Annotated in this window: 116 protein-coding genes and 2 riboswitches (2 of these 118 running past the window's edge); of the genes, 59 read left to right on the top strand and 57 right to left on the bottom strand. The window is 71.1% G+C overall.

Features of this window, described 5'->3' with window-relative positions:
- The 5 genes from GH747_RS12810 to GH747_RS12790 form a co-directional block, all read left to right on the top strand.
- Positions 1–40, top strand: the final stretch of a protein-coding gene (locus tag GH747_RS12810; protein ID WP_149769952.1) for an acyl-CoA dehydrogenase family protein. 1,100 nt of this gene lie to the left of the window's left edge; 40 of the gene's 1,140 nt are visible here — the last part of the coding sequence; the start codon falls outside the window, past its left edge; the stop codon is at positions 38–40.
- 7 nt (positions 41–47) lie between these two features.
- Positions 48–806: an SDR family NAD(P)-dependent oxidoreductase gene (locus tag GH747_RS12805; protein ID WP_149769951.1), complete on the top strand. Its 759-nt coding sequence runs from the start codon at positions 48–50 to the stop codon at positions 804–806.
- A gap of 109 nt (positions 807–915) precedes the next feature.
- Positions 916–1,299 (top strand): ArsR/SmtB family transcription factor, encoded by a 384-nt coding sequence (locus GH747_RS12800; RefSeq protein ID WP_149769950.1) that lies wholly within the window; start codon positions 916–918, stop codon positions 1,297–1,299.
- Positions 1,296–1,802 (top strand): SRPBCC family protein, encoded by a 507-nt coding sequence (locus tag GH747_RS12795; RefSeq protein ID WP_149769949.1) that lies wholly within the window; start codon positions 1,296–1,298, stop codon positions 1,800–1,802. Before GH747_RS12800 ends, GH747_RS12795 begins: the two co-directional genes overlap by 4 nt.
- Entirely contained in the window at positions 1,790–2,353 is a 564-nt protein-coding gene (locus tag GH747_RS12790) for a dihydrofolate reductase family protein (protein ID WP_149769948.1), read from the top strand. Before GH747_RS12795 ends, GH747_RS12790 begins: the two co-directional genes overlap by 13 nt.
- A 31-nt stretch (positions 2,354–2,384) precedes the next feature.
- On the opposite strand, the gene GH747_RS12785 is transcribed toward GH747_RS12790, so the two are convergent.
- The gene (locus tag GH747_RS12785; RefSeq protein ID WP_163695568.1) at positions 2,385–3,275 is read right to left on the bottom strand and encodes a phosphotransferase family protein; all 891 of its coding nucleotides are present in this window, start codon (positions 3,273–3,275) and stop codon (positions 2,385–2,387) included.
- A gap of 151 nt (positions 3,276–3,426) precedes the next feature.
- Here GH747_RS12785 and GH747_RS12780 point away from each other — a divergent pair, with 151 nt between their 5' ends.
- Positions 3,427–4,131, top strand: coding sequence for an alpha/beta fold hydrolase (locus GH747_RS12780; RefSeq protein ID WP_149769946.1), 705 nt, complete (start codon positions 3,427–3,429; stop codon positions 4,129–4,131).
- Here the strand turns inward: GH747_RS12780 and GH747_RS12775 are convergent.
- Positions 4,106–6,232 carry an MMPL family transporter gene (locus GH747_RS12775; RefSeq protein ID WP_149769945.1) on the bottom strand — a complete coding sequence of 709 codons (2,127 nt, stop codon included), beginning with the start codon at positions 6,230–6,232 and terminating at the stop codon, positions 4,106–4,108. The genes GH747_RS12780 and GH747_RS12775 overlap by 26 nt on opposite strands.
- 76 nt (positions 6,233–6,308) lie before the next feature.
- On the opposite strand from GH747_RS12775, the gene GH747_RS12770 reads away from it, so the two are divergent.
- Positions 6,309–6,764, top strand: a complete 456-nt coding sequence (locus GH747_RS12770; protein ID WP_149769944.1) for a MarR family winged helix-turn-helix transcriptional regulator — start codon at positions 6,309–6,311, stop codon at positions 6,762–6,764.
- A gap of 23 nt (positions 6,765–6,787) precedes the next feature.
- Here GH747_RS12770 and GH747_RS12765 read toward each other — a convergent pair whose 3' ends face one another.
- Entirely contained in the window at positions 6,788–7,504 is a 717-nt protein-coding gene (locus GH747_RS12765; protein ID WP_149769943.1) for a GntR family transcriptional regulator, read from the bottom strand.
- 127 nt (positions 7,505–7,631) lie between these two features.
- On the opposite strand from GH747_RS12765, the gene GH747_RS12760 reads away from it, so the two are divergent.
- The 5 genes from GH747_RS12760 to GH747_RS12740 all read left to right on the top strand — a co-directional run bounded on the left by GH747_RS12760 (position 7,632) and on the right by GH747_RS12740 (position 12,745).
- Positions 7,632–8,918 (top strand): MFS transporter, encoded by a 1,287-nt coding sequence (locus GH747_RS12760; protein WP_149769942.1) that lies wholly within the window; start codon positions 7,632–7,634, stop codon positions 8,916–8,918.
- The gene (locus GH747_RS12755; protein ID WP_149769941.1) at positions 8,915–9,913 is read left to right on the top strand and encodes a phosphoglycerate dehydrogenase; all 999 of its coding nucleotides are present in this window, start codon (positions 8,915–8,917) and stop codon (positions 9,911–9,913) included. The genes GH747_RS12760 and GH747_RS12755 overlap by 4 nt, the downstream gene beginning before the upstream one ends.
- Positions 9,910–10,965, top strand: coding sequence for a tartrate dehydrogenase (locus GH747_RS12750; protein WP_149769940.1), 1,056 nt, complete (start codon positions 9,910–9,912; stop codon positions 10,963–10,965). Before GH747_RS12755 ends, GH747_RS12750 begins: the two co-directional genes overlap by 4 nt.
- A 62-nt stretch (positions 10,966–11,027) precedes the next feature.
- On the top strand, positions 11,028–12,416 hold the full coding sequence (locus GH747_RS12745; RefSeq protein ID WP_149769939.1) for an acyclic terpene utilization AtuA family protein: 1,389 nt from the start codon (positions 11,028–11,030) through the stop codon (positions 12,414–12,416).
- Positions 12,413–12,745 (top strand): DUF4387 domain-containing protein, encoded by a 333-nt coding sequence (locus GH747_RS12740; protein ID WP_149769938.1) that lies wholly within the window; start codon positions 12,413–12,415, stop codon positions 12,743–12,745. The genes GH747_RS12745 and GH747_RS12740 overlap by 4 nt, the downstream gene beginning before the upstream one ends.
- Positions 12,746–12,748: 3 nt before the next feature.
- Here GH747_RS12740 and GH747_RS12735 read toward each other — a convergent pair whose 3' ends face one another.
- Both GH747_RS12735 and GH747_RS12730 read right to left on the bottom strand, forming a co-directional pair.
- Complete coding sequence (locus tag GH747_RS12735; protein WP_149769937.1) at positions 12,749–13,378, bottom strand: CoA transferase subunit B; 630 nt, start codon at positions 13,376–13,378, stop codon at positions 12,749–12,751.
- Positions 13,379–13,380: 2 nt separating this feature from the next.
- Positions 13,381–14,100: a CoA transferase subunit A gene (locus GH747_RS12730; RefSeq protein ID WP_149769936.1), complete on the bottom strand. Its 720-nt coding sequence runs from the start codon at positions 14,098–14,100 to the stop codon at positions 13,381–13,383.
- Between the two features lie 153 nt (positions 14,101–14,253).
- Here GH747_RS12730 and GH747_RS12725 point away from each other — a divergent pair, with 153 nt between their 5' ends.
- Positions 14,254–15,009 (top strand): IclR family transcriptional regulator, encoded by a 756-nt coding sequence (locus GH747_RS12725; protein WP_149769935.1) that lies wholly within the window; start codon positions 14,254–14,256, stop codon positions 15,007–15,009.
- A gap of 7 nt (positions 15,010–15,016) precedes the next feature.
- Here GH747_RS12725 and GH747_RS12720 read toward each other — a convergent pair whose 3' ends face one another.
- Positions 15,017–15,427, bottom strand: a complete 411-nt coding sequence (locus GH747_RS12720) for a nuclear transport factor 2 family protein (protein ID WP_149769934.1) — start codon at positions 15,425–15,427, stop codon at positions 15,017–15,019.
- 79 nt (positions 15,428–15,506) lie between these two features.
- The gene (locus GH747_RS12715) at positions 15,507–16,163 is read right to left on the bottom strand and encodes an HD domain-containing protein (RefSeq protein ID WP_149769933.1); all 657 of its coding nucleotides are present in this window, start codon (positions 16,161–16,163) and stop codon (positions 15,507–15,509) included.
- Positions 16,164–16,246: 83 nt separating this feature from the next.
- On the opposite strand from GH747_RS12715, the gene GH747_RS12710 reads away from it, so the two are divergent.
- The 5 genes from GH747_RS12710 (at position 16,247) to GH747_RS12690 (ending at position 22,181) form a co-directional block, all read left to right on the top strand.
- Positions 16,247–17,578 (top strand): FAD-binding oxidoreductase, encoded by a 1,332-nt coding sequence (locus GH747_RS12710; RefSeq protein ID WP_149769932.1) that lies wholly within the window; start codon positions 16,247–16,249, stop codon positions 17,576–17,578.
- A 27-nt stretch (positions 17,579–17,605) separates the two neighbouring features.
- Positions 17,606–18,895: an alpha-hydroxy-acid oxidizing protein gene (locus GH747_RS12705; protein WP_149769931.1), complete on the top strand. Its 1,290-nt coding sequence runs from the start codon at positions 17,606–17,608 to the stop codon at positions 18,893–18,895.
- A gap of 30 nt (positions 18,896–18,925) precedes the next feature.
- Positions 18,926–19,372, top strand: coding sequence for a hypothetical protein (locus GH747_RS12700; protein ID WP_149769930.1), 447 nt, complete (start codon positions 18,926–18,928; stop codon positions 19,370–19,372).
- Positions 19,373–19,496: 124 nt separating this feature from the next.
- Positions 19,497–21,650 carry a hypothetical protein gene (locus GH747_RS12695; RefSeq protein WP_149769929.1) on the top strand — a complete coding sequence of 718 codons (2,154 nt, stop codon included), beginning with the start codon at positions 19,497–19,499 and terminating at the stop codon, positions 21,648–21,650.
- Between the two features lie 21 nt (positions 21,651–21,671).
- Positions 21,672–22,181 carry a hypothetical protein gene (locus tag GH747_RS12690; RefSeq protein WP_149769928.1) on the top strand — a complete coding sequence of 170 codons (510 nt, stop codon included), beginning with the start codon at positions 21,672–21,674 and terminating at the stop codon, positions 22,179–22,181.
- An 11-nt stretch (positions 22,182–22,192) separates the two neighbouring features.
- Here the strand turns inward: GH747_RS12690 and GH747_RS12685 are convergent, their stop codons facing one another.
- Positions 22,193–23,404, bottom strand: a complete 1,212-nt coding sequence (locus GH747_RS12685) for an MFS transporter (RefSeq protein WP_149769927.1) — start codon at positions 23,402–23,404, stop codon at positions 22,193–22,195.
- A gap of 196 nt (positions 23,405–23,600) precedes the next feature.
- Between GH747_RS12685 and GH747_RS12680 the strand changes: the two genes are divergently transcribed.
- A complete protein-coding gene (locus GH747_RS12680) occupies positions 23,601–24,038 on the top strand; it encodes a hypothetical protein (RefSeq protein ID WP_149769926.1) in 438 nt (145 codons plus the stop codon).
- A gap of 6 nt (positions 24,039–24,044) precedes the next feature.
- Here GH747_RS12680 and GH747_RS12675 read toward each other — a convergent pair whose 3' ends face one another.
- The 9 genes from GH747_RS12675 to GH747_RS12635 all read right to left on the bottom strand — a co-directional run bounded on the left by GH747_RS12675 (position 24,045) and on the right by GH747_RS12635 (position 35,283).
- Positions 24,045–24,818 (bottom strand): sortase domain-containing protein, encoded by a 774-nt coding sequence (locus GH747_RS12675; protein ID WP_149769925.1) that lies wholly within the window; start codon positions 24,816–24,818, stop codon positions 24,045–24,047.
- Between the two features lie 31 nt (positions 24,819–24,849).
- A complete protein-coding gene (locus tag GH747_RS12670; protein ID WP_149769924.1) occupies positions 24,850–25,890 on the bottom strand; it encodes an ornithine cyclodeaminase in 1,041 nt (346 codons plus the stop codon).
- 11 nt (positions 25,891–25,901) lie between these two features.
- A complete protein-coding gene (gene ddaH / locus GH747_RS12665) occupies positions 25,902–26,777 on the bottom strand; it encodes a dimethylargininase (protein ID WP_149769923.1) in 876 nt (291 codons plus the stop codon).
- Between the two features lie 122 nt (positions 26,778–26,899).
- Positions 26,900–27,646, bottom strand: a complete 747-nt coding sequence (locus GH747_RS12660) for an ABC transporter ATP-binding protein (RefSeq protein WP_149769922.1) — start codon at positions 27,644–27,646, stop codon at positions 26,900–26,902.
- Positions 27,647–27,674: 28 nt separating this feature from the next.
- Positions 27,675–28,445 carry an ABC transporter ATP-binding protein gene (locus GH747_RS12655; protein WP_205602936.1) on the bottom strand — a complete coding sequence of 257 codons (771 nt, stop codon included), beginning with the start codon at positions 28,443–28,445 and terminating at the stop codon, positions 27,675–27,677.
- A complete protein-coding gene (locus tag GH747_RS12650; RefSeq protein WP_149769921.1) occupies positions 28,432–30,381 on the bottom strand; it encodes an ABC transporter permease in 1,950 nt (649 codons plus the stop codon). The genes GH747_RS12655 and GH747_RS12650 overlap by 14 nt, the downstream gene beginning before the upstream one ends.
- A gap of 48 nt (positions 30,382–30,429) precedes the next feature.
- Positions 30,430–31,674: an ABC transporter substrate-binding protein gene (locus tag GH747_RS12645; RefSeq protein ID WP_149769920.1), complete on the bottom strand. Its 1,245-nt coding sequence runs from the start codon at positions 31,672–31,674 to the stop codon at positions 30,430–30,432.
- A gap of 109 nt (positions 31,675–31,783) precedes the next feature.
- A complete protein-coding gene (locus GH747_RS12640) occupies positions 31,784–33,730 on the bottom strand; it encodes a GMC family oxidoreductase N-terminal domain-containing protein (protein ID WP_149769919.1) in 1,947 nt (648 codons plus the stop codon).
- Positions 33,730–35,283 (bottom strand): long-chain-fatty-acid--CoA ligase, encoded by a 1,554-nt coding sequence (locus GH747_RS12635; protein ID WP_149769918.1) that lies wholly within the window; start codon positions 35,281–35,283, stop codon positions 33,730–33,732. Before GH747_RS12635 ends, GH747_RS12640 begins: the two co-directional genes overlap by 1 nt.
- Before the next feature lie 212 nt (positions 35,284–35,495).
- Here GH747_RS12635 and GH747_RS12630 point away from each other — a divergent pair, with 212 nt between their 5' ends.
- The gene (locus GH747_RS12630; protein WP_163695564.1) at positions 35,496–36,746 is read left to right on the top strand and encodes a TetR/AcrR family transcriptional regulator; all 1,251 of its coding nucleotides are present in this window, start codon (positions 35,496–35,498) and stop codon (positions 36,744–36,746) included.
- Positions 36,747–36,774: 28 nt separating this feature from the next.
- A complete protein-coding gene (locus GH747_RS12625; RefSeq protein ID WP_205602921.1) occupies positions 36,775–37,410 on the top strand; it encodes a TetR/AcrR family transcriptional regulator in 636 nt (211 codons plus the stop codon).
- Positions 37,411–37,482: 72 nt separating this feature from the next.
- On the opposite strand, the gene GH747_RS12620 is transcribed toward GH747_RS12625, so the two are convergent.
- The 5 genes from GH747_RS12620 to GH747_RS12600 form a co-directional block, all read right to left on the bottom strand.
- On the bottom strand, positions 37,483–38,457 hold the full coding sequence (locus GH747_RS12620; protein ID WP_194842910.1) for an NAD(P)H-dependent flavin oxidoreductase: 975 nt from the start codon (positions 38,455–38,457) through the stop codon (positions 37,483–37,485).
- Positions 38,458–38,488: 31 nt separating this feature from the next.
- Entirely contained in the window at positions 38,489–40,654 is a 2,166-nt protein-coding gene (locus GH747_RS12615; RefSeq protein ID WP_149769916.1) for a 3-hydroxyacyl-CoA dehydrogenase NAD-binding domain-containing protein, read from the bottom strand.
- A gap of 3 nt (positions 40,655–40,657) precedes the next feature.
- Positions 40,658–41,866 (bottom strand): acetyl-CoA C-acetyltransferase, encoded by a 1,209-nt coding sequence (locus tag GH747_RS12610; protein ID WP_149769915.1) that lies wholly within the window; start codon positions 41,864–41,866, stop codon positions 40,658–40,660.
- Positions 41,867–41,914: 48 nt separating this feature from the next.
- Entirely contained in the window at positions 41,915–43,063 is a 1,149-nt protein-coding gene (locus tag GH747_RS12605) for an acyl-CoA dehydrogenase family protein (RefSeq protein WP_149769914.1), read from the bottom strand.
- Between the two features lie 167 nt (positions 43,064–43,230).
- A complete protein-coding gene (locus GH747_RS12600) occupies positions 43,231–43,920 on the bottom strand; it encodes a GntR family transcriptional regulator (protein ID WP_163695561.1) in 690 nt (229 codons plus the stop codon).
- A 134-nt stretch (positions 43,921–44,054) separates the two neighbouring features.
- On the opposite strand from GH747_RS12600, the gene GH747_RS12595 reads away from it, so the two are divergent.
- From GH747_RS12595 to GH747_RS12575, 5 genes are read left to right on the top strand one after another with little or no spacing between them, the layout of a single operon-like run.
- Positions 44,055–45,257, top strand: a complete 1,203-nt coding sequence (locus tag GH747_RS12595; protein ID WP_205602920.1) for a CaiB/BaiF CoA transferase family protein — start codon at positions 44,055–44,057, stop codon at positions 45,255–45,257.
- Between the two features lie 25 nt (positions 45,258–45,282).
- A complete protein-coding gene (locus tag GH747_RS12590; protein WP_149769912.1) occupies positions 45,283–47,370 on the top strand; it encodes a hydantoinase/oxoprolinase family protein in 2,088 nt (695 codons plus the stop codon).
- Positions 47,371–47,373: 3 nt separating this feature from the next.
- Complete coding sequence (locus GH747_RS12585; RefSeq protein ID WP_149769911.1) at positions 47,374–49,245, top strand: hydantoinase B/oxoprolinase family protein; 1,872 nt, start codon at positions 47,374–47,376, stop codon at positions 49,243–49,245.
- Positions 49,242–49,865 carry an isochorismatase family protein gene (locus GH747_RS12580; RefSeq protein WP_205602919.1) on the top strand — a complete coding sequence of 208 codons (624 nt, stop codon included), beginning with the start codon at positions 49,242–49,244 and terminating at the stop codon, positions 49,863–49,865. Before GH747_RS12585 ends, GH747_RS12580 begins: the two co-directional genes overlap by 4 nt.
- On the top strand, positions 49,865–50,761 hold the full coding sequence (locus GH747_RS12575; RefSeq protein WP_149769910.1) for a hydroxymethylglutaryl-CoA lyase: 897 nt from the start codon (positions 49,865–49,867) through the stop codon (positions 50,759–50,761). The genes GH747_RS12580 and GH747_RS12575 overlap by 1 nt, the downstream gene beginning before the upstream one ends.
- An 8-nt stretch (positions 50,762–50,769) precedes the next feature.
- Here the strand turns inward: GH747_RS12575 and ppk2 are convergent, their stop codons facing one another.
- Together ppk2 and GH747_RS12565 are read right to left on the bottom strand one after the other, a co-directional pair.
- Positions 50,770–51,663, bottom strand: coding sequence for a polyphosphate kinase 2 (gene ppk2, locus GH747_RS12570; protein ID WP_149769909.1), 894 nt, complete (start codon positions 51,661–51,663; stop codon positions 50,770–50,772).
- Between the two features lie 27 nt (positions 51,664–51,690).
- Complete coding sequence (locus tag GH747_RS12565; RefSeq protein WP_149769908.1) at positions 51,691–52,368, bottom strand: GAF and ANTAR domain-containing protein; 678 nt, start codon at positions 52,366–52,368, stop codon at positions 51,691–51,693.
- 160 nt (positions 52,369–52,528) lie between these two features.
- Between GH747_RS12565 and GH747_RS12560 the strand changes: the two genes are divergently transcribed.
- Positions 52,529–53,497 carry a helix-turn-helix transcriptional regulator gene (locus GH747_RS12560; protein ID WP_149769907.1) on the top strand — a complete coding sequence of 323 codons (969 nt, stop codon included), beginning with the start codon at positions 52,529–52,531 and terminating at the stop codon, positions 53,495–53,497.
- A gap of 147 nt (positions 53,498–53,644) precedes the next feature.
- On the opposite strand, the gene GH747_RS12555 is transcribed toward GH747_RS12560, so the two are convergent.
- The gene (locus tag GH747_RS12555) at positions 53,645–54,895 is read right to left on the bottom strand and encodes an exonuclease domain-containing protein (protein ID WP_149769906.1); all 1,251 of its coding nucleotides are present in this window, start codon (positions 54,893–54,895) and stop codon (positions 53,645–53,647) included.
- 114 nt (positions 54,896–55,009) lie between these two features.
- On the opposite strand from GH747_RS12555, the gene GH747_RS12550 reads away from it, so the two are divergent.
- Together GH747_RS12550 and GH747_RS12545 are read left to right on the top strand one after the other, a co-directional pair.
- Entirely contained in the window at positions 55,010–56,812 is a 1,803-nt protein-coding gene (locus GH747_RS12550) for an acyl-CoA dehydrogenase (protein ID WP_149769905.1), read from the top strand.
- A gap of 17 nt (positions 56,813–56,829) precedes the next feature.
- Positions 56,830–57,849 carry a P1 family peptidase gene (locus tag GH747_RS12545; protein ID WP_149769904.1) on the top strand — a complete coding sequence of 340 codons (1,020 nt, stop codon included), beginning with the start codon at positions 56,830–56,832 and terminating at the stop codon, positions 57,847–57,849.
- 9 nt (positions 57,850–57,858) lie between these two features.
- Here GH747_RS12545 and GH747_RS12540 read toward each other — a convergent pair whose 3' ends face one another.
- From GH747_RS12540 to GH747_RS12525, 4 genes are all read right to left on the bottom strand, one after another.
- Positions 57,859–58,719, bottom strand: coding sequence for an SDR family oxidoreductase (locus GH747_RS12540; RefSeq protein WP_149769903.1), 861 nt, complete (start codon positions 58,717–58,719; stop codon positions 57,859–57,861).
- A gap of 53 nt (positions 58,720–58,772) precedes the next feature.
- Positions 58,773–59,573, bottom strand: coding sequence for a hypothetical protein (locus GH747_RS12535; protein ID WP_149769902.1), 801 nt, complete (start codon positions 59,571–59,573; stop codon positions 58,773–58,775).
- 66 nt (positions 59,574–59,639) lie between these two features.
- Positions 59,640–59,987 carry a hypothetical protein gene (locus GH747_RS12530; RefSeq protein ID WP_149769901.1) on the bottom strand — a complete coding sequence of 116 codons (348 nt, stop codon included), beginning with the start codon at positions 59,985–59,987 and terminating at the stop codon, positions 59,640–59,642.
- Positions 59,984–60,451, bottom strand: coding sequence for a MarR family winged helix-turn-helix transcriptional regulator (locus GH747_RS12525; protein WP_149769900.1), 468 nt, complete (start codon positions 60,449–60,451; stop codon positions 59,984–59,986). Before GH747_RS12525 ends, GH747_RS12530 begins: the two co-directional genes overlap by 4 nt.
- 124 nt (positions 60,452–60,575) lie before the next feature.
- Here GH747_RS12525 and GH747_RS12520 point away from each other — a divergent pair, with 124 nt between their 5' ends.
- The 3 genes from GH747_RS12520 to GH747_RS12510 all read left to right on the top strand — a co-directional run bounded on the left by GH747_RS12520 (position 60,576) and on the right by GH747_RS12510 (position 62,120).
- Complete coding sequence (locus GH747_RS12520; protein ID WP_149769899.1) at positions 60,576–61,508, top strand: coiled-coil domain-containing protein; 933 nt, start codon at positions 60,576–60,578, stop codon at positions 61,506–61,508.
- Positions 61,509–61,678: 170 nt separating this feature from the next.
- Positions 61,679–61,840, top strand: coding sequence for a hypothetical protein (locus GH747_RS22075; RefSeq protein WP_194842909.1), 162 nt, complete (start codon positions 61,679–61,681; stop codon positions 61,838–61,840).
- Positions 61,812–62,120 carry a hypothetical protein gene (locus tag GH747_RS12510; RefSeq protein ID WP_149769898.1) on the top strand — a complete coding sequence of 103 codons (309 nt, stop codon included), beginning with the start codon at positions 61,812–61,814 and terminating at the stop codon, positions 62,118–62,120. Before GH747_RS22075 ends, GH747_RS12510 begins: the two co-directional genes overlap by 29 nt.
- Before the next feature lie 4 nt (positions 62,121–62,124).
- Here GH747_RS12510 and GH747_RS12505 read toward each other — a convergent pair whose 3' ends face one another.
- The 5 genes from GH747_RS12505 to icmF form a co-directional block, all read right to left on the bottom strand.
- Positions 62,125–63,468: an anaerobic C4-dicarboxylate transporter family protein gene (locus tag GH747_RS12505; protein WP_205602918.1), complete on the bottom strand. Its 1,344-nt coding sequence runs from the start codon at positions 63,466–63,468 to the stop codon at positions 62,125–62,127.
- A 51-nt stretch (positions 63,469–63,519) separates the two neighbouring features.
- A complete protein-coding gene (locus GH747_RS12500; RefSeq protein WP_149769897.1) occupies positions 63,520–64,854 on the bottom strand; it encodes a M20/M25/M40 family metallo-hydrolase in 1,335 nt (444 codons plus the stop codon).
- A gap of 49 nt (positions 64,855–64,903) precedes the next feature.
- The gene (locus GH747_RS12495) at positions 64,904–65,668 is read right to left on the bottom strand and encodes a helical backbone metal receptor (RefSeq protein ID WP_149770073.1); all 765 of its coding nucleotides are present in this window, start codon (positions 65,666–65,668) and stop codon (positions 64,904–64,906) included.
- Positions 65,669–65,710: 42 nt separating this feature from the next.
- A complete protein-coding gene (locus GH747_RS12490; protein WP_149769896.1) occupies positions 65,711–66,235 on the bottom strand; it encodes a hypothetical protein in 525 nt (174 codons plus the stop codon).
- A 118-nt stretch (positions 66,236–66,353) separates the two neighbouring features.
- Positions 66,354–69,488, bottom strand: a complete 3,135-nt coding sequence (gene icmF, locus GH747_RS12485) for a fused isobutyryl-CoA mutase/GTPase IcmF (protein WP_149769895.1) — start codon at positions 69,486–69,488, stop codon at positions 66,354–66,356.
- Positions 69,489–69,544: 56 nt separating this feature from the next.
- On the opposite strand from icmF, the gene GH747_RS12480 reads away from it, so the two are divergent.
- From GH747_RS12480 to GH747_RS12440, 9 genes are all read left to right on the top strand, one after another.
- A complete protein-coding gene (locus tag GH747_RS12480) occupies positions 69,545–70,081 on the top strand; it encodes a MarR family winged helix-turn-helix transcriptional regulator (RefSeq protein WP_149769894.1) in 537 nt (178 codons plus the stop codon).
- 104 nt (positions 70,082–70,185) lie between these two features.
- A complete protein-coding gene (locus tag GH747_RS12475; protein WP_149769893.1) occupies positions 70,186–70,767 on the top strand; it encodes a hypothetical protein in 582 nt (193 codons plus the stop codon).
- Positions 70,764–71,522, top strand: a complete 759-nt coding sequence (locus GH747_RS12470; protein ID WP_149769892.1) for an MBL fold metallo-hydrolase — start codon at positions 70,764–70,766, stop codon at positions 71,520–71,522. The genes GH747_RS12475 and GH747_RS12470 overlap by 4 nt, the downstream gene beginning before the upstream one ends.
- A 99-nt stretch (positions 71,523–71,621) precedes the next feature.
- Positions 71,622–72,443 carry a sigma-70 family RNA polymerase sigma factor gene (locus GH747_RS12465; RefSeq protein WP_149769891.1) on the top strand — a complete coding sequence of 274 codons (822 nt, stop codon included), beginning with the start codon at positions 71,622–71,624 and terminating at the stop codon, positions 72,441–72,443.
- A 9-nt stretch (positions 72,444–72,452) separates the two neighbouring features.
- Positions 72,453–73,463 (top strand): DNA topoisomerase IB, encoded by a 1,011-nt coding sequence (locus tag GH747_RS12460; RefSeq protein WP_149769890.1) that lies wholly within the window; start codon positions 72,453–72,455, stop codon positions 73,461–73,463.
- 41 nt (positions 73,464–73,504) lie between these two features.
- A complete protein-coding gene (locus tag GH747_RS12455) occupies positions 73,505–73,741 on the top strand; it encodes a hypothetical protein (protein WP_149769889.1) in 237 nt (78 codons plus the stop codon).
- On the top strand, positions 73,741–74,013 hold the full coding sequence (locus GH747_RS12450; protein ID WP_149769888.1) for a DUF4235 domain-containing protein: 273 nt from the start codon (positions 73,741–73,743) through the stop codon (positions 74,011–74,013). The genes GH747_RS12455 and GH747_RS12450 overlap by 1 nt, the downstream gene beginning before the upstream one ends.
- A 102-nt stretch (positions 74,014–74,115) precedes the next feature.
- Positions 74,116–75,321, top strand: a complete 1,206-nt coding sequence (locus GH747_RS12445) for a glycosyltransferase family 2 protein (protein WP_149769887.1) — start codon at positions 74,116–74,118, stop codon at positions 75,319–75,321.
- A gap of 74 nt (positions 75,322–75,395) precedes the next feature.
- Complete coding sequence (locus tag GH747_RS12440; RefSeq protein ID WP_149769886.1) at positions 75,396–76,079, top strand: GAF and ANTAR domain-containing protein; 684 nt, start codon at positions 75,396–75,398, stop codon at positions 76,077–76,079.
- A gap of 13 nt (positions 76,080–76,092) precedes the next feature.
- On the opposite strand, the gene GH747_RS12435 is transcribed toward GH747_RS12440, so the two are convergent.
- The 8 genes from GH747_RS12435 to GH747_RS12400 form a co-directional block, all read right to left on the bottom strand.
- Positions 76,093–76,563 (bottom strand): DUF6328 family protein, encoded by a 471-nt coding sequence (locus GH747_RS12435; protein WP_149769885.1) that lies wholly within the window; start codon positions 76,561–76,563, stop codon positions 76,093–76,095.
- A gap of 193 nt (positions 76,564–76,756) precedes the next feature.
- Positions 76,757–77,935, bottom strand: coding sequence for an alcohol dehydrogenase catalytic domain-containing protein (locus GH747_RS12430; protein ID WP_149769884.1), 1,179 nt, complete (start codon positions 77,933–77,935; stop codon positions 76,757–76,759).
- Entirely contained in the window at positions 77,932–78,177 is a 246-nt protein-coding gene (locus tag GH747_RS12425) for a CDGSH iron-sulfur domain-containing protein (RefSeq protein WP_149769883.1), read from the bottom strand. The genes GH747_RS12430 and GH747_RS12425 overlap by 4 nt, the downstream gene beginning before the upstream one ends.
- Complete coding sequence (locus GH747_RS12420) at positions 78,174–79,202, bottom strand: iron-containing redox enzyme family protein (RefSeq protein WP_149769882.1); 1,029 nt, start codon at positions 79,200–79,202, stop codon at positions 78,174–78,176. Before GH747_RS12420 ends, GH747_RS12425 begins: the two co-directional genes overlap by 4 nt.
- Positions 79,202–79,729: a hypothetical protein gene (locus tag GH747_RS12415; RefSeq protein ID WP_149769881.1), complete on the bottom strand. Its 528-nt coding sequence runs from the start codon at positions 79,727–79,729 to the stop codon at positions 79,202–79,204. The genes GH747_RS12420 and GH747_RS12415 overlap by 1 nt, the downstream gene beginning before the upstream one ends.
- 69 nt (positions 79,730–79,798) lie before the next feature.
- Entirely contained in the window at positions 79,799–80,968 is a 1,170-nt protein-coding gene (locus GH747_RS12410) for an AI-2E family transporter (RefSeq protein WP_228552910.1), read from the bottom strand.
- A 31-nt stretch (positions 80,969–80,999) separates the two neighbouring features.
- Entirely contained in the window at positions 81,000–81,677 is a 678-nt protein-coding gene (locus tag GH747_RS12405) for a uracil-DNA glycosylase (protein WP_149769880.1), read from the bottom strand.
- Between the two features lie 19 nt (positions 81,678–81,696).
- Positions 81,697–82,020 carry a DUF202 domain-containing protein gene (locus GH747_RS12400; protein WP_163695558.1) on the bottom strand — a complete coding sequence of 108 codons (324 nt, stop codon included), beginning with the start codon at positions 82,018–82,020 and terminating at the stop codon, positions 81,697–81,699.
- 52 nt (positions 82,021–82,072) lie between these two features.
- Between GH747_RS12400 and GH747_RS12395 the strand changes: the two genes are divergently transcribed.
- On the top strand, positions 82,073–82,582 hold the full coding sequence (locus GH747_RS12395) for a sigma-70 family RNA polymerase sigma factor (RefSeq protein ID WP_149769878.1): 510 nt from the start codon (positions 82,073–82,075) through the stop codon (positions 82,580–82,582).
- A complete protein-coding gene (locus GH747_RS12390; RefSeq protein ID WP_149769877.1) occupies positions 82,579–83,505 on the top strand; it encodes a hypothetical protein in 927 nt (308 codons plus the stop codon). Before GH747_RS12395 ends, GH747_RS12390 begins: the two co-directional genes overlap by 4 nt.
- Here the strand turns inward: GH747_RS12390 and GH747_RS12385 are convergent.
- Positions 83,502–84,689 carry an MFS transporter gene (locus GH747_RS12385; protein ID WP_149769876.1) on the bottom strand — a complete coding sequence of 396 codons (1,188 nt, stop codon included), beginning with the start codon at positions 84,687–84,689 and terminating at the stop codon, positions 83,502–83,504. The two genes, GH747_RS12390 and GH747_RS12385, sit on opposite strands and share 4 nt — an antisense overlap.
- A 134-nt stretch (positions 84,690–84,823) precedes the next feature.
- Between GH747_RS12385 and GH747_RS12380 the strand changes: the two genes are divergently transcribed.
- Positions 84,824–86,032, top strand: a complete 1,209-nt coding sequence (locus GH747_RS12380) for an MFS transporter (RefSeq protein ID WP_149769875.1) — start codon at positions 84,824–84,826, stop codon at positions 86,030–86,032.
- A gap of 18 nt (positions 86,033–86,050) precedes the next feature.
- Here GH747_RS12380 and GH747_RS12375 read toward each other — a convergent pair whose 3' ends face one another.
- From GH747_RS12375 to GH747_RS12365, 3 genes are all read right to left on the bottom strand, one after another.
- On the bottom strand, positions 86,051–86,641 hold the full coding sequence (locus GH747_RS12375) for a GNAT family N-acetyltransferase (RefSeq protein WP_149769874.1): 591 nt from the start codon (positions 86,639–86,641) through the stop codon (positions 86,051–86,053).
- A 20-nt stretch (positions 86,642–86,661) separates the two neighbouring features.
- On the bottom strand, positions 86,662–88,122 hold the full coding sequence (locus GH747_RS12370) for an alpha,alpha-trehalose-phosphate synthase (UDP-forming) (RefSeq protein WP_377035978.1): 1,461 nt from the start codon (positions 88,120–88,122) through the stop codon (positions 86,662–86,664).
- 68 nt (positions 88,123–88,190) lie between these two features.
- A complete protein-coding gene (locus GH747_RS12365) occupies positions 88,191–89,177 on the bottom strand; it encodes a Gfo/Idh/MocA family protein (protein ID WP_149769872.1) in 987 nt (328 codons plus the stop codon).
- A gap of 86 nt (positions 89,178–89,263) precedes the next feature.
- Here GH747_RS12365 and GH747_RS12360 point away from each other — a divergent pair, with 86 nt between their 5' ends.
- From GH747_RS12360 to GH747_RS12325, 8 genes are all read left to right on the top strand, one after another.
- Positions 89,264–89,623, top strand: coding sequence for a DUF3263 domain-containing protein (locus tag GH747_RS12360; RefSeq protein ID WP_149769871.1), 360 nt, complete (start codon positions 89,264–89,266; stop codon positions 89,621–89,623).
- A gap of 8 nt (positions 89,624–89,631) precedes the next feature.
- Positions 89,632–90,168, top strand: a complete 537-nt coding sequence (locus GH747_RS12355; RefSeq protein ID WP_149769870.1) for a LytR C-terminal domain-containing protein — start codon at positions 89,632–89,634, stop codon at positions 90,166–90,168.
- A 9-nt stretch (positions 90,169–90,177) separates the two neighbouring features.
- Complete coding sequence (locus GH747_RS12350) at positions 90,178–91,848, top strand: alpha/beta hydrolase (RefSeq protein WP_149769869.1); 1,671 nt, start codon at positions 90,178–90,180, stop codon at positions 91,846–91,848.
- A gap of 39 nt (positions 91,849–91,887) precedes the next feature.
- Positions 91,888–92,736, top strand: a complete 849-nt coding sequence (gene otsB / locus GH747_RS12345; protein ID WP_205602917.1) for a trehalose-phosphatase — start codon at positions 91,888–91,890, stop codon at positions 92,734–92,736.
- A complete protein-coding gene (locus tag GH747_RS12340) occupies positions 92,720–94,381 on the top strand; it encodes an alpha/beta-hydrolase family protein (RefSeq protein ID WP_149769867.1) in 1,662 nt (553 codons plus the stop codon). Before otsB ends, GH747_RS12340 begins: the two co-directional genes overlap by 17 nt.
- Entirely contained in the window at positions 94,381–94,827 is a 447-nt protein-coding gene (locus tag GH747_RS12335) for a hypothetical protein (protein WP_149769866.1), read from the top strand. The genes GH747_RS12340 and GH747_RS12335 overlap by 1 nt, the downstream gene beginning before the upstream one ends.
- 160 nt (positions 94,828–94,987) lie before the next feature.
- Positions 94,988–95,129: riboswitch (SAM riboswitch) on the top strand.
- Positions 95,130–95,138: 9 nt separating this feature from the next.
- The gene (gene thrC, locus GH747_RS12330) at positions 95,139–96,413 is read left to right on the top strand and encodes a threonine synthase (RefSeq protein ID WP_149769865.1); all 1,275 of its coding nucleotides are present in this window, start codon (positions 95,139–95,141) and stop codon (positions 96,411–96,413) included.
- A 13-nt stretch (positions 96,414–96,426) separates the two neighbouring features.
- Positions 96,427–96,705, top strand: a complete 279-nt coding sequence (locus GH747_RS12325; protein WP_149769864.1) for a MoaD/ThiS family protein — start codon at positions 96,427–96,429, stop codon at positions 96,703–96,705.
- 3 nt (positions 96,706–96,708) lie between these two features.
- Here GH747_RS12325 and GH747_RS12320 read toward each other — a convergent pair whose 3' ends face one another.
- From GH747_RS12320 to GH747_RS12300, 5 genes are all read right to left on the bottom strand, one after another.
- Entirely contained in the window at positions 96,709–97,533 is an 825-nt protein-coding gene (locus GH747_RS12320; RefSeq protein WP_149769863.1) for a class I SAM-dependent methyltransferase, read from the bottom strand.
- A gap of 19 nt (positions 97,534–97,552) precedes the next feature.
- Positions 97,553–98,335: a thiazole synthase gene (locus GH747_RS12315; RefSeq protein WP_228552909.1), complete on the bottom strand. Its 783-nt coding sequence runs from the start codon at positions 98,333–98,335 to the stop codon at positions 97,553–97,555.
- Positions 98,336–98,339: 4 nt separating this feature from the next.
- On the bottom strand, positions 98,340–98,540 hold the full coding sequence (thiS, locus tag GH747_RS12310) for a sulfur carrier protein ThiS (RefSeq protein WP_149769862.1): 201 nt from the start codon (positions 98,538–98,540) through the stop codon (positions 98,340–98,342).
- Entirely contained in the window at positions 98,537–99,679 is a 1,143-nt protein-coding gene (thiO, locus tag GH747_RS12305) for a glycine oxidase ThiO (RefSeq protein ID WP_149769861.1), read from the bottom strand. Before thiO ends, thiS begins: the two co-directional genes overlap by 4 nt.
- Positions 99,673–99,781: riboswitch (TPP riboswitch) on the bottom strand. Its footprint overlaps the gene before it by 7 nt.
- A complete protein-coding gene (locus GH747_RS12300; protein ID WP_149769860.1) occupies positions 99,748–100,683 on the bottom strand; it encodes an EamA family transporter in 936 nt (311 codons plus the stop codon). (Overlaps the previous riboswitch by 34 nt.)
- A 72-nt stretch (positions 100,684–100,755) precedes the next feature.
- Between GH747_RS12300 and GH747_RS12295 the strand changes: the two genes are divergently transcribed.
- On the top strand, positions 100,756–101,688 hold the full coding sequence (locus GH747_RS12295) for a LysR family transcriptional regulator (RefSeq protein WP_205602916.1): 933 nt from the start codon (positions 100,756–100,758) through the stop codon (positions 101,686–101,688).
- Between the two features lie 4 nt (positions 101,689–101,692).
- On the opposite strand, the gene GH747_RS12290 is transcribed toward GH747_RS12295, so the two are convergent.
- Positions 101,693–102,256: a dihydrofolate reductase family protein gene (locus GH747_RS12290; protein ID WP_149769859.1), complete on the bottom strand. Its 564-nt coding sequence runs from the start codon at positions 102,254–102,256 to the stop codon at positions 101,693–101,695.
- Positions 102,257–102,514: 258 nt separating this feature from the next.
- Between GH747_RS12290 and groL the strand changes: the two genes are divergently transcribed.
- Positions 102,515–104,146, top strand: coding sequence for a chaperonin GroEL (gene groL, locus GH747_RS12285; protein WP_149769858.1), 1,632 nt, complete (start codon positions 102,515–102,517; stop codon positions 104,144–104,146).
- A gap of 104 nt (positions 104,147–104,250) precedes the next feature.
- Here groL and GH747_RS12280 read toward each other — a convergent pair whose 3' ends face one another.
- The gene (locus tag GH747_RS12280) at positions 104,251–105,471 is read right to left on the bottom strand and encodes a hypothetical protein (RefSeq protein ID WP_149769857.1); all 1,221 of its coding nucleotides are present in this window, start codon (positions 105,469–105,471) and stop codon (positions 104,251–104,253) included.
- Positions 105,468–106,037 carry a SigE family RNA polymerase sigma factor gene (locus tag GH747_RS12275; RefSeq protein WP_149769856.1) on the bottom strand — a complete coding sequence of 190 codons (570 nt, stop codon included), beginning with the start codon at positions 106,035–106,037 and terminating at the stop codon, positions 105,468–105,470. Before GH747_RS12275 ends, GH747_RS12280 begins: the two co-directional genes overlap by 4 nt.
- A 61-nt stretch (positions 106,038–106,098) precedes the next feature.
- On the opposite strand from GH747_RS12275, the gene GH747_RS12270 reads away from it, so the two are divergent.
- Complete coding sequence (locus tag GH747_RS12270; RefSeq protein ID WP_149769855.1) at positions 106,099–106,758, top strand: FMN-binding negative transcriptional regulator; 660 nt, start codon at positions 106,099–106,101, stop codon at positions 106,756–106,758.
- Here GH747_RS12270 and GH747_RS12265 read toward each other — a convergent pair.
- A complete protein-coding gene (locus GH747_RS12265; protein ID WP_149769854.1) occupies positions 106,716–107,591 on the bottom strand; it encodes a metallophosphoesterase in 876 nt (291 codons plus the stop codon). The two genes, GH747_RS12270 and GH747_RS12265, sit on opposite strands and share 43 nt — an antisense overlap.
- A gap of 21 nt (positions 107,592–107,612) precedes the next feature.
- The gene (locus GH747_RS12260) at positions 107,613–108,449 is read right to left on the bottom strand and encodes an N-acetylmuramoyl-L-alanine amidase family protein (protein WP_149769853.1); all 837 of its coding nucleotides are present in this window, start codon (positions 108,447–108,449) and stop codon (positions 107,613–107,615) included.
- Positions 108,450–108,484: 35 nt separating this feature from the next.
- Here GH747_RS12260 and GH747_RS12255 point away from each other — a divergent pair, with 35 nt between their 5' ends.
- Together GH747_RS12255 and GH747_RS12250 are read left to right on the top strand one after the other, a co-directional pair.
- Positions 108,485–108,622: a hypothetical protein gene (locus tag GH747_RS12255; protein ID WP_153816627.1), complete on the top strand. Its 138-nt coding sequence runs from the start codon at positions 108,485–108,487 to the stop codon at positions 108,620–108,622.
- Between the two features lie 3 nt (positions 108,623–108,625).
- Positions 108,626–109,258 carry a hypothetical protein gene (locus GH747_RS12250; RefSeq protein ID WP_149769852.1) on the top strand — a complete coding sequence of 211 codons (633 nt, stop codon included), beginning with the start codon at positions 108,626–108,628 and terminating at the stop codon, positions 109,256–109,258.
- 22 nt (positions 109,259–109,280) lie between these two features.
- On the opposite strand, the gene GH747_RS12245 is transcribed toward GH747_RS12250, so the two are convergent.
- A complete protein-coding gene (locus GH747_RS12245; protein WP_228552908.1) occupies positions 109,281–110,543 on the bottom strand; it encodes an ArgE/DapE family deacylase in 1,263 nt (420 codons plus the stop codon).
- Between the two features lie 55 nt (positions 110,544–110,598).
- On the opposite strand from GH747_RS12245, the gene GH747_RS12240 reads away from it, so the two are divergent.
- Both GH747_RS12240 and GH747_RS12235 read left to right on the top strand, forming a co-directional pair.
- A complete protein-coding gene (locus GH747_RS12240; protein ID WP_149769850.1) occupies positions 110,599–111,252 on the top strand; it encodes a nucleotidyltransferase family protein in 654 nt (217 codons plus the stop codon).
- Between the two features lie 9 nt (positions 111,253–111,261).
- Positions 111,262–111,748: the 5' portion of an AAA family ATPase gene (locus GH747_RS12235; RefSeq protein ID WP_228552907.1), read on the top strand. The gene runs 395 nt beyond the window's last position; 487 of the gene's 882 nt are visible here — the first part of the coding sequence; it begins with the start codon at positions 111,262–111,264; the stop codon falls past the right edge of the window.

Raw genomic sequence — 111,748 nt, 5'->3', positions numbered from 1 at the left:
GATCCAGCGGCTCGTCATCAGCCGCGGACTCGCCCGATAGGAGCACCATGGACCTCGCCAACACCGCCGCGATCGTCACCGGAGGCGCCTCCGGCCTCGGCGCCGCGACCGCCGCCGCGCTGGCCGCCCGCGGCGCGAGCGTGTACGCGCTCGACCTGGCCCCAGCCATCGACAAAGCCGCCGACGTCGCTGGCGTCACCTACATCGAGACCGACGTGACCGACGGCGACTCGGTCCGCAACGCGGTGACCGCGGCCGCCTCCGGCGGGGTGCCGCTGCGCACGGTCGTGTCCTGTGCGGGCATCGGCCCGTCGGCGCGCATCCTGTCCAAGCGCGGACCGCACGACCTCGACCTCTTCGCGAAGGTCGTCCAGGTCAACCTCGTGGGCTCGTTCAACGTGATGACCGTTGCCGCCGAGGCGATCGCTGCGACCGAGGCAGATGCCGACGGGCAGCGCGGCGTCATCGTCAACACCGCCTCGATCGCCGCTTACGACGGCCAGGTCGGCCAGGCCGCGTACGCCGCGTCGAAGGGCGGGATCGTCGGGCTCACCCTCCCCGCCGCGCGCGACCTCGCACAGTTCGGCATCCGCGTCTGCACCGTCGCCCCCGGCATCGTCGACACCCCGATGCTGGCGACCGTCTCCGACGAGTTCCGCGCCGGCCTCGCCGCCGGCGTCCCGTTCCCCCAGCGCCTCGCCCGGCCCTCGGAGTTCGCCGACCTCGTCACGATGATCGTGGACCACGACTACCTCAACGGCGAGGTCATCCGGATGGACGGCGCCCTCCGCATGGCACCGCGCTGACCCGCGCTCGGCACCCGGCGTGACGTGAAGCTCGGTGCCGATCGCCGGGTTGACCGCGCCTCAGCCCGCCATTACATTTAACGACATCGTTAAGTGAAGGGGGCGTCAGGTGGCAGACACCGACCAGCTCAGCGCCGTGTTCTCAGCGCTGGCAGATCCCACGCGACGGGCGATTCTGGCCGAGCTGACGGAGCGTGACGCCACGGTCTCCGAGCTCACCGCGCCGCTGCCCATCTCGATGCCCGCGGTCTCCAGGCACCTGAAGGTGCTCGAGCATGCGTCGCTGATCTCGCGCTCGCGGGCCGGCAAGTGGCGCGTGTGTCGGCTCGAGGCCGCCTCGATGCGCGACGCAGCCGACTGGATCGAGCGCTACCGGCGGTTCTGGGACGCGTCCCTGGACCGCCTCGACGCCCACCTCGCCGCAGTTCAGGCCGCCGACGACGCATCGCACCGGGCAGGCCCCGCCGGGCACCCCGACGAGGAGCAGCAGTGAGCACCGAGTCTTCGCAGATCTTCATCAGTCGCGTGTTCGAGGCGCCACGACAGCTTGTCTACCGGGCCTTCACCGACCCCGACCAGCTGGCCACGTGGTGGGGGCCGATCGGGAACTCGCTGCCGCGCGACGAGATCGACTTCGACGTGCGGCCCGGTGGCTTTCAACGGTGGACCGAGGTCGGGGCCGCCGGATCCGACGTCCGGTCGCACGTCCACATCGACCTGACCGACGTCACCATCGACGAGCTGCTCGAAGGCGTGATGCACGTGAGCGGGCAGCTCCAGGGCGGCTTCGAGCCGTTCGCGACGAGGTTCCGGATCGAGTTCCACGACGAGCCTGACGGGCGCACCCGCTTGGAGATCCACCAGTGGCTTCCCGATCACCTCACCGGCCCCAGCGAGCAGGGGTGGCACGAGGCGTTCACCAAGCTCGACGCCGCTCTGATCACCGCCCAGGCACACGCTGCCGATCGCCGAGGAGGCATCCCATGGCCACACTGATCTACGCGACGAACGTGAGCCTCGACGGCTACATCGAGGATGCGGACGGCGCGTTCGACTTCTTCCCCGTCGACGACGAGGTGTTCGCGGACCATACGGACCTTGTGCGGTCCGTCGGCACGCTCCTGTACGGGCGGCGTCTGTACGAGGCGATGGCCGTCTGGGAGACCAACACCGACCTCGCTGCACAATCCACTCCGTTCGCCGAATTCGCTGCGGCTTGGCAGGCGCCGAGCAAGGTCGTCTACTCCAGAAGCCTGGCCGCGGCGTCCACCGCCAACACCCGGATCGAACGCGACTTCGACCCCGCCGCGGTGCGGGAGCTCAAGGACGCCGACTCGCGCGACTTCCTGCTCGGGGGAGCGAATCTCGCCGATCAGGCGTTCAAGGCCGGGCTGGTCGACGTCGTCCAGATATACGTCTTGCCTGTCGTGGTCGGCGGCGGGAAGCCGGGGCTGCCGACAGGGATGCGCGCCGACCTCGAACTCATCGACGAGCGGCTGTTCGGTAACGGTGTCGTCCGGCTCCGCTACCGGACTGTGGGAGCCTGACCCGGCTGACGACGACGGGCGAGCCTCACCCCTAGGTGGCTCGCGCCGGGAGGACAGTGCTCCAGGAGGCCAGGCTCTTGTCGACGTACTCGGGTCGAGAGGTGGCCACTCCGAAGGCGAGATCCTCGAGCAGTCCGCAGACCGCGTAGAACCTCGCGCGCGGGCCTACCGAATCAGGCTCGCCACCGTGCTCGGCATACGTTCTCATCGCCCGCGCCAGGGTGGTCGGTCCGAGGTCGCGCAGCAGTCGCCCCACGTCAGCCGCCGGGTCCGTGATCGCCGCGTCCGACCAGTCGATGACCCCCGTGACGGTCGCCCGCACTGGATCGACGAGGACATGCTCGATGCCGAGATCGTTGTGCGTGAACCTGTGCTGGGTCGTCGGTGCGGGAGCTGGCCGAGCGAGGAACTCCGCGACGTCTGTGCGCTGGCCGGTGTCCAGCAGGTGCTTGACTGCGCTGAAGTTCTCTGCGGCCTCCTCCCTCCATGCCGAAGGTGGTGTCGCGTCCAGCGGCGCGACGTCCGCGAGCTGATCGAGTGGTGACTTGTGGAGCTCCGCGAGCGTACGCGCCATCACGTCGGCCGCCTCCGCCGTGATCGCGTCGCTCCGACGCGGGAGATCGATCAACCGTCGTCCCGGAAGCTCTCGCACGATCAGGACGCGAGCCCCGAGCGTCACCGTGACCACCTCGGGAACGGGGACCGTGACCCGCTCGGCCACGTGCCGCAGCAACGATGCCTCGTCCTCGAGGTCGGCTTCGCTGCGGACCCGGGCTGGCCAGTCGAGACCAACGGTGACGAGCTGATCGCTGGCCGCGAGCCGGAACGTGCGGGACTCGCCGCCGCGCCCGTGAAGACGTACGTCACCCACTCCGAGGGCGTCACGGAGCAGCGCTTCCTGGGCTTCGACCGAGACGGACACGCTTCCGACAGTAGATGCCGCGGCATCGGAGAGCTGTCGTCCCCAGGCGACACCTCGTACGCCGTCTGGCGACTCAGTTGCTCTCCGAGCAGATCGTCGTCGGCGCGGAGCCTTCCTGCACCCAGGCGACGGGCTTGGCATGATCGTGCGCATGGCCACTCAGATCGTTCTCGTCCCCGGATTCTGGCTCGGCGCTTGGGCCTGGGACGGTGTTGCTCCGCTGCTGGCCGATCGCGGGTACGCCGTCACGCCCGTGACCCTGCCGGGGCTCGAGCCGGACAACCCTGACCGCGGCGGAGTCACCCTGGACGACCAGGCGGGGAGCATCGCCGCCGCGCTCGACCACAGCGCTGAGCGGAGGGTGCTCGTCGTCCACAGCGGGGCGGCGCTTCCAGGCACGATGGTGCTCGACCGTCACCCCGATCTCATCGACCACGTCGTGTTCGTCGACACCGCACCGGTCCGCGACGGCTACGCCATGGACCCCGCGATGGAAGCCGCTGAGTTCCCGCTGTCCGAGGCGTGGGAGAGCGAGATGGCTGACGGGAGCATGCGCGACCTCAGCGAGGAGCAGCTGCAGACCTTCCGTAGCCGCGCCGTACCCCAGCCGGGGCGCACCGTCAGCGGCGCGGTGCACCTGTCCGACCCCGCCCGGCTCGCCGTACCCGGCACCGTGGTGTGCACCGCGTTCCCGTCGACGGACTACCGCTCCTACGCCGAGCAGGGCGCGGGCTTCCTGGCAGGACTGCTGGACCACACCGATCTGACCTACGTCGACCTGCCCACCGGGCACTGGCCGATGTGGTCCAAGCCGGCCGAGCTCGCCGACGTCATCGACCAGGCCGCGGGCCGGTAGGAGCGCTCACGGCGTACGACTCGCTGGGTGCGGCGGGCTGGTGCGGCTCGGGAATGCGTCGCGGCCACCAGAACCTGTCGCCCAGGATCTGAGCCATGGATGGCACGAGCAGGGTTCGTACGACGAAGGTGTCGAGCAGGACCCCGATGCAGATGACCGTCCCCAGCTGGGCGAGGACGACGAGCGGGAGCACGCCGAGTGCCGCGAAGACCGCTGCGAGCAGGATGCCCGCGCTGGTGATGACACCGCCGGTGGCGGCGAGCGCCCGGAGCATCCCCTGCCGGGACCCGACGCTGGTGGTCTCCTCCCACGCCCTGGTGACCAGGAAGATGCTGTAGTCCACGCCGAGGGCGACGAGGAACAGGAACGCGAAGAGGGCCACGGTGTTGTCGATGGCGGGGAAGTCGAAGACCGTGCTGAACACCAGCCACGAGGCGCCGAGGCTCGCGGCGTACGTCATCACCACGGCGAGCGCGAGGATCACGCTCGCGACCACCGACCGCAGCAGCACGATCAGCGCGATGCAGACCAGCCCGAGGATCAGCGGCATGATGAGCACCCGGTCGCGTTGAGCGCCGTCGGCCTGGTCGATCGCCTCGGCGGCATCGCCGACGACGTAGGTCGCGTCGTACTCGCAGAGCGCATCCCGCAGGGACCGTGTGGCGTCCTCGCTCTCCTCGCTGCCCGGCTCGGCGTCGAAGACGACATCGATCCGGCTGACCCCGCGTACGGCTTCGCTCGGGCGGGCCGAGACCACCGTGTCGACGTCCTCGGCAGCCTCCGTGACCTGCTGCGCGTCGGCCCGGGTCACGATCGTCGTCGGACTGGTGAGGCCGGCCGGGAAAGACTCGCTCAGCCGGTTCGCCGCGGAGATCGCCTCGGGTTCGTCGATGAAGAGCTCGGTCTTGTCCAGGCCGGTGCTCGCGCTGAGCGCACCGGTAGCGAGAACTCCCAGCCCGATGACCGTCGCGAGTGCGATCGCCGTCGGTCGCTTGCTCACGACCGTGCCGATGCGGCGCCAGACGGTCGGAGCGTCGACGAGCTGCGTCTCGCCCACCTTCGGTCGCTTCGGCCAGAAGATCCACCGGTCGAAGCTGACCAGGACCGCGGGGAGGACCACGAGAGCGAAGAACGCGGCGACGACGATGCCCGCTGCGCAGGACAGACCCAGTCCGCGGGTGGACGGTGTCACGGAGAGGAGCAGCGTCAGCAGGCCGACGACGACGGTGGTGGCGCTCGCGAGAACCGCCTCGGCGGTCCGCGGAAGGGCGCGGGCCATCGCGTCGCGGCGGTCGCGATGGATGCGGAGCTCGTCGCGGTAGCGCGAGATCAGCAGCAGGGCGTAGTTGGTCCCGGCGCCGAAGACGAGCACGGACAGGATGCCTTGTGTCGTGCCGTCCCAGGGCAGTCCGGCCCTGTCGAGGAGGTGGGTCGCGCCGACGGCAGCGATGCGGTCGGCGACTCCGACGACGAGCAGGGGGATGATCCACAGGATCGGGCTGCGGTAGGTGACGACCAGGAGGATCGCGACGACGGCCATGGTCACCAGGAGCAGGCGCATGTCTGCGCCCTCGAACACCTTGGAGATGTCGGCCTGGACCGCGGCGGGGCCTGTCACCTGGACGTCGATGCCCTCCGGAGCGACGTCGGCCAAGGACTCACGGAGATCGTCGACGACGACGTCGGGGTCCGTGACCGTCCGGTCCGGGATCGGCACGACGGCGATCGCCGCGGTGCCGTCCTCGCTGAGGGTCAGCGGTCCGGTCGCGCCCGCGGGTACGGCGCCGAGCTCCGCCAGCTGGGGAGCGAGATCGCCCAGAAACGCCTGGTCGAGCCGGTCGTCACTGGTGACGGCGACGATCGCGGAGCTTCCCTGCTTCTCCGGCAGGTCCTGGAGGAGCTGCGCCGCGCGCGCGCTCTGAGAGCCGTCCGGCAGGTTGTCCTGCGGCTGCGCCTGGCGCTCCACCTCCCCGACCACGCCGAGCAGGATGCCGCCGAGCAGCAGGGGAACGAGCGCGAAGATCCAAGCGGTCCGCTTCGAGATGATGAGGCGGACGAGAGCGTGGGCGTGTTGCAGGGGGTGCTGGTCAGCACCGGGCATGATCGCCTCCGTTGAGTTCGAGCGTCGGCAGCATCGATTAGTCTAAGCATCTTAGATGTTAAGGAAGTGAGACAAATTGGCAGCCCCGGAAGAGCACAAGAATCCGCAGCTGCTGAGCCTCGCGGTGGAGAAGGCCTGGCAGGTGCGGAGCCTGGTGGGCCAACAGGCTCGGTTGAGCCAGCTCGAGCTCAGTGCGCTGCAGTTCCTCGCTGATCGGGTGGCCGGTCCGGCCGAGCTCTCACGAGCCCTCGCGGTGAGCACCGCCGCCGTCACCGGTCTCGTCGACCGGCTGGTTGCGCGGGGATACATCGAACGCACGCCTGACCCGGAGGACCGGCGCCGTACCGCGATCCACCTCACCCGGTCGGGCCGTCGCTCGCTGGTCGAGCATCTTCAACCGATGTTGATCGCTCTGCGCGACCTCGACGCCGACTTCACGGCGGCGGAGTCTGCTGCCGTGGAGCGTTATCTCCTGAGAGCCATCGACGCCTTCGAGCAGGTGGTCGCCCCGGGCGGGGCATCGCCGAGCTGAGTCGGGGTTCGTCCAGCGACGGGTCAGCGGTGCTCGTCGGCCAGGAGATCGGCGAGGCCGCCGCGTGCGTCCTCGGTCATGAGCCGCTCGGCCTCGGCGCCGTCGCCGGCTCGCAGCGCGGTGACCAGCGCGCGGTGGCTGTCGTAGCGGTCGCGCCCGAACTCGGGGTCGTGGTCGATCGCCTCCACGATGCGGGCGCGGCGTTCGGGGCGGGAGAAGACGCGCGCCTGGTCGAGGAGCCGCACCAGCACGGGGTTGCCTGCGCAGGCGTCCAGGGCGTCGTTGAACCGTTGCATGGCATCCAGGAGCTGGTCGACGTAGCGCTCGAGCGGCTCGCCGTTGCTGTGCCGCTGCACGAGAAGGATCAGCAGGTCGTCCGCCTCGTCGAGGATGCTGTCGAGCGCGTCGAGATGGGCACGGGTCGCGTGTCGCGCGGCGAATCGCGCGACCATCCCCCGCAGCGCCACCTCGACCTCGGCGAGGTCTGAGATCGCACCGTCGCCGATCTGCGCGACCTCGACCGTCCGTGGGCCGGTCCGCTCGAGGAGCCCGTCCTGCTCGAGGCGGCGGATCGCCTCGCGGATCGGGGTCGGGCTCACGGACAGTCGTTCGGCGAGCCCGCGCTCGGTGACCTTCTGACCCGGTCGGAGCTCGCCCGTCGTCACCGCCGCCCGGATGGAGCGGTAGGCGCGGTCGGCCAGCGTTTCGGATGCCAGGTGGGTCGAGAGCTCGGAGGGCACGGGCCCAGCCTAGCGGCTACGCCATCGCATCACCGTTTGCCACTATTGACAGTCTTGCTATAGCAAAATAGTGTGACGCGAGCCACGTATGGGCCGTCCATCTACTGTTTCGGTGAGGAGCAACCGCATGTCGACAACGGCGTCACAGACACCCAGGTCCCAGCGTTCGACGGAACGACGCATCACCTTCTTCGTCGCGCTCGCGGTGTTCGCGCAAGAGTCGACGTGGAACTTCTACGACAGCCAGGTGCCGCCGCTGCTGCGCGAGCACATCGCGAGTGCCGCGATCGTCGGCCTGTGCATGGGCATGGACAACCTGTTCGGGATCTTCATCCAGCCCTGGATGGGCAACCGGTCGGACAACACCCGTACGACGTGGGGCAGGCGCATGCCGTACCTGGTCGTCGGCATGCCGCTCGCCGCGCTCCTCTTCGTGGTCATCCCGCACTCCGCCGCCTCGCTGCCGACCCTTCTCGCGGTGATCTTCGCCTACGCGCTGGTCGCCAACTCGTTCAAGCCGATCGCTGAGTCGCTCCTGCCGGACTTCATCGCCCCGGAGCGACGCAGCCGCGCCAACGCGGCGGTGAAGATCGCCTCCGCGCTGACCGTCATCGTGGCCGCACTCATCAGCATCTTCGTGGTCGACGAGCACCCGAAGGCGGCGTTCGCGATCCCTGCGGCGCTGATGCTGATCTCGATCGCGGTGCTCGCGTGGAGGGTTCGCGACAGCCGGTCCGCGGGATACCAGGCCGCTCTCCAGGAGGATGCGGCCGGCGAGGACGGGAAGGCCCCGCGGATCCGCGTCCGTGACGTGATCCTCGACATCGTCCGCGACGTCGACCGCAGCCGGCTGCTGCTCGTGGTCTCGATCTTCCTCTTCGGTGCCGCGTGGGCGGCGTCGCGCGCGCTCCTCACCCCGTACGGCCAGGAGGTGCTCGACCTGTCACGCGGCGACGCCGGCGGGCTCACCCTCCCCGCCGGCGTCGCGTACATCGTGGCGGCGTACCCGGCAGCGCTGCTCGCCGAGAAGGTCGGCCGGATCACCGTGATGATCGGCGGCATGTCGGTGTTCGCCGCGGCGATGGTGTTCGGCGGGCTCGTCCAGACGCCGACGGCGACGGTGGTCGCGTTCTGCATCGGTGCCGCAGGCGCGGCCGGCTTCATGATCAACGCCGTCGTCGTCCTGTGGAACCTCGCTCCGTCGGCGCGGGTCCTCGGGACGTACGCCGGTCTGTACACCGTGGGCTGGGCCAGCGGCGGCTTCATCGGCCCCGCGATCGTCGGTGGAGCGATCGACCTCTCCAGCTGGTCGTTCATGCTCTTCGACATCGCGATCCTCGCCGGTCTGGCGATCGTCGTGGTGAGCCGAGTCAGCACGCTCCAGGGCCGCCGTACCGACGGGGTGGCGTTGTGAGCCCCCGCGTCCTGATCACCACCGACTACCTCGAGCCGGACGACGTGGTGGACCGCTACCTGCGCGACGCGGGGTGCGAGACGGTGCACGCCCCGATGCGGGGACGGCGCGACCCGGCGGAGCTCGTGGCGCTGCTCGCCGACGTCGACGCCGCGCTCGTCGCGAACGAGCCCATGACGGCCGAGGTGCTGGCGTCTGCCCGCCGGCTGCGCGCGGTCGTCAGGACCGGGGTCGGATACGACTCCGTCGACGTCGTCGCCGCGGCCAGGCACGGGATCACCGTCAGCAACCTGCCAGGGATCAACGCCAACGCCGTCGCCGAGTTCACGCTGGGCCTGATCCTGTCGGCCGCGCGGCGGATCGTGCACCTCAGCGCGGGCGTCGCCGGAGGACGTTGGCCGCGAGGTGACGGTCACGAGATCCGTGGGGCGACGCTCGGGCTGGTCGGGCTCGGCGCATCGGCCCGCGCGGTCGTCCCGCTCGCCCGGGCGTTCGGGATGGAGGTGCTCTGTACGACTCGGGTGCCGGCCGACGATCGGGCGGACGTGGCGGCCACCGTCGTCCCCCTCGACGAGCTCCTCGCCCGCTCGGACTACGTCTCGCTCCACACCTCGCTCGACGACAGCACCCGCCACCTGATGGACGCGGCTGCGTTCGCGCGGATGAAGCCGACCGCGATCCTCGTCAACACCGCTCGCGGCGGGATCGTGGACGAGCACGCCCTCGCCGACGCCGTACGGGACGGGGTGATCGCCGGCGCCGCCCTCGACGTCGTCGCCGTCGAACCCCTGCCCACCGACAGCGTGCTGCGGGGGATCGACGGGATCGTCATCACGTCCCACATGGCTGGCCAGACGGCAGAGGCGCGTGCGGCCGCCGGTCTCCGTGGCGCGGAGGAGCTCGTGGCGGCGCTCGCCGGCGAAGCCCGGCACTGCGTCAACGCCCACCTGATCGACGCTCGCCCGATCACCGACGTCCGAGGAGTGTCCGCATGAGCCGCTACCGCATCGCCGTGATCCCCGGTGACGGCATCGGGGTGGAGGTGACGGCCCCGACCGTCGACCTGCTCGAGCACCTCGCCGACCGTGCCGGCTTCGAGATCGCGTTCGACCACTTCGACTGGTCGTGCGCGCGCTACCAGGAGACCGGCGCGATGATGCCGCCGGACGGACTCGACCAGATCCGCGACCACGACGCGATCCTGCTCGGCGCGGTCGGGTGGCCGGGCGTCCCCGACCACGTGTCGCTGTGGGGGCTGCTCATCCCGATCCGCCGCCGGTTCCAGCAGTACGTCAACCTCCGCCCGATCAGCGTGATGCCTGGCCTGCCGGGGCCGTTGCGCGATCCCGGAGAGGTGGATTTCGTGGTGGTCCGCGAGAACGTCGAAGGCGAGTACTCCGAGATCGGCGGCCGGTTCAGCACCGGCACCGCGCAGGAGATGGCGGTGCAGGAGGCGGTGTTCACGCGGGCCGGGGTCACGCGCATCGTGGACTACGCCTTCGACCTCGCCACGACCCGTCGCGGACATGTCACCTCGGCGACGAAGTCCAACGGCATCGTCCACACCATGCCGTTCTGGGACGAGATCGTCCGTGAGCGCGCCGAGCGCCAGCCATCGGTGTCGTGGCGGCAGGAGCACATCGACGCGCTCGCGGCCAAGCTCGTGCTGGACCCGTCGTCGTTCGACGTGATCGTCGGGTCCAACCTGTTCGGCGACATCCTGAGCGACCTCGCCGCAGCGGTCGCCGGGAGCATCGGCATCGCCCCGTCGGCCAACCTCGACCCCGAGCGAGACTTCCCGTCGATGTTCGAGCCGGTGCACGGTTCGGCACCGGACATCGCCGGCAAGGGCATCGCGAACCCGATCGGTGCACTGTGGTCGGCGTCGATGATGCTCGACCACCTCGGCGAGAAGCGCTCCGGCGACGCGCTCCTCGCCGCGATCCGGGCGACCCTCGCCGACGGCGACGTCCGTACGCCCGACCTCGGCGGGACCGCGACGACCCGCGAGCTCGCCGCCGCCGTGCAGGAGGCGATCTCGCTGTGACTCCCTCTCGCACACCACGACCAGCCACCCACCGACCAGCAGCAGCCGATCAGAGGACGAGCATGACCAGGACGACAGACCAGCAGACGGACTCGGTACGGATCCTCGTCCCGACCGGGATGCTCGGTGCGGGCTTCGCGGAGTCGACGGTGGAGCGCGGGATCGCGCTCGGCGCCGACGTCATCGCGATCGACGGAGGCTCGACCGACTCCGGACCTGCCTACCTGGGTGCGTCCAAGCCGAAGACGTCCGCACCGCAGGTCGCTCGTGACCTGCGCATCGTGCTCAAGGCGGCTGCCGGCGCGGGGATCCCGGTGATCGTCGGGTCGTGCGGCACCAGCGGCACCGACTCGGGTGTCGACTGGGTGGCCGGGCTCGCCGACCAGGTGATGGCCGAGGAGGGGCTCGATCTTCGCGTCGCACGGATCTACAGCGAGCAGTCGGCGGCCGATCTCAAAGAGCACCTCGACGCCGGACGTACGCACCCGCTCCCGCCGATGGGCGAGCTCAGCGTCGAGACCCTCGAGAGCTGCACCCACATCGTCGGCATGATGGGTCACGAGCCGATCGTGGAGGCGCTGCAGGGCGGGGCGCAGGTCGTCCTCGCCGGCCGCGCCACGGACACGGCGGTCGCGGCGGCGTACCCCCTCATGATGGGGATGCCGGCCGGACCCACGTGGCACGTCGCGAAGATCGTCGAGTGCGGCGGCCAGTGCACCACGAACCCGCGTGCCGGAGGCGTCATCGCCACGATCGACGCGGGCGGGTTCACGATCGAGCCCCTGGACCCTGAGGCCGCCTGCACGCCGAGCTCGGTCGCCGCCCACATGCTGTACGAGACGGTCAACCCCTTCTCGATGCGCGAGCCCGACGGCACGATCGACGTCCACGAGGCGACGTACACCGCGCTGGACGACCGGCGTGTCAGGGTCGAGGGCTCGCAGTTCCACGTCGCCGACCAGCACACGATCAAGCTCGAGGGCGCGCGCCTGACGGGCTACGAGACGATGTCGTTCGCCGCGATCCGCGACCCACGCGTGCTCGCCGACATCGACGGCTGGGCCGACCTGCTCCGTGTCGTCCTGTCGCAGCGGGTCGAGCAGACCCTGGGGCTCGGGCCGGACGACTACGCGTTCGACGTCCGTCTGTACGGGCACAACGCGGTCCTCGACACCCTCGAGCCCGAGGCCGGGCCACCGCGTGAGGTCGGCGTGATGCTCCTCGTCAGCGCTGCCGACCAGGCCACCGCGACCGCCGTGGCCAAGGTCGCGAACCCGCTGATGCTGCACCTGCCCACCGCGGACATGGACTACCTGCCGAGCTTCGCGTTCGCCACCTCGCCTGCCGAGATCGAACGCGGTGCCGCGTACGAGTTCGTGCTCAACCACGTCGTCGACGCAGCCACGCCGACGAGCATGTTCCGGATCGAGACGAAGGACGACCACGCATGACGAACGACACGATCGCTCTCGGCGACCTGGCCCAGGAGGTGCGTTCCAAGAACGCCGGACCGTTCTGGGTGACGATGGAGCTCTTCATGCGCGACGAGGCGTCGTACGCCCTCGCGGCCGACGCCGCGTACGTGAACGAGGACGTCGTCGCCGAGCTGTACGGCGTCGCGGCGGACCAGGTCCAGCTGTTCCGGATCCCGTCGCTCAACGTCGTGAAGATCTCGTACCCGCGGCCCATCAGCCAGGGATCGTTGCGTGACCGGGACATGCATGCCGGGCAGCATCACGTCCCGCTCGCGCTCGTGCGGGTGCCTGCTCCGGCGGCGTAGCCGTCAGCCGCGCACCGGCGCGTCGGTCTTCGCGCGGATGTCGTCGGCGGTCAGGCCGGGGCACACCTGGACGAGCTCCAGACCGTCGGGCGTGACGTCGAGGACCGCGAGGTCGGTGATGATCCGGTCGACGACGCCCGCGCCGGTCAGCGGCAGCGTGCACTCCTCGACGATCTTGGGAGTGCCGTCCTTGGCGACGTGGTCGGTGATGACGACGACGCGGCGCGTGCCGGCGACGAGGTCCATCGCGCCGCCCATGCCCTTGACGAGCTTGCCGGGGACGGTCCAGTTGGCGAGGTCGCCGTTGGCGCCGACCTGCAGCGCGCCGAGGATCGCGACGTCGACGTGGCCTCCCCGGATCATCGCGAACGACGTGGCCGAGTCGAAGATGCTCGCACCGGGCGCCGCGGTGACGGTCTGCTTGCCGGCGTTGATCAGGTCGGCGTCCTCCTCGCCCTCGTACGGGAAGGGGCCGATGCCGAGGAGGCCGTTCTCGCTCTGCAGCGACACCGACACGCCCTCGGGCAGGTGGTTGGCCACGAGTGTCGGGATGCCGATGCCGAGGTTGACGTAGTCGCCGTCGCTCAGCTCGAGAGCCGCGATCGCGGCCATCTCGTCACGGGTCCAAGCCATGGTCAGGCCTCCTCGGTCGTACGGTCGGGGCGGGGGCGCGTCGTACGCTGCTCGATCGGGTACTCGCGGTCGCTCGACGCGATCACGCGGTCCACGTAGATGCCGGGCGTGTGCACGTCGTCGGGGTCGAGGTAGGTGTCGAGCACCCGCTGGGCGTCGACGACCGTGGCGCGACCGCAGGTCGCGACGATCGGGTTGAAGTTGCGGGCCGTCAGCCGGTAGCGGAGGTTGCCCTCCGGGTCGACGGTGTGCGCGTGGACGAGGGCGAGATCGGCGATGATGCCGCGCTCGAGGACGTACGTCTCGCCGTCGAAGACCTCGGTCGGCTTGCCCTCGGCGACGGGCGTGCCGACGCCGGTGCGTGTGTAGAACGCGGCGATGCCCGCACCGCCCGCGCGCATCCGCTCCGCGAGCGTGCCCTGCGGGGTGAACTCGACCTCGAGCACGCCGTCGAGGAACTGACGCGCGAACAGCGCGTTCTCGCCGACGTAGGAGGCGATGACCTTGGTGACCTGGCTGCTCTCCAGCAGGATCCCGAGCCCCTTGCCGTCCACGCCCATGTTGTTGGAGACCACGGTGAGGTCCTGGACGCCGGAGTCGCGCACGGCTTCGATCAGGTCGAACGGGTTGCCCGACAGGCCGAACCCGCCGACGGCGATCGTCATGCCGTCGTGCAACAAGCCGTCGAGCGCCGCCTGAGCGTCGTCGCGGAGCTTCCTCATCGATGGGCCTCCGTCCATCCAGTGGTCGCGTCGAGTGAACGCGATACGGGTCACCTCGTCAATGATCGCAGGACTCTGCTCCCGAATCCTCTCGGTCGGCGGTCACCCCTTGCCCGATGCGTCCACTGAGCGGACACCTCGTACGATCGTGGCGTGGCGCAGTCCTCGCAGCTCGTCGGGAGGCTCAGCCGGCTCCTTCGCGCGGTCGCCGGCGGACCGAGCGACGGCGTCACGACCAGTGACGTCGCCCGCGAGACGGAGCTCCCGCGCGCGACGACCCACCGTCTCCTCGAGTCGCTCGCCGTCGAGGGTCTGCTCGACCGTGACGGCGCGACGGGACGGTGGTTCCTGGGGCCCGAGCTGTACGTGCTCGGCACACGCGCAGCGTCGCGGTTCGACGTGACGCGAGAGGCCCGGGGGAGCGTACGACGGCTGGCCGAGGCGACCGGCGAGAGTGCGTTCTTCTCCGTACGGCGCGGTGACGAGACCGTGGTCCTGCTCCGCGAGGACGGCGCGTTCCCGATCCGCTCATTCGTGCTGTACGAAGGGGCGCGGTTCCCGCTCGGCGTGGTCTCGGCGGGCCTCGTCGTCCTGGCGTACCTGGGTGACGACGAGATCGACGACTACCTGAGGCGCGCCGACCTCACTCCGCAGTGGAGCGCGACCCACGACGCCGCCGCGGTGCGGGAGCGGATCGCCCGGACGCGCGAGGCGGGCTGGTCGGTCAACCCCGGTCTCGTCGTGGAGGGCAGCTGGGGGATGGCGGCGGCGGTCTTCGACGCGGCGGGCGCACCGCGAGGGGCGCTGACCCTGACCGGGATCGAGTCGCGCTTCCGCCCCGAGCGCCAGGGCGAGCTGGGCCGGCTGCTGCTGGACGAGGCGCACCGGCTCTCGCGCGCCCTGGCATGAGCGCGTCTCAGGCGCTGCGCTGCGGCGCGGGACCGAAGCCAGCGGCCTCGGCGGAGTCGATGTACTCGTCGAGCCGGGTGATCCGGCCCTCGTCGTTCACGCGGACTACGACGCACGCATGGAGGGCGACCTTCTCGCCGCTCTCGCGGTTGACGCCTCGGAGCACGTGCTGCTGGACGACGCCGCCGTCGAAGACCTGGATCTGGCGATCGGTGTAGGTCCGGTCGGAGACGAACCGCGGCATGGCCTCGAGCACCTTTGCGTTCCGTTCGACGGTCTGCTCGCGGTTGTCGTGGTTGTGCCAGATGACCGCTCCGTCGGCGTACACGTCGTACAGATCCGTCGCGTCGCCGGCCTCGGCCGCAGCGATGATCCGGTCGAGAAGCACCACGTACGGGTGCCGGTCGGTGTCCGACATGCTCGTCTCCTTCGCTCGTGAGGGTCGTCGTCGGCCCTCGGCTGGCGTCACTCTAGCCGAGTCGGTCTGCTAACTGAAGTTAGGCTGGCTCGGTCCCAGGCTCCGGCCGGATCCAGCCGTTGCGGAGCCCGTGCGTGATGAAGGCGTCCGTGACCACCCCGAGGGTCGTCGCCGCCGCGACGACACCCGCCTCACGAGCCCGGACCCTCTCGACCGTCGCGCCCGGCATCCGCCAGGTCCCGCCCTCGTTGAGCCAGTTGAGCAGCATGGGCTCGAGACGGTCCATGGCCTTGCCGAAACGCGCCTCCGGGGTCGCGCCCGACTCGAACTCGTCCCACAGCTCCCGGATCTCACGGGCCTGGTCCGCCGGCAGCAGTGCGAACAGCCGCTCGGCCGCGCTCTCCTCCCGCTCCCGCTGGTCGAGGACGGCAGCCGCGTCGAACACCGGGCTGTCGCCGGCGTAGATCTCGACCAGGTCGTGGATGATCACGAGCCGCATCGCGTGACCGACGTCGATGGGCTCGTCGGCGTACTCGCTCAGCAGCAGGACCATCAGCGCGAGGTGCCAGGAGTGCTCCGCGTCGTTCTCCCGGCGATCCGCGGCAGCCAGCGGCGAGGCACGCAGCACCGTCTTGAGCCGGTCGGCCTCCGCGATGAAGGTCAGCTGGGCCGCGAGCCGCCCGTCGATGCCGGCCGGGAGCGGGTTGCGATCGATGATCCGCGCGTCGTCTTCCACGACTCCGACACTCTCACGCGATGAGTTCCGGGAGGCCCGCCGGTCAGACCTCGCAGATGCCGCAGCCGTGAAGGAGCGATGCGATGACAGGCACCGGACGACGCGCGACGACCGTCTCCGACAGCGCGATCCTGCGTCCAGGCGACGACCTGTACGACGAGGCGCGCCAGGTCTGGAACGCGATGGTCGACCACCGGCCCGCGCTGATCGTGAGCTGCCGTGACACCGACGAGGTGGCGGCCGCCGTCCTGCTCGCGCGCCGCGAGGGCCTCGAGATCGGCGTCCGTTGCGGTGGCCACAGCGTCGTGGGGCACGCGGTGCCGGACGGCGGGCTGATGATCGACCTTCGGCCGATGCGTGGCGTCCGCGTCGCTCCTCGGCGCCGACGGGCGTGGGTCGGAGGGGGCGCACCGCTCGCCGCGCTCGACGCGGCCACCCAGCCGTACGGGCTCGCGACCACCGCAGGCAACGTCTCCCACACGGGCGTCGGCGGCCTGACCCTCGGCGGCGGGATGGGATGGCTCGCTCGGCAGCACGGCCTGACGTGCGACAACGTCGTGTCCTTCGAGATGGTGACCGCGACGGGGGAGGTCGTCCGCGCGTCGGCAGACGAGAACCCCGACCTCTTCTGGGGGCTGCGAGGCGGTGGTGGCAACTTCGGCATCGTCACCGAGTTCGAGCTCCGCCTCCACGACACCGGCACACAGACGGTCGTCGCCGAGCTGGACTTCGCCGTCGCCGACGCGGGACCAGCCGTCGCTCGTTGGCGCGACCTCAGCGCCACCGCTCCCCGGCGCGCGACGTACGCCGCGACCGTGTACGGCGGCATCGTGACGCTCGGCTTCGTCTGGGTCGGCGACCCGGACGAGGGGCGCGAGCACGCGCGCCTGCTCGACGGGCTCGGGACTCCGCTCGCCAGGCGGGTCGACGAGATGTCGTACGTCGACCTCCAGCGGCGCGAGGACACCGTCGAGGGCCACGCGCTGCGGCGCTACTGGAAGGGCCACTACCTGCGTGACCTCCCGGACGCGGCGGTCGAGGCGCTGCTCTCGCACGATCCCGAGGTCGCGGCGAGCATCCAGGCCTACGGCGGTGCGATCGACGACGTCCCCGACGACGCCACCGCGTTCGCCCACCGTGGGACGGCGTTCGAGTACGTCGCCGCCGGACGCTGGACGGACCCGGACCAGGACGCCGAGCGCATGACGACAGCACGCGCGAGCGCCGCGCGCCTGGCGCCGTACGCGACCGGCGTCTACGTCAACGTGCTCGGCGACGAGGGCGCCGACGGCGTACGACGGGCGTACCCGCCCGCGACCCTCGCGCGGCTCACCGCGCTCAAGGACGCGTACGACCCGGAGAACGTCTTCCACCGCAACGCCAACGTCCCGCCGTCGGGAGCCGCGTCGGCATAGGGCGGGCCGTTGTCCTAGCGTGAACCCATGACCACGACCCCCGCTCGCGGAGCAGGCATCGACCGGCTCAACGCGATCTACCGCGCGGGAGTGCTCGGTCGTCGCCCCGCGGTCCCCACCGACTTCGGCGAGCTCGAGCGACGTGCCAAGAAGGTGAGCAGTGCGAAGGCGTGGGCGTACGTCGCCGGCGGCGCGGGCGAGGGGCGCACCATGCGGCGCAACCGCGAGGCGTTCGACCGGTGGGCGATCCTGCCTGCGATGGCCGCTGCGGCCGTCGAACGCGATCTGTCCGTCGATCTCCTCGGCTCCCGCCACACGACCCCGCTCCTGCTCGCGCCCGTCGGCGCCGGCGCGCTGATGGCCGAGGACAGCGATCTCTTGATCGCTCGTGCCGCCGCTGCGACCGACACGACCTACGTGTTCTCCAACCAGGGCTGCAGCCCGATGGAGGACTGCGCGGCGGAGATGGGTGACGCGTCGCGGTGGTTCCAGCTCTACTGGAGCAAGGACGAGGGCCTTGTCGACAGCCTGATCCGTCGCGCCGAGGCAATCGGGGCGGGCGCGCTCGTGGTCACGCTCGACACCACGATCCTCGGGTGGCGTCCGCAGGACCTCAACCTCGGTTCGCTCCCGTTCAGCCGCGGCATCGGCATCGCCCAGTACACCTCCGACCCACGGTTCCAGGAGATCGTCCGCGAGCGCCTCGCGGCGCCGTCCGAGAAGGCGGCCGTCGAGATCACACCGGGCGCCGTACGCACCCTGCTCGACATGTCCCGCAACCACCCTGGCGGCTTCTGGGACAACGTCCGGTCGCCGGAGCCGCGCGCCTCCGTCGAGACGTTCCTCGACATCTACTCCAACCCCGGCCTCAGCTGGGACCACCTCGCCACGCTGCGAGAACGGACGTCGCTGCCGATCGTGCTCAAGGGCATCCTCCGCCCGGACGACGCCCGACGAGCGTTCGCGCTCGGGGCCGACGCGATCGTCGTCTCGAACCACGGTGGCCGTCAGGTCGACTCCTCGATCGCGTCGCTGGACGCGCTCGTCGCCGTCCGTGAGGAGATCGGTCCCGAGCCGACGGTGCTCCTCGACAGCGGCATCCGCACCGGCGCCGACGTCTTCACCGCACTCGCGCTCGGCGCAGATGCCGTCCTGCTGGGACGGCCGTACATGTACGGACTCGCGCTCGACGGGCAGCGCGGCGTCGAGTCCGTCATCCGCAACGTCGTCGCCGAGCTGGACCTCACGATGGCGCTCAGCGGAACCAGCGACATCGCCTCCATCACGCGCGACCACCTCGCGGAGCAGCACGGCTGACCGACGTCGTCCTTGTCGTATCGTCCGAGCATGTCTGGCCTCACCACCTTCGGGATCGACCTGCGTACCGAGCGTGGTCGAAGAACGGTCGCAGTCCTCCTGGTCGACGGCGTACCGCTCGTGCGGATGCTCGACGGCTACGACCCGATGCCGGCGGAGGAGGTTCTCGGCACGGGAGCGCTCGTGCCGGTCGACCCACCGCAGCGCGTAGCGCTGTACGAGTGCGCCTGCGGAGGCGGCGTCGGGTGCGCGAACGTCTCGTGGGTGATCAGCGAACGCCGCGGCCGGGTCCGCTGGAAGGACGCGGCCTCGGTGTCGATGTACGGCGGCGCGCTCCCGCCAGAGGACGTCGAGGACTTCGACGAGCACGAGCGGCGGCCGCGACCTCTCGACATCCCGGACTTCACCTTCGAGGCCGGCCAGTACCGCGCGGCGATCTCCCGGGCCCGGGAGGTGTTCGCCGAGAGGCGCCCGTAGACCGCGTCGCACAGACTGGGCAGCATCCGTCGTGACTCCGCGCCGGCACTTTGACGCGCAAGCGTCGATGGAGCAGGTCCCCCCGCGACGTCGGTTGCGGCAACGCGTCGAGGGGATGATTGGGATGGCACGGACAGCAGCTCGCCTGCGCGCGGGGGTCTGGACCACCGCGGCAGTGCTCGTGCTCGGGGCCGGAGGAGTGGTCGCAGGCTCCGCCGACGAGGCAGCGACGTCGGCTCGTGACACCGCTGCGGCGGCCGCTCCGGCCGCGAAGGTCAGGGGCGTCGTACGGACCGAGGCGCAGCTGCGCGCGGCCTGGGCCGACCCGAGACGTCGTCGACTGGACCTGGGTCGCGACATCGTCCTGCGCAACTGCGACGTCGGAGACCCGATCCGCGAGTCGCCGTACCCGATGCTCGTCGACGGGCACGGCCACACCATCCGGCAGACGTGCTTCGAGAAGCGCGTGCTTCGTCAGGACGGCACCGGGTACCTCGACCTGCGCCGGATCACGCTGAAGCGGGGCGGGTCGGATGGGCCGGGTGCGGCGCTGACCTCGCGTGGCGAGATCAGTCTGTCCGACTGCATGATCCTGCAGAACCTCGCTGAGGAGCCGGGCGGCGGCGTCTACTCGATGCGTCGGGTCACCGCCCGGCGGTGCCACATCAACGGCAACCTCGCGAACGACGACGGGGGTGGGATCTACGCTCGTCGCGGGGGCGTCCAGGTCTACGACTCGGTCCTCAGCGCGAACCTCGTCGACGGCTCGGGAGGCGCGATCGGCTCCACCGGCGACATCCTCGTCGTGCGTTCCTGGATCGACGGCAACACCACCGACGGCGACGGCGGCGCCCTCTACGCCGACGAGGACGGTGACGTCACCGTGATCGACTCGCTGATCGACGGCAGCGATGCCGACGGGCCGGGCGGCGCGATCTTCACCCTGGACGGTGACGTCGCGGTGGTCGGCTCGACCCTGAACGGCAACCGTGCGGACGACCGCGGTGGCGCGATCTCGGGAGAGGCCGATGTGCTCGTCGTGAACTCGACCGTGGCGCGCAACCTCGCCGTCGCCCACGTCGGGGGCGGGATCTGGGCGAGGGGAGATCTGGTGCTCGTCAACTCGACCGTCACGAACAACTACGCCGAGGGGGCAGGCGGAGGAGTCCTCGCCGCGGGCCGTACGACCTTGGTCTCGTCGACGATCACCAAGAACATTGCGTCGGTTGCGGCCGATGTCGGGTCGGTCGGTCGTCTGACGAGCTTCTCGACCATCATCGGTCCGGCGGCGTGGGAGGGCGTCACGGGCGACACCATTCCGACGCGACGCAGCTGCCGCGTGTACGACCGGGTGTCGCAGGGCTACAACCTCGTCGCGGACCCCTCGTGCCCGCTCGACGCGAGGACCGACATGACGGCCGAGGACCCGCAGCTCGACCAGCTCGATGCGGACCCCCTCGGGTTCGTCCTCGCGCCGCGCGCAGCGAGCCCTGCCCGCGCGAGGGTTCCGGCGAGCGCATGCCGCGGCGTCCTGCCCCGACCTCTCCCGGCGGGCCAGCTGCTGGTCGGCTGGTTGAGCTGGTCGACGGTTCTCGAGCACGATGCGGTGGGTACGCCGAAGGGAGTCGCAGGCGCCGCGTGCGACGTCGGTGCGGTGCAGTCACGGCCAGGCCCCGGCCCGACGACGCCCACGCCCGGTGTGGCTTCTGCCTCCGTACCGTCCGGCGCGGGGCCCTCCGCGCCGGACTCCCCCTCGCCCGCCGCTTCGCCCGCCGCCGCGACACCCGACCCCACGACGAATGACGCCACCACGCATGACGCAGCGACTCGTGATGCCGCCGCGCGGCGCACGGTACGGCTCCTGGGAGGTCCGTCGGTTCGTACGGCGCTGGCTCGGCTGCGTTCCCGCCTGCGCACTCTCGACCGGGACTCACGCCGCTTCGACACGTTGCTGCGATGCACCAGGAAGATCGGCATCCGTCGCGCGGGTGGTGGTCGGGCGGGCTTCCTGTACGACGAGCGTGACGGCACCGGGGGCGACCTTCGGCGTGCCCTCGTGCGGACCCGGACGAAGCCGACCTGGCGGCTGCTGAATCTGCGCACGTCGCGCCGGTGCCTCGGCGCCGCTCCCAACCCGAACGGGTCCGGCGACGACGCCCGGGTCGTGCGTCGCGTGACCGGCCCGACGAGCGTGCGCGCGCTGCGTCGCCAGCTGCGCCGCATCGAACGGATCGAGGAGCGGGTCGAAGGCCGCACTGAGCGGTTCGACTCGTGGTAGTCGTGCCTGACGTGGCTACCGGTGACCGAGCAGGGCGACGGTGCACAGAATCTCGGCTACCGGCTCGACCCGCGCGTCGCCGCGGGACGACGGGCGTACGCGTCGGGCATCGACATCGACCGCAGCGAGTGGGACGACCCCGACTACCAGGTTCTCGCCTTCAGGCCGAAGCGCCGGGGATGCGGGCGGGGCCCGGGGGAGTCCGCCGACCGGCTTGCCCCCAGGACCGGGCGGGACTCGCTGCGCGACCTGCGGCAGGACATCCGATCGCTGCGCGAGGACGTCGAGGACCTGGAGGATCCGGTCGGAGAGATCGTGCGCTTCGACGAGTGCATGTTCACCGTCGGTGTCCGCCAGACCCGCGGCTATCTCTACCGCGGGCGAACGGGTCGCGTCTCGCGCCAGGCCGCTCTCTCCTTCGACATGCGCGGCGCACGGCTGCCGAGACTGAACGTGATGGCATTCCCCGGCGAGGAGCCGCCGCAGATCGAGTGCAACGAGGACGCGGGTGGTCAGGAGACGGATGAGTAGCCGATAAGCCGCTAGGCCCGCCGCCGCCCGTCGAGCACACCCGCGAGCGCGACGACGACGATGCCTGCCAGAGGCACGACGAGCAGGCCGACCCGCAGGCTCGAGGCGTCGGCGACGAGGCCGACGAGCGGAGGCGACGCGAGGAACCCGATCCGCATCAGCCACGTGAGCAGCGTCAGTCCGGTGCCGGGCTTGAACCCGGGCAGCTCGTCTGCGCCGTGCATCGCCGCGGGGATGAGTGTCGCCACGCCGAAGCCCGCCGCCGCGAACCCGGCGATCGTCCCCGGCACCGAGGGGAACGCGAGCGCCGTCCCCATGCCGACGGCGGTGATGAGGCCGCCGGCGCGCGCGATCGCACGCTGCCCGAACCGGTCCACGAGGCGGTCACCGATGATGCGTCCCACGAACTGCGCACCGACCAGGGCGACGTACCCGAACGCGGCGATCGACCCCGCGGCGCCGAGGGAATCGTTGAGGTACACCGCCGCCCAGGTGCTGCCCGCGTCCTCGACGAGCGCGCCGGCGATGCCGATGAGGACGAGCGCGACGAGAACCGCGACGGTGCGCGGAGTTGGCCCGCCGGACGAACGACGTCGGCTGCCTCGGGTCGCCTCGTCCCCTGCGTCCACCTCGACGTGCTCCACGGGATCGGCCTCGGGCCCCTTCAGGAGGAACGGGTACGCCGCGATCGCCACCGCGGCGAACAGCGCTGAGGACAGCCCAAGGTGGACCGCGGGTGAGAGGCCGAGGGCGACTGCGCCGGCGCCCATCAGGCCACCGAGGACCGCGCCCGCCGACCAGATCGCGTGGAAGGCGTTGAGGATCGACCGTCCGTAGCGGCGCTGGACCCGCAGGCCGTGCGCGTTCTGCGCGACGTCGGTGATCGCGTCCATCGCGCCGAGCAGGAACAGCGCTGCTGCGAACGCGCCGAGGCTCGGCGACAGGCCGACGGCGAAGGCCCCGAGACCGGTGAAGATCGTGCCGACGACGGCGACTCGTGACGAGCGGAACCGGCGGATCAGCACACCCGCCGTGAGCCCAGCCATCAGCGCACCGACGGGGAGCGCGGCGATCGCGAGGCCGTACGAGGCGTTCGAGAGGCCGAGCTCGGACTTGATGCCGGGGTAGCGCGGGAGCACGTTCGCGAAGATCGCGCCGTTGGTCAGGAACAGCACGGCCACGGCGACCCGTGCACGGCGGAGCGTCTGGTCGGGAGCGGTCACCGGACGACGGTAGTCGATGACCGCAGGTGCGCCGTCATCGGCGGCGGGGACTACGAGGCCGCGTGCGGCACTGGTACGCCCATGGTGTCGTGAGGTCCTGGGCCGGGGCCCCGTTCGTGGAGTGGTTCGGCAGCTCGAGCCGTGCACGGCTTCGCCGAGCGGTGCGGTGCTCGGGGGAACGAACTATATTCTCCACATGCGGAGGGTTCCGGAGGATGCGACGGACGAGGACCTCTATCAATGGTTCGTTGCGGCGCTGGCCAGCTTCGGTGGCGCCGAGGAGATCGAACCAGACGTCATCCGCGTCGCGTTCGAGGACGCGGCTCCGGACGGCACCCCTGAGGGCGAGCTCGACGAGCTGGAGGGGCCGACGTCCGTCCTCGTCCGCATCACCCGTTCCCAGCTCCGGTCGGTCTCCTACATCACCACGGATGTCTTCGACGACACCGATCCCGAGGTCATCCCCACGACGTCCACGCCGGTGTGGACGGGCCTCGACACCTTCACCTTCTTCGTCGACGAGAAGCTGGCGACGTTACGGCGAGACGAACGGTTCATGGTGTTCTCGGGCAACGACCTGCATCCGTCCATCCGACCGGAGCTTCCGCCGGTCCGGGGCCGCACGCGACGCTGACACCCGTCACACGCGGCGGGTGCGGACCAGGACGCCGATCTTGTCGATGCGGTGCTCAGGGTTGTCGAACTGGTCTGCCCAGTAGTTGCCCTGCGCGTGGTCCTCGGGCGTCGCGCACGTCGACAAGGTGATCCAGGCGCGGTCGGGCGTACGACCGGGCTGGCCCGGCACGGCAGCGCGCTGCTCGGCCAGCGAGCGGGCCGAGCGGAACGAGGTCGTACGCGTTCGCACGATCTCGTACGTCCAGCGCGTCCCGCCGGCGGTCACGTGCACGCGGTCACCGCGACGGAGGTCGGGCAGGTCAAGGAACGCACGCGTCGACGAGAGCCGGTGGGCGGTGACCTGGTAGTTGCCGAGCCCGCCGGGTCCGGCACCGCCGCGAGGTCCGTGCGGACTGGCGGCACGCCCGCGGTTCTGGATCCGGGTGCCGGCGGCGTCGTCCGTCCGGCCGCGGTACGCGACGACGCGCAGATCCTCGACGCCGATCGCGGGGATGGTGAGGAGGGCGTCGCGGGGAGGGGTGGTTTCGACTCGCTTCGCTCGCTCAACCGGCGGGGAGGGGGCTCGTTCGGGCGGCGGGGTGGGGGCTCGTTCGGGCGGCGGGGTGGGGGTGGTTTCGACTCGCTTCGCTCGCTCAACCAGCGGGGAGGGGGCTCGCTCAACCAGTTGGGAGGGGGCTCGCTCAACCGGCGGGGTGGGGGCTCGCTCGGGCGGCGGGGCGCCGCACCCTCCGAGGAGGAGAGCGACGCCCGCGCCACTGACGACCGCGCGGCGGAGCATCCTTCGACGGTACCCGCGTGGTGGCACGCGCTCAGCGAGCGACGAGCACCGGCGCCACCATCGCGAACAGGTCCTTCGGGTCCGCCGGCTCGGCGACGAGGTCGAGCTCGGCCTCGTACGAGGTGCCGCGGACCGCGTCGCGGACGAACCGCAGCGCCGTGAAGTCCTCGATCGCGAACCCGACCGAGTCGAAGACCGTGACCTGCTCGACGGCCGTACGACCGAGCGCCTCACCGGCGACGACCTGCCACAGCTCGGTCACGGGGAACTCCGGGCCGAACGCCTGGATCTCGCCCTCGACGCGGGTCTGCTCGGGGTACTCGACGAACACCGACGCCCGCTCCAGGATCGCCTGGTCGAGCTCGGTCTTGCCGGGGCAGTCGCCTCCGATCGCGTTGATGTGCACGCCCGGGGCGACGTCGGCGTCGCGCAGGACGGTGGCATTGGTCTTGTCCGCGGTGCACGTCGTGATGACGTCGGCTCCCAGGACCGCGTCAGCCGCGCTCGTGGCGACCGTGATGTCGAACCCGAGCGGCTCGAGGTTGCGGACCAGCTTGCGCATCGCCTCCGGGTCGGTGTCCCACACCCGCAGCCGGTCGATGCCGAGCACCGCGCGGAAGCCGAGCGCCTGGAACTCCGCCTGCGACCCGGTGCCGATCATCGCCATCGTGGACGAGTCGGCACGGGCGAGCCACTTCGCGGCCATCGCCGACGTCGCCGCCGTCCGTAGAGCGGTGAGGAGCGTCATCTCCGCCACGAACGTCGGGTAGCCGTTGTGCACCTGGGCGAGGACACCGAACGCGGTGACGGTCTGGAATCCGCGCAACGGGTTCTTCGGGTGACCGTTGACGTACTTGAAGCCGTACTCGTCGCCGTCGCTGGTCGGCATCAGCTCCATCACGCCCTCGCGCGTGTGCACGGCGTGGCGCGGCGACTTGTCGAACTGGGGCCACCGGCGGAAGTCGGCCTCGAGCGCCGTCACCATCTCGCCGATGATGCGCTCGGCTCCCTGCTCGGCGATCCACCGGCTCATGCTCGGCACGTCGACGAACGCCACGCCGTTGCCTGTCATGCCCTGACCCTTCATGACCTGACCTCCAGAGTGCAGCACTTCACGCTTCCGCCGCCCTTGAGCAGCTCGCTCAGGTCGACGCCGACCGGGTTGAAGCCGCGCTCGCGCAGCCGCTCGTGCAGGTGGACGGCCTTGTCGGTGAGGACGACGTTGTGGCCGTCGGAGACCGCGTTGAGGCCGAGGACCTCGGCGTCGGCGTCGGTCGCGATGATGGCGTCCGGGAACAGCTGGCGCAGGATCGCGTTGCTGGCCGGGCTGAACGCGGGCGGGTAGTACGCGATCGTGTGGTCGTCGAGCGCCGCCAGGGCGGTGTCGAGGTGGTAGTAGCGCGGGTCGACCAGCTCCAGCGAGATCACCGGAGCGCCGAAGAACTCGCGGACCTCGTGGTGCGCGTCGACCGACGTCCGGAACCCGGTGCCGGCAAGGATGATCCGGCCGACCACCAGGAAGTCGCCCTCACCCTCGTTCGTGGACGCGGCCTGGATCGTCGGCCGGAAGCCGGCCCGCTCGAACCATGCCTGGTACGCCGCGCCCTCGGGCTGACGCTCGGCGTACGTGAAACGCGCCGCCATCGCCTTGCCCGCGTAGACGACGCCGCCGTTCGCGGCGTACACCATGTCGGGAAGACCCTCGACCGGGTCGATGAGGTCGACCTGGTGGCCGAGAACCTCGTACGTCGAGCGCAGGAGCTCCCACTGCGCCACCGCGAGCGCGGTGTCGACGGGCTTGCTCGGATCCATCCACGGGTTGATCGCGTACGTCACCTCGAAGTGCTCAGGTCGGCACATCAGGAAGCGTCGAGGGGTGGCCCCGCGCTGGGTCGTCCGCGGTGCGGTGCTCTCGGCAGGCGCCGAGGTGGGCAGGGGAGCACCCGTGGTGATCGTCATCAACTACCTCCGTGTCATCGGTGACACGACGGTAGTTCGACAATCGTTCCGCGACCGAGGGCGAATCGTTGCGAAGATCTGGCACAGACCAGCGATGTGTTGTGGTTCAACCGCGCAATTCGTCAGGCGTGCAGCGGCGCGCCGTCCTCGGCCAGCACGAGCTCGTCCTCCTCGTGGTCACCGAAGTAGGCCTTGCGCACTGCCTCACGGTCGGCCCGCAGCTCGGCTGCGGTCCCCGACAGCGCCGTACGACCGTGGTGCAGGACCACGGCGCGGTCGGCCGTCGCGAGCGCGAGGTCCACATGCTGCTCCACCAGCAGGACGCCGGTCCACGCCTCGTCGGCGAGCGCCCGGACGATCGGGAGCAGCTCCTGCACCGCGAGCGGGGCGAGCCCCAGGCTCAGCTCGTCGACGAGCAGGACCCGTGGACGCGCGAGCAGCGCCTTGGCGAGGGCGAGCATCTGCTGCTCGCCACCCGAGAGCAGACCGACCCGCCGATTCACCAGCGGAGCCAGGCGCGGCAGCCGGTCCAGCACCGCATCGATGTCGAGATCGCCTCGGCGCCGAGCCAGCGACAGGTTCTCGCGCACCGTGAGCTGGTGGAAGATGGCGCGCGTGTCGGGGACGAGCACCACCCCCGCGCGGGCATTCTTCTCGACCCGCCGTCCCAGGCGCCGCCCGAACACACGCACCTCGCCGGAGGTCGGCTGCAGCAGACCCACCGCCGTACGCAGCACCGTCGTCTTGCCCGCGCCGTTGGGACCGAGCAGGGCCACCACCTCGCCAGCCTTGACCGAGAGATCGAGGTCGCGTACGGCGGCAGCGTGCCCGTAGCCCGCCGTGACCCCCTTCAGCTCGAGCACACTCACGACGTTCCCTCCTTGCTGGACCTCGCGCTCATGCCACTGGCTCCTCTCCCAGGTAGGCGGCGACGACCGCCGCGTCCGCGCGGATCTCCGTCGGCGTCCCGCACGCGATCACCCGACCGAAGTCGAGGACGTACACGCGGTCGCAGACGTTCAGCACGAGGTTCATGTCGTGGTCGATGAGGAGCACGCCGCGTCCGCTCGTCGCCATCGTGCGCACGACGTCACCGAACGCCTCGCTCTCGTCGGTGTCGAGGCCCGCGGCAGGCTCGTCGAGAAGGACGACGCTGCTCCCGCCGGCGAGCGCCCGTGCGACGCCGACGAGGCGCTGCCGACCGAGGCTCAGCTCGTCGGGACGACGGTCCGCGTCGTCGAGGAGCCCGAGCATCTCGAGCGACGGATCGGGCGCCGTCCGCGCCGATCGTCCGAGGACGTCGGCGACCAGGCCCGCCCATCCACGTCGCTGCACAGCCACCGCCACGTTGTCGGCGACCGTCAGGTCGGCGAACAGCTCGCCTGCCTGCCAGGTGCGTGCCAGCCCTGCGCGACGCCGGCGGTGCGGCGGCAGCCGGTCGAGGCGCCGGCCGTCGAGGACGACCTCGCCGTCGGCAGCGGTGAAGCCGGTGACCGCATCGACGAGCGAGGTCTTGCCGGCGCCGTTCGGGCCGATCAGCCCGACGACCTCGCCGCGGTCGATCGCGAGGTTGACGCCGTCGTTCGCGACGACCCCGCCGTAGCGAACCGTCAGGTCGCGGATCTCGAGCAGCGCGGCGCCGCCGCGATCGTGTTCAGAGCTGGGCACGGGTGGTCCTCCGGTGGATGAGGTGCTCGGACGCCTGGCGGACGCTCCCGGTGATGCCGACGGGGTTCAGCACCGCGGTGACGACGAGGGCGATCGCCGCGATCAGGCTGTAGAGGTGACCCACGCCGAGGGTGCCCTCCAGGAAGGTCGCGAGCACGCCGAGCGGGGCGAGGAGGCCGGCGACGACAGCGCCGGCGAGGCTGGTGATGCCGGCGACATAGACGGTGCACAGCAGAGTCAGACCGACGAAGACGGTGAAGGACTCGACCGACAGCTGTCCGCGGCTGTAGCCGATGAGGCAGCCGCCGATGCCCGCAAGGAACGCCGAGAACGCGAACCCGAGCAGCTTAGTGCCAGCGACGTCGATGCCGACGGATGCGGCCGCGCGCTCGTTGGAGCGGATCGCCAGGAACGACCTCCCCGTACGGCCGCGCATCAGGCGCGCCGTCGCCCAGGTGAGGGTGCCGACGACGACGAGGACCATGAGCGCGAAGGACGTCGTCGTCAGGACGGTGCCGCTCCGGACCCCGAGGTCGAGACCGAACAACGTCGGGTCCTCGATCAGGTTGCCCTCGTACGGCGTGAAGGCCGGGTTGCCGAACACGAAGGTCTGGATCGCCAGCGCCCCGGCGAGCGTGACCACGGCGAGGTGCGCGCCGCGGATGCGCAGCGCGGGGATGCCCACGATGACACCGAGGACCGTGGCCGCGAGCGCGGGGAGGACGAGCGACAGCGGGAACGGCACGCCGTACTCGGTGGTCACCCGCGAGAGGACGAAGCCGCCCGTCCCGGCGAACGCCATCGCTGCCAGCGAGATCTGGCCGAGGTAGCCGGTCAGCACGACCAGCGACAGCGCGATCAGCATCATGATGATCGACGTCACCACCCCGAACCGCCAGCTGCCCTCGGTCAGGAGGATGGCGGCGACCGTCGCGGCCACGACGACCAGGGCGTACACCGGCCTGGTCCTCGGCGGCCGGACGGGCGGCATCCGTAGCGTCTGGACACCGCCGCGCTCGGGGATGGACCGCCCGAAGACGAACAGCGCGACCATGACGATCAGGAACGGCACCGTCTCGCCGAACCCGGCCTGCGCCCAGACCGGCCAGAAGTCGTACGTGCTCATCATCATCAGCAGCGACTGGAAGACACCGATCGCCAGTCCGGCGGCGGCGGCGACGAGGACCGACCTCAGACGCGCGATGAGCGCCGCCGCGAGGCCGGGAAGGACGTAGAAGGTGTAGCTGATCGGGTCGAGGCCGATCGAGGGAGAGCCGACGACGGCGACCAGCCCGGTCGCCGCGCCGGTGGTGAACCACACGAGGGCGGCGAGCCGGTCGGGGGACCAGCCGGTGAGCCGCAGCGCGGTCTCGTCCTCGGCGCTGGCCCGCGTCGCGGTGCCCCAGCGGGTGAAGCGGAAGTACGCGGCGAGAAGGACCGCGACGGTCAGCGCGAGGCCGAGCACGATGAGGTCGGCGACGGCCACCTGGGCGCCCAGCACCTCGATGGTCCCGCTCGGCAGGATCGGCGCCGCGACGGCTCCGGTCGTGTCGAAGCGGAGTGGGACCAGGCTCACGATGAGGAGCATCACGCCGACCGACGCGACGACCTGGGAGAGGGCGGGCGCAGACCGCAGGGGCCGCATCACGAGCAGGTGGGTGAGGAGTGCGACCAGCGCCGACGACGCCACCCCGATCGCCACGGCGACGGTTGTCGGTGCTGGCCCGTCGGCGATCTGCACGGAGCCGATCGGCAGGATCAGTGTGCCGGTGGCTCCGAGCTCCGCCGCGACCCAGACGCCCCACAGTGCGATCGATCCCTGCGCGAAGTTCAGCACCCCGGTCGCGGCGTGCACGGCGACGAGCGACGACGCGATCACCGCGTACACCGCGCCGACGGCAAAGCCGAGCGTCACGAACAGGACGAGCTGGTCCACAGGTTTCTCCTCACACGGTCAGACGTCTGGGTCACGGCGGGCTGTCGATCAGGTCGCGCCGGGGATCTGCGACAGGATCGCGGGCACCGGCTGGCGGAAGTCGCCGCCGACCGGCTCGATGCTGCCGTCCTCGAGCACGTCGAACAGGAGCATCTCTGTCGTGCAGTTCGGGGACGTCGGGCTCCCGCACGAGATCTTCGGGCCGAGGAAGCTGGGGAAGTCCTTGAGACCCTTGAGCGTGCTCAGCACCGTCTCGCCGGTGAGCTCGCCCTCGACGCCGTCGAGCGCCTTGGCGAAGGTGACGAACTGCGCGAACTCGCCGTACGCGTAGTAGCCGCCGGTGCCGTCCTCGACGGCACCGATCGCCTTCTCCGCGGCCTCGAGGTCGGACTTCACCTCATCGGGCGCGTGCTCCAGCGCGGCGGGGAGCCACGTCGAGGAGTAGAGCGCGCCGCCGGCAGCCTCCGCCGGGGCCGCCTCGATGTAGTCGGTGCACGCCGCGGTGAAGATCGTGCCCTCGTACCTCTGCTGACGCAGCGCCTGGACGAGTGCGGTGCATGCGCCCTCGTTCGGCGACGCGACCAGCCCGCCGACATCGGGATCGCCCTTGGCGATGGTGGCCGCCAGCGCGGTGAAGTTGGGGTTGGTCGGCGAGAAGTACACACCCTTCGCGTCGATCTGCAGCGCCTGCGCGAGCACCGGCAGCAGGGTGTCGATGGTCTGGTGCGACGACGGCGTGTCGACGAGCGCCAGGGTCACAGAGTCCTTGCCCTGCTCCTTGAACGCCTCGAGGGCGCCGACCAGGTACGACGCCTGCGGGGCCGCGAAGAACACACGGCCTTCGGCCTTCGAGCCGGCCACCGAGTCGAACGGGATCATGCCCACGAGCGGGATCTTGGCCGCCGTCAGGGTCGGCAGCGTCGCGCTGGAGGAGAGGTTGTAGCCGTCCATCACCGCGACGACGCCTTCCTCGACGAACGAGTTGGCGCAGGCCTGGGCCTTCTCCGGCGTCGTGTCGGTGTCGCACGAGATCATCTCGAGCGGGCTGCCGTTGATGCCGCCCAGCTCTCCGTTGATGTAGTCGACGGCAGCTTCGGCGCCGGTGTCGGCACCGGGCTGCGGGACGGCGCCGCCGGACGGGTTCAGGAACCCGACCTTGATGGGCGGGCCGTCGAGGTCCGCCGCAGGATCGGCGTCGGCCTCGGAGCCGCCGTCGGAGCCGCAGCCGGCCAGGGCGAAGACGGCTGCTGACAGGACAGCCGTGATTCTCAGGGATGCCGCGGATTTCCGCATGGCGTCCTCCTTCTTAGGTGCGCGCGAGCGCGCGGTGACAGGACGGGAAGGTGGAGCCCTCCCGATCGGGGCCCCACAGGACGGATGGATCACCTCGCGGCGAGGCTGGTCAGAGCCGCGCCGCCAGTCGGGTGGCGTTCATGTGGGCGATGGCTTCGATCGAGATCATCGGATTGACCCCGGACGCGGTGGGGAAGCACGACGCGTCGGCCACGACGAGGTTGGGGATCTCCCAGCTCGCGCCGTCGGGGTCGACTGCACTCGTGTCGGCCGAGCCGCCCATGCGGACCGAGCCCATGAGGTGCAGGGCGGCCATCGCGCAGCGACCCGGGCCGTACCCGGAGGCGTCGCAGCGGGCGATGAAGTCGTCGACCGACTCGGTGCCGCGCTTCCAGGTGAACCCGGCCTGGTGGCCGGAGAACATGCTGAGCGCGCCCGCTGCCTCGACGATCCGAGCAGCGCCGGCGACACCCTGGCGCAGCCGGGCCTCGTCGCGGGCCGACAGCGCGTAGTGAACGGTGGGCTCGCCGTCCTTGCCGACCTTGACCTCGCCGGAATCCTGGTCGCGGGTGATCACGCCGACGCCCGACAGGTGCGCGAGATTCAGCATGCGCTCGCGGTGGGTGTCAGCGCCGCGCCAGGCCATGAAGGCGACGCCGAGCGCCGGGTTGGTGGCCGCGGTCTCGTAGATGACGCCATAGCCGGAGCCGTCGAGATCGGCGAGCTCGTTCGAGTACCGGGTCTGGATGCCGCCCTCCCACGGGCGGACCTCGTCCTCGAACTCGCCCCACACGGCGGTCGCCGGGTGCATCCGCAGGTGGCGACCGATGTTGGGGTTGGTCAGGCCGGACCTGCGCAGCAGAGCGGGCGTCTGGAGACTTCCCCCGGCAGCGACGACAGCACGGGCACGGACGACGACACGGTGGCCGTCGGCGGTGACGCCTTCGACACCGGTCGCGAGGTCGCCCGCACGAGTCACCGTGCGGACGTCGACACCGGTGATCAGACGCGCGCCCGCGCGCTCGGCGTCGACCAGCCAGGTCTTGGCCGTCGACTGCTTGGCGCCGATCCGGCAGCCCATGCCGCAGCGACCGCACTCGATCCCGTTGTCGCAGCCCTTGACGTTGCGGGGCATCTCGTCGACGTGCCACCCGAGCCGGGTCAGGCCGCGCTCGAGGATGACGTCGCGGGCGGAGATCGAGCCGTGGTTGCGGTTGACGCCGAGCCGGTCCCAGACCGCCTCGAGCGAGCGGTCGTACTCGTCGGTCGCGAACTGTGCGGCGCCGAGCGCTGCCCACTCCTCGCGTACGTGGTCGGGCGTCTTGAAGGAGGTCGTGTAGTTGACGACGGTGCCGCCGCCGAGACACTCCGCGGAGAGGATGCTCAGCTGCCCCTCGGCGGTGCCGACCGGACCCGACGCGTACAGGGAGGTGAGGCCCTTGAGCTCGCCGCCGTCGAAGTCGCCGTCGTCGTAGTACTGACCCTTCTCGACCACGATCACGTCGTGGCCCGCCGACGCGAGCACCGCCGCCGCCGTGCCACCGCCGGCACCGGAGCCGACGACGACCACGTCGCACGCGAGCTCCAGGTCCCGGCCGGGGGTGGTGGGGGAGAGCGGCGGCGGTGCTGCGTCCGTCCGGAGGCCGAGAGGACCGGGGTAGTCCATCGCCGACCAGAGCGGCGAGTGCCCGTCCGCACCGGGTGCGAGGTAGTAGGCGAGCGTCGCCGCACCCTTGAGCGCCTGGAAGAGCGCGCGCTTCTGCGGCATCCGCGAGTCACCCAGGGCGATCAGCGCCTTCTCGCGCTGCTCCTGGCTGGCGTGCGAGAAGCGCCGGGGCCCGAGGCCGAGCACGAGGCCCGTCACCGGCGAGTCCCAGAGCCCGAGCAGGGTGGCGAGCTGCTTCGACTCGGCCTGGCGCGGGTTGTGCATCGCCATCGCCTCGACGATCTCGACCGCGCCGAGCGCGCTCGCCGACGGGATCGCGGCGCCGTCGCCGGGGGCGAAGGTGTCGCAGATCGCCGTCAGCGCGGCACGCTGCTTGGCGTTGAGCTCCATCAGACGACCTCGTCCCGCAGGGCCATCTTGAGGACCTTGCCGCCGGCGTTGCGCGGCAGCTGGTCCACGATCACGAGCCGCTTCGGCAGCTTGAAGCGGGCGAGCCGACCGTCCAGGAAGCTGGTCAGTCCCGCAAGATCGAGGTCGGAGCCCTCGCGCTGCACGACGACCGCGACCGGGATCTCGCCCCACTGGTCGTCGGGGCGTCCGATGACCGCGGCCTCGACCACGTCAGGGTGCGCGTACAGGGCGTTCTCGACCTCGGCGCAGTACACGTTCTCGCCGCCGGTGATGATCATGTCCTTCAAGCGGTCGACCACCCAGACGAATCCCTCGTCGTCCTGGCGCACCAGGTCCCCGGAGTGGAACCAGCCCCCGTGGAACGCGGCCTCGGTCGCCTCCGGCTTGTTCCAGTAGCCGCGGGTCACGGTCGGCCCCCGGTAGACGATCTCGCCGACCTCGCCCTGCGCCACGTCGTTCATCTCGTGGTCGACGACGCGGTACTGGATGGTCGGGATCGGCTTGCCGACCGAACCGAGCTTGCGGATCGAGTCGTCGCCGCTGAGGACACAGGTGATCGGTGAGGTCTCCGTCTGGCCGAACACGGCGACGTTGATCGCGTCGGGGAAGGTCTCTGCCATCGTCCGCAGCAGCGTCTCCGACGCCGGGGCCGCTCCCCAGCTGATGATGCGCAGCGCGAGCTTGCGGTCCTTGATGTCCGGCAGCGCGCAGATCGCCTGCCACTGCTGCGGCACGTTGAACACCAGCGTCGCGCCCTCGCGCTCCCACGCGTCGACCACCTCGGCGGGGTCGAACGCGCCGAGCGGGTGGATCACCGTGGGGATGCCGAGGACGAGGTTGGCGACCATCGAGCCGAGGCCCGCGATGTGGAAGAAGGGAGCGGTGAGGAACGCGATGTCGGACTCGTCGCCCATCAGGTTCGCGCGGATGCACGTCAGCGCCTGGAGCTGCATGTTGCGGTGGGAGAGCATCGCACCCTTGGGGTGCCCTGTCGTCCCGGAGGTGTAGATGATCAGGGCCGTCGCGTCCTCGGGGACGTCGCCGAGGGTTACCGGGTCGCTCTCGGCCACCAGCGACGCGTACGAGGTGAAGCCGTCGGCCTCTCCGAAGCAGATCAGCGTGCGGAGGCGGTCGGTGAGCTGACCGACCGCACCGACGAGCGGCGCGAGCAGCTGGTCGGCGAGGATCACGGTCGCACCGGAGTCCTCGACGATGTAGCGCACCTCGTCGGGCGCGAGGCGGAAGTTCACCGGGACGGCGATCGCTCCCAGGCTGTTGATCGCCAGCACCGCCTCGACGAACTCGCTGTGGTTGAGGGTGAGGAGGAGGACGCGGTCGCCCTCCTGGACGCCACGCCGGGCCAGGGCTCCGGCGGCGGCGAGCGAGTTCTCGTGGAGCTGGCTCCAGGTGGTGTCGACCCCGCGGTGACGGAGGGCGGTCGCGTCCGGGGTCCCCTGGGCGTGTCCGGCGACCTGCGCCATCCAGTGGTTGCGGAACGTCCACTCCGGGGCGGTGATCGGCGTGCTGGTCATGGTGCTGCCCTTCCGTGCGGCGATGCTGCGGATGCCCCGGAAGCATGCCCTAGAAATGTGACCTGTGCAATAGTTCTTGTTAATCGCGCCTCACATTTTTGTTAGCGAGGACTCACATCCGTGGACCGGTGCTCACGGAGAGTGACGTCCGCTCTCCACGGGCCTTCTCGGCGTGGTTAACTGGCCGCACCCACGCGGAAGGAGAGGACGACGTGAGCACACCTGCGGTGCCGTCGACGAGCGGACGCCCGTCGATCAGCCGGCGTCCTCGCAACCGCAAGGCGCTCATCCTGGACGCCGCCGCGCGCGCCTTCGCCGAGCGCGGCTACCACGCCGTCGGGATGGAGGACATCGCGATCGCGGTCGGTATCTCCGGGCCCGCGCTCTACCGGCACTTCCCCAGCAAGTACGCACTGTTCGCCGACTGTGCGCGGTCGTTGGCCTCCGAGCTGCTCGACGACTGGCCGCCTGCGCCGCTCGGCGTCGACCTGGACGAGCCGGCAGCGGCGCGTGCGCATCTCGACGACGTGCTCGCGGCGTTGATCCGGACGACGGTGCGCAACCGCCGGACGGGCGGCATCTACCGCTGGGAGGGGCGCTACCTCGAGCCCGGCGACCGCGAGGAGATCAGGGCGATCTTCGCCGAGCTGGTCGCCCGTGTCGCCGCCCTGGTGCGCGTGCTGCGCCCGGAGATGTCGGAGAGCGAGGTCGGCTTCACCACCGCCGGGTCGCTCTCCGTCGTCGCGAGCCTCACCGCGCACCGCACCACGCTGCCCGCGCGGCGGCTCTCCTCGCTCGTCAGCGCGGCCGCGATCAGGGTCGCTGTCGAGACGCCGCCCGACGTGCCCACCGGGGACGGTGACGCCGCCGAGGTCAGCGCCGTGGGCCTCGAGCTGGCGCCCGGACGCCGCGACCAGGTCCTCGCCGCCGCCGTACGCCTCTTCTACTCCGTCGGGTTCTCCGAGGTGACCGTCGAGGCCATCGCCACCGACGTCGGGCTCACCCCGTCCGGCTTCTACCGGCACTTCTCCAGCAAGTCCGACGTGCTCCTGGCCGCGTGCCTGCTGGCTTCGGAGCACCTGGACGCGACCGTTGCCGCTGCCGGTGTCCGGGGAGCTGCGCCGGACGTCGCGCTCGACCGGCTGACACGTGCGTACATCGCCCACACGTTCGCGCACAAGGAGCTCATGTCGGTCTACTACTCCGACGTCGCGAGCCTGCCCTCCGGCGACCAGTCCAAGCTGCGTGGCCTCCAGCGCGAGCACGTGGCCCTGTGGGAGCACCTGCTCGTCGCCACCCGGCCGGGGCTGGACCCGGTCGAGGCGCGGTTCCTGGTGCACGCGGCGATCGGTGTCGTGACCGACCTCGGTCGCCGCGTGCGCTGGCGGGATGATCCTGCGACGCAGGAGCGCGTCCACGGGCTCGTCCTCCTTGCCCTGGGTGTTCACGGAACCGTCGCCTGAGATTTGAACCCGTGTTAGATTCCTGTCCGTGGCGGAGCGGGCAGGCGCACGAGCGCGGACGGGTGCGGGCAGGTCTCTGCCGAAGTCCCACCGGACCCGTGAGCGGATCCTCGACGCGGCGGCGCGGGTGCTCGGCAGCAAGGGCTACGCCGGCACGCGCCTGCAGGACGTCGCCGCCGAGGCCGGGCTCCAGGCGCCGGCCATCTACTACTACTTCGGGTCGCGCGACGAGCTGATCGCCGAGGTCATGTACGTCGGGGCGCACCGCGTGCGCGGACACGTCATCGACGTGCTCGCCGCCCTCCCCGTCGAGACCGACGCGATGGGGCGCATCCTCGCCGCCGTCGAGGCGCACCTGCGCTACGAGCTCCTGATCAGCGACTACACGACCGCATCGGTCCGCAACGCCGGGCAGGTGCCCGAGAGCGTCCGCGAACGCGCTGCAGCCGAGGAGGCCGCCTACAGCCACATGTGGCGCGACCTGTTCGAGCAGGCGCAGGCGGCCGGCGAGCTCCGCAGCGACCTCGACCTGAACCTGACCCGGTTCCTCATCATCGGCGCGATGAACTGGGCCGCGGAGTGGTGGGACCCGAAGCACCGCACGCTCGACGACCTGGTCGCGTCGACCCAGGCCCTCGTGCTGAACGGCGTCGGCCGCCACTGACGCACGTCGGGGCCACTGACGCACGTCGGGCCGCCACGACGAAGCGTGACGGCACGGACGCGACGTACGACCTCAGACGGGCGTGACCGCCAGCGAGCGTCGGCGTAGGATGTCCTCCGCCTCAGCCACCGTCCGGCGGACGATCTCGCCCGCCGGAGGGATGTCGCGGATCAGGCCCTGGACGACGCCGACGGACCAGATGCCCGCCTCCAGGTCGCCCTCCTCGAACACCCGGCGTCCACGTGCCCCGGCGACGAGCTCGCGCACCGACGCGAAGTCTCCCCCGGCGTCGAGGATGCGTACGACCTCGCGGCTGACGCCGTTGGTCGCCACGCGCGCAGTGTTGCCGAGGGTGCGGAAGATCAGCTGGGTGTCGCGCTCGGTCCCTTCGACGATGCGGCGCTTGACCGCCTCGTCGACCGGCGCCTCGACGCTGCACAGGAACCGGCTTCCCATGTTCACGCCGTCTGCGCCGAGTGCGAGAGCTGCCGCGAGCCCGCGCCCGTCGGCGATGCCGCCGGAGGCGATGAACGGGATCGAGAGCCGGTCCGCCGTCGCCGGGATCAGCACGAGCCCGCCGATGTCGTCCTCGCCAGGATGACCCGCGCACTCGAACCCGTCGATGCTCACGGCGTCGACGCCGATCTGCTCCGCCTTGACCGCGTGACGCACGCTCGTGCACTTGTGGATCACGCGGACGCCGTGCGTCTTGAGGAGGTCGAGGTACGGGGCAGGGTTGGCGCCGGCGGTCTCCAGGATCGTGACACCGGCGTCGATCGCTGCCCGCAGGTAGTCCTCGTACGGCGGTGGTGAGATCGTCGGCAGGATCGTCAGGTTCACGCCGATCGGCTTGTCGGTCAGCCGCCGGGCGCGGGCGACCTCGCGGACGAGGTCGCCCGGCGTGGGCTGCGTGAGCGCCGTGATGATCCCGAGTCCGCCCGCCTCCGACACGGCCGCGGCGAGCTCGGCGCGGCCGACCCACATCATGCCGCCCTGGACCACGGGATGCTCGATCCCGAACGCCTCGGTGAACCGGGTGCTGATCACCAGTCGTCTCCCGCCGGCACGGGGGTGCGGCTCACACGTACACCTCGCCCGCCTCGGCCTTCGCGACCAGCGACGCCGGCGGCTCGAACCGCGAACCGTACGCCGCCGCGAGCTCGCGCGCCCGCCTGACGAATCCGGCGGGCCCACCGGCGTACTGGTTGATGTAGTGGAGCACGCCGCCGGTCCACGGCGGGAAGCCGATGCCGAGCAGCGAGCCGATGTCGGCGTCCTCGACCGAGGTCAGCACCCCGTCGTCGAGGCACTTCACCGCGTCGATCGCCTCGGCGAACAGCATGCGCTCCTGCAGGTCGACGAGCGGCAGCTCGACGGAGCCGGACGCGAACGTCTCGCGCAGGCCGGGCCAGATGCCCGTACGGCGTCCGCTCTCGTCGTAGGCGTAGAACCCGCCGCCGGTCGACCGTCCCTTCCGGTCCAGTCCGCCGATCATCGTGTCGAGCACGGCGTCGGCGCCGTGGGGCTCCCACGTGCCGCCCTCCGCCTCGACCGCGACCCGGGTCTCCTCGCGGATCTTCTGGGTCAGCGTCAGCGTCAGCTCGTCGAGCAGCTGCAGCGGGCCTGCGGGGTAGCCGGCCTGGAGCGCGGCCTGCTCGATCGTCGCCGGCTCGACGCCCTCACCGACAGCGGCGACGGCCTCGTTGATGAAGGTGCCGATCACCCGCGAGGTGAAGAAGCCGCGCTGGTCGTTGACCACGATCGGCGTCTTGCGGATCTGCCGGACGAAGTCGAACGTCTTCGCGAGCGTCGCGTCCGAGGTCTGGGCCCCTCGCACGATCTCGACCAGCGGCATCTTGTCGACCGGGGAGAAGAAGTGGATCCCGATGAAGTCGGCGGGTCGACCGACCCCCTCCGCGAGGGTCGTGATGGGAAGTGTCGAGGTGTTGGAACCGAGCACGGCGTCGGGGAGGACGGCCGGCTCGACCCGGGAGAAGACCTCCTGCTTGACGGCGACCGACTCGAACACGGCCTCGACGACCAGGTCGGCGCCTGCGAGGTCCGCGACGGCGTCGGTCGGCGTGATGCGCGCGAGCAGCGCAGCAGACGTCTCCTCGTCGGTGCGACCGCGTGCGAGCGCCTTCGCCTCGAGCTTCTCCGCGTAGGCCTTGCCCCGGGCCGCCGCCTCGAGCGAGACGTCGGTGAGCACGACGTCGATGCCGGCCTTGGCGGCGACGTACGCGATGCCGGCACCCATCATGCCGGCCCCGACCACCGCGATCCGTCGGCAGGTGTACGAAGGCTGCCCGTCGGGACGACTGGCTCCCGCGTCGACGTGCTGCTTCGCGAAGAAGGTGTGGATCATGTTCTTGGCGACCTGGCCGCTCGTCAGGCTCACGAGGTAGCGGGTCTCGACCAGCGACGCGGTGTCGACGTCGACGTACGCGCCTTCGACGGCCGCGGCCAGGGCTGCACGCGGCGCCGGCATCGGGGCACCCTTGAGCTGGGAGCGCAGGAGCGCCGTCATCGCGGGCAGCACCGAGGCGATCGCGGGGTTGGTGGGTCCGCCGCCGGGAATCTTGAACCCGCGCCGGTCCCACGGCTGCGTGGCGTCGGGGTTGGCGGCGATCCAGGCCTTGGCGCGGGGGAGCAGCTCGTCGACGGACGCGACGACGTCGTCCACGATCCCGACCTCGAGGGCCTTGCTCGGTGACATCCGGGCGCCGGTGAGGATCACCTCGGAGAGGGCGCGCTGCAGGCCGAGCATCCGGACGGTCCGGGTGATGCCGCCGCCACCCGGCAGCAGGCCGAACGTGACCTCGGGGAGACCCAGACGGCACCCTGGGGTGTCGGCCACGATGCGGTGGTGGGTCGCGAGCGCCACCTCGAGCCCGCCTCCGAGCGCCGTCCCGTTGATCGCGGCGACGACCGGTCTGCCGAGCGTCTCGACGCGACGCATGAGGGACTTGATGGCATCGATGTGCGCGGTCCGCTGCGGTGCGTCCTCGGGAGAACCCTGCTGGAGCAGGTTGAGGTCCCCGCCGGCGAAGAAGGTGGACTTGGCGCTGGTGAGGACGACACCGGTGATGGTCTCGCGCTCGACCTCGAGGCGGTCGACGGCGCGTGCGTACGAGGTCGACCACACGTCGTTCATCGTGTTCACGCGCTGGGTGGGGTCGTCCATCGTGAGGACGACGACGCCGTCGGCGTCCTGCTCCCAGCGGATGCCTTCGTGGTTGGTCATGTCTCAGAGCCTTTCGATGATGGTGGCGACACCCATGCCGGCGCCGACACAGAGCGTGACCAGGCCGTAGCGAGCCTCACGGCGCTCGAGCTCGTCGAGGACGGTGCCGAGGATCATGGCGCCGGTCGCGCCCAGCGGATGACCCATCGCGATCGCGCCGCCGTTGACGTTGACCTTCTCGGGCGGCAGCCCGAGGTCGTCGATCCACCGGAGGACGACGGCGGCGAACGCCTCGTTGAGCTCGAACAGGTCGATGTCGTCCACGGTGAGCCCGGCGCGGTCGAGGACCTTGCGGGTCGCCGGCGTGGGGCCGGTCAGCATGATGGTCGGCTCGCTGCCGACGGCCGCGGTGGCGACGATGCGGCCGCGCGGGGTCAGTCCCATCGCGGCACCCGCCGACTCGCTGCCGAGCAGGACCAGGGCGGCACCGTCGACGATGCCGGAGGAGTTGCCGGCGGTGTGGACGTGCTCGATCCGCTCGACCGCGTGGTACTTCTGCAGTGCCACGGCGTCGAAGCCCGCCTGGGCCCCGATGCCGGCGAACGCGGGACGCAGCGCCGCCAGCGACTCCGCAGTCGCGTCGGGGCGGCGGTGCTCGTCGTGATCGAGCACGAGGACGTCGTTCAGGTCGCGCACGGGCACGATCGACCGCTTGAAGTAGCCGTTCGTCCAGGCGTGCTCGGCGCGCACCTGCGACTCCAGCGCGTACGCATCGACGTCCTCGCGCGAGTAGCCCTGGATCGTGGCGATCAGGTCCGCGCCGATGCCCTGCGGCACGAAGTAGGCGTCGTACGCCGTGGTCGGGTCCTGGACGTACGCACCGCCGTCGCTGCCCATCGGCACGCGCGACATCGACTCCACGCCTCCGGCGACGATCATGCCGTCCCCGGCGGCGATCTTGGCGGCTGCGGTGTTCACCGCCTCCAGCCCGGAGGCGCAGAACCGGTTGAGCTGCACGCCGGGCACGCTCTCGGGGAGCCCGGCGACGAGCACGGCGGTCCGGGGGATGACCCCGCCCTGCTCGCCGACAGGGGAGACGACCCCGAGGATGAGGTCGTCGAGGCGCTCGAGGTCGAGGCCCGGGTTGCGCGGTGCGAGCTCGTCGAGGAGGCCGACGACCAGGTCGACGGGTTTCGTCGCGTGGAGGGCGCCTCCGCGGTTCTTGCCGCGTGGGGTGCGGAGGGCGTCATAGATGTAGGCGGTCTCTGTCATGGCGGATGTCCTTCAGCAGTGGGTCAGGGGTCTCGATGAGGAAGGAGGTCAGAGGCCCAGGCCGCGGCCGACGATCTCCTTCATGATCTCGGTCGTGCCGCCGTAGATGGTCGTGATCCGCGCGTCCTCGTAGTCGCGGGCGATCCGGTACTCGCGCATGTAGCCGTAGCCGCCGTGGAGCTGGAGGCACCGGTTGACGATGCGGACGTGCTGCTCGGTGCACCACCACTTCGCAGCAGCGGCGTCCTCAGGCGTCAGCTCTCCGGCGACGTGGCGGCGCACCAGGTCGTCGACGTAGGCGCGGCTCACCTGGAGCTCGGTCGCGATCTCGGCGAGCACGAACCGCGTGTTCTGGAAGCTGCCGATCGGCTGGCCGAAGGCCGAGCGGTCCTTGCAGTAGGCGAGGGTCCGCTCGAAGGCACCCTCGGCCGCGGCGACCGAGGCGACCGCGATCGAGATGCGCTCCTGAGGAAGGTTGCGCATCAGGCCCAGGAAGCCCTCGCCCTCCGCGCCCAGGAGATTCGCGGCAGGGACGCGGACGTCGGTGAAGACGAGCTCGCTGGTGTCCTGCGCGTGCAGGCCGATCTTGTCGAGGTTGCGTCCCCGGGTGAAGCCGGGCATCCCGTCCTCGATCACCAGCAGGCTGAGTCCGCGGTGGCGGTCGTCGGAGGTGCGTACGGCGGTGGCGACGAGGTCGGCGTTCTGGCCGTTGGAGATGAACGTCTTGGCGCCGTTGACGACGTACTCGTCGCCCTCGCGCACGGCCCGGGTGCGGATGCCCGCGAGGTCGCTGCCCGTCCCTGGCTCGGTCATGGCGATCGCCGTGATGAGCTCGCCGCGTGCGATGCCGGGGAGCCAGCGCTGCTTCTGCTCGTCGTTGGTGAGGTCGGTGAAGTAGGGGAAGACGATGTCGTTCTGGAGGGCGACACCGCCCATCCCGCTCGACACGGGGTTGCGGGCGAGCTCCTCGCCCATGATCGCGTTGAAGCGGAAGTCGTCGACCCCGCCGCCGCCGTACTCCTCGGGGAGCGAGAAGCCGAGGATGCCGTCCGCCGCGGCCGCGGTGAAGAGGTCGCGGTCGACCTTGCCCTCCGCCTCCCAGCGGTCCGCGTTGGGGCGGGCGTGCTTCTCGACGAACGCCGCGACGGTCTCGCGGAACGCCTCGTGGTCCGCGTCGTACAGCGTGCGGGTCGTCATCGTCGGGTGCCTCCTCGTGGTCGCGCCTCACGCAGAGGCCGGTGACAGGACGGTAGCGGGAGAAGCGCACTTTTTACAAGAGATTAGAAAATAACGCAGCCGGGCATGCCAGATCACCACGTCGGAGGCGTGGGCGGGAGGGTGGTTTCGAAGCGTGGTGAGAAACGTCAGAAGGGTTCGACGGGGTCGCCCGCCGGCGCCGGGTCAGACAACCGCTCGCGCAGGGAGACCCAGCCGTGGCGGATGTGCGAGCGCATGGCCGACTCGGCCCAGTCGGCGTCGCCGGCGCGCAGCGCCTCGATGATCTCGTGGTGCTGGGCGAGGCTGCGCGCGAGCGCGGTCGGCGTGTAATGGGCGAAGGTGCTCTGGACCAGGGGGACCTGGACGATCGACGCGAGGAGGGAGCGCAGCCGCTCGCTCCCGGAGGCCACGACGATCGCGGCGTGAAAACGGTTGTTGAGCGCGGTCAGCGCCTCGGGGTCGCGGTCCGGGTCGGCGGCGTGGTCCATCGCCTCGGCCAGCTCACCGAGCGCGTCGAGGTCGAGGGTCTCCGACGTCGCCGCGAGGCGTGCGCCGAACGGCTCGAGCAGCCCGCGGATCGTGAAGATCTCCTCGAGGTCGTCGACGCTCCAGCTGAGCACCTGCACCCCGCGGTGCCGCTCGTGGCGGACCAGCCCGTCGGCGGCGAGCCGTCGCAGGGCCTCGCGCACGGGCGTACGACTGACGCCGAGCTCGCTGGCCAGGTCCTCCTCGCGCAGCCACTCGCCGCCGAAGCGGCGCCCGGACAGCACCTGCGCGCGGATCTCCTCGTACACGCGCTCGGCAGAGATCCCTCCGTCTGCGGCCCGCGTCGTCATGGTCTCGGAGGGTAGCAGCCGATTCCTGGCAATTGCATACAATCTTCGGCCAAGGTCTTGACCCGTCAGCGGACGGAGCCTAGGTTCGCAGGCATTCGTCTCGCGTTTTGTATACGAGAGCGGGGTCCTCATTCGTGTCAGCTCCTGCTGCGCCGCTGTCCGACATCCGGGTGGTCGAGATGGGACAGCTCCTCGCGGGGCCCTTCTGCGGGCAGCTCCTCGGCGACTTCGGAGCCGACGTCATCAAGGTCGAGGACCCGTTGCACGGCGACCCGATGAGGCAGTGGGGGCGCGAGAAGCCGTACGGGAAGTCGCTGTGGTGGCCGGTTGTGGCGCGCAACAAGCGCTCGATCACGGCGAACCTCCGCGACGCCCGCGGTCAGGAGGTCGTGCGTGAGCTCGTCGCGCACGCCGACGTCCTCGTCGAGAACTTCCGCCCCGGCACCCTCGAGCGCTGGGGGCTCTCGCCGGAGGCGCTGTGGGAGATCAACCCCGGGCTGGTCGTCACCCGGGTGACCGGCTTCGGCCAGAGCGGCCCGTACGCCTCGCGCGCGGGCTACGGATCGATCGGCGAGGCGATGGGCGGCATCCGCTACGTCACCGGCGATCCCGACAAGCCGCCGGCACGCACCGGGGTCTCGCTCGGCGACTCGCTCGCCGCGACTTTCGCGTGCGTCGGCACGCTCGTCGCCCTGCACTCCCGCGAGCGGTCGGGCCGCGGCCAGGTCGTCGACGCCGCGATCTACGAGTCGGTGCTGGCGCTGATGGAGTCGATGGTCCCCGAGTGGCAGGTCGCCGGCTACCAGCGTGAGCGCACGGGCACCGTCCTCCCCAACGTCTCGCCCAGCAACGTCTACCCGACGCGCGACGGGGAGGCCGTCCTCATCGCCGCGAACCAGGACACCGTCTTCAGGCGGCTGGCCGACGTGATGGGGCAGCCCGGGCTGGCCGAGGACGAGCGGTACGCGACGCACGGCGCACGCGGCGCCTCGATGGACGAGCTCGACGCCCTGATCGCGCGCTGGACCGCGCACATCGACGCCGAGGACCTGCTCGAGCGGCTGAACGAGGGCGGCGTCCCAGCAGGGCGGATCTATCGTGCCCGGGACATGCTCGACGACCCGCACTTCGCCGCACGCGAGGCGATCGTCCGGCTCCAGCACCCCGATCTCGGCGAGTTCGCGCTGCAGAACGTGGCGCCCAAGCTCTCCGAGACGCCCGGGTCCGTCCGCCACCTCGGACCGGAGCTCGGCGAGCACAACGACGACGTCTACCGAGGGCTGCTCGGGATGGACGAGGGACGGCTCACGGCGCTGCGTGAGGCCGGCGTGATCTGAAGACTGCCTGATCTAGGAGGACCGCATGACCTATCGGCTCGGTGTGGACGTCGGGGGCACGTTCACCGACATCCTGCTCGTCGACGAGAGCTCGGGCGAGACCTATCGCGCGAAGACGCCGTCGACCCCGCACGACCAGTCCGTCGGCGTCCTCCGCGGCATCATGCAGGCGTGCGCCGCCGCCGACATCGGGCTCGACCAGGTGGGTGACGTCATGCACGGCACGACGATCGCCACCAACGCGATCCTCGAGGGGAAGGGAGCACGGGTCGGGCTGGTCACGACCCGAGGGTTCCGGCAGGTCCTCCAGATCGCGCGCTCGTTCGTGCCAGGCGGCCTCGCCGGCTGGATCATCTGGCCCAAGCCCGAGCCGCTCGCCGCCCTCGAGGACACCGTCGAGGTCGGCGGGCGCATCGCGAGCGACGGCACCGTGGTCGAGGATCTCGACGAGGACGACGTCCGCGCCGCGCTGGACAAGCTGGCGGCGCAGGGTGTCGAGGCGCTGAGCATCAGCCTCATCAACTCCTACGCCAACCCCGAGCACGAGCGCCGGGTGGCGAAGGTGGCCCAGGAGGTGCTCGGTGGGCTCACGGTCTCGGTCTCGTCGTCGGTGCTGCCCGAGCTGCGCGAGTACGAGCGCACGCTGACCACGGTCGCCAACGCGTACGTGCAGCCGCGGGTCGCCCGCTACACCGCCAACCTCAGCGAGCAGCTCACCGAGTCCGGTGTCGGCGGCAAGCTCTACATCCTGCGCAGCGACGGCGGTCTCGCCTCGGCCGCCACGGCGGCGGACAACCCGGTCTCGCTGCTGCTGTCGGGACCGGCCGGCGGCGTGAGCGGCGCGGCGTGGGTCGCCGAGCAGGCCGGCTTCTCGGACTTCCTCACCTTCGACATGGGCGGCACGTCCACCGACGTGGCGCTCGTCCAGGACCGCGTCCCGCGGATCGGGCGCGAGACGAAGGTCGGCGACCTGACGGTGCGGGCGACCTCGGTCGACGTGCGGACGGTCGGCGCCGGCGGCGGGTCGATCGCGCACGTGCCGCCGCTGACGCAGGCGCTCCGCGTCGGTCCGCAGTCGGCCGGCGCGGTGCCCGGGCCGGCGGCGTACGGGCAGGGCGGCGTGGAGCCGACGGTCACCGATGCCAATGTCGTCCTCGGCTACCTCCCGACCTCCTTGGCGGGCGGCGAGGTGACCCTCGACCGGGCCGCCGCGGCCGCCGCCGTCCAGACGATCGTCGACGCGACGGACCTCGGCAGCGTCGAGGAGGCCGCCGAGGGAATCATCGACATCGTCAACGAGAACATGCTCGGCGCACTCCGGCTGGTCTCGGTGCAGCAGGGGTTCGACCCTCGCGACTTCGCCCTGGTGGCGTTCGGTGGCGCCGGTCCGCTGCACGCGAACGCGCTCGGCCGTCTCACCGGCGCGTGGCCGGTCATCATCCCGCCGTCGCCCGGTGTGCTCTGCGCGTACGGCGACGCGACCACGAGCATGCGCGACGAAGCAGTCCGTACGCTGATGCGGCCGTTCTCCAGCCTCGACGACGACGCGCTGCGCGACCAGCTCGTCGAGCTCGCCGACGATGCCCGCGCCTCTCTGATCCGCGACGGTCTGAGCGAGTCCGACCTGACCGTCACCTACGCGGCGGACCTGCGCTACCACGGCCAGGGCTTCGAGATCCCGGTCGCGATCGACGCCTCGGCCTTCGACGGGAACGGCGGCGGGCTCGCCTCGCTCCGCGAGGCGTTCGACGCCGAGCACGAACGGCTCTTCTCGTTCCTCCTCGGCAACGAGCACGAGATCGTCACCGTCCGGGCGACGGCGAGCGGCCCCCGCCCCGCCGTCGCCGCCCCCGTCCTCGCCTCGGGAGACGCCGACTCGTCCGGCGCCCTGGTCGGCACCGAGAGCATCTGGGTCGACGGTGGTGCGGTCGACGCCGGGCTCTACCAGCGCGACCAGCTGCTCGCCGGGAACGTCGTGACCGGCCCTGCGGTGATCACCGAGATGGACTCCACGACGCTCGTCCTGCCCGGCCACGCCGCCACCGTGCACCCCAGCGGCAGCCTCCTCATCCGACCCATCGACCAGAGCGCCGCCGACGGCGCGGAGGGCTGAGACATGGCACAGATCATCCAGACCGCGACCGAGCCGCTCCCCACCGTCGACGTCGACGTGATCACGCTCGACCTCGTCGAGAACGCCCTGCGCAACGCGCGATACGAGATGGACGAGGTGCTGTTCCGTACGGCGCTGTCACCAGGGATTCGCGAGCAGCACGACGAGTTCCCCCTGATCGGCGACCCCGAGGGCAAGATGGTCGTCGGCCAGTTCGGGCTCTCGATCCCCGACTTCCTCGAGAACTTCGAGGGCACCATCGAGGAGGGCGACGTCCTTCTCACCTCCGACCCGTACTCGTGCGGTGCCGCGATCAGCCACGCCAACGACTGGCTCGTCGTGATGCCGATCTACTTCGAGGGCCGCATCGTCGGGTGGGCCTCGATGTTCGGGCACATGTCCGACGTCGGCGGCAAGACCCCGGCATCGATGCCGACCGACGCGCGCACGATCTACGAGGAGGGCGTCGTGATCCCGCCCTTCAAGCTCTACAAGGCGGGCGTGCTCGACGAGGACGCCCTGCGGATCATCCTCAACCAGGTCCGCAAGCCCGACTGGAACCGTGCCGACCTCAACGGGCTCGTCGCGGCGTGCAGCACCGCCTCGCGGCGGGTTCAGGAGCTGTGCGCACGCTTCGGTGCCGACACCTACACGTCCGCGCTCGACGCGCTGCTCGACCGCAACTACCGGGCGATGAAGGCGCTGCTGCAGATGGTGTTCAAGGACGGCGAGACGCTGTCGTTCACCGACTACATCTGCGACGACGGCGTCGGGTACGGGCCGTACGAGCTCAAGCTCAGCCTCACCCGCAACGGTGACAAGGTCCTGCTCGACTTCACCGGGAGCAGCCCGCAGGCGAAGGGCCCGATCAACTACTTCATCAACGAGAACCTGGTCCGGATGTTCTTCGGGATCTACATGATCACCGTCGCGGACCCGCAGATCCTCTGGAACGACGGCTTCTATCCCCTGGTCGACGTCGAGATCCCCGAGGACTCCTTCTGGAAGCCGAAGTTCCCCGCGGCGCTGAACGCGCGCAACCACGGGATCGGGAGGGTGTTCGACCTGTTCGGGGGGCTCCTCGGCCAGACCAACCCCGACCTCCTCAATGCCGCCGGCTTCTCGTCGTCGCCGCACTTCATGTACTCGGGCAACTACAGCGAGGGCGAGCGCAAGGGGGAGTGGTTCCAGCTCTACTCGATCGGCTTCGGCGGCATCCCCGGCCGTCCGATCGGCGACGGCCCCGACGGCCACTCGCTGTGGCCCTCGTTCGTCAACATCCCCTGCGAGTACCTCGAGTCGTACTACCCGTTGCGGGTCGAGGCCTGGGAGACCGTCTCCGACACCGGAGGTGCCGGGCTCCACCGGGGCGGCAACGCGGTCGACGCCGCGTACCGGTTCCTCGAGCCCGGCACGATCGCGATCCACGACGACCGATGGCTGACCTACCCGTGGGGCGTCAACGGCGGCGAGCCGGGGGCGCGCGGCCGCAAGTGGATCGACCGCGTGGACGGGACGAGGGAGATCCTGCCGAGCAAGATCCACGACGTCGAGGTCGCGCCTGGCGACGTCCTGCACTTCGTCACCTGGGGTGGCGGCGGGTGGGGTGATCCGCTCGCCCGCGACCCCGAGCTCGTCGGTCTCGAGGTACGCCGCGGGCTGGTGACCGCCGACGGCGCACGGCGCTACGGCGTGGTGTGCGACGCCTCGGGGACGGTCGACACCGACGCGACGGCCGCGCTGCGCGCCGAGCTGGCCGCAGGTCGCCCCGACGTCCTGCCGACCTTCAACTCCGGCCCGCCGCTGGAGGAGATCCTCGCGCGGTGCGAGGAGGAGACCGGGCTCCCCGCCCCCAAGCCCCCGGTGGCCCTGTGACCGGCGTCGACGACGACGCCTTCCCGCTGGCGCTGGGCGTCGACCTTCCCCCGGGTCGACGCCCAGCGCTGGTCATGGTCGACCTGATGCGCGCGTACTTCGACGCCGCATCCCCGCTGTGCCTGCCGTCCGACGACGTCCTCGGGCCCGCGCGCCGGGTGCTCGACGCGGCGCGGGCGGCGGACGTCCCGGTCGTCCACACCCGAGTCGCCTATGACGCGGTGGGGACCGACGGGGGCGTCTTCCTGCGCAAGCTGCCCGCGCTGCAGGCCCTCGTCGGCGGGGGGCCGCTGAGCGAGACCGTCGAGGAGGTCGCCCCGATCACAGGTGAGCCCGTCGTGGTCAAGCAGTACGCGAGCGCGTTCTTCGGCACCACGCTCTCCTCGACGCTGGCGTCCCTCGGCGTCGACACGGTGATCGTCGCCGGCGTGTCGACTAGCGGGTGCGTGCGTGCGACGGCGGTCGACGCGCTCCAGCACGGACTCATCCCGCTGGTGGTCCGTGATGCCGTGGCTGATCGCGCGGCCGGGCCGCACGAGGCCAACCTGTACGACCTGCAGGCGAAGTACGCGCAGGTCGTGACTGCGGACGAGGTGGTCGACTACCTGGGGACCGTCTGATGAGCGCCGTGCAGATCTGCGAGGTGTCGCCGCGCGACGGCCTGCAGAACGAGTCGGTCGTCCTCTCCACCGAGGTCAAGGCCGCGCTCGTCGAGCGCGCGGTCGCAGCCGGAGCGCGCCGGGTCGAGGCGGTGAGCTTCGTGAATCCTCAGCGCGTCCCGCAGATGGCGGACGCCGAGGCCGTGATGGCCGCCGTCCCGCGGGTCGAGGGAGTCTCGTACTCGGGGTTGGTGATGAACCGCCGAGGTCTCGATCGCGCCCTCGCCGCGGAGGTCGACGAGGTCAACCTCGTCGTCGTCGCGACCGACACGTTCTGCCTCCGCAACCAGGGCACGACGACGGTGCAGGCCTGCGACGCGGCGCGTGACCTGGTGGCGGCGGCGCGTGAGGCGGGGCTGTTCACGACCGTGACGGTGGGGGCGTCCTTCGGGTGCCCGTTCGAGGGCGAGGTGAGCGCTGACCGTCTCGACGAGGTGCTGCGCCGCGTCGCCGACGCCGGGCCGGACGAGGTCGCACTCGCCGACACGATCGGCGTCGCCGTGCCTGCTGAGGTGAGCACCCGGCTGACGCTCCTCGACGACCGTGTCGTGCCCGGCACCCGCACTCGGCTGCACCTGCACGACACCCGGAGCACCGGGGTGGCGAACGCACTCGCCGGCGTCGCGTCCGGCGTCGACGTCCTCGACGCGAGCATCGGTGGCACCGGTGGCTGCCCGTTCGCCCCGAACGCGACCGGGAACGTCGCGACCGAGGACCTGATCTACACCTTCGAGCGATCGGGCATCACGACGGGACTCTCGCTCACGAGCCTGATCGAGTCCGCTGAGTGGCTCCAGGCCGAGATCGGGCGACGGCTGCCGAGCGCGCTGCTGCACGCCGGCCCGTTCCCCGGCTGATCAGCGCGTCAGTCCCCGATCGACTCCCGGCCACGACGGACCAGCTTGGGGTCGGGGAAGCCGACCACCGCGGTGTCCTTCCCGGAGTAGTCGAACTGGCTCAGGAAGAACCTCAGCGCGTTCAGCCGGCCACGCTTCTTGTCGTTGCTCTTGATCGCCGTCCACGGGGCGATGTCGGTGTCGGTGTGCAGCATCATCGCCTCCTTCGCGTCGCTGTAGTCGTCCCAGCGGTCCAGCGACGCGATGTCCATCGACGACAGCTTCCACCGGCGTACGGGATCGATCTGACGGATCGCGAACCGGGTCCGCTGCTCGTGCTGGGTCACGGAGAACCACAGCTTGGTCAGCGACATGCCGCTCTCGATCAGCATCTCCTCGAACAACGGTGCCTGGCGCATGAACATCTCGTACTCGGCGTCCGAGCAGAAGCCCATCACACGCTCGACGCCGGCGCGGTTGTACCAGGAGCGGTCGAACAGCACGATCTCTCCGGCGGTCGGGAGGTGCTCGACGTAGCGCTGGAAGTACCACTGGCCGTTCTCGGTCTCGGTCGGTTTGGTGAGCGCGACGACCCGGGCGGTGCGGGGGTTGAGGTGCTCGGTGAAGCGCTTGATCGTGCCCCCCTTCCCTGCGGCGTCGCGCCCCTCGAACAGGACCACGTGCCGGGTGCCGCTGTCCTGCGCCCAGTACTGGAACTTCAGCAGCTCGACCTGGAGCCGGTACTTCTCCGCCTCGTAGACCGCGCGGTCCATCCGGCTGTCGTAGGGGTAGTCGACGCGCCAGGTCTCGATCGGGTCGCCGCCCGGATCGATGAGATCGGGGTCGGAGCCGTGACCGTCGTGACGCACCGTGTAGCCCGAGTGGATCAGATCGTCGAGGTACTCGCGGAAGTTCTGGATCATGGCATCCCCCCGGTGCGTACGACCAACCTACGTCGTCGGGAGCTGGCGCGTCGCGACGATCTGATCGGCGATCTCGCGAAGGCGGGTGTTCGAGTCCTGGGAGTAGCGCTTCAGGATCGCGAACGCCGTCACCTCGTCGACGCCGAAGCGTTCCATGATGATGCCCTCCGCCTGGCCGATGACCGTGCGGGTGTCGAGCGCGGAAGTCAGGGACTCGATCGTGTGAGCGGCCGCGAGGGCCGCCGACGCGTGCGCGGAGAAGGAGACCAGCAGGGCGCCGTCGGTGTCCGCGAACTGGTCGACGCGCGAGCCGTACAGGTTGAGCGCCCCGATCCGCTTCCCGTCCGCCTGGAGATCGGCTGCAAGCATGCTGTGGACCCCGCGTGCCCTCGCCTGCGGGCCCCATGCGGGCCAGCGCGAGTCCGCTCCGAGGTCGTTGGAGACGACGATGTGCTGCTCGGTCGCGGCGTCGACGCAGGGGCCTTGGTGGAGCTCGTACTGGAGCGAGTCGAGCTTCGTCACGATCTCGTCCGTGGGTCCGACCGTCACGAGCTCTCCGCGGGCCTGGATGAGCGTGACCCCTGCCTGGTCGGCGCCGAAGAGCAGCCGAGAGGACTCGGTGACCTTCTCGATCGACGGCTTCAGCCCGCGGATGCTGCTCAGCTCGCGGACGACTGTGCTGACGATCTCGTCGTGCTCGGCCATGGGACCCCTCCTTCATCCTCGGCGAGCCTAACCCCCGCTCCCCGACCGTGTCCGGCTTGTGCCTGTGCACGGGCCGGAACCACCGTCTACCGTCGAAGGAGGCCTCGATCCGAGGGGAGGCGTCTCATGGAGCCGTCGACGCCGCTGCGCAGGTAGCCCGATGACCACCCACCTGGCTCCCCGGCCCTTCAGGACGTCCTCGAACGACCCCGAGGTGGCTCGGCAGCACCTGAGCGAGATGTACGCCGACGTCCGTTTCGCGGCTGCGCCGGAGCGGGGGACGTTCTCGCGGACGACGCTCGCTCTCGGTGGCCTCTCCATGAGCCACCTGACGCTGGGGATGCGCTTCGACGCGCACCTCGCTCCGCTCGAGGACGTCGTCGTCGCCACGAGGGCCACCGGACGGTACGTGGTCCGGCCCGACGGCTACGGCGATCTCCGGGCAGGAGGCGCCACCATGTTCATGACGCCGGCGGGGCGGCCCTCGCACACGACGATCGACGACGTGGACCTGATGACCGTCAGCCTCGACGAGCGTCAGCTCCAGGAGTTCGCGCGGTCGGCCTCCGACACGCCTGACCTGCCACTGCACTTCCACGAGCTCGTCCCGTCATCCGGTGACCTCGAGAGGTACGTCCAGGCGGTCCTGAACCACGTGGTGCGCAACGTGATGACGAGCGAAGCGGCGCTGGAGAGCCCGCTGGTGCGCGGCGAGACCTTCAACCAGGTTGCAGCCGCCGTGCTGGCGGCGTTCCCGAACACCACGACGGTGGGAGGTGAGGAGGTGCCGCGCAGCAGGTGGTCAGGCGTCTCGGTCGTGAGCCGCGCCTCGGACTTCATCGCCGCCCACGCGCACGAGCCGCTCGCTGTCGGCGACATCGCTGATGCCGTCGGCGTGGGGGCGAGAAGCCTCCAGCAGGCCTTCCGCAGGCACGTCTCGACGACGCCGATGGAGTACGTCCGTCGCGTCCGGCTGGACCGCGCCCGTAGCGACCTGCTCGCCGCCGACCCTGGCACGAGCACCGTCTCTCAGATCGCCCTCGACTGGGGGTTCACGAACGCAGGGCGGTTTGCACGGCACTACCAGAGGGCATACGGCGAGGCGCCGTCGGCGACGCTGCGTCGATAGCGAGGAGGCGGTCCCCGCGGCCTGTCTGCTCAAGCCGCGGGGCCCTGGGCGCTGCTCTGGTCTAGACCTCGGGACCGCTTGCCCTCTTTGGTACCCAGCGGGCAGTGAGTTTGTCCCCGGACACGCCGAGATTTTCGTGATCCGTCCTCAGAACCCGTGGGCGGGGCGACTGGCGGGCTCGTATTCTGTCCCACCCCGCTCTGCGAGGTGGCGGGCGAACTCCTCGACCGTGATGACCGGGATGCCGCGGCCCCGGGCCTTGCGGGCCTTGATCGACATCGTGTACTCGTCGGCGGCGACGACCACGTCGACCTCCGGGGTGACGGCGTCAAGGACGGTCAGACCGTGCTCGACGGCTCGCCGCGCCCAGACGTCGTGGGGCTCGGGCATCTCCCCTGTGAACACGATCCTCGCGGATCGGGGGAGCGCGAACGGTGGCACGTCGACCGGGACCGCGGCTCCGGCCATCGCAGCCTCGAGGTCGGAGCCGTCGAGCCCGAGCGCGGCCGTGACCCGCTCCAGGTCGCGTCGCTCGGCGTCGCTGAGCGGCCGGTCACGGGCGGCGAGCCGCACGAGTGCGCGGAGGTAGTCGCGGTGCATCCGGGCGACGTCGGCGGCGCCGAACCCGAGGGACCTCGAGAGCGCGGCCAGAGCGCCAGAGTCGTCGGGCTCGAGGGCCTGCTCGGCGAGTGCCTGGTCGAGCACGGCGAGATAGGGGTCGGCCAGCTCGGACGCGGAGTCGCGTGGCAGGTGGTCGACCAGGCCCGCCATGAAACCGGAGGGCGGAGGGACGGCGGCGTCGTCGGGTCGCGGCGCGGTGCGGAAGGATCGGGCCGCGACCCCGGGCCAGGCGAGGGCGTGGCTGCGGTCGATCACGTCCTGCCACGGGACGGGTGTGCCGACGACGCGGAGGTAGTGCGCGAGCAGACCGGCCGTGGCACGGGTGTCGGCCGCGGCCGCGTGCCACCCGTCGAGCGTGACCCCGGCCGCGGCACAGCACTCGCCGAGCGAGCGACCGGAGCCGGGCAGCAGGTCGGTGCTCAGCGTCATCGTGCAGAGGCCGAGGTCGTGGGTGACGGGGAAGGTGAGCCCCAGCCGGTCGAACTCGGCCGTGAGGAAGGTCAGGTCGAACGGCAGGTTGTGGGCGACGAGCGTGCGTCCGCGAAAGAGCTCGACCAGGTGGCCGGCGACCTCGCCGAACCGAGGAGCCCGCACCGCGTCGACGGCGCGGATGCCGTGGATGCGCTGAGGGCCGAGATCGCGCTCGGGGTTGATGAGGCTGGACCACTCGCCCTCGACACGGCCCTCGGCATCGACGAGCACCACGGCCACCTCGGCCACGCGGTGGTGGAAGGCCGGGGTGAGTCCGGTGGTCTCGGTGTCGAGAACGGCGTACATGGGAGACTCCGTCGTCAGGGGCCGGTTCGTGCAGGGGGAACGTATCGCTCGCCGGTGACAACTCCCGCGGACCGCCCGTCGCGCCCCAGGTAAGCAAGCGCTTAGTATGCGCTCATGGCCGAATCGCGCATCATGTCCTCGCGGAACCTCGACTTCCTGCTGAACGAGTGGCTCGACGTCGAGGCGCTGACCCGCCGCGCGCGCTACGCCGAGCACGATCGCGAGACGTTCGACGGGCTCCTCGAGCTCTCCGAGCGGATCGCCACCGACATGTTCGCACCGATGGCACGCGCGCTGGACGTCGACGAGCCGCATGTCGGCGAGGACGGCAAGGTCGTCCTCCTGCCGGGCGTCGCCGACGCTCTCGCGGCGTACAACGAAGCGGGCTTCCCGAGCCTGGGATTCGACGCCGAGCACGGTGGGGCGCAGGTCCCGTTCACCCTCCAGCAGGCCTCGTCGATCTGGTTCCAGGCAGCCAGCGTCGGCGTCAGCGCGTACCCGTCGCTGGCCAAGGGCAACGCGCACCTGATCCTGACCCACGGGACCGCCGAGCAGGCCGCGACGTACGCGACGCCGGTGATCGAGGGCCGCTGGTACGGGACCATGTGCCTGTCCGAGCCGCAGGCGGGCTCGTCACTGACCGACATCACGACCCGCGCCGTACGCCAGGAGGACGGCTCCTACCGACTGACCGGCACCAAGATGTGGATCTCCGCCGGCGACCACGAGCTCGGCGAGAACATCGTCCACCTCGTCCTCGCGAAGACGCCCGGAGCACCGGCAGGCGTCAAGGGCATCTCGCTCTTCATCGTGCCGAAGCTCCTCCCCGACGCCGACGGTGCCCCGGGTGAGCGCAACGACGTGTCGCTGGTCGGCCTGAACCACAAGATGGGGTTCCGTGGCACGACCAACACCCTGCTGAACTTCGGCGAGGGGTTCGCCACACCGGGGGGCCAGGCGGGTGCCGTCGGGTTCCTCGTCGGCGACGAGCACCACGGCCTCTCGTACATGTTCCACATGATGAACGCCGCGCGCATCGGCGTCGGAGCCGGCGCGGTCGCGCTCGGCTACACCGGATACCTGCACGCGCTCGACTACGCGAAGACGCGGACGCAGGGGCGTGCGCTCGACGACAAGGACCCGGCTTCGCCGCCGGTGGCGATCATCGAGCACGCCGACGTCCGCCGCATGCTGCTCGCGTCGAAGTCGTACGTCGAGGGCGGCCTCGCGCTGGTCCTCTACTGCGCCCGTCTGGTCGACGAGGCGGCGACCGCGCCGGAAGAAGCAGACCGCGATCGGGCTCGGCGGCTCCTGGAGGTGCTGACGCCGGTCGTCAAGGCGTGGCCGTCGCAGTGGTGCCTCGCCGCGAACGACCTCGCGATCCAGGTCCACGGCGGATACGGCTACACGCGCGACTACCCGGTCGAGCAGTTCTACCGGGACAACCGCCTGAACCCGATCCACGAGGGCACGAACGGGATCCAGGGCCTCGACCTGCTCGGTCGCAAGGTCGTCGCGGACGGGGGTGCGGGTCTGGCGCTGCTCGCCGAGACCATCGGCGCGACGATCGCCCGAGCCCGTACGGCCGGTGGTGACGCCGCCTCGTACGCCGACGCGCTCGAAGGCGCGCTGGGACGGATCGGCGAGGTCACCGCGATCGCGTGGGCGGACCGCGACCCGGCTGTCGCCCTCGCCAACGCCACCGCGTACCTCGAGGCCGCCGGGCACGTCGTCGTCGCCTGGATCTGGCTGGAGCAGCTGCTGGTCGCCGGCGAGCAGGACGGCGCGTTCTACGCTGGGAAGCGGGCGGCTGCGCGCTACTTCTTCACCTACGAGCTGCCCACGGTCGCCCCGAAGCTCGACCTCGTGGCCGCGTGCGACCGTACGACGATCGACCTCGACGTCGACGCGCTCTGAGCCGGTAGCGTCGGCGCATGCGCGTCGACGAGATCCCGCTGCCACCAGGAGCCCACCCGCGCGGCACGCACAACGCGATCACCGACGTCGCAGGCATCCGCGTCGGCCACGCCACGATCGCCGAGGGCGACCTGCGGACCGGTGTGACGGCGATCGTGCCGGAACAGCTCGGAGCGTCACGGAGAGATCTCCCCGCCGGGCTGTGCGTCGGCAACGGCTTCGGCAAGCTCCTCGGGACGACGCAGCTGCGCGAGCTCGGCGCGATCGAGACCCCGATCCTGCTGACGAGCACCCTCTCGGCGTTCCGAGTGGCGGACGCGCTCGTCGCACACTTGCTGGGATGGCCGGGCTACGAGTCGGTCACCACGCTGAACCCGGTCGTCGGCGAGACGAACGACGGCTTCCTGTCGGACGTGCGGGCACGTGCGGTCGGCCCGCAGCACGTCGAGCGAGCGCTGGCGGAGAGCCGGCCGGGTCCGGTCGAGGAGGGGTGCGTCGGCGCCGGCACCGGCACGACCGCGCTGGGATTCAAGGGCGGGATCGGTACGGCGTCGCGGCTGGTCGACGTCGGCGGCACGTCGTGCACGGTCGGGGCGCTCGCGCAGTCGAACTTCAGCGGTGACCTCACCGTTGCTGGAGTCCGGATGCCCGCCGAGGTCGTTCTGGGAGAGCCCGCCGCGGAGACGGTCGGCAACTCCTGCATGATCGTGCTCGCCACCGACGCCCCTGTCGACTCGCGCCAGCTCGACCGGGTCGCCCGACGCGCGGTGTTCGCGATGGGGCGCGTCGGTGCTGCCTATGCGCACGGCAGCGGCGACTACGCGCTCGCGTTCTCGGTCGGCGCCGGGGCCCCACCGGCGGACGCCTCGCTCGACCCGCTGCTCGGTGCCGCGATGGACGCCGTCGAGGAGGCGCTGCTGAACTCGGTCCTCACGGCCACGACGACGCGCGGGTTCCAGGACCGCCTCGCCCGCGCCGTACCCGCGGCTGCCGTCAGGTCGGCACTCCGTCACGCCGGGGTCCTGCCGCCGGCGTGACGGGGCGGATCAGAAGACCGGCTTCCCGCCGGTCACGCCGAGCACGGTGCCGGTGACATAGCTCGCGTCGGACGGCGATGCGAGGAACACGAACGCCGGAGCGACCTCTGCCGGCTGTCCTGCCCTGCCCAGCGGCGTGTCCTGGCCGAAGCTCTCGATCTTCTCGACCGGCTGGGTGGCGGGCTGCAGCGGCGTCCAGATCGGGCCTGGTGCGACCGCGTTGACCCGGATGCCCTTCGGGCCGAGCATCGCGGCCAGGTTGGCGGTGACGTTGTTGATCGCCGCCTTCGTCGCCGCGTAGTCGAGCAAGGTCGGTGACGGGTCGTAGGCCTGGATCGACGTGCAGTTGACGATGCTCGACCCCTCCTTCAGGAAGGGCACCGCCGCCTGCGTGATCCAGAACAGCGCGGAGAGGTTCGTCGTGAGGACGCGGTCGAGGCGCTCGGGCGTGATGCTCTCGATGCCCTCGCCGCGCGCCATCTGGTATCCCGCGTTGTTGACCAGCACGTCGAGCGAGCCGAGCTCGTCGACGACCCGCTGGGGAAGACCCGCGGCCGTCTCCCGGTCGGTGATGTCGCCCGGCAGGAGGACGACGCGCCTGCCCGCCCGCTCGACCCACGACGCGGTGTCCTCGGCGTCCTCCTTCTCCTCGGGGAGGTACGAGATCGCCACGTCGGCGCCCTCGCGTGCGTACGCGATCGCGACGGCCCGCCCGATGCCGGAGTCGCCCCCGGTCACGAGGGCGCAGAGGCCGTCGAGGCGTCCGGAGCCGTGGTAGGACTCCTCGCCGTGGTCGGGCACCGGCGTCATCGCGTTGGTCGAGCCCGGGGGTTCCTGCTGCTGGGGAGGGAATGCCTGCTCGTCAGTCATGACCGCCCCGTACCCCGGCGTCGGCCGGCCATGCGGCCGGCCGGCCGGCTCTCTCAGCTGCAGCGGAAGCTGTCGCTCGCGCGCGGCCAGACCTCGACGGACCCACGGTCACCGACGTACGCCTTCGTGCGGTCCGGGGAGAGCCACAGGTGGTCGTCGTCTCGGTGGAAGCCGGTGTCAGCCGCGTCGCCAGGGAGGTCCGCGTCGTCCTCGTAGGCGGCATCCATCCACCGCGCGTGCTCGGCGTCGACGTCGCCGACGTACAGCGCGCCGTCGACCGACAGGAAGGTCATGTGGTCCCAGTCGCAGTGCTCAGGACCGTCCGACGAGTGGATCGTGGTGGCGGCGACCGGGCCGCTGTCGTCGCTCCAGATCTGGATGCCGTGCTCCTCAGCGATCTCGGGCATGTCGGCGAGGTCGCAGCGTGCCCAGGACTCGACGAACCAGCCCGTCCCGTCCTTCGCGCCGGTGCCCGCGGACGCCGGCCCGTCGCGCAGGACGATCGCCTGGACGACCACGTCGTCGGGGGCGTACGTCATCAGCACGCGGTCGCCGTCGTCACGCTCGAGCCGGTAGCCGTCGGTGGCGCCGTCGAAGACGGCCTCGCTGAGGGCGTGGTCGAACGCCTCGTCCGGGTCGTCGCCGACAGCGCCCTCCTCGTACCGGCCGTGGTGGACGGCACCCGCCGCGGCGTCTCCGGTGCAGGACACGACCTTGCCGGCGGCGCCGAACCTCCCGTCGGCGACGAGTGGACCTGCGTACGCCTCGGAGGACGGGACGTCGACGGCGCGCCCGTCGCCGCAGGCGGTCACGGCCAGCAGCGCGGCGGATGCCAGGACGAGACGACGGCTCACGGGGCCTCCCACGGTCGGACGGTCACGGACAGGGACGCCGGCGGCGACCGATCTGTTGCACCGAGGTCAGCCGACCAGCAGCCGGCCCAACGCGAACGCGGTCGGCAGCGCGGCGAGCAGGATCCAGACCGGCGACCACAGCGGGCGCTGGAGGATCACGCGGACGCCGGAGTAGGTGATGGCGGCGATGACGCCCGACATGATCGTGATGAGGATCGCGTCGCTGTGCCGGCCCTGGCCTTCGAACACGAACCCGAGCCCGATGCAGCCGAGGACGCCGTGGATGGTCACCGCGAAGAAGCCGACGGCAGCGACGCGGCGCTGCACGACCCGGAGGGCGTGGCGCTCGGCGTCGAGCTGTTCACGCGTCCTGGGCACGGGGCGGGTCACGGTCGGGTCGGCGCTCTCGGTCATGCGGGGCTCCTGGTCGGGAAAGCGTCGGACGCGTGCTGCGCGGCCGAGATCAGGCGGTGGAGGAAGGTGTTGGCGTCGACGAGCTCGTCGACGGTCATCCCGAGGCGCGCGAGCATCGTCTCAGGGACACGGAGCGCCTCCTCGCGGAGGCCACGCCCGGCCGACGTCAGCGAGATCGTCAGGGTCCGCTCGTCGTGCGCGGAGCGTTCACGAGCGACGAGGCCGACGGCTTCCAGACGCTTGACGAGCGGCGACGCGGTCGCCGGCTCAAGGTGCAGCACGCTGCTCAAGTCCTTGAGGGACTGCCCGTCGCGCTCCCAGAGGGCGAGCATCACGAGGTACTGGGGGTGGCTGAGACCGAGCGGCTCGAGGACCGGTCGATAGGCCGCCACCACGCTGCGCGACGCCACGGCGAGCGCGAAGCAGACCTGGTGCTCGAGGGCGAGAGGATCGTCGACATCCATGCCGTGAGCCTACAAAACGTTAGGGCACTCATCAAATCGGGTATGCCGCGTTCCTGGCTCCTATCCGCATATATCCGCTGGTCGCGGGTAGTGGAGGGACGAACGAGCTCCAGGAGGAGATCACATGTCGAGTCAGGGAACACTACGTCGAGCGTCGGTCCGCGTCACCGGTGGGCTGAAGGATCTGCCCCGCAATGCCGCATGGCTCGTCTCGAAGGCGGCCAAGATCGAGCACGTGCCCGATGCGGCGACGCACGCCGTGTCGGAGTCGAAGAACGGTGCCGTCGACCAGTTCCGCCGGGTCACGGCCGCCGTCGAGGACAAGATGCCCGGGACGGACTCTGTCGAGACACGTCTCGCCCGGGCTCACGCAGCCGTCGAGCACGCCCGCTCCGAGGAGCAGGACGCCCTCGCGCACGCGCAGGAGGCCAAGCAGCGCGCCGACGAGGCGGCCGCCGTGGAGAAGGAGGCCCGCGAGCGCATGCGGGCGGCGCAGAAGGAGGCGCACGACGACGTCGAGCGTCGCGTCAAGGAAGCCCGCCGCCGTGCCGACGAGATGGTCGAGGCCGAGCGTCGCGACGCGGACCAGGAGAACCAGGCGCGCCTGGAGCGGGTCCGCGAGTCCGCGGACCGTGACGTCGAGCGGGCCCGTGCCCAGGCCGACGCCAGCGCCCGCGACGCACAGCAGCGCATCGACGCCGCCCACGCCGCGATGAGCGAGGCGCGTCAGCTCGCCGACGAGGCGACCGAGGCGGCCGACGACGCTGCGCACAAGGCCCGCGAGGAGGCCGACCGGCTCGTCGCCAAGGCCGAGAAGCAGGCCGGCGAGGCCGACCAGACGCGTGACCGCGCCTCGAAGGCCCGCGAGGCGGTCGTGAAGAGCACGGCCCGAGCCGTGCGCGCCGAGCAGACCCAGGAGATTCCCACGAGCCTCCCGCGCCGGTCGAAGGCCGAGCTCGTGGACCTCGCTGTGTCGCTGGGCATCGACGACACGTCGCAGAAGACCAAGACGCAGCTCGTCAACGCGATCCGCCGCGCCTCGCGCACCCGAAGCTGAACGGAGAACACCGTGAACATCTTCCACCGAAAGTCCACGTGGCAACGAGCGGTCGAGAAGGTCCCCGGCCGCAGCGCCATCCGGGGCGGTGCCATCACCGCCGCGGGGCTCATCGGCTTGTCGGCGGCCAGCGCCGCCGTGAGTGCGATCCGAGAGAAGCAGCGGAAGAGATGAGGCTTCGTACGCTGGCGGTGTTCGGCATCGGCTACGTCCTGGGGACGAGAGCTGGCCGGGACCGCTACGAGCAGATCGTGGCGGCCGCCAGGCGCGCCGGGCAGCGGCTCGAGACGTACGGCGACCCCGATGGAACGCGCGAGCCGCCGCGGCCCTGACGGCGAGCCCACGCTCGCCGTCGGAGCCGTCGTCAGGGCTCACGTCGTGGCGCGGCTCTTCGGCGTGCGCCTGCTCCGGCTGGACGCGACCGTCGTGGTGAGCCCGCCTCCGGTCGAGCCGGCCGGGCGCGGCTCGGCGGGCGACGTCGTGCTCGGGACCACCGTGGCGCGCGGCGCCCGGCTCGCAGGACCTCCGCCGTCGCGTGACGGCGGGCTGCCCGAGGCCGAGCGCCTGCTGCGCCTGGCCCGGGCCGAGCTGCCCCGCCGCCGGGACCGGTGAGCGGTCAGACGAACAGCCGCGAGATGAGCAGCGCCGTCGGCACGGACACGGCCGCCATCACGAGCGTCGGCAGGATGAACGAGTGGTTCAGGACGTACTTGCCGATCTTGGTCGAGCCCGTCTGGTCGATCTCCACGGCGGCGAGCTGTGAACCGTTGGCCGGCAGCGTCATCACACCGCCCATCGCCGGCAGGTAGGCGGCGAGGGTCGGTGTCGCGATGCCGAGGCTGATGCCGAGCGGGATCATCGTGTTCACTGCGGCCGACTGGCTCGTGGTCGCGGCCGCGACGAGGAACAGGCCGATGGCGAGGAACCACGGGGCCTCCTTCGCGATGTCGGTCAGCCCGCCGATCACGGTGTCCTCGTTGCCGGTGATGAAGGTGTTCGCGAGCCAGGCGATGCCGAGCATGGCGATGATCGCGGTGAGTCCCGACTTCGTGAGCGGGGCGTCGAGGACGGCTCCGGGCTTCACCTTGCCGACGTACATCACGGCGAGCGCGACGACGAGCATCACCATGATGAGGAGCGTCGTCAGCGACAGCGTCACGGTCTCGCCGTCCACCTCGTACGTCGGGAGGAGCTCGTCGAAGGCACCGAGCAGCACGACGACGAGGACACCGGCGAAGAAGACGCCCGCAGCGCGCTTGGCGGTGACCGGTACGTCGGCGCCCTTCACCTCGCCGGTGTCCGCGGCGGGCGGGTGGATCATGCCTGCCGCGAGACGACGCTGGAACTCAGGATCGTCCTTGAGGTCGTGGCCGACGCGGCTCTGGATCACCGCAGCGACGATGGTGCCGAGCAGCACGGCCGGGAACGTGATGAGGAGGATCTCGCCGAGGCTCAGGGCGTCGGGCTGGCCCCCCGTGAGGCCGACGAACGCCGCCATCGCCGCGGCGACAGGGCTCGCGGCGAGGGCGAAGCCGGACACCGCGACCGACGTCGAGAGCGGGCGCTCCGGGCGGATGCCGCGCTCGTACGCGACCTCGTAGATGACGGGAAGCAGCGGGAAGATGATGTTGCCGGTGCCTGCGCCCGCGCAGAACGCGAACGTGATCAGCGGCGCGAGGTAGTTCACCAGCTTCGGCCGCGCGCGGATCACCTTCTCCGCGAGGAACACCAGGTAGTCGATGCCGCCGGCCGCCTGCATCGCGGACGCAGCCGTGATGACCGCGATGATCACCATGATCGCGTCGCTCGGGATGCTGCCGGGTGGCGCCCCGAAGACGAACACGAGGATCAGGACGCCGACGGCGCCCCAGAGTCCGAGCCCGACGCCGCCTACCTTGACGCCCATGTAGATGGCGCCGACGACGACGAGTGCCTGCAGGATCAGCAGGAAGGTGTCCACGCACGTACCTTTCGGTGACCCCGGGGAAGCCGGGTGGGATGGGGGAGGGGCCTACTCGGCCAGCGCCTGGATCAGCAGCGCCTGGGCCAGGGCCATGCGCTCGATCTCGGACGGGTCGACCGACTCGTTGGGGCCGTGGATGTTCGCGAGGGCAGCGTCCTCGGCGCCGATGAGCACGAAGTCGGCCTGGGGAGCCGCGTCGCGCAGCGTGTCGAGGAGCGGGATGGAGCCGCCGGAGCCGACGGTCTCGACGTCACGCCCGTACGCCGTGGCGAGCGCGTCACGCATGAGCCCGAAGGCGCGGCCGTCGGTCTCCTGCGAGAACGGCGGCGAGACCTTGTCCTCGTGGACGTCGACCTGGACGTTCCACGGAGCCACCGATCGGAGGTGGTCCATCAGCTTCGTCACGGCGTCGCGCGGGTCCTGGCCGGGCGGGATCCGCATGGCGACGACGGCGCGCGCGGTGGGCTGCAGCACGTTGGAGGCCTCGGCGACGGGCGTGGCGTCCATCCCGAGGACGCTGACCGACGGCTTCGACCACAGCCGGGACGCGACCGTCCCCGTGCCCACGAGGTCGACGCCGTCGAGCACGCCGGCGTTCGTGCGCAGCATCTCCTCCGAGTAGTCGGCACCCTCCCACGCGCCTGACGCGATGCCCTCGACGAGGCAGTTGCCGTCGTCGTCGATGAGCGTCGCCAGCATCTTGATCAGTGCCATCTGCGCATCCGGCGCCGCGCCGCCGAACAGCCCGGAGTGGACGGGCTGCGCGAGGGTGCGCACCTCGACGACCGCCTTCACGTGGCCGCGCAGCCCGATGCTGAGCACCGGCTCCCCGACGGTGAGGTTGCCCATGTCGGCGACCACCATGACGTCGGCCTGGACCTGGTCCGGATTGGCCTCCACCCACGCCTCGAGGTGGCTGATCGTCTCTTCCTCGCCCTCGATCACGATGCGGACGCCGACCGGCGGCTTGCCGTCGAACGCGGCGAGCGTCGCGAGGTGGATCGCGATGCCGGACTTGTCGTCCGCGGCGCCGCGGCCGAACAGGCGGCCGTCCTTCCACGTCGGGGTGAAGGGATCGGTGTGCCAGCCCTGCTCCTTCGGGGCGGGCTGCACGTCGTAGTGGGCGTAGAGCAGCACGGTCGGCTTGCCCTCGGGTGCCGGGATCTCCGCCGTGACCGCCGGGTACCCGTCGGGGATCGGGGTGACCTGGGCCTGCACGCCGTACCGTGCGAACGCGTCGACGACGTACTGCGACATGGCGTGGACCGGGTCGGAGGGAAAGCCTGGGAACGCGCAGGAGGGCAGGGCCACCATCGCCTCGAGGTCGTCCCTGATCTGGGGCATCAGAGCGGCGATCTTCGGGCGCAGGGTCGAATCGTCCATGGCCAGAACGTAGACCCGAACGGCGTGTTCGGCGCGTCGAGAAACCGGGTCAGGCCAGCAGTCGCGGAAGCGCGTCGTGGGCCTCGAGCAACGACGGCCCGTACCAAGTGAGAAGACGCCCCTGCACGAGCGCGGTCGGCACCTGCGTGAACGCCTCGGGGCCGTCGGCCGGTCCGAAGACGTAGGGCTCGTCCGGCAGGAGCACGACGTCGAGATCGTTCCTGTCGAGGTCCGCGAGCTCCACGTGCGGATAGCGGTCGCGAGCACGGGCGAAGGCGTGCTCCCAGCCGAGCCGGCCGAGCAGGTCGCCGGTGAACGTGTCGCGCCCGACCACCATCCACGGGTCGCGCCAGACGGCGACGGCCACCCGCGGGCGTACGGCGTCGGTCGACGTGACCGGTCCGGACCAGGCCTGCTCCGCGGCGTCGAGCCACGGCGGTGACCCCCACCCGAGCGCCTCGACGAACAGCCGTCGCATCGATGCGAACGCTGCGTCGACGGTCTCGATCCGTGTCACCCAGACCGGTACGCCGGCCTCGCGCAGGCGGCGTACGTCGACCTCGCGGTTCTCCTCCTGGTTCGCCACGACGAGATCGGGTGCGAGCGCGACCACCGCGCGGACGTCGGGGTTCTTGGTTCCGCGGACCCGCGTGACGTCGAGGTCGCCGGGGTGGGTGCACCAGTGGGTGGCGCCCACCAGGGCGTCGCCGTGCGTGACGGCGATCGCCTCGGTGAGCGAGGGTACGAGGGATACGACGCGGCGTACCGGCCCTGCGAGCACGACCTCTGCTCCCAGGTCGTCGGACGTCGTCACGTGGCCCACACCCTCATCCTCCCGCAGCTGCGGGAGAGGTGGTCACCGGTCGCGTGCGGGGCGGTCCTCCGGTGCCAGGCCGTCGTCGGTCGTGGCGTAGTCGTCGGTGGTGGCACGGGTCCCGTCCGGACGGTAGCCCGCGGCCTCGCGTCGTCCGTCGGCCTCGCCGCGCCGGTAGTCCGCGTCGTCGCCGCGGTGGAGCCCCGCCTCGCCACGCTGGTCGGTGCTCCGTGCGCCGTCGGGATCGAGCCGGTCCGCCTTCGCGAGCTGCTCGTCGATCTCCGAGCGGGTGCTGTCGGCGTGCTCCTGGTGCTGGCGTGCCTCACGTGCACGCTCCTCGGCCGCGACACGCGCCTCCTCGGCGTCGGCCTTCGCGCGCAACGCCTCGGCGTCGCGGCGGTCGGCATCGAGCTGCCGTTCCTGTGCCTGCTCACGCAGCTCCTGCGCTTCCTCCCGGCGGCGCTGCTCGGTGAGGGCGCGTCCCTTGCGAGCGGTCATCACGATCGCGAGCATGATCGCGAGTGCGACCACCGCAATGATGACCCAGACCCACCACTGAACGTCCATGTCGTACTCCTCGTTGCCTCGGGGCCGCTCGGGGGTGCGGCCGCACTACACCGCGGGGTACCCGTTCGGCGCGCGGCTATGCACAGAAGTGACCCGGACATGCCAGGCAGTGACCGGCTCAGACGTTGCGGCGGTACTGACCACCCACCTCGAAGAACGCCTCGGTCACCTGCTCCAACGAGCAGACGCGTGCCGCGTCCATGAGCACCGCGAACGCGTTCTCGTCCGACGCCGCGGCCTCCTTCAGCCGTGCGAGGGCCTCCTGCGCCTCGTCGCGGTGAGCGGCCTGGAAGGCACGCACGCGTGCCAGCTGCGACCGCTTCTCGTCCTCGGTCGCACGAGCCAGCTCGAGCGGCCCGTGCTCCTCCTCGGCCCGTGGGTTGCGGAACGTGTTGACGCCGATGATCGGCAGCGACCCGTCGTGCTTGCGCTGCTCGTAGAGCATGGACTCGTCCTGGATCCGGCCGCGCTGGTAGCCGGTCTCCATCGCGCCGAGCACGCCGCCGCGCTCGTTGATGCGGTCGAACTCGGCGAGCACGGCCTCCTCGACGAGGTCGGTGAGGTCCTCGACGAGGTACGACCCCTGCTGCGGGTTCTCGTTCATCGCGAGGCCCCACTCCTTGTTGATCACCATCTGGATCGCGAGGGCGCGCCGCACCGACTCCTCGCTCGGTGTCGTGACGGCCTCGTCGTACGCGTTCGTGTGAAGGCTGTTGGCGTTGTCGTAGATCGCGATCAGCGCCTGCAGCGTGGTGCGGATGTCGTTGAAGCTCATCTCCTGCGCGTGCAGGGAGCGGCCCGACGTCTGCACGTGGTACTTCAGCTTCTGGGACCGCTCGCTCGCGCCGTACCGGTCACGCATCGCGACCGCCCAGATGCGACGGGCCACCCTGCCGATCACCGAGTACTCCGGGTCCATGCCGTTGGAGAAGAAGAACGACAGGTTGGGGGCGAAGTCGTCGACGGCCATGCCGCGCGCGAGGTAGGCCTCGACGTACGTGAATCCGTTGGCGAGCGTGAACGCGAGCTGGCTGATGGGGTTCGCCCCGGCCTCGGCGATGTGGTAGCCGGAGATCGACACCGAGTAGAAGTTGCGTACCTGGTGCTGGATGAACCACTCCTGGATGTCGGCCATCATCCGCAGGCTGAACTCGGTCGAGAACAGGCAGGTGTTCTGCCCCTGGTCCTCCTTGAGGATGTCGGCCTGGACCGTGCCGCGGACGGTCCGCAGCGCCTCTGCCGGGTCGATCCCACGCTCGCGTGCCTGGTCGATGACGGTGTTGAGGTAGAACGCGAGCACCGTCGGAGCCGGGCCGTTGATCGTCATCGACACGCTGGTCGTCGGCGCGAGGAGGTCGAACCCGTCGTACAGGGCCTTCATGTCGTCCAGCGTCGCCACCGAGACCCCCGAGGTGCCGACCTTGCCGTAGATGTCGGGACGCTCGCCGGGGTCGCGGCCGTACAGCGTCACCGAGTCGAAGGCGGTCGACAGCCGTGTCGCCTCGCCGTCGGCCGACAGCAGCTTGAAGCGCCGGTTCGTACGGAAGGGGTCGCCCTCGCCGGCGAACATGCGTGCCGGGTCCTCGCCCTCGCGCTTGAGCGGGAAGACGCCCGCGGTGAACGGGAAGCGCCCGGGAACGTTCTCGCTGCGCCAGTAGCGGACCAGGTCGCCGTGGTCGGTGGTGCGGGGGAGAGCGACGCGCGGCACACGGGTCCCGGACAACGACTCGCGCCCATGCTCCGCGTACGACGCCACGACCGCCGGCCAGTCGGCGATCTGCGCCCGGACGTCGTCCGGGACGTCGCTCTGAACCTGCGAGGCGTACGCCGCGACGGCGTCGTCGTCGGGGAGCGCAGCGGCGACCTCGGAGGCGGCCTGGGCGCGGTGCGCCGCCTCGGCGATGCGCTCGGTGGCAGCCCGGTAGTCGCGGAGGTTCTCGGTGATCTCCGACAGGTAGCGCACGCGGGCGGCGGGCACGACCTGCGCGAACCGCGTCGAGTGCCGCACGTCGACGTGGGGGAGCGTGCCCTCCTCGAGGTCGAGACCGTGCTCGGCGAGAAGTCGCACGAGCTCCTGGTAGAGCGCCGTCACGCCGTCGTCGTTGAACGTCGCCGCCGAGGTCCCGAAGACCGGCATGTCCTCGGGTCGGCTGCCGAACGCCTCACGGTTGCGGACCATCGTGCGGCCGACGTCGCGTAGTGCGTCGGCGGCCCCGCGGCGCTCGAACTTGTTGATCGCGACGACGTCCGCGAGATCGAGCATGTCGATCTTCTCGAGTTGCGAGCTCGCGCCGAACTCGGGCGTCATCACGTAGAGCGACGCGTCGACGTACGGGACGACGGCGGCGTCGCCCTGCCCGATCCCGGGCGTCTCGACGATCACCAGGTCGAACCCGGCGGCCTTGACGACCGCGATCACGTCGCTGAGGGTCTCCGGGAGCTCGTGGGCTCCGCGGGTCGCCAGCGAGCGGAACGTCGTGTGGGTGCCGTCGAGCGCATTCATCCGGATGCGGTCGCCGAGCAGCGCCCCGCCGCCGCGCCTGCGGGTCGGGTCGACGGCGAGCACCGCGATGCGCAGCTTGTCCTGCTGGTCGGTGCGGAAGCGGCGTACGAGCTCGTCGGTCAGCGACGACTTGCCCGAGCCTCCGGTGCCGGTGATGCCGAGCACCGGCGCGGTGGACGACTCCGCAGCGGCGCGTACGGCGTCGGCGAGGCGTCCGTCCGATGCCGTGTCGAGCCGGCCCTGCTCGGCACCGGTGATCGCCCGGGCGATCGCGGTGCGGTCTCCGGCCAGCACGGCCTCCGCCGTCGGCTGGTGCTGCGCCCACAGGTCGGCGCGGCAAGCCTCGACGACCTCGGCGATCATGCCGGGCAGCCCGAGGCGCTGGCCGTCCTCGGGCGAGAAGATCAGGACGCCGCTCTCCTGGAGCCGTGCGATCTCGGCCGGGACGATGACCCCGCCGCCACCGCCGAACACCTTCACGTGGCCGGCGCCCCGCTCGGCGAGCAGCTGCACGAGGTACTCGAAGTACTCGACGTGGCCACCTTGGTAGGAGGACACAGCGACGCCGTGCGCGTCCTCCTCGATCGCCGCGTCGACGACCTCGGCCACGGAGCGGTTGTGCCCGAGGTGGATCACCTCGCACCCTTGCGACTGCATGATCCGCCGCATGATGTTGATCGAGGCGTCGTGGCCGTCGAAGAGGCTCGACGCGGTGACGATGCGTACGCGGGTGCGGTCGTCAGATTCCATAGGACATAAAATAGTTGGACTTCCAAGTAATGTCGAGAGCGGCTACGATCGGCCGCATGCCAGCCGATCCGCGCCTGCCGTTCGACCCCGTCGAACGCGCCGGCACGCTGTGGGAACAGCACTTCGGCGACGCGACCGCCATGCGGCTCGCCACGTCGGTGATGCGGGTCCAGCAGCTCCTCCTGGCCGAGCTCGACGCGGCGCTGAAGCCGTACGCGATCACCTTCGCCCGCTACGAGGTGCTCGTGCTGCTGACCTTCAGCCAGGCGCAGTCGCTCCCGCTCAGCAAGATCGGCGAGCGGCTGATGGTGCACCCGACCTCCGTGACCAACGCGATCGACCGGCTCGAGGCGCAGGGGCTCGTGCGGCGCCAGGCCGATCCCGGTGACCGGCGTCGTACCCTCGCGTCCCTGACTCCTGCGGGCAGCGCGCTCGTCGCGGAGGCGACGGCGGCTCTGACCGCGATCGACTTCGCGATCACCGGCCTCGACACGGCGGAGCAGGACGCCACGTTCGACCTCCTTCAGCGCCTTCGCGCAGCGGCCGGCGACTTCCCAGCGACACCACGTCCAGAACCCTCGACCATCGGTTGACGCACCGCGACGCGACGCACTAGGTTCGCGGCGGGATCAGCCAGGCGCAGCATCGGGCGTGCAGCTCGTCGACGCGTCCGGTGCGGGGTGACGGAGGCGACTCGGTGGGTGCGGTGCGGACCAGCGACCCGATCACGCTTGCGGAGGCGGCGGCGTTCGCCGCTGCCGTGGTCGGGCCGTCGTGGGGTCTCTCCGTGCTGATGGCCTCCCTGTACGTCGCCGGGGCGTCCTTCGTCGAGCTCGTGTGGTCGGTCGCGTTCCTCCCGGTCTCGCTCCTGGTCGTCGCGCTGGCCGTCCCCGGCGTGGTCGTCCTGGTCCTCGTCGTGCAGGAGCGCTGGACGCGGTTCGAGATCGCGCTCGTGTGCTGCGTCATCCTCGGCACCGCGATGTGGATCGCGCCGACCGTCGTGATGAGCGACCACGGCGCGGGGTTCCTGATGGGGATGATCCTCGTCGTGCTGGGCCTGGCGTCAGGACCTCTGCCCCTGTGCTTCTGGGTGACCACGCGCATGGCGCGCACGATGCGCGTCGCCACGCTCGACCCCGCTGCGACGTCGTGGCTGCGCGATGCGCGTGCCTGGGCTCTCGCACGGTACGAGGCGCTGCGGTCGCGTTCGGAGCGGCTCCCGCAGGCCTCCGACCTCGCAGGACCGGTGGTGTCCGACGAGCACGGGGAGCACCGGTGACCACTCCCTACACGATCACGCGTGTCGGCGATGCCTACCTGGTCTCCACCGAGCACGTGAACTGGGTGCTGGTCGAGGACGGGCACGACCTCACGCTGATCGACGGCGGCTATCCCGGCAACGCCGAGGACGTCGAGCGGTCCGTCCGCGAGATCGGGCACCAGATGCGCGACATCCGCGGGATCCTCCTGACGCACGCCCACATCGACCACCTCGGCGGCGCCGCCAAGATCGCCGAGGCGTACGCCGTCGACGTCCTGACCGGCGAGACCGAGGTCGCGCACGCACGCCGTGACTACCTGCAGCAGCTCGGCCCGGCGAAGCTGCCGATGATGATCTGGCGCCACGGTGCCGTGGGGTGGCTGCTCGACATCATGCGGCTGGGCGGGACCGACGACGTCGCGATCCCCGGAGCCCTCGAGTACCCCGCCGCCGAGGTCGACCTCCCGGGCGCGCCGGTCGCCGTGCCCACGCCTGGTCACACCGACGGCCACACCGCCTACCACCTGCCAGGGTCCGGCGTGCTCGTCTCCGGCGATGCCCTGATCACGGGGCACGCGGTGTCACGGCGGCACGGCCCGCAGCTGATCGTCCGCCCGTTCTCGCACGACCGTACCGAGACCCGGCACTCGCTGGACGCGATAGCCGAGGTCCAGGCAAGCACGCTCTTCCCCGGGCACGGCCCTGCATGGACGGGAGACATGGCCGCCGCCGCCGCCGAGGCGCACGCGGGCGAAGGCTTCTGGAGGCCCTGACCGCCGACCGTGACGGTCGACACGACCCGCAAAGGCTGGTAGACAGAGGGTAGTGGTCAAACAGAGTGCCACGTCCCGAACTCTCAGTCGGAGCGTGTCATGTCTGTATCTGCATCTGCATCCCACCACGAGTTCACCGACGACCGTCCGCTCGATGTCGCCCATCTGGACCGTCGTTCCCTGACCACCGAGCTGTGCGACTCCCTCGCCGAGGCCGACGACGCCGAGCGGGAGCTCATCCGCGCACGCCTCGTCGAGGTCAACATGCGGGTGGCCCGTGCGGTCGCCTCGCACTACCGCAACCGCGGAGTCGATGCCGACGACCTCGAGCAGGTCGCCTACGTCGGGCTCGCCAAGGCCGCGCGCGGATTCGATCCCGGCCTCGGGCACGACTTCCTCACGTACGCCGTGCCGACGATCCGCGGCGAGGTTCGTCGCTGGTTCCGGGACAGCTGTTGGATGGTCCGTCCGGCGCGCCGTGTCCAGGAGACGCGAGCGCAGGTCACCGCGTGCATCGAGGAGCTCGTCCAGGAGCTCGGTGAGACGCCGAGCCCGGTCGACGTCGCCGACCGTCTCGACATCGCCGTGGCGGAGGTCGAGGAGGCGATCGCCGCAGACGGCTGCTACCACGCGTCCTCGCTTGACTCACCGGGAGGCAACGGTGTGGGAACTCTCGCGGACGTCCTCGGCGAGGTCGACGACGCGTTCTCGCGCGCCGAGGAGCGGGCATCGCTCGCCCCGCTCGTCCGCGGTCTCAGCGACCGCGACCGCGAGACGCTCGCGCTGCGGTACTTCCACCAGTGGACGCAGGAGCAGATCGCCGGCCAGCTCGGTGTGACGCAGATGCAGGTGTCCCGCATCCTCAGCCGGATCACGGCCCAGCTGCGCGAGCAGCTCGGTGACGGCCTGCTCGCGGCGTAGCCTCGCGGCATGAGGTTCCGGACCGTCTCGCGCAACGAGCGGGGTTGGACGAGGCGACGGGCAGGACGCGGCTTCCAGTACCTCGACGAGCTCGGCCAGCCTCTCGGAGGGGCGGATCGTGAGCGCTGCGTAGCGCTCGCGATCCCGCCCGCATGGGAGGAGGTCTGGATCTGCCGCTGGCCGTCGGGCCACCTGCAGGCGACCGGGCGCGACGCCGCGGGACGCGTCCAGTACCTCTATCACCCGTTGTGGCGCGAGCGCATGGAGCAGGAGAAGCACGAGCGTGTCCTGGAGGTGGCGCACCGGCTGCCCGCGGGGCGCGAACGGGTGCTGCGCGACCTCGATGCAGCAGGCGTGCCGCGTGAGCGCGCTCTGGGTGCCGCCTTCCGCCTGCTCGACCGCGGGCTGTTCCGTATCGGCAACGACCGCTACGCCGCCGAGGGCGGAGGGTACGGCCTGGCGACGCTGCGCAAGAACCACGTCACGCTGCGCCGGGACAGGGCCACGATGGAGTTCGCGTACGAGGGCAAGGCGGGCGTCGCCCAGCGGGTGATCGTGGCCGACCCGCGGGCGTACGAGGTCATCGGTCCGATGCGCCGGCGCCGCGACGGGGAGACGCTGCTCGCCTTCCAGGAGCGTCGGCGCTGGAGCGAGCTCGCGAGCGTCGACGTGAACGCCTACCTGCAGGAGCGCGTGTGTGCCGACATGACCGCGAAAGACTTCCGCACGTGGCACGCGACGGTGCTCGCGGCGGTCTCGCTCGCCGCTGTGGACGAGGCGTCGAGATCCACCACCGCTCGCCGGCGCGCCGTCGCCGCGACGATGCGTGAGGTCGCCGACGTGCTCGGCAACACACCGACCGTGGCCCGGTCGTCCTACGTGAACCCGCGGGTCGTCGAGCTGTTCGAGGAGGGCGTGACGATCGCGCCGGCGCTCCAGCGCATCGGTCCCAGCCTCGACGACGAGCGCGATCGTCCGGTGCTGGAGCGCGCGGTGCTGAAGCTGTTGACGGAGACCTGAGCAGCACGCATGGTTCACGAGCGGGCGGGCACCGGCAGCACATGACTGCCAGCGCGAACCAGGACCTGCCGGAAGTGCCTCGCTCCGGCGGCGACGAGCCGAAGACGGAGCCGACCAGGGACGACCCGGTCACGGATCCCGCGACCGATCCGCGCACCAGCCCGGGGACGCCGCGGCCGAACGAGCCGTACCCGAGCGAACCGAGCGAGCCGGGCCTCCCGCCGGAGAAGACGATCACGCCCGACGAGACCGTCGCTCCGGGCGAGCGGAGCATGTGATGGCGAAGGCGGCGAAGCTGGCGTACAGGCCGGTCGGACTGATCTCCGGGATGCTCGGCGGTCTGGCCGCGGGGATGGTCTTCAAGCAGGTGTGGAAGAAGATCTCCGACGAGGACGAGAAGCCGGACCCGCTCGCGGGCTCGTACGGCTGGCGGGAGATCCTCCTCGCCGCAGCGATCCAGGGGATGATCTACGCGGTCGTCAAGGCGACGATCGACCGGGCCGGCGCCAAGGGGTTCCAGCGCATCACGGGGGAGTGGCCCGGCAGCTGACCGTCGGCACAGCGAAGCAGACGACCGCTGGGGACGACGCGCTGCTCATGCCTGACCCGCTCGCGGTCGAATGGACCAGAGCAGGATGGGAACCGAGCACCCATGGGCATCTCATCCGCAGCGCACCCCACCGCAACGGACGACCGGGTCACGACGGTGGTGATCACGCACGACGGCCGCTCCCGCCTGGAGCGCTCGCTCGCGCACAACCACGCGCCGCTCATCGTCGTCGACAACGCCTCCAACGACGGCTCGTCCGACACCGCGCGCCGGATCGCGCCCGACGCACGAGTGATCGAGCTCGAGAAGAATGCGGGCGCAGTCGCGTGGAACGTCGGGACGCGAGCTGCTCGGTCGCCGTACGTCGCGTTCGCGGACGACGACTCGTGGTGGACGCCGGGGTCGCTGGCGCTCGCTGCGGACGTCCTCGACGCTCACCCCTCCATCGCGCTCGTCGCGGCGCGGGTGCTCGTCGGTGAGAACTCCACACCCGACCCGTTCTGCGAGCTGCTCGCCCGGTCACCGCTCCCGCGGCTCCCGTCGCAGCCAGGGACGACGGTCCTCGGCTTCATGGCGCGCGCCGTCGTGGTCCGCCGCGACGCGCTGCTGGCCGTCGGCGGATTCGACGCGCTGATCCAGATCCACGGCGAGGAGGAGCGCGTGGCGCTGGACCTCGCGGACGCCGGTCACCGTCTGTGCTACCTCGACGACGTCGTGGTCCGCCACCTCCCCGCTCCAGGGAGGGCGACCGGACGGCGGCGGCGTCGCCTCGCGCGCAACGACGTGCTGACCGCGGTCATGAGACTGCCGACGCGGACCGTCGTCCTCCGGGCCGTACGGCACATCCGTGAGGGACGGGCGGGATCGCTCGGCGTGGCCGACGCGCTCCTCCGGCTTCCAGGAGCGCTCGCCGTCCGGCGCCGCGTCGGCCACGACGTCGAGGTTCAGTCGCGCATCGTCGACCTCGCCGACGGTCAGCACTCCTGGGACCCGCGTCCGGACTCTGACCGACCGCCCGATCCACCCGTTCGTGCGAGGCGCCCTCGCACGATGGAAGGACCTGTGATGAGCATGACCACCTGCAGCGTGTGCGGCAACGACGACGGGGACGCCTTCACGATCACCACCGCCGACGGCCGGACCTCCATCTTCGACAGCTTCGAGTGCGCGATCCACGCCGTCGCGCCTGTGTGCGCGCACTGCGGGTGCCGGGTGGTCGGCCACCGGCAGCAGATCGGTGAGCAAGTGTTCTGCTGCGCCCACTGCGCACGCGAGAGCACCGGGGTCGATCTCGCGAACCAGGCGTGAACGGCGCTGGTCACGCCGACGACGACCGGACTAGAGTCGAGGTGTCGTCGTGGTCCTCAGGAAGCAGGGACGACATGGCAGATGACCTCGACCCCCAGGAGCTCGCCGACCTCGCCGTCGAGCTCCATGCTGCTGAGTCCCCGCAGGAGACCGCCGAGCAGGTCATCAAGTACCTCTGCGAGACGCTCCAGATGGATCAGGCCGGGGTGACGATGCTCCGCCGCGGCGGACGCCTCGAGACGGTGGCAGCGACGGGCGACGTCATCGTCCGGTTCGACGAGCTGCAGAACGAGCTCGACGAAGGGCCGTGCAGGAATGGCGAGTGGGACCAGACGCTGCGCTCCGGGGACCTGACACGGGAGACCCGGTGGCCCCGGTGGACGGACGCGGTCGCAGCCCTGGGTTACGCGAGCCTCCTCGCGGTCAGTCTGTCCCACGACGGCCGTCGCATCGGCGTCGTCTCTCTCTACTCCAAGGAGCCGCGCTTCTTCGACGAGGACGACGCGGCACTCGCGCACCTGTTCGCCCGGCACGCGGCGATCGCCATCGCGCGTTCCGAGCAGGAGGCGAACCTCAACCTCGCGCTCGACGCGCGCAAGCTGATCGGGCAGGCGCAGGGGATCCTGATGGAACGCTTCGGGCTCGACGAGACCCGCGCGTTCGAGGTCCTCAGGCGCTACTCCCAGGGACACAACGTCAAGCTGCGCGCGGTCGCCGAGATGCTCGTGTCGACCCGACGGCTCCCGCAGTCCCGCTGAAGCAGCGCCGCCGTCAGCGGGTGTTCCGGTTGAGCAGCGGCAGACCGATCCAGAGCGCGCCGAACAGGAACGCCGACGCTCCGAAGGCGGCCCACGCCCAGGACGGTCCGATGACGACGTCGAAGACGAGCCACATCACGCCAGAGACGGTCACGGCCAGGGCAGCCAGACCCACGCTGGCGCACACGTGAGCCGCGCTCACGAGCCACGGCCGCTGGCCCTTGCGGAACAGCGCGCGGTGCATGGCGACCGGGGCCACGAGAAGCGCGGTCGCCGCCACCGAGCCGGACAGCACGGCGAGGTAGACGATCTCCTGGCCGTCGGACAGGTCGTCGAAGCGCGGGGTGAACGGGATCGTCAGCAGGAACGCGGTGAGGATCTGGACGCCGGTCTGGGCGACCCGGAGCTCCTGGAGGAGCTCGTTCCAGTTGCGCGTGAGCCGCTCGGCTTCGGTCTCGACATGCACGCCCTCGTCGTCGGTCATCCGCTCTCCGTCCGTCGGCTCACGACCCCCGCCATGCCCCCACCTTGGGGGACCCGCTGCCACGCTGGCAACGGCGGGACCGGAGTGCGTCGGCGCAGCGTACCGAGGCGGCGCCGGCACTACCGATCTGCGGCGAGGACGACCGGCTGAAGCGGAGCTGATCCTCGCGCCCGGGGCTACCTGCCCGGCACGGTCAGGGGCGGAAGAGGATCTTCTGGGCGCCGTCGCTCTTGCGCTGGAACGCTGCGTACGCCGACGGTGCCTCGTCCAGCGGCATGTGGTGCGTGGCGAAGCCCTCCACGTCGAGAGGGTCGGACGGGTCCTGCACCAACGGGAGCAGTCGTGGGATCCACCGGCGCACGTTGGCCTGGCCCATCCTCAGCTGCACCTGCTTGTCGAAGAGGTCCAGCATCGGCAGCGGGTCCGCCGCACCGCCGTACACTCCCGACAGGCTGATGGTGCCGCCGCGCTGCACGACCTCGATCGCCGTCATCAGGGCCGCGAGCCGGTCGACACCCAGGTGATCCATGAGCGGCTTGGACAGGACGTCGGGCAGCACGCCGACCACCGTGTGGGCGGCCTTCGCGACCGGCGATCCGTGGGCCTCCATCCCGACCGCATCCACGACGCTCTCCGGACCGCGTCCTGCCGTGAGGTCGCGCACGCGTTCGGCCAGGTCGTCCTCCCGGGCGTCGAGGACCTCCGCACCGTGGGCGGCGGCCCGTACGAGCCGTTCGTCGACGAGGTCCACGCCGATCGTCCGTACGCCGCGGTGGGCCGCCAGGCGTGCGACCATCTGGCCGATCGGTCCGAGCCCCAGCACGAGCAGCGTCCCGCCGTCCGGGACAGCCGCGAACTCCAAGGCCTGGTACGCCGTCGGCAGCACGTCGGAGAGGTAGACGAAACGGTCGTCGGGCGGTCCGTGCTCCACCCGTACGGCGGTCGAGGAGGCGAGCGGGACCCGCAGGTACTCGGCCTGGCCACCGGGCACCTGTCCGTACAGCGCGGAGTAGCCGAAGAGCGCGGCGCCCTTGCCCTGGGAGCGGACCTGCGTGGTCTCGCACTGGCTGTAGAGCTCTCGGTCACACATCCAGCACGCGCCGCACGAGATCTGGAACGGTACGACGACGCGGTCTCCGACCGAGAGGTCCGTGACACCCGATCCGACCTCCTCGACGACGCCGAGCGGCTCGTGGCCCAAGACGTCCCCGGGGGTCATGTAGGGGCCCAGCACCTCGTACAGGTGCAGGTCGGAACCACAGAGGCCGGTGCTGGTGACCCGGATGACCGCGTCGGTCGGCTCCTCGATGCGTGGGTCGGGCACCTCCTCGACGCGTACGTCGCGCCGTCCCTGCCAGGTCACTGCCTTCATGGTTCGTCCTTCCTCGTCGGGAGGGTCTTCGCCGTCGGTCCGCCGGCGAGCTTGTGCGTGCCGTCGCACCACGGCGCTCGTCCGGTGCGGCCACACCGGCAGAGCGCGACGACGGGCCGGCGTGCGACGGACTGTCCCTCGGCGACGATGACGTCGACAACGGCGACGTCGCTGCGGATCAGGGCCGGTCCACCGGGACACAGCACGACCTCGGTGGCTGGGGTGCCGATCGAGTCGGTCACAGCGGCGCCTCTGCGAGGTCGGAGGCGCCCGTGTCCTCCCACTGCGCCATCAGCGCCGTGGCCTGGAGGGCGTCGAGGACCAGGCAGGCGGCTGCGCCGAAGAGGACGTCGCGCGCGGTGACGTCACCGGTCCGGACCAGCGTCCCGCAGATCTCGCGGGCCGCGAGCTGCTCGTGCACGGCGTCTGCCTCCACGTGCTCGTCGTAGTAGCGCGCTGCGTCCTCGCCGAACCCCGTACGAAGCAGGCCCGCGGCGATGCGGCGGCACGGGATCGAGCTGGTCGCCTCGAATGCGGCGAGATGCCCCATCGCGGCACCCCGGAGGCGTCGGTGCAGGCAGAACAACGACATCGCGTTCGAGCTGGCGAGCGTCGGCGCGTCGGCGTCGTCGATGTACGCGCCCCAGGTGTCGTCGAGCGCGGCCTGGCGCAGCGTGGTGGCGAAGAGCTCGTGGTGGAGGAACCCCGAGCGCCCGCCGCCGTACTCGTCGTACTGCAGCTCGACGAGGTGCGCCTTCGCCGGGCCGGTCAGCCGCGGGATGACGAACGTGTGCGGGTCCGCCTCCTTCAGGTGGTAGACGCTGCGCTGGCGGAGGAAGTGGCGCACCTGGTCGGGTGTCGCCTCCTTCCGGATGAACTTGGAGAGGTCGGGACCCTCGTCGAACCCGGCGGCGAGGGCGAAGACCTGGTCGGCGACGTCTCCGTCGACGGCCAGCGCGCGCTCGGTCCACGACGTGGTGGCGTCGCGCAGCGCCTGCTCGAACGGCCGCTCGAGCACGGCGCGAAGACCTGCGACCTCGGGTGCACTCTCCCACCGGTCGTCGACGTCGTCGAAGCCGCGGAAGCTCAGCTCGTAGATCATCCACAGGCTGAGCTGCAGGTCCTCGTCGTCGAGGGCCGACAGTGCTGGCATCGTGGCCGCGCGTCCGCGCGCGGTCGCGTCCAGCTCAGCAAGCTCCTCGGTGCCTTCGAGCAGGAGGTGGCGCAGCAGTCCGCTCAGCGGGCCACGCGCTCGGGGAAGCAGCATCAGGCGATCTCCTGGTCGGGGGTCAGGGCGGTCTCGCGGAAGCCCGGCGTCCGGTCCGCGATCGCCTCGGCCACGGCCGTGGCGAGCTCGGGCAGCGGGACGTGGCCCCGGGTGGTGAGCGTCTGCAGCTCGCCGCGACAGTCCCAGAACGCCCCCGCCACGGGCTCGTGGCGGACCAGGTGCAGGCGTGCCGTCGGGTAGCGCTCGGTGAGCTCGCGCAGCCACGTCGTCCGCGCCGGCGGTGTCGTGCTGCTCGACAGGACGAGGACGCAGCCGCCCGTCACGGCGACTCCGGGAAGCAGCACCTCGACGGCACGACGGCGAGAGGTGTCGTCGCCCGCCTCGGGTAACCAGACGACGACGTCCGTGGGCAGGGTGCGCTCCAGGAGCTCGTCGACGCGCGCCTGGTCGTCGAACGATCGGCTGTTCAGACAGGCGACCCGCCCCAGGGGGGCGAGCCTGACCGTCAGGTAGTCGTCGACGAGGTCGGGGGTGTCCAAGAGGACGACCTCGCGGGAACTGGGCATAGTGACCTCCTGCCCGCCAGGTACCCAGGACGCTTCACGCTCACACCTGACGGGAGGGGCACCGATGGCTCAGGTCGCGGTGGGCTCCGGGTCGGCGCCGGGCGCAGGCGTCTTCGGGGGTACGGCGTCCGTGGGCGGCTCCGTCGGCGGGCCGGGCGGGGCCCCGTCGTCGCTCGCGGCGGCGACGGCGATCTGCTCGTTCACGTAACGCAGGACGGCGGCTGCCGTCGCCACGGCGGGTACGGCGAGGAAAGCGCCCGTGATCCCGAACAGCGAGCTGCCCGCGGTGATCGCGAGGAGCACGACCGCTGCCTGCAGGTCCATCGCCTTGCCCTGCAGCCACGGGGAGAGGACGTTGCCCTCGAGCTGCTGCACGGCCACGATGACGATGAGCATGATCACGGCGTCACGGAAGTCGTTGGTGACCAAGGTGACGAGGACGGCCAGCGCCCCCGTGACGAAGGCACCGACGATCGGGATGAACCCACCGAAGAAGACGATGACGGCGAGCGGGACGGCGAGCGGGACGTCGAGGATGACCAGGCCGAGGCCGATGAAGACCGCGTCCACGAACGACACGAGCGCCTGGGTCCGGATGAAGCCGCCGAGCGTGCTCCACGCACGGGTGCCGGCCTCGCTGATGTGGGTGCCGGCCCTCCCACCGAGCGTGCGGCGCAGCCACGGCAGGAACTTGTGCCCGTCCTTGACGAAGAAGAACGTCAGCATCAGCACGAGGACGGTGTTGACGATGACGTTGGTCGCGGCGCCGAGGGTCGAGAGGGCTCCGGCGCTGATGACGTCGGCGCTGTCGCGGAGCTTGTCCTGCAGGCTCTGGATCGCGTTGTCGAGCTGGTTCTCGGTGACGCCCAGCGGGCCGTCCTGGACCCAGTCCTGGATCGCCTGGAGGCCTCGGGCGCCCTCCGAGGCGATGTCCCCGGCCTGCCCCGCCACCTGTGGTGCCAGGACCGCGACCACTCCGGTGAGGACGGCGAGGAAGCCGAGCACGACGACCACGGCTGCGAGGGCTGCGGGCACGCCACGGTCACGGAGCCAAGCGGCCGGCGGCCCCAGCAGCGTGGTCACGATGAGGGCGAGCATGACCGGGTAGCCGATCATCCAGAACTTGCCGATGATCCAGCCCAGGACGAAGAGGCCTGCGGCGATGGCGATCAGCTGCCACGACCATCGCGCGAGCGTGCTGAATCCGCGGGAGAGGATGGCGGAACGGTCTCGGGTCACGCGACCGAGGCTAGGGCATCGGTCAACGCCATCACGGGAGGCGCCAGTCGACAGGCGCACTGCCGAGGTCGGTGAGCGCCGCGTTGACCCGGCTGAACGGGCGCGATCCGATGAACCCCCGTGATGCCGACAGGGGGCTCGGGTGCGGCGAGGCGATGACCGGGATGTCGCCGAGCAGGGGCTGCAGCGACTGGGCGTCGCGGCCCCACAACAGTGCGACCAGCGGCTGGTCCCGTGCGGCGAGGGCCTTGATCGCCTGCTCGGTGACCGCCTCCCAGCCCTTGCCCCGATGGCTCGCGGGACGGCCCGGCTCGACCGTCAGGACCCGGTTGAGCAGGAGCACGCCCTGCTTCGACCACGGGGTCAGGTCGCCCGAGGTCGGCTCGGGCACACCGAGGTCGGTCCGCATCTCCGCGAAGATGTTCATCAGGCTCCGCGGTATCGGTCGGACGTGCGGCGCCACCGAGAACGACAGGCCGACGGCGTGGCCAGGGGTCGGGTACGGGTCCTGGCCGACGACGAGCACCCTCACCGACGCCATCGGCTCCTCGAAGGCGCGCAGCACGCGGCGGCCCTCCGGAAGGTACGGGCGGCCGGCAGCCAGCTCCGTACGCAGGAAGTCGCCCATCGCGGCGACCTGTCCGGCAACGGGGGCGAGAGCCTCGGCCCAGTCGGGCGCGACGAGGTCTGCGAGGGGGGCGGCGGGCACGAGCCCCAGCGTAGTGCGGTCAGATCAGCGACAGCACGAGCACCAGCACGCCGAGACCGACGACGCCGAGACCGAGCACCAGCGGGATGGGTGTCGCGCGCAGCGGGAGGTCTGCCGCGATCCGCTTGTCGTTGTCGCGCCAGCGCAGGTAGCCGAGGACGGCGACGACGATGCCGACGGCGAGGATCGTCGTGCCCACGATGAGCGTCTGGCCCTCGCCGCCAAGGATGTCGCCGAGCTGCACGATGGCGGCACCGGCCGCCATGAGCGCGAGCGCGGTGCGGATGTAGGCGAGGTACGTACGCTCGTTCGCGAGCACGAAGCGCTGGTCGGTTCCGCTCATGGGGAAGAGTCTGCAACACAACGGACCGCTCGTGCGTCCATGATGTGTGACCATGACCGACCTGCCGCGCACCACGGACGCCGAGGCGTTCGTGCGCGAGCACGCGACGTGGCTGGTCCGTCTCGCGTACCTCCTCACGAGCAGCCGCGAGGACGCGCTCGACCTCGCGCAGGAGACGTGCGAGCGGATCTGGCGGTCGTGGGAGTCCGTCGTGGCCGCAGACGACTCGCGTGCGTACGCCGCGACCATCATGACCAACCTCCAGCGCAGCCGGTGGAGACGCAAGCGTCCGTTCGAGATCCCGTACGAGGACGCGAGGCACGACGCGCCCGCCCGCACGATGGGCTTCGACGAGGTCGACGCGATCCGCCAGGGGCTCGACCGGCTGTCCGACCGCCAACGGAAGGCGATCGTGCTGCGCTACTGGCTGGACCTCGACGACGTGACGATCGCCGAGGCGCTCGGGTGCCGTCCGGCCACGGTCCGCAGCCTCCTGGCACGCGGCATCGCTCGGCTCCGAGACGTGCTGGACGACGACTCGTACGACGGGAGGCCGTCGTGAGCGACGAGTGGAAGCGCCGGCTCGATGCGCTGGCAGCGCAGGCGCCCGACGGCGACGAGCTGGTGGATCGATGGCAACGCGGCCGCCGACGCCCGTCGGAGACTCCTCACCGGCGGCTCGCCCCGGTGCTCGCGGTGCTGGTGGCCGCGACCGTGGTGGCCGTCGCCGCCGTCGGTCTCTCCGGACTGGGCGGCAACCCTGCCGGGCCCGCAGCCGACCGCGTGGCCGTCACGGCGGGCACCGCGGGAGACCCGCCGGCGCCGACAGCACCAGGTAGCGACGCGCCGGTCAGCGCCCGAGCGATGACCGTCCAGACCCGCGAGGTCGGTCGCGGCCGGCTCGTCGTCGCCGTCCCGGTGGGGTGGCGTGCGGAGACGCCGCACTGCGGCACGATCACGACCGACGGCTACTACTTCTGGATCGGCGCCGCCCGGGCGTGCCGCGCCGCGCCTTCCCCCGGCGTGGTCTCGGTCCGCATCGAGGCGCTGTCGGCGATTCCCGAGGGGCGGCCCGATCCGCGGGCCGACCGCGTCGAGAACGGCGTCGCGTACGGCCTGGGCCAGCGTCGTGACGGGATCCAGGACGTGGCGGTGATCGCCTCCGCGCAGGAGGACGTCCGGATCGTCGTGCAGGGGCCGCCGGCCGCGGTCCGCGACGTCGTCTCGACCGCCCGGATCCTCCCGGACGGCGAGATCACGGTGCCCGAGCTCACGATGGGGGTCAGCGGAGGTCTCCCGGGAGCCACCGCCGAGCCGACGTGGCTCGAGATCGAGAAGCGCCTCACGAAGGCCGGGCTGCGGTTGGACGCCCGTACGCGCGGTGGTGCTGGGGCCGGTGACCAGCGGCTCCGCGTCACGCCGCCCCCCGGCACGGTGGTCGAGGTCGGCAGCGTGGTGCGGGTCGACATCGTCGCTCGGCGCTAGCCGGGCACGTCGGCCTGGCGCGCGTCGACCGCGGGGCGCAGCAGCAGCGGTGCGACCAGCCCGGCGGCCACGCAGCCGGCCACCGGGAACCAGAACGCCGCCGTCAACGGCATCACCGCCGTCAGGACGCCGATCAGCGCAGGTCCGGCGAGCAGTCCGACGTACCCGAACCCGGCGACGCGGGCGACGTTCGTGCCCGACCGAGCCGGGTCGAGGTGGCCCGCCGCGGAGAGGAACTGCGGGACGCATCCCGAGAGGCCGATCCCGAACACGGCCCAGCCGACGACGGCGAGGGGCACCGACGGCGCGAGGGCGGCCGTGGCGAGCCCGGCCCCGGCGAGCAGCGCTCCCGTTCGGACGAAGGTCGCGCGGCCCACGCGCGTCACGACCCGGTCGGTGAGCAGACGGCCGATCGTCATCATCAACGAGAACGCTCCGAACGCCCACGCCGCCGTCGACTTGTCGGCGTCGAGAACGTCGTGCAGATGCACGGCCGACCAGTCGCCGGCCACGCCTTCAGCGAGGAAGAGTGCGAACGCCAGCGCAGCCAGACCGGCGACCTGGACGGTCCAGCCGCTGGTGCGCTTCGCCGTCTCGGTGCCCTGGGCTGCTGGCACCACCGGCGTCCGGGGTGCACGCCAGACCGACGACCGCGCAGCCACCGAGAGGAGCAGGCCCGTGCCGGCGAGCACGGCCGCGGTCGCCGGGAGCGGCACGCCTACCCTGATCGCGAGGCCTCCGACGACGGCGGCGAGCAGGCCGCCCACCGAGTAGAAGGCGTGGAAGGTCCCCATCACGTGCCGCTCGTAGGCGCGCTCGACCTCGACGGCCTGGGTGTTCATGGAGACGTCCAGGATCCCGTTGGCGAGCCCGAGGAGAACGAGGCCCGCTGCCAGCTGGTACGGGTCTCGCGCCAGCGCCGGACCGAGGATCATCACACCCATCACCGCGCCGCCAGCGAGCTCGACGGGAGCTGACCCGATCGCGTCCGCGAGCCGCCCGCCGAGCTGCATCCCGACGAACGCCGACGCGCCCATCAGGAGGAGCAGCCATCCGAGCAGGACGGTGTCGATGCCGGCGCGGTCCTGGATGGTGGGGATGTTGACGACCCACACCCCGATGGTGAATCCGTTCAGGACGAAGAAGGCGCTGGTCGCGACCCGGGCTCGGCGGAGGGCTGTCACCGCACGAGCCTACGTGCGCCGCTCGTGAGGGGTGCCGCGGGTTTGCTCTCCCGCTAGACTGGGAGGGCTCAGGGTTCCTGGCGCGTTCTGGTGGAGGGTAGGCGCGCCAGTGTCGGCCTACCCTGAGGACCTCTGTGTCACCCCTGACCGCATACCGGCGACTCTTCGCGCTCGCCGGACCGGCCTACGTCGTCGTCGCGTTTCTCGGACGGCTCCCGCTGGCGATGAGCCAGATGGGCACGCTCCTGCTCGTCTCGTCGACCACCGGCTCCTACACGCTCGGCGGCCTCGCCGCGGGTGCTCTGGCCGTGGCGAACGCCATCGTCTCCCCGATCGCTGGAGCGACCGCCGACCGCATCGGCCAGCGCCCCGTCGTGCTGGCTCAGTCCTTCGCCGGCGCGGCCGGGCTCTCCGCCCTCGTGCTGCTGACCCAGGCGGGTGCCGCCGGCGGCTGGCTCGTCCTCGTCGCCGGGATGACTGGCGCCGCCATGCCGCAGATCGGCCCGCTGGCCCGCGTACGGTGGCGCCCCATCACCGGGCGGGCGGGACGCGAGTCGCCCCAGCTCGTCGACGCCGCGTTCTCGTACGAGGGTGCCGCAGACGAGGCCTCGTTCGTCCTCGGTCCCGCCCTCGTCGGTGCCGTCGCCGTCCTCATCGATCCTGCGGGGTCGCTGCTCGTCGCGGCCGGTCTCCTGGTCGTGTTCGGCGGCTGGTTCGCCCTCCACCCCACGGCGGCGCTCGTGCGCGGGTCTCGTGGTGGCGCCCGGACGAAGGCGCGGATCCTGTCCGCCGCATTCGGTGTCCTCGTCGTCGCTCAGCTGCTCGTCGGTGTCCTCTTCGGCTCCGTGCAGACCGGCGCCACGGCACTCGCGACGGCCGAGGGCATGCCCGGCGTCGCTGGCCTCATCCACGCGATGCTCGGTGTCGGGTCCGTCGTGGCGGGACTGTCGATGGCGTGGGTCCCGGCACGGATCGGGTTCGACAAGCGCATCCTCGTCGCGGCCGGTGCCCTCGCGGTTCTCTCGGCGCCGCTCGTGCTCGTGCACAGCGTCGGTGCGATGGTCGCGGTCGTCCTGGTCCTCGGCTTCGCCGTCGCCCCGTACATGATCAGCAACTTCACGCTCGGCGAGCGGATCGTCCCGATCAGCCGCGTGGGTCAGGCGATGACCCTGCTCGCGGGCGCGACCGGCATCGGGTACGCGGTCGGCTCGACCGTCGCGGGTCGGCTCGCCGACGCCGGCGGGTACGCCCCCGCGCTCGGGGTGACGGTCACCGCGGCGTGGCTCGCGCTGATCGTGGCCCTCGCCAGCCAGCGCACCCTCGCAGCAGCGCCGCAGCGCTGACGGTCGGAGACCCCTCCGTCAGCGGTCGAGCGCGGACCGCAGGCCGTCACGGACCTGCGACCACTCGTCGTCGGTCACGCTGTAGATCACGGTGTTGCGCCACGAGCCGTCCTTGCGTGGCTTGTGCTTGCGCAGCAGACCCTCGCGGGTCGCGCCGAGCCGCTCGATCGCGGCCTGGGACTGCTCGTTGCGCTCGTCGGTCTCCCACGCGACGCGCACCGCGCCGAGGGTGTCGAAGGCGTGCGTGAGCAGCATCAGCTTGGACTCGGTGTTGATGCCCGTGCGCTGGAAGCGCTCGCCGAGCCAGGTGCCGCCGATGATCAGCGAACGCCGCTCCGGGTTGATCTCGTAGAACGTCGTGATGCCGGCGAGCTCGCCGGACTTCGTGTCGACCTGCGCCCAGGCGTTGGTGTCGGGCATCGCGAGATAGCGGGCGACGACCGCTTCAGCCTCCGTCAGCGTCGTCGGCCGGTCGAACGACATCCACGCGAAGACGTCGTCGTCGCCCGATGCGGCAAGCACCCCCTCCGCGTGGTGCGGGCGCAGCTGCGTGAGGGTGACGTGATCGCCGAACATGTCCTGGGCTTCGTACCACTGACTCGGTCGCATGCTTCGACCCTAACGAATGGTCAGTCGACCGGACGCGTCCGCTTGCCGTGCGGCTCGAGCACCGTCTCCAGGTCCTCGAGGAAGCCCTGGGCCCACTTGTCGACGTCGTGCTCCATCACCTGGCGACGCATCGCCCGCATGCGCTTGGCCTTCTCCTTGGGCGGGTCGGAGATGGCCTTGAGCATCGTCGCCTTCATGCCGTTGATGTCGTACGGGTTGACGAGGTAGGCCTGCTTCAGCTCGGCCGACGCGCCGGCGAACTCGCTCAGGACCAGGGCCCCGGTGTCCTCGTAGCGGCAGGCGACGTACTCCTTGGCGACGAGGTTCATGCCGTCCCGCAGCGGCGTGACGACCATGACGTCGGCCGCACGGTAGAGCGCGGCCATCTCCTCGCGCGGGTAAGAGGAGTGCAGGTACGTGATCGGCGGCTGCCCGATCCGTCCGACGTCGCCGTTGATGCGTCCGACGATGCGGTCGATCTCGTCCCGCAGGCGGCGGTACTGGTCGACCCGCTCGCGCGACGGCGGCGCGACCTGGACGAACACCGCGTCCGCCGGGTCGAGGATTCCCTGCTGGGCAAGCTCACCGAAGGCGCGCAGGCGCTGCGGCATGCCCTTGGTGTAGTCGAGGCGGTCGACGCCGAGGAGGACGAACTTCGGGTTGCCCAGACTGGCGCGGATCTCGTCGGCCCGGGCCTGCGTGGACGGCTTGCGGGCGAGGTTCTCGAAGTAGACCGAGTCGATCGAGATCGGGAACGCCTTGGCCGTGACCGTGCGGCCGTTCTCGAGGTAGATCGTGTCGCGGTGCGTCTTGCTGCCGACCCGCTGGCGGACGAGGCGGACGAAGTTCTGTGCGGCGCCGGTCGTCTGGAACCCGACGATGTCCGCGCCGAGGAGACCCTCGAGGATGCGGCGGCGCCACGGCAGCTGGGTGAACAGCTCCGCGGGCGGGAACGGCACGTGGAGGAAGAAGCCGATGCGGAGGTCGGGTCGCAGCTCGCGCAGCATCTGCGGCACGAGCTGGAGCTGGTAGTCCTGGACCCACACCACGCCGTCCTTCTCGGCGATGACAGCGGCGTACTCGGCGAATCGACGGTTGACGGCCACGTAGGAGTCCCACCACTCTCGGTGGAACTCCGGGGTCGCGATCACGTCGTGGTAGAGCGGCCAGAGGGTGGCGTTGGAGAAGCCCTCGTAGTACTCACCGACCTCCTGGTCGAAGATCGGGATCGGGACCAGCTGGACGCCGTCGAGGTCGAACGGGTCGAGCTCCTCGTCGGGAGCGCCGCTCCACCCGATCCACGCGCCGCCGAGCTTGCGCAGCACCGGCTCCAGCGCCGTGACCAGCCCGCCCGGGGACGTACGCCATGCGGTGCTGCCGTCGGGCATCTGCACCCGGTCGACCGGGAGACGGTTGGCGACGACCACGAACGACGCCGACTGCTCGTGTCCTCGCAGGCTCCGGGCAACCGTCTCGGACACGTCATCGCTCATGGCACGACCCTATCCGCGATCACCTGCCGTTGGCAGACCTGCGCCCGCGTCGGACGTCAGCCGACGCGCGAGCCGATCTGCTCGCGGATCTCGTCCATGAGCGCCATGATCTCGACCGTCTCGTCGAGCGGGAGGAGCGGCGACTCGGTCAAGCCCTCGCGGAGGCACCGCCCGACCTCCTCGATCTCGTGCGCGTAGCCCGCGCCCGTCACCGGCTCGGCGATCTCGTCCGCCTCCCAGTTGCGGGCGTACGTGAACGACTGCGGGTGGTGGAAGGGAGACGGCAGCTCCAGCCGACCGCCGTCCCCGGCCACGGACGCGCGGGTGTCCGGCCAGCCGATCTGGGTCCAGCTGATCGAGGCGATCGCACCGTCGGCGTAGCGGAGCGTGGCTCCTCCGGCGAGGTCGACGCCCTGCTCGCTCAGCGTGGCGGCGGCACGGAGCTCGACCGGTCGGCCGAGCATCAGGTAGGCGAAGGTCAGCGGGTAGATGCCGACGTCGAGCAGGGCGCTGGCACCGAGCTGCGGGTCCCACAGGCGTGCCTTGTCGCGCGGCGCGACGAACCCGAGGTCCGCGCGCACGTGCGTGACCGTGCCGCAGGCGCCCTCGGCCGCCATCGACCGCACCTTGCGGATGTTGGGGTTGGTCCGCATCCACATCGCCTCGGCGAAGAAGAGCCCACGACGTCGGGCCTCGTCGACCAGGTGCTGGGACGAGGCGGCGTCGAGCGTGAGCGCCTTCTCGCACAGGACGGCCTTGCCCGCGTCGAAGCACGCGAGGACGTCCTCGGTGTGACGGCCGTGGGGCGTCGCGACGTACACGACGTCCACGTCGGGGTCGGCGAGCAGCTCGGCGTACGACCCGTACGCCACGGGAGTCGCCGCCTCGGTCGCGTACTCGTCGGCGAAGGCCTGGGCGGGTCCGAGGGAGCGGGACCCGACCGCGTGGAGCGCGGCGTCGTCGACGAGTGCGAGGTCACGTGCGAAGGAGTGGGCGATGTCCCCGGTGGCGAGGATGCCCCAGCGGATGGTCTCAGCAGGCATGCGGCCATCATGGCGGCAAGACGGCCGCTCGCCACGCCGAGCGCGGGGAATGCCACCAGTGTGATTCGCCGACCTACGATGGGGCTATGGATTCCGGGTCTCGATCGACTGCGTCGCCTCGACCAGCAGAAGAGGACTTCGCGCGTCCACCAGCAGAAGAGGACTTCGCGCGTCGACCCGCGGAGGAGGACTCCTCGGGGCTGTCCGAGCGGGACGAGGCGATCCTCGCCTTCGAGCGCGGCTGGTGGAAGTACGCAGGCGTGAAGGAGCAGGCGATCCGTGCGGAGTTCGGGCTCTCCGCCACCCGCTACTACCAGGTCCTCAACGCCGTGATCGATCGTGAGGACGCGCTCGCTCACGACCCCTTGCTCGTCCGGCGGCTGCGACGCCTGCGCGCCAGCCGCCGCCGTACCCGAACCGCGCGTCGGCTGGACGCGGACGCCTAGGAGTCGTCGTGACCGAGACCCGTGAAGACCGCCCGGTCGACGACCGGCCGCGCGTCACCGCCCGCACCCGGGTCAAGCCGCGCGGCGTCCCCTCGGTCGCGCTGCTGGGCGCGATCCTGGTCCTCGCGGTCGCCGCCGTCGGCCTGCTGGTCGGCAACGACCCCGAGGATCCTGCCCCGGTCGCCGCCCCGTCCGCGACGCCGACGCCGTCCCCCGAACCCGCCCCCGACACCGCGGCCGCTGCTCCGACCACGGCACCGCCCACGACCGCCGAGGTGCCGCGCGCCTTCGTCGAGGTCTACAACAACTCCGGCGTCACCGGGCTCGCCGACAGCACCGCCGGGCGCGTCGAGGACGCCGGCTGGAAGGTCGTCGGCGTCGACAACTGGTACGGCAAGATCCAGGAGACGACCGTCTACTACCCGAAGAAGCTCAAGGAGCAGGGGGAGCGCCTGGCCGCGGACCTGGGCGTCGACCGAGTCCGCCCGGCGATCGAGCCGATGAAGTTCGACCGGCTCACGCTCATCCTGACCGACGCGCCCTAGTCTGTCGGGGTGCTCGCCCCCCGCCGCTCGCTGCTCTACTGCGCGCTCCCCGGCGCGTACGGTGCGCTTCTCCTCGGCTGCCTGGCGTTCACGCCGTCCTTGCTGCCGCGCCCGGCGGTCTTCCAGGGCATGGTCGCGGGCGTGACGTCAGCGATCGGCTACGGCGTCGGCGTGCTGGCGGCGTACGTCTGGAGGGAGCTGGTCGAGCGGGAGGCCCGCGAGCCGTCGCGACGGTCCTGGGCGGTCTTCGCGGGAGTCGCCACCGTGGGCGTCGTCGCGTCGCTGGTGCTCGGGTGGCGCTGGCAGCACGAGGTCCGGACGTTGATGGGGATGCCCGACGAGCCGTGGCCGTGGCTGCTGGTGATCCCGTTCGTGTGGGGTCTCGTGACGCTGCTGCTGGTGATGCTCGGGCGGGCGACTGTCTGGGTCTACCGGCGTCTCGTACGCCTCCTCGACCGCGCGCTGGGCGAGCGCGCTGCGAAGGTGATCGGTCTCGCGGTCCTGGTCGGCCTGCTCGTGGCCGCCGTCGACGGTGTGCTGTTCGAGCGCCTGCGCGCAGGTGCCGACGACGTCTTCTCCTACCGCAACCTGCTGACGCCCGACGGCATCACCCGGCCGGTCGAGCGGGAGCGCTCCGGCAGCGACGCGTCGCTGATCGCGTGGGACACGCTCGGCCGCGAGGGGCAGGTGTTCGTCGCATCGGGACCGCGAGCCGCGGACATCGCTTCCTACACCGTCGGCAGAGCCACCGGCGGCGCAGCCACGGGTCGTACGGCGGCCGAGCCCGTGCGCGTGTTCGCAGGCCTGGCGTCGGCCGGGGACGTCACGGACCGTGCAGCACTGGTGGTCGACGACCTCGTCCGCGCGGGCGGCTTCGAGCGGAGCAGGCTGCTCGTCACGACGACGACCGGCTCCGGGTGGGTCGAGCCGACCTCGGTGGCGGCGTTCGAGTACCTCGGCGGAGGCGACACGGCCACCGTCGCCCTCCAGTACTCGTCGTTCCCGTCCTGGATCTCCTACCTCGTCGACCAGGAGCAGGCGCGCGACGCGGGGCGCGAGCTCTTCGACGCGGTGTACGCGCGCTGGTCGGCGATGCCGGCCGACGCGCGGCCCGAGCTCTACGTGTTCGGGGAGAGCCTCGGGTCATTCGGCGCCGAGGCGGCGTTCAGCGGTGCGTACGACCTCGCGAACCGCACGAGCGGGGCACTGTTCGTCGGCCCGCCGAGCTTCAACCCGCTGTGGGGTCGCTTCGTCCGCGACCGCGAGGCGGGAACCACGGAGATCCTTCCCCAGTACCGCGACGGTGCCCGGGTCCGCTTCGCGCGACGGGCCTCCGACCCCGTCCCGCCGAAGGGGCAGCCCTGGGACGGACCGCGGATCCTCTACCTCCAGCACGCGTCGGACCCCATCGTCTGGTGGAACCAGGCTTTGCTCCTGACCCGGCCGGACTGGCTGGGGGAGGAGCGCGGACCCGACGTCCTCGACAGCGTGCGCTGGATCCCGCTCGTCACCTTCTGGCAGGTGACGGCCGACATGGCGCTCGGGACGAAGGTCCCCGCGGGTCATGGCCACGTCTACGCCGGCGAGCACGTGGACGCCTGGGCGACCATCCTGCGCACTCCCGGCTGGACCCCGGAGGAATCGCGTCGCCTCCGCGCCCTGGTGGCAACGACGGAGTAGCCGGCACGCCGCCGTACCGCGCCTGGGATGATGGGTCGCATGGCCCTCTCTGCCGTCCCGGCGCCTTCTCCCCGTACGCAGGCTGGGACCGCTGCGCTCGCCTCGCTGCTCAGCGATCCGGAGCACGCGATGCTCGCGTTCGACTTCGACGGGACGCTGTCGCCGATCGTGGACGACCCCGAGCAGGCGCACGCCAGCGAGCGCTCGCTGCAGGCGCTGGAGCGGATCGGGCCCTGCGTGGGCAAGCTCGCCGTCGTGACCGGGAGACCGGTCCGCACGGCGCTGCGCCTCGGTGCGTTCGCCGAGCGCGAGGGGCTCGCGCACCTGTCGATCCTGGGCCAGTACGGAGCCGAGCGGTGGGACGCCGAGACCGGCGTCGAGTCAGTACCGCCGCCGCCCGAGGCTGTCGCGGAGGTCCGTGCCGCCCTCCCCGCCCTGATCGACTCGCTCGGGCTCACGGGGGTGCGGATCGAGGACAAGCAGCGCGCGGTCGTGCTGCACACGCGCGGGCTCCCCGACCCGGCCGGCGCCCAGGCGATCCTGGAGGGGCCCGTGGCGGAGCTCGCCCAGGAGCACGGCCTCGCCGCCGAGCCCGGCAGGCTCGTCGTCGAGGTTCGCGACCCCTCCGTCGACAAGGGCGGAGCGCTCCGGGGCCTGATCTCGGAGACCGGGGTGCGGACCATCGTCTTCGCCGGCGACGACCTCGGTGACCTTCCCGCGTACGAGGCCCTGACGGCCATGCGCGAGGGCGGCGACGTGGAGGTGCTCCTCGTGGCGGTCGCCTCCGACGAGCAGACGGTGCTGGTCCCTCGGGCCGACGTCGTCGTCCACGGCCCCGACGAGCTCGCGGACTGGCTCGAGCGGCTCGCGGATGCGCTCGGCTGCTGAGCGGCTCGGGCGCGCCCTCGAAGCCTGGACGCTTCGACGCAGCCCGGCCGGTCTGCTCTCCGCGGCCGCGTTCTTCTGGTTCTCGTTGCAGCCGTCGCTGCTGCCGCGTGAGTGGCTGCTGCAGGGCGTCCTGTCGGGAGTTCTGACGGCGATCGGCTACGGGCTCGGCGTGCTGCTCGGAGCGGCAGGACGCGCCCTCGTCGGCCGTGTGCGCCCCGGCGCGGTCGTCGCGCTGCGCAGCCGTCGTGTGCGGCTGTGGCTCCCGGCGCTCGCAGCGCTGGCGGTCGTGCTGACCTATGGCGAGAGCGTCGAGCGACAGACCTGGACGTATGAGCGGCTGGGCATCGACCAGCCCGCCGGTCCGCTCCTCGGAGTCCCGCTGGTCGCGCTGGTGGTCCTCGCGGTGATTGTCGGTGTGGCGCGGGCGCTGCGGTGGGTGCGCGACGTCCTCGCCCGTCGCGGCCGCCGGCTTCTCGGCCCCGTCGTCGCCTCGGTCCTCGCGACGGTCGTGACGACGGTCGCGCTCGTCGCCGCCCTCAACGCGTGGGCGTACCAGCGCACGCTCGACGGGCTCAACAGCTCACTCTCGTTGTCGGACACGGTCCTGACGCCGTTCGACCCGGAGCCACCGGAGACCTCGTACGCCACAGCGGGGCCGGGATCGGAGGTCGCCTGGGACGGGCTGGGTGACCAGGGACGCACTTTCCTCGGCCGCCGACCGGCCGCGGAGCAGATCACGGAGCTGACCGGGGAGCCGGCGCTGGAGCCGATCCGCCTGTACGTCGGGCGCGGCACCGCCGACTCCGTCGAGGACCGTGTCGCGGTGCTTCTCGACGAGATGGACCGCACGGACGCGTGGGAGCGCCGGGTCGTCGTCATCAACGTCCCGACCGGCACCGGCTGGATGAACGAGCAGCTCTTCGTGCCGCTCGAGTACTTCTTCGACGGCGACTCCGCCGTCGTCGGCATCCAGTACTCGCACCTGCCCAGCCCCGTCGCGTACCTCATGGAGCAGGACGCCGCGATCGTCACCGCGCGGGCGATGCTCGACGCCGTGGGTGAGCGCCTCGACGCGCTGCCGGAGGCGGAGCGACCCCTGCTGGTGATCACGGGCGAGAGCCTCGGGGCGTACGGCGGGCAGGGCGCCTTCGCGGACTTCTACGCGATGACCACCCGGGTCGACCGGGCCCTGTGGGTCGGCACACCGGCGTTCACGCAGCTGCGCCGCACGGCGGAGCAGGACCGCGTGCGCGGATCGCGGCAGGTCGCTCCGGTGATCGGCGACGGCGGCACGATCCGCTTCGCGAACCGCGTCAGCGATCTCGCGGGGTCGTCGCCGCGTGTCACGTACCTGCAGAACGCCGACGACCCGATCGTCTGGTGGGAGCCGTCGCTGGCGTGGGACGAGCCCGACTGGATCCGCGAGCGGCGTGACCCGTCGGTCTCCCCGTACCTGCGGTGGTGGCCGACCGGCACGTTCTTCGCCCTGGCGCTCGACATGGCGGTGGGCAACGACTTCGACGAGGGCAACGGGCACCTCTACGGCACGCAGCCGCTCGACGCGTGGCGCACGATGCTGCCGCAGGACGGCTGGGACGACGCGCGCGTCGAGGCGCTGCGCGAGCGGCTGCGCGGGGTGCGCTGATGCCGTCGGCCGAACCGTTGCTTCCGCACACCGCGTGGACGCGGGTGCGGACGGCGGTGAACTGGATCAACCTCTCGACGGTGCTCGGGCTGCTGACCGCGTGGGTCGGCGGGGCCCAGATCCGCAGGCGTGGACGCGGGACGTACGTCGCCACCGGCTACCGCTGGCGGATCCCGGCGGCGTCCGCGTTCACCGTCGGCAGCGTCATCGTGTCGCGGCACGGCGAGGAGCGCTTCGCGCGCAGGCCGGCACTGCTCCTGCACGAGGACCGCCACTGCACGCAGTACGCGTGGTGCCTCGGCCCGGTGATGCTCCCGCTCTACTTCGCAGGCGTCGGCGTCTCGTACGTCGTGGCCGGCGACCACTGGTCGTACAACCCGTTCGAGCGGCTGGCGGTGCTCGTGGACGGCGACTACCGCCCGAATCCGCCGCGCTGGCGCCGCTGATCGTCCCCTCTCCCCAGCGTTGGTGCCTCAGTGGTCACCGCGACGACCTCGGTGACCACTGAGCGACCAACGGTGCGGGTGGCGGTGACGGTGCGGGTGCCGGTGTCCGGATAGTGGACCGAGTGGACGGTATGTGAGACGGCCACGTAGGCTTGCGAACAGCTCATCACGAGGGGCGGAGGGACACGGCCCGACGAAGCCCCGGCAACCACCCGGCGATGCTCGCGCACACTGCGAGGCCACGCCAGGGGATGGTGCCAATTCCGTCCTGTGGCGAAAGTCGCGCGCAGGAGAGATGACGAGGAGGCCTCGTGAGCGCGAGCACCCTGGAGTCCACAGACTGTACGACCGCCCGTCCCGGAGCATTCGGCAACGCGATCGGCCTGGTCTGCCGCGCATGCGGCACCGAGCAGGAGCTCGGCCCCCACTACGCCTGCATCGAGTGCTTCGGCCCGCTCGAGGTGGCGTACGACTTCGGCACGATCACCCGCGAGCAGATCGAAGCCGGACCCAAGAGCATCTGGCGCTACCAGCCGCTGCTGCCGGTCCCGGCCGACATCGCGTCGTTCCCCAACACCGATCCCGGCTTCACCCGTCTCGTGAAGGCTGACAACCTCGCCCGCGAGCTCGGCATGAAGAACCTTTGGGTCAAGGACGACTCGGGCAACCCGACGCACTCCTTCAAGGACCGCGTCGTCGCCGTCGCCCTCTCGGCCGCCCGCGAGCTCGGCATGAAGGTCCTCGCGTGCCCGTCGACCGGCAACCTCGCCAACGCCGTCGCCGCTGCCGCTGCGCGCGCCGGCATCAAGAGCGTCGTCTTCATCCCGGAGAACCTCGAGCGTCCCAAGATCCTCACCACCGCGGTGTACGGCGGCACGCTGGTCGCGGTCCGCGGCAACTACGACGACGTCAACAAGCTCGCGAGCGAGATCGCCGGCGAGGAGGAGGGATGGGCGTTCGTCAACGTCAACGTCCGCCCGTACTACGCAGAGGGTTCGAAGACCCTCGCGTACGAGACCGCCGAGCAGCTCGGCTGGCGCATCCCCGAGCAGATCGTCATCCCGGTGGCGTCCGGCTCCCAGCTCACGAAGGTCGACAAGGGCCTCACCGAGCTCGGCAAGCTCGGTCTGGTCGAGGCGACGCCGTACAAGATCTTCGGCGCGCAGGCGACCGGCTGCTCGCCGGTGGCGCAGGCCTTCCGTGACGGGCACGACGTCGTCCGCCCGGTGAAGCCGGACACGATCGCCAAGTCGCTCGCGATCGGCAACCCCGCGGACGGGCCGTACGTCCTCGACACCTGCCGCCGTACGGGTGGTGCCGTCGAGGACGTCTCCGACGACGAGGTGCGCGACGGCATCCAGCTGCTCGCCCGCACCGAGGGCATCTTCGCCGAGACCGCCGGCGGCGTCACGATCGCGACGCTCAAGAAGATCATCGCGACCGGGCAGCTCGACCCGGAGGCGGAGACGGTCGTCTTCAACACCGGCGACGGCCTCAAGACGCTCGATGCGATCGCCGACCGTGTCGGCCCGGCCGCCACGATCGACCCCACGTACCCGGCGTTCACCGCCGCCAACCTCGTCTGATCGAGAGGACACCATGAGCGTCTCCGTCCGCATCCCCACGATTCTTCGCACGTACACCAAGGGTGACTCCGAGGTGACGGTCGAGGGCGACGACGTCGCGTCGGTGATCGACGCGCTCGAGGCGTCGTACCCGGGGATCAAGGCGCGCGTCGTCGACGAGACCGGTGCGATCCGCCGGTTCGTCAACGTCTACGTGGGGACCGAGGACATCCGCTTCGCCGAGGGTCTGGGCACGACGGTCCCGACCGGGCAGCAGGTCTCGATCATCCCCGCGGTCGCCGGCGGCTGCTGACCGTCACTGCTTGACGGCCTGGAGCGTGTAGCTGGCCGCCATCCGCTCCGGGTGGTCGGCCAGCCGGTACTCCCCACGGTGCTCGGGGTGCGGTGCCATCAGCCCCGGCAGCGCGTCCCACGGGACGGAGTCGTGCTCGGCGAGTCCGGTCACGGCCAGCCCGTGGTCGAGCAGCGCCGTCACCACGTCGGCGAGCGAGTGGATCCACTCACGGCTCGGCAGCTCCTGCAGCGCGGCGTCCGTCTCCACGTACGTCTCGGCGGTGGTGAACACGAGCGGTTCGGACTGGTGGAAGTACGGGTAGGCCAGCGCGGCCTGGCCGTCGACGACGTCGTACGCCATCAGCATCGGGTGGCCCTCCCGGAGGAAGAGGCGTCCTCCTGGCCGGAGCAGGTCGCTCACGACGCGGGCCCAGCGGTCGATGTCGGGCAGCCAGATGATCGCGCCGATGCCGGTGAACACCAGGTCGAACCCGTTCGCGCCGAGCAGCTCGACCGCGTCGTAGACGTCCCCCTCGACGTAGTGCACCTCGGCGCCCGTCCGCGCCGCCAGGGCACGTGCCTGGTCGAGCGAGGCCGGCGAGAGGTCGAGCCCGACCACGTCGCTGCCGAGCCGGTGGAGGCTGAGGGTGTCGGTGCCGATGTGGCACTGGAGGTGCACAGCGCGGAGACCGGCGACGTCGCCGAGCCGGGGGAGGTCGAAGCGTACGACGTCGCTGAGCGCGGTCGGGTCGTCGTACCGTCGGAGGTCGTAGGCGGACGAGGCAGCGTGGACGGGCGCGCGGTCGTCCCACATGGCGCGGTTGACGGCGAGGTAGTCGTCGGTCATGACGCCACCGTCCCACGTCTCACGACCCGACGAGCCCCGTCGTCGGACTGGAGGCGAGGGCCGACTCGCGCCGGGGGATGCGGCCGGCACCTCGCGCCGTACGCCCCGCGCGTACGGCGCCCGCGATCGCTGCGGCCATCGCGGGCGGGTCCTCGGCTCGTGTCACAGCAGTGGCGCACAGCACCGCGTCGCACCCGAGCTCCATCGCCAGGGCGGCGTCCGACGCGGTCCCGATGCCGGCGTCCAGCACGACCGGCACCTCGACCGCCTCGGTGATCGCGGCGATCGCGCGCGGGTGAGCGATGCCGAGGCCGGACCCGATCGGCGAGCCGAGGGGCATCACCGCCGCACACCCGAGGTCGGCGAGCCGCCGCGCGGTGACGAGGTCGTCGTTGGTGTACGGCAGCACGACGAAGCCGTCGCGCACGAGCGTCTCCGCCGCGTCGAGCAGCTCGACGACGTCGGGGAGGAGCGTGACGTCGTCGGCGACGACCTCCAGCTTCACCCAGGACGTGCCGAGGGCCTCGCGCGCGAGCTGGGCGGTCAGCACCGCTTCACGTGCCGTCCGGCAACCAGCTGTGTTCGGGAGCAGGCGGGCACCGTGCTCGCGCACGACGTCGAGCAGCGACCCCGGGGCGTCGGTGCCCACGCGGCGGATCGAGACGGTGACCAGGTCGCTGCCGCTCGCCGTGAGGCAGCGTCGGAGCACCTCGGGGCTGGGGATGCCACCGGTCCCGAGGAACAGGCGGCTCTCGATCGTCGTGCCGGCGACGACGAGGGGGTCGGGTGCGGTGTCCTGCACGAGGTCAGCCTCCTTGGACCGCGGTGACGACGTCGACGTCAGCGCCGTCGGGGATCGTGTGGTCGGCCCACTCCGAGCGCGGGACGACGGCGCCGTCGACGGCGACCGCGAGATCCGTACGCCCGAGGTCGAGCCTGTCGACCAGGGTGAGCACCGTCGTCGGTCCAGGCAGGACATGGTCGGAGCCGTTGAGCCGGATGGTCATCGTGCCTCCTCGAGGGCGAAGCGGAGCGGGTCGGCGGTGTCGGCGCCGGCGGGCGGTGCGTCACCTGCGACGAGCGCGGCCACGACGGCAGCCGTCCACGGCGCGAGCAGGACGCCTCCGCGGTGGTGACCGCCGGCGACGAGGAGTGCGTCGACGCCGGTCTGTCCCACCAGCGGGACGTGGTCCGGCGTCGCTGGGCGGAGGCCGGCGGTGGCCTCGACGAACGTGGCGTCGCGCAGCTCGGGAACGACCTCGATCGCATCGTGGAGCAGATCGTGCACGGCTTCGAGAGTGACGGCGGTGTCGTGCCCACGCTCCAGGCTCGTGGCTCCGACGACGACCTCACCGTCGGACCGTGGGACGAGATAGACGGAGCGTCCACGTACGTCGGCGCGCACCGTCCGTGCCAGCGTGGGCCGCGGCGTACGGACGCGCAGGATCTCGCCCTTGACGGGGCGTACGGCGGAGCGCAGCCACTCGGGCGCGCCGCAGGTCGCGGACAGGCCCACGCCGTTCGCGACGACGACGACGGCGTGCCGTCGGTGCCGGCCGGTGCGGTGCGTACGGACCCCCGTCGCGACGCCGGCCTCGGTGACGACGTCGACCGTGTCCTCGTCGAACGCGACCTCGCGCCGCGCGCACGCCGTGAGCAGCGCGGCCACGAGCGTCCGGTTGTTGACGCTGTGGTCGGTGCTCACCTCCGTGACCGAGTGCAGTCCTGGGTGGAGCGCGGGCTCGAGGGCGCGCACCTCGCGCCGCCCGAGCGGCCGGTGAGCGATCCCGGCGGCCGCCATCAGCGCCTGGACCCGTGTCTGGGCCCGGGCGTCGTCGTCAGTGGCGGCGACGAGGAGCGTGCCGTCGGTACGCAGCTCGGGTCCCCATCCGGCGTCGGCCTCGAGGTCGCGCGCGACACCGGGCCAGCGGGCGAGGGAGTCGAGGCCGAGACGCAGGAGCGACTCCTCGCCGAACCACGCCTCACCCGCCGGCGAGAGCATCCCGGCGGCGGCCCAGGAGGCCCCGCGAGCGGGTGCGGGGTCGTACACGGTGACGCGGTGCCCGCGGCGGCCGAGCGTCCACGCGACGGTCAGGCCGATCACGCCGCCGCCGACGACGGCCACGGTGGGGAGGGACGACGGCACTGCTCCTGCCTTCCTTCGCCGGCATGACCCGGATCAGGTTCGACGGTCGGAGCGGCATCGGCTCCCTCTCAGCCCTTGGCCAGGGCTCCCGTGGGGACGTCCGCACCGTAGGCGGCAGGAAGGGGCGGCGTCAAACGGCGCCGGGACTGCGTCGAGCCGAGCAGGACCCCGGCGATCACGACCGCGCCGAACGCCAGCTCCAACGGGTGCAGGTGCTCGCCGAGGACGATCGCGCTGGCGCTCATCCCGACCACCGGGACGAGCATCGAGAACGGGGCCACGGTGCTCGAGGGGTAGCGCGTCATGAGGATCGTCCAGAGCCCGGACCCGAGCACCGTGCCGATGACGACCGTGTAGACGATGCCGAGCACCGCGGGCAGTGCCTCGGCGGTGAACGAGGTCGCGAGAGACTCGCCGATCCGGTCCGGCCCCTCGACGAGCAACGCCACCGCGAGCATCGGGATCGGCGGGACCACGGACATCCACAGCGTCAGGTGGAGCGGGTTCGACGGGCGGGCCTGCCGGTTCGCGAGGTTGCCGAACGCCCAGCCGAGGGCGCCGAGGAGGGTGAGCACCACGGGGAGGAGCGCCGCGGTCTGCGAGCGGTGCCACGCGACGCCGGCCAGACCCAGGATCGCGATGACGATGCCGAGGACCTGGCGCCCGGTGAGCCGCTCTCGCAGCAGGACACCGGCGAGCACGACGGTGAAGGGCGCCGACGCCTGCAGGACCAGTGACGCGAGACCCGCAGGCATCCCGGCCTCCATCCCCGCGTAGAGGAAGACGAACTGCGCGATGCCGAAGCCGACGCCGTACCCGATCAGCCAGCGCAGGCGCACGTCCGGACGCGGGACCAGCAGGATCGTGGGGATCGCCAGCAGGCCGAAGCGCAGCGCGACGCAGAACATCGGGGGGTACTGCTCGAGCGAGGCGTGGATGGCGAGGAAGTTCAGTCCCCAGCAGATCGCCACGAGCACGGCGAGAGAGCGGTCGCGGTTCGTCACCCGATCAGCCTGCGGGTTGTCGTGGATGAAGCACAAGCGACTATTGCTTCGCTAACGTTGTAGCGTCGCTTCATGAATGACGGTTCGATGGGTGTGATGGGGATCGACGTCGACAAGCTCGCGACGCTGCGGGAGCTGGCCGAGCGGGGGAGCATCACCGCGGTCGCCGACGCGACGTACAGGACTCCGTCCGCGGTCTCGCAGGCGATCAAGGCGCTCGAGCGCGATCTGGGGGCGGTCCTCGTCGTGCGCGAGGGGCGCGGCGTGCGGCTGACCGACGCCGGCGCGTTGCTCGCCGAGGGCGCGGTCGAGGTCGCCGAGGCCGTCGCGCGGACCCGGGCGAGGTTCGAGGAGTTCCGCGGTGACGTGAGCGGCGAGGTGGCGGTCACCGCGTTCCCGAGCGGTGCGGAGATGCTGCTCGCGCCACTGCTGCCGCGGCTCGCTGCCGAGGCACCTGGCGTCACTCTGCGGCTGAGCGACCTCGACCTGGCGGAGTACGAGCTCGCTGCCGCGACGGCCGACCACGACCTCGTGCTCGGGCACTCCGTCCTCGCTGTGCCCGACCCGGCGACGACGCGACTGCACGTGACTCCGCTGCTGCGCGAGCCGCTCGACGTCGCCGTGGCGGCCGACCACCGGCTCGCCGCGCGTGACGCCGTACGGCCGGAGGATCTCGTCGACGAGCCGTGGATCGGCGTCCCCGTCGGTCACCCGTTCGACCTGCTGCTGCCGATGCTCGCGGTCGGCGGGCGGCCGCCACGCGTCGTGCAGCGCTTCCTCGACAACCATGTCGTCACCGCGTTCGTGGCCGCCGGTCAGGGCGTTGCGCTGCTGCCGCGGCTGTGGCGACGTGCGGCCGAGGCCCAGGGGGTCCGGCTCCTGCCGCTCGAGGGCGTACGCGCCGGCCGGCACGTGTTCGCGCTCGCCCGTCCTGACCGTGCCGAGCGAGCCGCCGTACGCCGGGTGCTGGCCGTCCTGGAGGACGTCGCCGCGGAGCTCGGCTGAGGTGTCAGCGCGCGACGCGCGCCCACAGGTTCTGCATCTCGCCCGAGGTCGACCGGTCGATCCACTCCAGAGCGACCGGGAGACCCCCGGGCGTTTCGAGCACGCGCGTCCCGTCGCCGACGAACCGAGGGACCACGTGGAGCAGGACCTCGTCGAGGAGCCCCGCCTCCAGCAGTCGCCGGGAGGTCACGGCGCCGAGCACGACGACGTACCTGTCGCCGGCCGCCTCGGCCGCGACCGCGTACGCCTCCTCGACGGTGCCGGTCACGTGCACGTGATCCTCGCTCGCCGGCACCTCGTCCGGGTCGTGGGTGTGGATGACGATCGGGCCCTCCCAGGCGCCGCCGTACGGCTTGCTGGTGAGCTCGTCCACCTCCGCGGGCTGCGTGTCCGGCGGCTGCCAGTGCGCGGTCCGGCCGCCGACGAGCATCGCGCCGATGTTCGAGATCACCCGGTCGACGACCGCGTTCTCGCCCATGGCCGGCTCCAGGAGGAAGCTCATCTGCTCGTCGGGTCCGGTGATGTAGCCGTCCAGGGTCGCGGTGGCGTGGTAGATCGAGGTCGCCATCGACAGGTCCTTCCGTCGGGGTGTGGATCAGTGACCGTCCGGCCAGTCTGAACTCATCGACCGAGGCCCGCCCTTTGCACTCTCGAGGTCCGAGTGCTAAAAATGGCATTAGCACTCGTCTCTGGCGAGTGCCAAGCACGAACGGGCCAGGACGATGAGGTCCGAAGGTCGCGGCGGGAAGGGTTCGCCGTGGACGCGGGTCGTCCGTCGCGGGCATCCCCTGGTCCATCCACCTCTACGCGGAGGAATCGCGGGAGCATGCCGAAGACCATTGCATTCAACGAGGAAGCCCGTCGCGGCCTCGAGCGCGGGATGAACACCCTCGCCGACGCCGTCAAGGTGACCCTCGGCCCCAAGGGCCGCAACGTCGTCCTCGAGAAGAAGTGGGGCGCCCCCACCATCACCAACGATGGTGTGAGCATCGCCAAGGAGATCGAGCTCGAGGACCCCTACGAGAAGATCGGCGCCGAGCTCGTCAAGGAGGTCGCCAAGAAGACTGACGACGTCGCTGGCGACGGCACCACCACCGCCACCGTGCTCGCCCAGGCGCTCGTGCGCGAGGGCCTGCGCAACGTCGCGGCCGGCGCCAACCCGATCGCGCTCAAGCGCGGCATCGAGAAGGCCGTCGAGGCGATCAGCGCTCAGCTGCTCGGGATGGCCAAGGACATCGAGACCAAGGAGCAGATTGCTTCGACGGCCGCGATCTCCGCTGCTGACCCGACCGTCGGCGAGATCATCGCCGAGGCGATGGACAAGGTCGGCAAGGAAGGCGTCATCACCGTCGAGGAGAGCAACACCTTCGGCCTCGAGCTCGAGCTCACCGAGGGCATGCGCTTCGACAAGGGATACATCTCCCAGTACTTCTACACCGACCCCGAGCGCATGGAGGCGGTGCTCGAGGATCCCTACATCCTCATCGCCAACTCCAAGATCACGAACGTCAAGGATCTCGTGCCGGTCCTCGAGAAGGTCATGCAGTCGAGCAAGCCGCTGCTGATCATCGCCGAGGACATCGAGGGCGAGGCGCTGGCCACCCTGATCGTCAACAAGGTCCGTGGCACGTTCAAGTCCGTCGCCGTCAAGGCTCCGGGCTTCGGCGACCGCCGCAAGGCCATGCTGACCGACATCGCCATCCTCAGTGGCGGCGAGGTCATCAGCGAGGAGGTCGGCCTCAAGCTCGAGAACGCTGACATCTCGCTGCTCGGCACGGCCCGCAAGGTCGTCGTGACCAAGGACGAGACCACCATCGTCGACGGCGGTGGCTCGGAGGACCAGATCACCGGACGGGTCAACCAGATCCGTGCCGAGATCGAGAACTCCGACTCGGACTACGACCGCGAGAAGCTGCAGGAGCGCCTGGCGAAGCTCGCCGGCGGTGTTGCGGTCATCAAGGTCGGCGCGGCCACCGAGGTCGAGCTCAAGGAGCGCAAGCACCGCATCGAGGACGCCGTCCGCAACGCGAAGGCTGCCGTCGAGGAGGGCATCGTCGCCGGTGGCGGCGTCGCGCTCGTCCAGGCGACCGCCGCGGCGTTCGAGAAGCTCGAGCTCGAGGGTGACGAGGCCACCGGTGCGCAGATCGTGCGCTCGGCCTCGACCGCTCCGCTGAAGCAGATCGCGGTCAACGCCGGCCTCGAGGGCGGCGTCGTGGCGGAGAAGGTCCAGGGCCTCCCCGCAGGCCACGGCCTCAACGCGGCGACCGGCGAGTACGTCGACCTCATCGCCGAGGGCATCCTCGACCCGGCCAAGGTGACCCGTTCGGCGCTGCAGAACGCAGCCTCGATCGCGGCTCTCTTCCTCACCACCGAGGCCGTCGTCGCCGACAAGCCCGAGAAGAACGCTCCGGCCATGCCGGGCGGCGACATGGGCGACATGGGCGGCATGGGCTTCTGATCCCAGAACCCACCGCCTGAGCTCACGCTCAGCACCCCGTACGGCGCCCCGTCGGTCCTCGGACCGGCGGGGCGCCGTCGTGTTTCCCCGGGGTTGGCGCGAGGTCAGGATGGAAACGGTGCCTGGTAGCCGCTGTCGCCGGGAAACGAAGCGTCCTCGATTCCCGACTCCTTCAGCGTGCACTGGACCCACTCGGGACCACCCTGCGGGCTTCGGCAGTCGTAGAGCGACCACCCGTCGCCACCTACGGTTCGGGTCAGGACGAGGAGCGATCCGTCGCTGTCGTACGCGAGCCGGGGGGTGCCGAGACGGTCCGCGCTGATCGCGAGCTCGGTTCGGGCGCCGCTGACGACGTCGCGGGCGACGATCGGCGTGCCTGCGCGGTCGTCGTCCTTCACCGCAGACCCGCGAAGAAGTTGTAGGCGCCCATCGGGAGAGAGGTGGTAGTCGTCGGGCGAGCGGGAGCCGAGCTTCTCGGTGAGCCGCACCGTTTGCCATCCGGCGAGAGCGCTCCCTTCGGTGGACTCCACGATGAGACCTCCTGGTCCGACGAAGAAGATCGTCCGTCCGGCGACGCCCACAGCGGCGACGCGGCCGCCTTTCCTCAGAGGCTGGAAGCCGCCGTAGCCCGCAGCGTCCCAGGCCCTGTAGGAGCTCCCGCCGCCGTCGGGCACCTCGTCGACGAGGACGCCGTCGTCGAGACCGATCAAGCTCGCGGCGCTGGCGAGGGAGGCGACCTCTCGCTGCTGGGCGAGGTCGTAGACGTGAGCCGTCAAGCGTCCGTCGTTCGAGCTCGTCCAGGCCACCGTCGTACCGTCGGGATCGGCGACCAGCGTCGGCCGCCAGTTGCTGTCGGTCAACTGCCGGGCGAGGGCGACCTCCGTCCCGTCGGGCAGCATCAGGTAGGGCCGGACGTCGTCACCGATGTACACCAGCCCGTAGCGGGTGGCCACCGTGAGCGCACGCCCATGCCCGTGCTGACGCGTGTGCCGGGCGCCGCCGATCGAGACCTCGTCGCCGGCGAGGTGGATGCGAAGGTCGCTGCGCGCCTTGAGCGGTGAAGTCGGCGCGGCCGTCGTGGGTGCCGGGGTGGGAATGGCCGTCGGGGTCGGTGCTGGCTGTGCATCGCCGCCGACCACGTGTTGAGCGGCGAAGACCCCGCCGACGATCACTGCGACAGCGGCGGCCGCCGCGACGACCGGAACGAGTCGCACGATTTGGGACGGGAACCGGCGCTGCTTCGTGAGCGCTGCCATGTCCGGTGTTGGCGCAGTTCCCGCAGTGTGGTCGACGATTGACTCGCGGACGAGCTCTTCGAGCGTCATGCGGGGCTCCTTCCGAGACCGATCTCGGGCTGCTGGGGTGGTTCGATCACGTCAGAGTCGAGACCGTGGCTGTGGACGGCGAGCTCGGCCCGGAGGGCGCGCATCGCGGCGTTCGTTCGGCTCTTCACGGTGCCGGGCGGGATCTCGAGGATGGCGGCGACCTCGCGTTCGCTGAGGTCCTCGTAGAAGCGGAGGACGATGACCGCCCGCTGTTTCGCCGGCAGCCGCTGGAGGCACCGCCACACCATGTCGGACGTCGCGACCACGTCATCGTGGCCATGGCCGCTGCCCGCGCCGTCGGGGACGACCGGAACCGATCGTTCGACGTGGCGCCATCGCCGACGCCAGCCGTTGTGCACCTCGTTGACGACCATGCGGCGCACGTACGCCTCCGGTCTGTCGGCCGCTCGTACGCGGGTCCACGCCGCGTACGCCTTCGCGAACGTGGCCTGCACCACGTCCTCGGCGTCGTCTCGGTTTCCGGTCAGCGCGTGGGCGAGCCGGAACATCGGGCTCCAGTGCGCGTCGACGAACGCCTCGAAGCCGGAGCGCTCTTCATGGGTCATGATCGATGAGACGTTATCGGGCAGCGGATCGGTTCGTTTCGCGCCGTCGTAGTTTGGACCTGTGTACGTGCCACGCTTCAACGCCCTCGACGACGACGCCGCGATCGATGCCCTCGTCCACTCTGCGGGCGCCGGCGACCTCGTGACCGTCGGCGCGGACGGGACGCCGTACGCGACTCGGCTGCCGCTGGTGTGGCTGCGCGACGAGAGTCGCGTGATCGCGCACCTGGCGATCGCCAACCCGCACTGGCGCACGATCGTCGACGGCTCGCCGGCCCTCCTCGTGGTGAGCGGGCCGCAGGCGTACGTCTCGCCGGCCTGGTACGCCGCGAAGGCCGAGCACGGTCGCGTCGTGCCGACCTGGAACTACAGCCGGGTCGAGCTGAGAGGGACGGTCCGGGTGCATCGCGACGAGGCCTGGCTGCGCGACGCGGTCACCCGTCTCACCACGCTGCACGAGGCTGCGCGGCCCGAGCCGTGGGCTGTCAGCGATGCGCCGGAGGCGTACGTCGACGGGCAGCTGCGCGGCATCGTCGGCATCGAGGTCGCCGTCGCCTCCGTCGAGGGCAAGGCGAAGCTCAGCCAGAACCGCTCGGAGGCCGACCGCGCCGGGGTGATCGACGGGCTGCACGCCGAGGGTGGCCCTGAGGCGCAGGCGGTCGCCGACGCGATGGTCGCTCACTCCTCGGCGTCGGCTCCCGAGTCTGCGTCGACGACGTAGACCTGCTCGCCGGCGCGCGGGTCGCGTGCGTGCAGCGTGAGGAAGGTGGGCGAGAACGGTCCGCCGAGGTCGACGACCGTCGCGCCCGCGCCGAGAACGCCCCGGATCAGCTGCGGCGGGCACGTCCGGTCGTTCCGGGTCACGACGCCCGGCGTCACCCAGACCGGCACGCCGCCGAGCATCCCGGAGAGCTGCAGGTGGAAGTGGCCGCACAGCACGGCGCGTACGTCGGTCCCGGCGACGGCGTCGCCGAGGCGCTCACCACCGTGGAGGCCGTCCTTGCGCATGAAGGGTGACCACCCCACGTGGAGCGGGGGATGGTGGAGTACGACGATGGTGCCTGCCGGCGCCGGGGTGGCGAGGCGTCCCCGCAACCATGCGAGCTGCCCGCCGTCCAGGTCACCGTGGACCGACCCGGGCACCAGGCTGTCGAGGGTGATCACGCGCAGCCCGCTGACCTCGCTGACCGCCGCACGCTTGCCGCTCGACCCGCCGGCGAGCCTGCCGACGTCGCGACCGTCCGGCCCGAGGTGGCCGGACCCGAGCGCGCGGGCGAAGGCGTCACGGTCGTCGTGGTTGCCGGTCGTGTAGACGTGCGGGATGCCTCGCTCCTCGGCGAAGCCGCCCACGAGCTCACGGACCGCGACACACCCCTCGTACGAGCCGTCGTCGGCGATGTCTCCACTGACGACCACGAGGTCGAGGTCAGGGACATGGCGGACGTCGCGCAGGATCTGCTCGAGCGACGCGAAGGCGTCGACGCCGTCCATGTCGGGTCCCTCGCGGGACACGTGGGTGTCGGACAGGTGGAGGATCCGGTGCGTGGGGGCCACCCGTGCAGCCTAGGACGACCGTCAGGGGTGGAGGTAGCCCTGCGCCGCCGAGGCCAGCGCGCGGGCGTACCGCCGCTGTCCCGCGGCAGACCGCATCGCTCGCGCGTCGCGTGCGTTGCGCATGTTGCCGAGCTCGACCATCACCGTCGGGATGCGGCTGAGGTTCAGGGTGCCCAGGTCGCTGCGGCGGACGAGCGCGGTGCCTCCGGCGGTGTAGGTCGACCGTCGGAACCCGCGGTCCTCGAGCGCTGCACGCGTGATCCGGCCGAGGCGGGCGGACCGTACGACCGCGCCGCGCTTGCCGGTCACGATCACGTGGAACCCGCGGCCCGACGCCGCAGCGCCGTCGCCGTGGATGCTGATCTTGAGGTCAGCCGCCCGCGTACGGCCCCGGTAGCCCATGTTGCCCAGCTTGCCGCGGACGTCGACGCACGGTCCCCAGAACGCGCGGCTGTTGCGGGTGCGGGTCATCACGACCGTCGCACCACGTGCTCTCAGCATCGAGCGGAGCCGCTTCGCGACCCGCCACGTGAACGTCGCCTCGGCGAAGCCCGCGTTGGTGGCCGTACCCGTGGTGTTGCACGCCTTCCGGATCCCGCCCGCGTCGACAGGCCGGTTGATCTGACGCGGGAAGCGGCTGTTGCCGAGCTGGTGCCCGGGGTCGATGACGATCGTGGTGCCGGTCAGCGGAGCCGCAGCACGGGCCGCGGGGCTGGCGGGCGATCCCGTGGTCGGCGTCGCAGGATCTGCTCCGTCGGACACGGTCGGACGCGCGATCGCCGTCGGCGCGGACGCACCGACGTACGCCGCGGAGGCCACGAGAGCGGCGGCGGTGAGGACTGCGGCGGCGCGGAGCATCGTACGAGGCTATCCCGTGGACGTAGGCTGAGCCCATGCTCTGGCTCCTCATCATCATCGCGATCGTCGCCGCCGCCTACGTGTTCCGCGTCCAGCTCCTGTCGAAGGTCCTCGGACAGGACGAGACCCGCGTCCGCCGGATGCTCGACCGGCGCAAGGGCGACCGCCGCTGACACGTGGGCGCGTCTGGTCTCGCCGCCGGCATCGTCATCGCACTGGCGGCGCTGGTGCTGCTCGTCCTCGCCGTCCTAGGGATGGGGCTGCTCCTGGTCGGTGGGCTCTCACGTCGGCGCAGCGGTCGACCGCTGGTGTGGGCGGGCGCCGTGATGCTCGGGATCGCCGCGTCCGCCGCGATCGGCGTCGTCGTGTGGGCCGGAGTGACGGGCGACCCTGACACGCTCGAGCTCGACCTGCGCGAGCCGTTGACGACCGCGTCGCTCGACAAGGAGCAGATGCCGGGGTTTCCCGGGGTGTACGACTACGCGTCCGATCGCGTCGACCTGGTGCTGCCGGACGGGAGCCGCTTCGCCTCCGACGCAGGGACCGTGACGGTGTGGTCGGACGACGGCCTGGTGACGTCGGTCAAGATCAACCGCCCGATGACGACGCGCTCAGAGGCCGCTGACGTGATCCGCACGTGGGCGGACGACCTCGGGATCGAGCCGTACGCGATCGACGAGACCACGGACCGGGCCTGGTCGGAGACGCACACGCATGCCGGTGCGGAGGTCGTGCTCTCGATGCAGCCCGGCCCCGACGGCGACGCGCGCCCGTCCCTCGCGATCAACCTGCCGAGCGCCCAGCAGTAGCCCGCCTGGCCGGTGGTGCCGGTCAGCTGCACAGCCGCAGGGCGGTGAGGACGTACGCCCGCGCGCACCGCAGGACGTCCTCGATCTCGACGTACTCGTTCACCGCGTGGGCGTGGGCGATGTCGCCGGGGCCGTACTGCACCGTCGGCACGCCTGCCGCGGCGTACAGCCTGAGGTCCGACCCGTACGGCGCTCCCATCGCCTGCGGTCGCGGTGCCCCCGCGTCCTCGGCCGCGTCCTGGACGACGCCGAGCAGCGGGTGGTCGTCGGGGAGGCGTCCCGGGGCGAACGTCCCGCCGGGGAACGACACCTCGATCGGGTGGTCGCGCAGCCAGAGGTCTCCGCGTCCGGCCTCGGCGAGCGCCGCCCGGAACGCGGTCTGCGCGGCGGCCACAGGCTCGCCCGGGCGCACACCGAAGCGGCCCTCGACCACGCACAGGTCCGGCACCGTGCTGGCCCAGTCGCCGGCGTGGACAGTGCCGATGGAGATCGGGAACGGGACGACGAGGTGGGAGAACCGCTCACCGACGTCGGCGTTGCGCTCCGCCTCGAGCTCCCCCAGGACGGCGCGGGCGATGTCGAGGCCGTCAAGCGCGCTGATGCCGCTCGTGCGCATCGACCCGTGCGCGGCGCGGCCACGGATGACGAGGCGGAAGGTGAGCGAGCCGGCGTTGTCCGTGACGACGTGGCCCGCGGTCGGCTCGGCGATCACGCACGCGTCGGCGGTGTGGCCGCGGCGCAGCGTCGCGAACGTGCCGAGGCCCCCGTCCTCCTCGCCGATGACCGTGTGCACCGCCAGCGGGCGCGCGAGGCGTACGCCGCTGGCGCGGATCGCGTGGGCGGCCCCGAGGACGGCTGCGGTGCCGCCGAGCATGTCGCAGACGCCACGGCCGTACCAGGTGCCGTCGCGCTCCCGCAGCGTGAACGGGTCGTCGGCCCACAGCGCGGGGTCGCCCGGTGGGACGACGTCGATGTGGCCGGCCAGCGCGAGACCGGGGACGCCGCCGTTGTCACCCGGGAGGATCCCGACGGCGCCCCACGCCTCGGTCCGCTCGACCTCGATCCCGGGGAACTCGGACTCCTGCCGCAAGGTCGGAAGGTCGATCTCCCAGTGGTCGACCTCGGCGCCGAGCTCGGCGAGCCGGTCCGCGCACCAGTGGCTGGCGGCGACCTCGCCGACGGTGCCGTCGACCGGCGCCAGACCGACGAGCGTCGCCAGGTCGGCAGCGATCTGGTCGGGGTCGAGGTGGGCGAGTACGGCGCTCGAGTCGACGGAGACGGTCACGTCTCCAGTGTGCGCTCCCGCTCCTCGTCGCGAGGCGAGATGGCAGGATCGGCGCATGGCGAAGCGAGCGCTGGTGGCCGGGGTGGTCCTTGCAGCAGGCGAGGGGCGCCGGATGGGGAAGCCGAAGGCACTGGTCGAGGGCGCCGACGGACGAACGTGGCTGGAGCGGACGCTCGGCGTCCTGCTCGACGGCGGATGCCGTGACCTGTACGTCGTCGAGGGCGCGCAGGCGGAGTCCGTGGAGGCCGCCGCGGACGACTTCTTGTCCTCGCGGCGCGGCGCGGACGGTGAGCCCAAGAAGATCACCGGCCTCGCCTTCGTCGAGTCGCCGGACTGGAGCGAGGGCTTAGGTGCGTCGCTCCGGACTGTGCTCACGTCGTTCCTCGACAACCCCGCGTCGACAGGCGTCGACGCGCTGCTCGTGATGCTCGTCGACCTGCCGGACGTCGGCCCGGACGTCGTACGGCGGGTGCTCGACCACGCGGACACCGCCGCCGACCCCCGGGCGGTCCTCGCCCGCGCGACGTACGACGGCCGTCCGGGCCACCCTGTCCTCGTCGGCCGCGATCACTGGGCGCCGATGGCGGCGACGCTGTCCGGCGACGAGGGTGGTCGGCGCTACCTCGCCGATCACGGCGCGGCCCCCATCGAGTGCGGCGACCTCGCGACCGGGCGCGATCAGGACACGCCGTCGCCCGCGCCGGAATAGGCTGATCGCGTGAAGCAGCCCCGCAGCAGCGACGAGCTCGTCGCGGACCTCGACCAGGTCGGTTACCTCGCGGACGAGGGCCTCGGCACCATCGCGTACCTCGCGCTCGCCATGCAGCGCCCGCTCCTGCTCGAGGGCGAGCCCGGCACGGGCAAGACCGCGCTCGCCGAGGCGCTCGCCGCCGCGTACGCGGTGCCGCTCATCCGGCTGCAGTGCTACGAGGGGATCGACGCGACGCAGGCGCTGTACGACTGGGACTTCCCGCGGCAGATCCTGCACCTGCGCACCGTCGAGGCGACCGCCGACCTCGCCGAGGTCGACGCCGACGCGGTGGAGCAGTCGCTGTTCGACGAACGCTTCCTCCTCGCCCGGCCGATCCTGCGTGCGCTGCGCGAGGCGCCCGCTGTCCTCCTGGTCGACGAGATCGACCGCGCCGACGACGAGTTCGAGGCCTTCCTGCTCGAGGTCCTGTCCACCAACCAGGTGACGATCCCCG

It is taken from the genome of Mumia xiangluensis (assembly GCF_010994095.1).
GTDB lineage: Bacteria > Actinomycetota > Actinomycetes > Propionibacteriales > Nocardioidaceae > Mumia > Mumia xiangluensis.
Note: the sequence above shows the minus strand (reverse complement) of the source record. Positions and strands in the feature narration are given on the sequence as shown.

What these genes read in the sequence shown, in the direction of transcription:
- GH747_RS12735 (WP_149769937.1), bottom strand. Translation starts at nt 13,378, where the DNA reads ATGGCTTGGACCCGTGACGAGATGGCCGCGATCGCGGCTCTCGAGCTG.
- GH747_RS12530 (WP_149769901.1), bottom strand. Translation starts at nt 59,987, where the DNA reads ATGACCGAGAGCGCCGACCCGACCGTGACCCGCCCCGTGCCCAGGACG.
- GH747_RS12500 (WP_149769897.1), bottom strand. Translation starts at nt 64,854, where the DNA reads ATGGACGATTCGACCCTGCGCCCGAAGATCGCCGCTCTGATGCCCCAG.
- GH747_RS12555 (WP_149769906.1), bottom strand. Translation starts at nt 54,895, where the DNA reads ATGTACGCCGTTCTCGACACCGAGACCACCGGACTCACCCCGGCCTTC.
- thiS (WP_149769862.1), bottom strand. Translation starts at nt 98,540, where the DNA reads ATGACCATCCGGCTCAACGGCTCCGACCATGTCCTGCCTGGACCGACG.
- GH747_RS12600 (WP_163695561.1), bottom strand. Translation starts at nt 43,920, where the DNA reads ATGACGACGCGGGCCGCAGACGGAGGGATCTCTGCCGAGCGCGTGTAC.
- GH747_RS12560 (WP_149769907.1), top strand. Translation starts at nt 52,529, where the DNA reads ATGACCACCCACCTGGCTCCCCGGCCCTTCAGGACGTCCTCGAACGAC.
- GH747_RS12680 (WP_149769926.1), top strand. Translation starts at nt 23,601, where the DNA reads ATGCGGAGGGTTCCGGAGGATGCGACGGACGAGGACCTCTATCAATGG.
- ppk2 (WP_149769909.1), bottom strand. Translation starts at nt 51,663, where the DNA reads ATGATCCAGAACTTCCGCGAGTACCTCGACGATCTGATCCACTCGGGC.
- GH747_RS22075 (WP_194842909.1), top strand. Translation starts at nt 61,679, where the DNA reads ATGAGGCTTCGTACGCTGGCGGTGTTCGGCATCGGCTACGTCCTGGGG.
- GH747_RS12695 (WP_149769929.1), top strand. Translation starts at nt 19,497, where the DNA reads ATGGCACGGACAGCAGCTCGCCTGCGCGCGGGGGTCTGGACCACCGCG.
- GH747_RS12585 (WP_149769911.1), top strand. Translation starts at nt 47,374, where the DNA reads ATGGCACAGATCATCCAGACCGCGACCGAGCCGCTCCCCACCGTCGAC.
- GH747_RS12610 (WP_149769915.1), bottom strand. Translation starts at nt 41,866, where the DNA reads ATGACAGAGACCGCCTACATCTATGACGCCCTCCGCACCCCACGCGGC.
- GH747_RS12730 (WP_149769936.1), bottom strand. Translation starts at nt 14,100, where the DNA reads ATGAGGAAGCTCCGCGACGACGCTCAGGCGGCGCTCGACGGCTTGTTG.
- GH747_RS12750 (WP_149769940.1), top strand. Translation starts at nt 9,910, where the DNA reads ATGAGCCGCTACCGCATCGCCGTGATCCCCGGTGACGGCATCGGGGTG.
- GH747_RS12280 (WP_149769857.1), bottom strand. Translation starts at nt 105,471, where the DNA reads ATGACGCTCGAAGAGCTCGTCCGCGAGTCAATCGTCGACCACACTGCG.
- GH747_RS12510 (WP_149769898.1), top strand. Translation starts at nt 61,812, where the DNA reads ATGGAACGCGCGAGCCGCCGCGGCCCTGACGGCGAGCCCACGCTCGCC.
- GH747_RS12645 (WP_149769920.1), bottom strand. Translation starts at nt 31,674, where the DNA reads ATGCGGAAATCCGCGGCATCCCTGAGAATCACGGCTGTCCTGTCAGCA.
- GH747_RS12395 (WP_149769878.1), top strand. Translation starts at nt 82,073, where the DNA reads ATGACCGACCTGCCGCGCACCACGGACGCCGAGGCGTTCGTGCGCGAG.
- GH747_RS12325 (WP_149769864.1), top strand. Translation starts at nt 96,427, where the DNA reads ATGAGCGTCTCCGTCCGCATCCCCACGATTCTTCGCACGTACACCAAG.
- GH747_RS12590 (WP_149769912.1), top strand. Translation starts at nt 45,283, where the DNA reads ATGACCTATCGGCTCGGTGTGGACGTCGGGGGCACGTTCACCGACATC.
- GH747_RS12640 (WP_149769919.1), bottom strand. Translation starts at nt 33,730, where the DNA reads ATGGAGCTCAACGCCAAGCAGCGTGCCGCGCTGACGGCGATCTGCGAC.
- GH747_RS12615 (WP_149769916.1), bottom strand. Translation starts at nt 40,654, where the DNA reads ATGACCAACCACGAAGGCATCCGCTGGGAGCAGGACGCCGACGGCGTC.
- GH747_RS12745 (WP_149769939.1), top strand. Translation starts at nt 11,028, where the DNA reads ATGACCAGGACGACAGACCAGCAGACGGACTCGGTACGGATCCTCGTC.
- icmF (WP_149769895.1), bottom strand. Translation starts at nt 69,488, where the DNA reads ATGGAATCTGACGACCGCACCCGCGTACGCATCGTCACCGCGTCGAGC.
- GH747_RS12545 (WP_149769904.1), top strand. Translation starts at nt 56,830, where the DNA reads ATGCGCGTCGACGAGATCCCGCTGCCACCAGGAGCCCACCCGCGCGGC.
- otsB (WP_205602917.1), top strand. Translation starts at nt 91,888, where the DNA reads ATGGCCCTCTCTGCCGTCCCGGCGCCTTCTCCCCGTACGCAGGCTGGG.
- groL (WP_149769858.1), top strand. Translation starts at nt 102,515, where the DNA reads ATGCCGAAGACCATTGCATTCAACGAGGAAGCCCGTCGCGGCCTCGAG.
- GH747_RS12365 (WP_149769872.1), bottom strand. Translation starts at nt 89,177, where the DNA reads ATGCCTGCTGAGACCATCCGCTGGGGCATCCTCGCCACCGGGGACATC.
- GH747_RS12790 (WP_149769948.1), top strand. Translation starts at nt 1,790, where the DNA reads ATGGCCACACTGATCTACGCGACGAACGTGAGCCTCGACGGCTACATC.
- GH747_RS12720 (WP_149769934.1), bottom strand. Translation starts at nt 15,427, where the DNA reads ATGTCGGACACCGACCGGCACCCGTACGTGGTGCTTCTCGACCGGATC.
- GH747_RS12260 (WP_149769853.1), bottom strand. Translation starts at nt 108,449, where the DNA reads ATGCTCCGCGCCGCCGCAGTCCTCACCGCCGCCGCTCTCGTGGCCTCC.
- GH747_RS12575 (WP_149769910.1), top strand. Translation starts at nt 49,865, where the DNA reads ATGAGCGCCGTGCAGATCTGCGAGGTGTCGCCGCGCGACGGCCTGCAG.
- GH747_RS12335 (WP_149769866.1), top strand. Translation starts at nt 94,381, where the DNA reads ATGCCGTCGGCCGAACCGTTGCTTCCGCACACCGCGTGGACGCGGGTG.
- GH747_RS12775 (WP_149769945.1), bottom strand. Translation starts at nt 6,232, where the DNA reads ATGCCCGGTGCTGACCAGCACCCCCTGCAACACGCCCACGCTCTCGTC.
- GH747_RS12240 (WP_149769850.1), top strand. Translation starts at nt 110,599, where the DNA reads ATGGCGAAGCGAGCGCTGGTGGCCGGGGTGGTCCTTGCAGCAGGCGAG.
- GH747_RS12565 (WP_149769908.1), bottom strand. Translation starts at nt 52,368, where the DNA reads ATGGCCGAGCACGACGAGATCGTCAGCACAGTCGTCCGCGAGCTGAGC.
- GH747_RS12375 (WP_149769874.1), bottom strand. Translation starts at nt 86,641, where the DNA reads ATGCGACCGAGTCAGTGGTACGAAGCCCAGGACATGTTCGGCGATCAC.
- GH747_RS12450 (WP_149769888.1), top strand. Translation starts at nt 73,741, where the DNA reads ATGGCGAAGGCGGCGAAGCTGGCGTACAGGCCGGTCGGACTGATCTCC.
- GH747_RS12490 (WP_149769896.1), bottom strand. Translation starts at nt 66,235, where the DNA reads ATGGACGTTCAGTGGTGGGTCTGGGTCATCATTGCGGTGGTCGCACTC.
- GH747_RS12670 (WP_149769924.1), bottom strand. Translation starts at nt 25,890, where the DNA reads ATGACAGGCAACGGCGTGGCGTTCGTCGACGTGCCGAGCATGAGCCGG.
- GH747_RS12520 (WP_149769899.1), top strand. Translation starts at nt 60,576, where the DNA reads ATGTCGAGTCAGGGAACACTACGTCGAGCGTCGGTCCGCGTCACCGGT.
- GH747_RS12255 (WP_153816627.1), top strand. Translation starts at nt 108,485, where the DNA reads ATGCTCTGGCTCCTCATCATCATCGCGATCGTCGCCGCCGCCTACGTG.
- GH747_RS12420 (WP_149769882.1), bottom strand. Translation starts at nt 79,202, where the DNA reads ATGCTGCTTCCCCGAGCGCGTGGCCCGCTGAGCGGACTGCTGCGCCAC.
- GH747_RS12295 (WP_205602916.1), top strand. Translation starts at nt 100,756, where the DNA reads ATGAATGACGGTTCGATGGGTGTGATGGGGATCGACGTCGACAAGCTC.
- GH747_RS12415 (WP_149769881.1), bottom strand. Translation starts at nt 79,729, where the DNA reads ATGCCCAGTTCCCGCGAGGTCGTCCTCTTGGACACCCCCGACCTCGTC.
- GH747_RS12455 (WP_149769889.1), top strand. Translation starts at nt 73,505, where the DNA reads ATGACTGCCAGCGCGAACCAGGACCTGCCGGAAGTGCCTCGCTCCGGC.
- GH747_RS12780 (WP_149769946.1), top strand. Translation starts at nt 3,427, where the DNA reads ATGGCCACTCAGATCGTTCTCGTCCCCGGATTCTGGCTCGGCGCTTGG.
- GH747_RS12435 (WP_149769885.1), bottom strand. Translation starts at nt 76,563, where the DNA reads ATGACCGACGACGAGGGCGTGCATGTCGAGACCGAAGCCGAGCGGCTC.
- GH747_RS12605 (WP_149769914.1), bottom strand. Translation starts at nt 43,063, where the DNA reads ATGACGACCCGCACGCTGTACGACGCGGACCACGAGGCGTTCCGCGAG.
- GH747_RS12360 (WP_149769871.1), top strand. Translation starts at nt 89,264, where the DNA reads ATGGATTCCGGGTCTCGATCGACTGCGTCGCCTCGACCAGCAGAAGAG.
- GH747_RS12675 (WP_149769925.1), bottom strand. Translation starts at nt 24,818, where the DNA reads ATGCTCCGCCGCGCGGTCGTCAGTGGCGCGGGCGTCGCTCTCCTCCTC.
- GH747_RS12740 (WP_149769938.1), top strand. Translation starts at nt 12,413, where the DNA reads ATGACGAACGACACGATCGCTCTCGGCGACCTGGCCCAGGAGGTGCGT.
- GH747_RS12440 (WP_149769886.1), top strand. Translation starts at nt 75,396, where the DNA reads ATGGCAGATGACCTCGACCCCCAGGAGCTCGCCGACCTCGCCGTCGAG.
- GH747_RS12700 (WP_149769930.1), top strand. Translation starts at nt 18,926, where the DNA reads ATGTCTGGCCTCACCACCTTCGGGATCGACCTGCGTACCGAGCGTGGT.
- ddaH (WP_149769923.1), bottom strand. Translation starts at nt 26,777, where the DNA reads ATGACGATCACCACGGGTGCTCCCCTGCCCACCTCGGCGCCTGCCGAG.
- GH747_RS12340 (WP_149769867.1), top strand. Translation starts at nt 92,720, where the DNA reads ATGCGCTCGGCTGCTGAGCGGCTCGGGCGCGCCCTCGAAGCCTGGACG.
- GH747_RS12275 (WP_149769856.1), bottom strand. Translation starts at nt 106,037, where the DNA reads ATGACCCATGAAGAGCGCTCCGGCTTCGAGGCGTTCGTCGACGCGCAC.
- GH747_RS12540 (WP_149769903.1), bottom strand. Translation starts at nt 58,719, where the DNA reads ATGACTGACGAGCAGGCATTCCCTCCCCAGCAGCAGGAACCCCCGGGC.
- GH747_RS12705 (WP_149769931.1), top strand. Translation starts at nt 17,606, where the DNA reads ATGACCACGACCCCCGCTCGCGGAGCAGGCATCGACCGGCTCAACGCG.
- GH747_RS12760 (WP_149769942.1), top strand. Translation starts at nt 7,632, where the DNA reads ATGTCGACAACGGCGTCACAGACACCCAGGTCCCAGCGTTCGACGGAA.
- GH747_RS12320 (WP_149769863.1), bottom strand. Translation starts at nt 97,533, where the DNA reads ATGACCGACGACTACCTCGCCGTCAACCGCGCCATGTGGGACGACCGC.
- GH747_RS12805 (WP_149769951.1), top strand. Translation starts at nt 48, where the DNA reads ATGGACCTCGCCAACACCGCCGCGATCGTCACCGGAGGCGCCTCCGGC.
- GH747_RS12290 (WP_149769859.1), bottom strand. Translation starts at nt 102,256, where the DNA reads ATGGCGACCTCGATCTACCACGCCACCGCGACCCTGGACGGCTACATC.
- GH747_RS12400 (WP_163695558.1), bottom strand. Translation starts at nt 82,020, where the DNA reads ATGAGCGGAACCGACCAGCGCTTCGTGCTCGCGAACGAGCGTACGTAC.
- GH747_RS12465 (WP_149769891.1), top strand. Translation starts at nt 71,622, where the DNA reads ATGTCTGTATCTGCATCTGCATCCCACCACGAGTTCACCGACGACCGT.
- GH747_RS12525 (WP_149769900.1), bottom strand. Translation starts at nt 60,451, where the DNA reads ATGGATGTCGACGATCCTCTCGCCCTCGAGCACCAGGTCTGCTTCGCG.
- GH747_RS12550 (WP_149769905.1), top strand. Translation starts at nt 55,010, where the DNA reads ATGGCCGAATCGCGCATCATGTCCTCGCGGAACCTCGACTTCCTGCTG.
- GH747_RS12635 (WP_149769918.1), bottom strand. Translation starts at nt 35,283, where the DNA reads ATGACCAGCACGCCGATCACCGCCCCGGAGTGGACGTTCCGCAACCAC.
- GH747_RS12445 (WP_149769887.1), top strand. Translation starts at nt 74,116, where the DNA reads ATGGGCATCTCATCCGCAGCGCACCCCACCGCAACGGACGACCGGGTC.
- GH747_RS12480 (WP_149769894.1), top strand. Translation starts at nt 69,545, where the DNA reads ATGCCAGCCGATCCGCGCCTGCCGTTCGACCCCGTCGAACGCGCCGGC.
- GH747_RS12710 (WP_149769932.1), top strand. Translation starts at nt 16,247, where the DNA reads ATGACAGGCACCGGACGACGCGCGACGACCGTCTCCGACAGCGCGATC.
- GH747_RS12430 (WP_149769884.1), bottom strand. Translation starts at nt 77,935, where the DNA reads ATGAAGGCAGTGACCTGGCAGGGACGGCGCGACGTACGCGTCGAGGAG.
- GH747_RS12460 (WP_149769890.1), top strand. Translation starts at nt 72,453, where the DNA reads ATGAGGTTCCGGACCGTCTCGCGCAACGAGCGGGGTTGGACGAGGCGA.